This window comes from Streptomyces sp. NPDC031274 (genome assembly GCF_055570235.1).
Window position 1 is genome coordinate 123959 of sequence record NZ_JBVIHP010000007.1, and the last position, 112056, is coordinate 236014.

The 112056-nt window shown below is 69.9% G+C and carries 101 protein-coding genes and 1 pseudogene (1 of these 102 running past the window's edge); 56 read left to right on the forward strand and 46 right to left on the reverse strand.

Going from position 1 to position 112056, the window contains the following annotated elements:
- The first annotated feature begins 161 nt into the window (after positions 1-161).
- From ACZ5CR_RS14055 to ACZ5CR_RS14065, 3 genes are all read left to right on the forward strand, one after another.
- Positions 162-1679 (forward strand): ABC transporter permease, encoded by a 1518-nt coding sequence (locus ACZ5CR_RS14055; protein ID WP_468857196.1) that lies wholly within the window; start codon positions 162-164, stop codon positions 1677-1679.
- A gap of 91 nt (positions 1680-1770) precedes the next feature.
- Positions 1771-2460: an ABC transporter ATP-binding protein gene (locus ACZ5CR_RS14060; RefSeq protein WP_468857198.1), complete on the forward strand. Its 690-nt coding sequence runs from the start codon at positions 1771-1773 to the stop codon at positions 2458-2460.
- Between the two features lie 189 nt (positions 2461-2649).
- Positions 2650-5994: a S8 family peptidase gene (locus ACZ5CR_RS14065; RefSeq protein WP_468857199.1), complete on the forward strand. Its 3345-nt coding sequence runs from the start codon at positions 2650-2652 to the stop codon at positions 5992-5994.
- An 18-nt stretch (positions 5995-6012) separates the two neighbouring features.
- Here ACZ5CR_RS14065 and ACZ5CR_RS14070 read toward each other — a convergent pair.
- Positions 6013-6105: pseudogene (locus ACZ5CR_RS14070) on the reverse strand (DUF4440 domain-containing protein); the annotation flags it as partial.
- Positions 6106-6140: 35 nt separating this feature from the next.
- Positions 6141-7085 (reverse strand): helix-turn-helix transcriptional regulator, encoded by a 945-nt coding sequence (locus ACZ5CR_RS14075; RefSeq protein ID WP_468857200.1) that lies wholly within the window; start codon positions 7083-7085, stop codon positions 6141-6143.
- A gap of 118 nt (positions 7086-7203) precedes the next feature.
- Between ACZ5CR_RS14075 and ACZ5CR_RS14080 the strand changes: the two genes are divergently transcribed.
- Positions 7204-8262: an NAD(P)-dependent alcohol dehydrogenase gene (locus tag ACZ5CR_RS14080; RefSeq protein WP_468857202.1), complete on the forward strand. Its 1059-nt coding sequence runs from the start codon at positions 7204-7206 to the stop codon at positions 8260-8262.
- Between the two features lie 327 nt (positions 8263-8589).
- Complete coding sequence (locus ACZ5CR_RS14085) at positions 8590-8976, forward strand: VOC family protein (RefSeq protein ID WP_468857204.1); 387 nt, start codon at positions 8590-8592, stop codon at positions 8974-8976.
- Here the strand turns inward: ACZ5CR_RS14085 and ACZ5CR_RS14090 are convergent.
- The gene (locus ACZ5CR_RS14090) at positions 8973-9827 is read right to left on the reverse strand and encodes an alpha/beta fold hydrolase (protein ID WP_468857205.1); all 855 of its coding nucleotides are present in this window, start codon (positions 9825-9827) and stop codon (positions 8973-8975) included. The genes ACZ5CR_RS14085 and ACZ5CR_RS14090 overlap by 4 nt on opposite strands.
- A 43-nt stretch (positions 9828-9870) precedes the next feature.
- Between ACZ5CR_RS14090 and ACZ5CR_RS14095 the strand changes: the two genes are divergently transcribed.
- Together ACZ5CR_RS14095 and ACZ5CR_RS14100 are read left to right on the forward strand one after the other, a co-directional pair.
- Positions 9871-10773 carry an aminoglycoside phosphotransferase family protein gene (locus ACZ5CR_RS14095; protein ID WP_468857206.1) on the forward strand — a complete coding sequence of 301 codons (903 nt, stop codon included), beginning with the start codon at positions 9871-9873 and terminating at the stop codon, positions 10771-10773.
- A gap of 85 nt (positions 10774-10858) precedes the next feature.
- Positions 10859-11299: a helix-turn-helix domain-containing protein gene (locus ACZ5CR_RS14100; RefSeq protein WP_468857208.1), complete on the forward strand. Its 441-nt coding sequence runs from the start codon at positions 10859-10861 to the stop codon at positions 11297-11299.
- 4 nt (positions 11300-11303) lie between these two features.
- On the opposite strand, the gene ACZ5CR_RS14105 is transcribed toward ACZ5CR_RS14100, so the two are convergent.
- The 3 genes from ACZ5CR_RS14105 to ACZ5CR_RS14115 all read right to left on the reverse strand — a co-directional run bounded on the left by ACZ5CR_RS14105 (position 11304) and on the right by ACZ5CR_RS14115 (position 13309).
- Positions 11304-11915: a ClpP family protease gene (locus ACZ5CR_RS14105; protein ID WP_468857209.1), complete on the reverse strand. Its 612-nt coding sequence runs from the start codon at positions 11913-11915 to the stop codon at positions 11304-11306.
- A gap of 1 nt (position 11916) precedes the next feature.
- Positions 11917-12585, reverse strand: coding sequence for an ATP-dependent Clp protease proteolytic subunit (locus tag ACZ5CR_RS14110; RefSeq protein ID WP_468857210.1), 669 nt, complete (start codon positions 12583-12585; stop codon positions 11917-11919).
- Between the two features lie 136 nt (positions 12586-12721).
- Positions 12722-13309: a DUF3885 domain-containing protein gene (locus tag ACZ5CR_RS14115; protein WP_468857212.1), complete on the reverse strand. Its 588-nt coding sequence runs from the start codon at positions 13307-13309 to the stop codon at positions 12722-12724.
- Positions 13310-13442: 133 nt separating this feature from the next.
- Between ACZ5CR_RS14115 and ACZ5CR_RS14120 the strand changes: the two genes are divergently transcribed.
- Complete coding sequence (locus ACZ5CR_RS14120; RefSeq protein ID WP_468857213.1) at positions 13443-13988, forward strand: DUF4760 domain-containing protein; 546 nt, start codon at positions 13443-13445, stop codon at positions 13986-13988.
- A 71-nt stretch (positions 13989-14059) separates the two neighbouring features.
- Here the strand turns inward: ACZ5CR_RS14120 and ACZ5CR_RS14125 are convergent, their stop codons facing one another.
- From ACZ5CR_RS14125 to ACZ5CR_RS14135, 3 genes are read right to left on the reverse strand one after another with little or no spacing between them, the layout of a single operon-like run.
- Positions 14060-14326, reverse strand: coding sequence for a DUF7848 domain-containing protein (locus tag ACZ5CR_RS14125; protein WP_468857214.1), 267 nt, complete (start codon positions 14324-14326; stop codon positions 14060-14062).
- Positions 14319-14663: a hypothetical protein gene (locus ACZ5CR_RS14130; RefSeq protein WP_468857216.1), complete on the reverse strand. Its 345-nt coding sequence runs from the start codon at positions 14661-14663 to the stop codon at positions 14319-14321. Before ACZ5CR_RS14130 ends, ACZ5CR_RS14125 begins: the two co-directional genes overlap by 8 nt.
- Positions 14660-14989: a hypothetical protein gene (locus ACZ5CR_RS14135; protein WP_468857217.1), complete on the reverse strand. Its 330-nt coding sequence runs from the start codon at positions 14987-14989 to the stop codon at positions 14660-14662. The genes ACZ5CR_RS14130 and ACZ5CR_RS14135 overlap by 4 nt, the downstream gene beginning before the upstream one ends.
- A 126-nt stretch (positions 14990-15115) precedes the next feature.
- On the opposite strand from ACZ5CR_RS14135, the gene ACZ5CR_RS14140 reads away from it, so the two are divergent.
- A complete protein-coding gene (locus ACZ5CR_RS14140) occupies positions 15116-16240 on the forward strand; it encodes a helix-turn-helix domain-containing protein (protein WP_468857219.1) in 1125 nt (374 codons plus the stop codon).
- A gap of 59 nt (positions 16241-16299) precedes the next feature.
- Here the strand turns inward: ACZ5CR_RS14140 and msrA are convergent, their stop codons facing one another.
- On the reverse strand, positions 16300-17007 hold the full coding sequence (gene msrA, locus ACZ5CR_RS14145) for a peptide-methionine (S)-S-oxide reductase MsrA (protein ID WP_468857221.1): 708 nt from the start codon (positions 17005-17007) through the stop codon (positions 16300-16302).
- 111 nt (positions 17008-17118) lie between these two features.
- Positions 17119-18237, reverse strand: a complete 1119-nt coding sequence (locus tag ACZ5CR_RS14150; RefSeq protein WP_468857222.1) for a hypothetical protein — start codon at positions 18235-18237, stop codon at positions 17119-17121.
- 90 nt (positions 18238-18327) lie between these two features.
- Here ACZ5CR_RS14150 and ACZ5CR_RS14155 point away from each other — a divergent pair, with 90 nt between their 5' ends.
- Positions 18328-19482, forward strand: coding sequence for a cystathionine gamma-synthase (locus ACZ5CR_RS14155; RefSeq protein ID WP_468857224.1), 1155 nt, complete (start codon positions 18328-18330; stop codon positions 19480-19482).
- 32 nt (positions 19483-19514) lie between these two features.
- Here ACZ5CR_RS14155 and ACZ5CR_RS14160 read toward each other — a convergent pair whose 3' ends face one another.
- The 3 genes from ACZ5CR_RS14160 to ACZ5CR_RS14170 form a co-directional block, all read right to left on the reverse strand.
- Positions 19515-19769: a hypothetical protein gene (locus tag ACZ5CR_RS14160; RefSeq protein WP_468857226.1), complete on the reverse strand. Its 255-nt coding sequence runs from the start codon at positions 19767-19769 to the stop codon at positions 19515-19517.
- Positions 19766-20248 carry a sigma factor-like helix-turn-helix DNA-binding protein gene (locus ACZ5CR_RS14165; protein ID WP_468857228.1) on the reverse strand — a complete coding sequence of 161 codons (483 nt, stop codon included), beginning with the start codon at positions 20246-20248 and terminating at the stop codon, positions 19766-19768. The genes ACZ5CR_RS14160 and ACZ5CR_RS14165 overlap by 4 nt, the downstream gene beginning before the upstream one ends.
- Before the next feature lie 109 nt (positions 20249-20357).
- Positions 20358-20861, reverse strand: coding sequence for a MarR family winged helix-turn-helix transcriptional regulator (locus tag ACZ5CR_RS14170; protein ID WP_453542407.1), 504 nt, complete (start codon positions 20859-20861; stop codon positions 20358-20360).
- Positions 20862-21006: 145 nt separating this feature from the next.
- Here ACZ5CR_RS14170 and ilvA point away from each other — a divergent pair, with 145 nt between their 5' ends.
- The 3 genes from ilvA to ACZ5CR_RS14185 all read left to right on the forward strand — a co-directional run bounded on the left by ilvA (position 21007) and on the right by ACZ5CR_RS14185 (position 24442).
- Entirely contained in the window at positions 21007-22236 is a 1230-nt protein-coding gene (gene ilvA / locus ACZ5CR_RS14175) for a threonine ammonia-lyase (RefSeq protein ID WP_468857229.1), read from the forward strand.
- Between the two features lie 314 nt (positions 22237-22550).
- Positions 22551-23570, forward strand: a complete 1020-nt coding sequence (locus ACZ5CR_RS14180; RefSeq protein WP_468857231.1) for an ATP-binding cassette domain-containing protein — start codon at positions 22551-22553, stop codon at positions 23568-23570.
- A complete protein-coding gene (locus ACZ5CR_RS14185) occupies positions 23567-24442 on the forward strand; it encodes an ABC transporter permease (protein WP_468857232.1) in 876 nt (291 codons plus the stop codon). Before ACZ5CR_RS14180 ends, ACZ5CR_RS14185 begins: the two co-directional genes overlap by 4 nt.
- A gap of 102 nt (positions 24443-24544) precedes the next feature.
- Here ACZ5CR_RS14185 and greA read toward each other — a convergent pair whose 3' ends face one another.
- Together greA and ACZ5CR_RS14195 are read right to left on the reverse strand one after the other, a co-directional pair.
- Entirely contained in the window at positions 24545-25042 is a 498-nt protein-coding gene (gene greA / locus ACZ5CR_RS14190) for a transcription elongation factor GreA (RefSeq protein ID WP_468857234.1), read from the reverse strand.
- A gap of 220 nt (positions 25043-25262) precedes the next feature.
- Positions 25263-25682: a DUF4307 domain-containing protein gene (locus ACZ5CR_RS14195; protein WP_468857235.1), complete on the reverse strand. Its 420-nt coding sequence runs from the start codon at positions 25680-25682 to the stop codon at positions 25263-25265.
- Positions 25683-25851: 169 nt separating this feature from the next.
- On the opposite strand from ACZ5CR_RS14195, the gene mca reads away from it, so the two are divergent.
- Both mca and ACZ5CR_RS14205 read left to right on the forward strand, forming a co-directional pair.
- Positions 25852-26733, forward strand: coding sequence for a mycothiol conjugate amidase Mca (mca, locus tag ACZ5CR_RS14200; RefSeq protein ID WP_468857237.1), 882 nt, complete (start codon positions 25852-25854; stop codon positions 26731-26733).
- A complete protein-coding gene (locus ACZ5CR_RS14205; RefSeq protein ID WP_468857238.1) occupies positions 26726-26965 on the forward strand; it encodes a hypothetical protein in 240 nt (79 codons plus the stop codon). The genes mca and ACZ5CR_RS14205 overlap by 8 nt, the downstream gene beginning before the upstream one ends.
- Here the strand turns inward: ACZ5CR_RS14205 and ACZ5CR_RS14210 are convergent.
- Positions 26962-30156: a tetratricopeptide repeat protein gene (locus ACZ5CR_RS14210; RefSeq protein WP_468857240.1), complete on the reverse strand. Its 3195-nt coding sequence runs from the start codon at positions 30154-30156 to the stop codon at positions 26962-26964. The genes ACZ5CR_RS14205 and ACZ5CR_RS14210 overlap by 4 nt on opposite strands.
- Positions 30157-30290: 134 nt before the next feature.
- On the opposite strand from ACZ5CR_RS14210, the gene ACZ5CR_RS14215 reads away from it, so the two are divergent.
- Positions 30291-32303: a thioredoxin domain-containing protein gene (locus ACZ5CR_RS14215; protein ID WP_468857242.1), complete on the forward strand. Its 2013-nt coding sequence runs from the start codon at positions 30291-30293 to the stop codon at positions 32301-32303.
- A gap of 103 nt (positions 32304-32406) precedes the next feature.
- On the opposite strand, the gene ACZ5CR_RS14220 is transcribed toward ACZ5CR_RS14215, so the two are convergent.
- Positions 32407-33072 carry a TetR/AcrR family transcriptional regulator gene (locus ACZ5CR_RS14220; protein WP_468857243.1) on the reverse strand — a complete coding sequence of 222 codons (666 nt, stop codon included), beginning with the start codon at positions 33070-33072 and terminating at the stop codon, positions 32407-32409.
- Between the two features lie 311 nt (positions 33073-33383).
- Positions 33384-34121, reverse strand: coding sequence for a PAQR family membrane homeostasis protein TrhA (gene trhA / locus ACZ5CR_RS14225; RefSeq protein WP_468857245.1), 738 nt, complete (start codon positions 34119-34121; stop codon positions 33384-33386).
- 318 nt (positions 34122-34439) lie between these two features.
- Between trhA and ACZ5CR_RS14230 the strand changes: the two genes are divergently transcribed.
- Complete coding sequence (locus tag ACZ5CR_RS14230; protein ID WP_468857247.1) at positions 34440-36284, forward strand: phosphoenolpyruvate carboxykinase (GTP); 1845 nt, start codon at positions 34440-34442, stop codon at positions 36282-36284.
- A 217-nt stretch (positions 36285-36501) separates the two neighbouring features.
- Complete coding sequence (locus ACZ5CR_RS14235) at positions 36502-38202, forward strand: Ig-like domain repeat protein (RefSeq protein WP_468857249.1); 1701 nt, start codon at positions 36502-36504, stop codon at positions 38200-38202.
- A 75-nt stretch (positions 38203-38277) separates the two neighbouring features.
- Here ACZ5CR_RS14235 and ACZ5CR_RS14240 read toward each other — a convergent pair whose 3' ends face one another.
- Both ACZ5CR_RS14240 and ACZ5CR_RS14245 read right to left on the reverse strand, forming a co-directional pair.
- Complete coding sequence (locus ACZ5CR_RS14240; protein ID WP_468857250.1) at positions 38278-38688, reverse strand: SCO4983 family protein; 411 nt, start codon at positions 38686-38688, stop codon at positions 38278-38280.
- A gap of 91 nt (positions 38689-38779) precedes the next feature.
- Positions 38780-39991: a pyridoxal phosphate-dependent aminotransferase gene (locus ACZ5CR_RS14245; protein WP_468857252.1), complete on the reverse strand. Its 1212-nt coding sequence runs from the start codon at positions 39989-39991 to the stop codon at positions 38780-38782.
- A gap of 258 nt (positions 39992-40249) precedes the next feature.
- Here ACZ5CR_RS14245 and ACZ5CR_RS14250 point away from each other — a divergent pair, with 258 nt between their 5' ends.
- Complete coding sequence (locus ACZ5CR_RS14250) at positions 40250-41146, forward strand: S1 family peptidase (protein WP_468857254.1); 897 nt, start codon at positions 40250-40252, stop codon at positions 41144-41146.
- Between the two features lie 318 nt (positions 41147-41464).
- On the forward strand, positions 41465-42334 hold the full coding sequence (locus ACZ5CR_RS14255; RefSeq protein WP_468857256.1) for a trypsin-like serine peptidase: 870 nt from the start codon (positions 41465-41467) through the stop codon (positions 42332-42334).
- 34 nt (positions 42335-42368) lie between these two features.
- Here the strand turns inward: ACZ5CR_RS14255 and ACZ5CR_RS14260 are convergent, their stop codons facing one another.
- Positions 42369-43982, reverse strand: coding sequence for an N-acyl-D-amino-acid deacylase family protein (locus ACZ5CR_RS14260; protein ID WP_468857257.1), 1614 nt, complete (start codon positions 43980-43982; stop codon positions 42369-42371).
- A gap of 383 nt (positions 43983-44365) precedes the next feature.
- Complete coding sequence (locus tag ACZ5CR_RS14265) at positions 44366-45673, reverse strand: amino acid deaminase (protein WP_468857259.1); 1308 nt, start codon at positions 45671-45673, stop codon at positions 44366-44368.
- A gap of 217 nt (positions 45674-45890) precedes the next feature.
- Between ACZ5CR_RS14265 and ACZ5CR_RS14270 the strand changes: the two genes are divergently transcribed.
- The 8 genes from ACZ5CR_RS14270 to ACZ5CR_RS14305 all read left to right on the forward strand — a co-directional run bounded on the left by ACZ5CR_RS14270 (position 45891) and on the right by ACZ5CR_RS14305 (position 56713).
- Positions 45891-47024, forward strand: a complete 1134-nt coding sequence (locus ACZ5CR_RS14270) for a sugar kinase (protein WP_468857471.1) — start codon at positions 45891-45893, stop codon at positions 47022-47024.
- A complete protein-coding gene (locus ACZ5CR_RS14275) occupies positions 47021-47779 on the forward strand; it encodes an IclR family transcriptional regulator (RefSeq protein ID WP_389903841.1) in 759 nt (252 codons plus the stop codon). The genes ACZ5CR_RS14270 and ACZ5CR_RS14275 overlap by 4 nt, the downstream gene beginning before the upstream one ends.
- A 7-nt stretch (positions 47780-47786) precedes the next feature.
- Positions 47787-48200: a RidA family protein gene (locus ACZ5CR_RS14280; protein WP_468857260.1), complete on the forward strand. Its 414-nt coding sequence runs from the start codon at positions 47787-47789 to the stop codon at positions 48198-48200.
- A 123-nt stretch (positions 48201-48323) separates the two neighbouring features.
- The gene (locus ACZ5CR_RS14285) at positions 48324-49814 is read left to right on the forward strand and encodes a GntP family permease (protein ID WP_468857262.1); all 1491 of its coding nucleotides are present in this window, start codon (positions 48324-48326) and stop codon (positions 49812-49814) included.
- A 222-nt stretch (positions 49815-50036) separates the two neighbouring features.
- Positions 50037-51176, forward strand: a complete 1140-nt coding sequence (locus tag ACZ5CR_RS14290; protein WP_468857264.1) for a macro domain-containing protein — start codon at positions 50037-50039, stop codon at positions 51174-51176.
- Positions 51173-51847 (forward strand): hypothetical protein, encoded by a 675-nt coding sequence (locus ACZ5CR_RS14295; RefSeq protein ID WP_468857266.1) that lies wholly within the window; start codon positions 51173-51175, stop codon positions 51845-51847. The genes ACZ5CR_RS14290 and ACZ5CR_RS14295 overlap by 4 nt, the downstream gene beginning before the upstream one ends.
- 2 nt (positions 51848-51849) lie before the next feature.
- Positions 51850-52503 carry an RES family NAD+ phosphorylase gene (locus ACZ5CR_RS14300; RefSeq protein WP_468857267.1) on the forward strand — a complete coding sequence of 218 codons (654 nt, stop codon included), beginning with the start codon at positions 51850-51852 and terminating at the stop codon, positions 52501-52503.
- Positions 52504-52531: 28 nt separating this feature from the next.
- Positions 52532-56713 (forward strand): CHAT domain-containing protein, encoded by a 4182-nt coding sequence (locus ACZ5CR_RS14305; RefSeq protein ID WP_468857269.1) that lies wholly within the window; start codon positions 52532-52534, stop codon positions 56711-56713.
- 48 nt (positions 56714-56761) lie between these two features.
- On the opposite strand, the gene ACZ5CR_RS14310 is transcribed toward ACZ5CR_RS14305, so the two are convergent.
- A complete protein-coding gene (locus ACZ5CR_RS14310) occupies positions 56762-58741 on the reverse strand; it encodes a caspase family protein (protein ID WP_468857270.1) in 1980 nt (659 codons plus the stop codon).
- Positions 58742-58986: 245 nt separating this feature from the next.
- Between ACZ5CR_RS14310 and ACZ5CR_RS14315 the strand changes: the two genes are divergently transcribed.
- The 5 genes from ACZ5CR_RS14315 (at position 58987) to ACZ5CR_RS14335 (ending at position 63714) form a co-directional block, all read left to right on the forward strand.
- Entirely contained in the window at positions 58987-59427 is a 441-nt protein-coding gene (locus ACZ5CR_RS14315) for a hypothetical protein (protein WP_468857271.1), read from the forward strand.
- Between the two features lie 98 nt (positions 59428-59525).
- Entirely contained in the window at positions 59526-61295 is a 1770-nt protein-coding gene (locus tag ACZ5CR_RS14320) for a hypothetical protein (protein ID WP_468857273.1), read from the forward strand.
- Complete coding sequence (locus ACZ5CR_RS14325; protein WP_468857275.1) at positions 61292-61498, forward strand: hypothetical protein; 207 nt, start codon at positions 61292-61294, stop codon at positions 61496-61498. The genes ACZ5CR_RS14320 and ACZ5CR_RS14325 overlap by 4 nt, the downstream gene beginning before the upstream one ends.
- A complete protein-coding gene (locus tag ACZ5CR_RS14330) occupies positions 61495-62067 on the forward strand; it encodes a hypothetical protein (RefSeq protein WP_468857276.1) in 573 nt (190 codons plus the stop codon). Before ACZ5CR_RS14325 ends, ACZ5CR_RS14330 begins: the two co-directional genes overlap by 4 nt.
- 81 nt (positions 62068-62148) lie before the next feature.
- On the forward strand, positions 62149-63714 hold the full coding sequence (locus tag ACZ5CR_RS14335) for an AAA family ATPase (protein WP_468857278.1): 1566 nt from the start codon (positions 62149-62151) through the stop codon (positions 63712-63714).
- 48 nt (positions 63715-63762) lie between these two features.
- Here the strand turns inward: ACZ5CR_RS14335 and ACZ5CR_RS14340 are convergent, their stop codons facing one another.
- Entirely contained in the window at positions 63763-65133 is a 1371-nt protein-coding gene (locus ACZ5CR_RS14340; protein WP_468857279.1) for a M14 family metallopeptidase, read from the reverse strand.
- A gap of 240 nt (positions 65134-65373) precedes the next feature.
- Here ACZ5CR_RS14340 and ACZ5CR_RS14345 point away from each other — a divergent pair, with 240 nt between their 5' ends.
- Complete coding sequence (locus ACZ5CR_RS14345) at positions 65374-66738, forward strand: Nramp family divalent metal transporter (RefSeq protein WP_468857281.1); 1365 nt, start codon at positions 65374-65376, stop codon at positions 66736-66738.
- Between the two features lie 91 nt (positions 66739-66829).
- Here the strand turns inward: ACZ5CR_RS14345 and ACZ5CR_RS14350 are convergent, their stop codons facing one another.
- Positions 66830-67873 (reverse strand): chitinase, encoded by a 1044-nt coding sequence (locus tag ACZ5CR_RS14350; RefSeq protein ID WP_468857283.1) that lies wholly within the window; start codon positions 67871-67873, stop codon positions 66830-66832.
- A 217-nt stretch (positions 67874-68090) separates the two neighbouring features.
- On the opposite strand from ACZ5CR_RS14350, the gene ACZ5CR_RS14355 reads away from it, so the two are divergent.
- From ACZ5CR_RS14355 to ACZ5CR_RS14410, 12 genes are all read left to right on the forward strand, one after another.
- Positions 68091-69014 carry a hypothetical protein gene (locus ACZ5CR_RS14355; protein WP_468857285.1) on the forward strand — a complete coding sequence of 308 codons (924 nt, stop codon included), beginning with the start codon at positions 68091-68093 and terminating at the stop codon, positions 69012-69014.
- A gap of 119 nt (positions 69015-69133) precedes the next feature.
- Entirely contained in the window at positions 69134-69847 is a 714-nt protein-coding gene (gene cpaB / locus ACZ5CR_RS14360) for a Flp pilus assembly protein CpaB (RefSeq protein ID WP_468857287.1), read from the forward strand.
- Positions 69848-70120: 273 nt separating this feature from the next.
- Positions 70121-71737 carry an AAA family ATPase gene (locus ACZ5CR_RS14365; RefSeq protein WP_468857289.1) on the forward strand — a complete coding sequence of 539 codons (1617 nt, stop codon included), beginning with the start codon at positions 70121-70123 and terminating at the stop codon, positions 71735-71737.
- 380 nt (positions 71738-72117) lie between these two features.
- Complete coding sequence (locus tag ACZ5CR_RS14370; RefSeq protein WP_468857291.1) at positions 72118-72447, forward strand: TadE/TadG family type IV pilus assembly protein; 330 nt, start codon at positions 72118-72120, stop codon at positions 72445-72447.
- Between the two features lie 10 nt (positions 72448-72457).
- Positions 72458-73816: a CpaF family protein gene (locus tag ACZ5CR_RS14375; protein ID WP_468857292.1), complete on the forward strand. Its 1359-nt coding sequence runs from the start codon at positions 72458-72460 to the stop codon at positions 73814-73816.
- 124 nt (positions 73817-73940) lie between these two features.
- Positions 73941-74885 carry a type II secretion system F family protein gene (locus tag ACZ5CR_RS14380; RefSeq protein ID WP_468857294.1) on the forward strand — a complete coding sequence of 315 codons (945 nt, stop codon included), beginning with the start codon at positions 73941-73943 and terminating at the stop codon, positions 74883-74885.
- Between the two features lie 74 nt (positions 74886-74959).
- Complete coding sequence (locus ACZ5CR_RS14385) at positions 74960-75850, forward strand: DUF5936 domain-containing protein (RefSeq protein WP_468857295.1); 891 nt, start codon at positions 74960-74962, stop codon at positions 75848-75850.
- Between the two features lie 470 nt (positions 75851-76320).
- A complete protein-coding gene (locus ACZ5CR_RS14390) occupies positions 76321-76539 on the forward strand; it encodes a hypothetical protein (RefSeq protein WP_266873100.1) in 219 nt (72 codons plus the stop codon).
- Complete coding sequence (locus ACZ5CR_RS14395) at positions 76536-77144, forward strand: pilus assembly protein TadG-related protein (protein ID WP_468857473.1); 609 nt, start codon at positions 76536-76538, stop codon at positions 77142-77144. Before ACZ5CR_RS14390 ends, ACZ5CR_RS14395 begins: the two co-directional genes overlap by 4 nt.
- Before the next feature lie 32 nt (positions 77145-77176).
- Positions 77177-77785: a hypothetical protein gene (locus ACZ5CR_RS14400; RefSeq protein WP_468857297.1), complete on the forward strand. Its 609-nt coding sequence runs from the start codon at positions 77177-77179 to the stop codon at positions 77783-77785.
- 3 nt (positions 77786-77788) lie between these two features.
- A complete protein-coding gene (locus tag ACZ5CR_RS14405) occupies positions 77789-78460 on the forward strand; it encodes an OmpA family protein (protein ID WP_468857298.1) in 672 nt (223 codons plus the stop codon).
- 1329 nt (positions 78461-79789) lie between these two features.
- Positions 79790-79969 carry a hypothetical protein gene (locus tag ACZ5CR_RS14410; RefSeq protein ID WP_468857300.1) on the forward strand — a complete coding sequence of 60 codons (180 nt, stop codon included), beginning with the start codon at positions 79790-79792 and terminating at the stop codon, positions 79967-79969.
- Positions 79970-80546: 577 nt separating this feature from the next.
- On the opposite strand, the gene ACZ5CR_RS14415 is transcribed toward ACZ5CR_RS14410, so the two are convergent.
- Together ACZ5CR_RS14415 and ACZ5CR_RS14420 are read right to left on the reverse strand one after the other, a co-directional pair.
- Entirely contained in the window at positions 80547-80738 is a 192-nt protein-coding gene (locus ACZ5CR_RS14415; RefSeq protein WP_468857301.1) for a hypothetical protein, read from the reverse strand.
- Between the two features lie 10 nt (positions 80739-80748).
- Positions 80749-81600, reverse strand: coding sequence for a helix-turn-helix domain-containing protein (locus tag ACZ5CR_RS14420; protein WP_468857303.1), 852 nt, complete (start codon positions 81598-81600; stop codon positions 80749-80751).
- Between the two features lie 333 nt (positions 81601-81933).
- Here ACZ5CR_RS14420 and ACZ5CR_RS14425 point away from each other — a divergent pair, with 333 nt between their 5' ends.
- On the forward strand, positions 81934-82443 hold the full coding sequence (locus ACZ5CR_RS14425) for an ATP-binding protein (RefSeq protein ID WP_468857304.1): 510 nt from the start codon (positions 81934-81936) through the stop codon (positions 82441-82443).
- A 66-nt stretch (positions 82444-82509) separates the two neighbouring features.
- On the opposite strand, the gene ACZ5CR_RS14430 is transcribed toward ACZ5CR_RS14425, so the two are convergent.
- The 5 genes from ACZ5CR_RS14430 to ACZ5CR_RS14450 form a co-directional block, all read right to left on the reverse strand.
- On the reverse strand, positions 82510-83217 hold the full coding sequence (locus tag ACZ5CR_RS14430; protein ID WP_468857306.1) for a response regulator transcription factor: 708 nt from the start codon (positions 83215-83217) through the stop codon (positions 82510-82512).
- Positions 83214-84338, reverse strand: a complete 1125-nt coding sequence (locus ACZ5CR_RS14435) for a sensor histidine kinase (RefSeq protein ID WP_468857474.1) — start codon at positions 84336-84338, stop codon at positions 83214-83216. The genes ACZ5CR_RS14430 and ACZ5CR_RS14435 overlap by 4 nt, the downstream gene beginning before the upstream one ends.
- Positions 84339-84424: 86 nt before the next feature.
- Positions 84425-84982: a hypothetical protein gene (locus tag ACZ5CR_RS14440; protein ID WP_468857308.1), complete on the reverse strand. Its 558-nt coding sequence runs from the start codon at positions 84980-84982 to the stop codon at positions 84425-84427.
- Positions 84983-85311: 329 nt separating this feature from the next.
- Positions 85312-85869 carry a GNAT family N-acetyltransferase gene (locus ACZ5CR_RS14445; protein WP_468857310.1) on the reverse strand — a complete coding sequence of 186 codons (558 nt, stop codon included), beginning with the start codon at positions 85867-85869 and terminating at the stop codon, positions 85312-85314.
- Between the two features lie 42 nt (positions 85870-85911).
- Positions 85912-86286: a nuclear transport factor 2 family protein gene (locus tag ACZ5CR_RS14450; protein WP_468857311.1), complete on the reverse strand. Its 375-nt coding sequence runs from the start codon at positions 86284-86286 to the stop codon at positions 85912-85914.
- A 53-nt stretch (positions 86287-86339) separates the two neighbouring features.
- On the opposite strand from ACZ5CR_RS14450, the gene ACZ5CR_RS14455 reads away from it, so the two are divergent.
- On the forward strand, positions 86340-87095 hold the full coding sequence (locus tag ACZ5CR_RS14455; protein ID WP_468857313.1) for a class I SAM-dependent methyltransferase: 756 nt from the start codon (positions 86340-86342) through the stop codon (positions 87093-87095).
- A gap of 57 nt (positions 87096-87152) precedes the next feature.
- On the opposite strand, the gene ACZ5CR_RS14460 is transcribed toward ACZ5CR_RS14455, so the two are convergent.
- Complete coding sequence (locus tag ACZ5CR_RS14460) at positions 87153-88328, reverse strand: winged helix DNA-binding domain-containing protein (protein WP_468857314.1); 1176 nt, start codon at positions 88326-88328, stop codon at positions 87153-87155.
- A 146-nt stretch (positions 88329-88474) separates the two neighbouring features.
- Between ACZ5CR_RS14460 and ACZ5CR_RS14465 the strand changes: the two genes are divergently transcribed.
- A complete protein-coding gene (locus ACZ5CR_RS14465; RefSeq protein WP_468857475.1) occupies positions 88475-88846 on the forward strand; it encodes a winged helix-turn-helix transcriptional regulator in 372 nt (123 codons plus the stop codon).
- Positions 88847-89121: 275 nt separating this feature from the next.
- On the opposite strand, the gene ACZ5CR_RS14470 is transcribed toward ACZ5CR_RS14465, so the two are convergent.
- Positions 89122-89499 (reverse strand): DUF192 domain-containing protein, encoded by a 378-nt coding sequence (locus ACZ5CR_RS14470; protein WP_468857315.1) that lies wholly within the window; start codon positions 89497-89499, stop codon positions 89122-89124.
- Between the two features lie 344 nt (positions 89500-89843).
- Between ACZ5CR_RS14470 and ACZ5CR_RS14475 the strand changes: the two genes are divergently transcribed.
- Complete coding sequence (locus tag ACZ5CR_RS14475) at positions 89844-90386, forward strand: DUF3824 domain-containing protein (protein WP_468857317.1); 543 nt, start codon at positions 89844-89846, stop codon at positions 90384-90386.
- Positions 90387-90474: 88 nt separating this feature from the next.
- Here the strand turns inward: ACZ5CR_RS14475 and mgrA are convergent, their stop codons facing one another.
- Positions 90475-91512, reverse strand: coding sequence for an L-glyceraldehyde 3-phosphate reductase (gene mgrA, locus ACZ5CR_RS14480; protein ID WP_468857319.1), 1038 nt, complete (start codon positions 91510-91512; stop codon positions 90475-90477).
- Positions 91513-91731: 219 nt separating this feature from the next.
- Here mgrA and ACZ5CR_RS14485 point away from each other — a divergent pair, with 219 nt between their 5' ends.
- From ACZ5CR_RS14485 to ACZ5CR_RS14500, 4 genes are all read left to right on the forward strand, one after another.
- Positions 91732-92493 (forward strand): isoprenyl transferase, encoded by a 762-nt coding sequence (locus tag ACZ5CR_RS14485; protein ID WP_468857476.1) that lies wholly within the window; start codon positions 91732-91734, stop codon positions 92491-92493.
- A 330-nt stretch (positions 92494-92823) separates the two neighbouring features.
- Positions 92824-94146, forward strand: a complete 1323-nt coding sequence (locus ACZ5CR_RS14490) for a PhoH family protein (protein WP_468857320.1) — start codon at positions 92824-92826, stop codon at positions 94144-94146.
- A 410-nt stretch (positions 94147-94556) separates the two neighbouring features.
- A complete protein-coding gene (locus ACZ5CR_RS14495) occupies positions 94557-95288 on the forward strand; it encodes an aggregation-promoting factor C-terminal-like domain-containing protein (RefSeq protein WP_468857322.1) in 732 nt (243 codons plus the stop codon).
- 125 nt (positions 95289-95413) lie between these two features.
- Entirely contained in the window at positions 95414-96787 is a 1374-nt protein-coding gene (locus tag ACZ5CR_RS14500) for an AI-2E family transporter (protein WP_468857324.1), read from the forward strand.
- A gap of 134 nt (positions 96788-96921) precedes the next feature.
- Here ACZ5CR_RS14500 and ACZ5CR_RS14505 read toward each other — a convergent pair whose 3' ends face one another.
- Both ACZ5CR_RS14505 and ACZ5CR_RS14510 read right to left on the reverse strand, forming a co-directional pair.
- Positions 96922-97452 (reverse strand): alkyl hydroperoxide reductase, encoded by a 531-nt coding sequence (locus tag ACZ5CR_RS14505; protein WP_468857326.1) that lies wholly within the window; start codon positions 97450-97452, stop codon positions 96922-96924.
- A 15-nt stretch (positions 97453-97467) separates the two neighbouring features.
- Positions 97468-98022: a peroxiredoxin gene (locus ACZ5CR_RS14510; RefSeq protein WP_361181899.1), complete on the reverse strand. Its 555-nt coding sequence runs from the start codon at positions 98020-98022 to the stop codon at positions 97468-97470.
- A gap of 173 nt (positions 98023-98195) precedes the next feature.
- On the opposite strand from ACZ5CR_RS14510, the gene ACZ5CR_RS14515 reads away from it, so the two are divergent.
- Positions 98196-99152: a LysR substrate-binding domain-containing protein gene (locus tag ACZ5CR_RS14515; protein ID WP_468857328.1), complete on the forward strand. Its 957-nt coding sequence runs from the start codon at positions 98196-98198 to the stop codon at positions 99150-99152.
- A 37-nt stretch (positions 99153-99189) separates the two neighbouring features.
- Here ACZ5CR_RS14515 and ACZ5CR_RS14520 read toward each other — a convergent pair whose 3' ends face one another.
- Genes ACZ5CR_RS14520 through ACZ5CR_RS14530 form a run of 3 tightly spaced genes read right to left on the reverse strand, consistent with a single transcriptional unit; the run spans position 99190 to position 102814 of the window.
- Entirely contained in the window at positions 99190-101607 is a 2418-nt protein-coding gene (locus tag ACZ5CR_RS14520) for an FtsX-like permease family protein (protein WP_468857330.1), read from the reverse strand.
- Entirely contained in the window at positions 101604-102290 is a 687-nt protein-coding gene (locus tag ACZ5CR_RS14525) for an ABC transporter ATP-binding protein (RefSeq protein ID WP_468857332.1), read from the reverse strand. Before ACZ5CR_RS14525 ends, ACZ5CR_RS14520 begins: the two co-directional genes overlap by 4 nt.
- A complete protein-coding gene (locus tag ACZ5CR_RS14530; RefSeq protein WP_389903767.1) occupies positions 102287-102814 on the reverse strand; it encodes a PadR family transcriptional regulator in 528 nt (175 codons plus the stop codon). Before ACZ5CR_RS14530 ends, ACZ5CR_RS14525 begins: the two co-directional genes overlap by 4 nt.
- Positions 102815-103131: 317 nt before the next feature.
- On the opposite strand from ACZ5CR_RS14530, the gene ACZ5CR_RS14535 reads away from it, so the two are divergent.
- On the forward strand, positions 103132-105408 hold the full coding sequence (locus tag ACZ5CR_RS14535) for a transglycosylase domain-containing protein (RefSeq protein ID WP_468857334.1): 2277 nt from the start codon (positions 103132-103134) through the stop codon (positions 105406-105408).
- Positions 105409-105520: 112 nt separating this feature from the next.
- Here the strand turns inward: ACZ5CR_RS14535 and ACZ5CR_RS14540 are convergent, their stop codons facing one another.
- The 5 genes from ACZ5CR_RS14540 to ACZ5CR_RS14560 form a co-directional block, all read right to left on the reverse strand.
- The gene (locus ACZ5CR_RS14540; RefSeq protein WP_468857335.1) at positions 105521-107641 is read right to left on the reverse strand and encodes a SpoIIE family protein phosphatase; all 2121 of its coding nucleotides are present in this window, start codon (positions 107639-107641) and stop codon (positions 105521-105523) included.
- A gap of 55 nt (positions 107642-107696) precedes the next feature.
- On the reverse strand, positions 107697-108413 hold the full coding sequence (locus ACZ5CR_RS14545) for a class I SAM-dependent methyltransferase (protein ID WP_468857336.1): 717 nt from the start codon (positions 108411-108413) through the stop codon (positions 107697-107699).
- A gap of 104 nt (positions 108414-108517) precedes the next feature.
- Entirely contained in the window at positions 108518-109204 is a 687-nt protein-coding gene (gene fomD, locus ACZ5CR_RS14550) for a cytidylyl-2-hydroxypropylphosphonate hydrolase (RefSeq protein WP_468857337.1), read from the reverse strand.
- A gap of 93 nt (positions 109205-109297) precedes the next feature.
- Positions 109298-110719, reverse strand: coding sequence for a class II fumarate hydratase (locus tag ACZ5CR_RS14555; protein ID WP_468857338.1), 1422 nt, complete (start codon positions 110717-110719; stop codon positions 109298-109300).
- 141 nt (positions 110720-110860) lie between these two features.
- On the reverse strand, positions 110861-112056 hold the 3' portion of the coding sequence (locus ACZ5CR_RS14560; RefSeq protein WP_468857340.1) for a fumarate hydratase. The gene runs 481 nt beyond the window's last position; only the last 1196 of its 1677 coding nucleotides appear in the window; its start codon lies off the right edge, out of view; it ends in the stop codon at positions 110861-110863.

The window sequence follows — 112056 nt, forward strand, 5'->3', positions numbered from 1 at the left end:
TTTGTCTCTCCCCCCCCCCCCCCCCCCCCCCCCCCCCCCCCCCCCCCTACCCCCCCCCCCCCCCCCCCCCCCCCCCCCCCCCCCCCCGCCGTTGGTGCTTCTCATCCTTCTCTTATGCCGCCCTTATCCGTTCATCACGGTGCGTACTTAGCTTCACGCACATGTTCTTCACCTACCTGAGGCGCGAGCTGCGCCGCCGCAGAAAAGCGGCCCTCGTCGTGGCCTCCGGGCTCGCGCTCGGTATCGCGCTTGTCATCGTCGTCAACTCCGTGTCGTCCGGCATGGAGCAGGCGCAGGGCAAGGTCCTCCAGTCGCTCTACGGGCTCGGCACGGACATGACCGTCACCAAGGCGGCCACCCCGGCCAAGGACGGCAGCGGCCCGACCGGGGGACGTCCGCGGTTCAAGTTCGACGCGACGGACGGCGAAGACACGGACGGCGAGGACGGCAAGGAGCAGAGCAGCGACCGCGTCATGGTGCAGGGCTTTCAGACGCTGTCCTCGACCACCGTCGCGAAGGTGGACGGCCAGAACGGTGTCGCCGACGCCGTCGGCGGGCTGAGCCTGCAGGTCATGAAGGTCAACGGGCAGTTCGAGCGCGGGCAGTTCGAGCAGACGCCGGGCTCCGCCGGCAAGGGCGAGGGGCAGGCGCCCGGCGGTGGCGGCGATCAGCAGGAAGGGCGGGTGCGCGGCGGCGGCGCCGACTTCGACGTCGACTCCTACAGCGTCTACGGGACCGATGTCAGCAAGCTCGACCTGGGCCCGCTGACCTCCTCCAGGATCAGCAAGGGGCGTACGTTCACGGGGAAGGAGTCCGACGCCAAGGTGGCCGTCGCCGACGCCTCGTACGCCAAGGAGAAGAAGCTCTCCGTGGGCGACACCGTCACGATCTCCGGCACCAAGATCAAGGTCGTAGGCATCGCGACGCCCGACAGCGGGGACGCGGCGGCCGATCTCTACCTCCCGCTGAAGCGCGCGCAGACCCTCGCCGACTCGAAGAACAAGATCACGACGGTGTACGTCAAGGCCGCGGACTCGCAGCGGATCGACGCCGTCAAGAGCGCCATCCAGAAGAACGTCTCCGGTACGACCGTGACCACGTCGGCCGACCTCGCCGACACCGTCTCCGGTTCGCTCTCCACCGCGTCCGACCTCGCCTCCAGCGTCGGCAAGTGGCTCTCCACAGCCGTGCTCGTCGCGGCCTTCCTGGTCGCGGGCCTGCTCACGTCGTCGGCGGTCAGCCGTCGCGTACGGGAGTTCGGCACCCTCAAGGCGCTCGGCTGGAAGAGCGGCCGTGTGACCCGGCAGGTCATCGGCGAGGCAGTCGTCAACGGTCTGGTGGGCGGCGTGCTCGGCATCGCGGTCGGCCTCGGCGGCGCGTACGTGGTGACGGCGATCAGCCCCACCCTGACGGCGGAACTCGGCTCGGCCGGCGGGCAGTCGGGCGGCGGCATGGGTGGCGGCGGCATGGGCGGCGGACCCGGCGGTGGCGGCCCCGGCGGCGCCCTGCGCGAGTCCGCGTCGAAGGCCCTCGACATCTCGCTGACCGCGCCGGTCAGCGCCACGACCATCGTGCTCGCCGTCGGCCTCGCCGTGGCCGGTGGCCTCATCGCGGGCGCCTTCGGCGGCTGGCGCGCCTCGCGGCTGCGGCCCGCGGACGCCCTGCGCCGCGTCGAGTAGGCGGCTTCAGCGACCGCCGCGCGTCGAGCGGGCGGCCACAGCGCCCGCCGCTCACGCCGCCAACCCCCTTACGTATCGCAGGAGTCCCACCATGTATCAGCTCAAAGGCGTCACGAAGCAGTACCGCAGGGGCAAGGAGACCGTCGACGCGCTCGCCGGAGTCGATCTGGCCATCGGCGACGGCGACCGCCTCGTCATCCAGGGTCCGACGGGCGGCGGCAAGTCCACGCTCCTTCAGATGCTCGGCGGGCTCGACCGGCCGACGTCCGGCAGCGTCGAACTCGACGGCGTCGACCTGGCCGCGCTGCCCGAGGCACGGCTCACCAAGGTCCGCGCCGAGTCGATCGGCTTCGTCTTCCAGTCCTTCAACCTCATCCCCACGCTCAGCGCCCAGGAGAACGTCGAGACGGCGCTCGTACCGCTGGGCCTGCGCGCGGCCGACCGCCGCGAACGCGCTGCCGACGCCCTCGCGTCCGTGGGCCTCGGCGAACGCCTCAGCCATCTGCCCGCCGAGCTCTCCGGCGGCCAGCAGCAGCGCGTCGCCATCGCCCGCGCCCTGGTCAAGCGGCCCAAGGTGCTGCTCGCCGACGAGCCGACCGGCAACCTCGACGAGTCGATGCGCGACGAGATCATGGAGCTGCTCGAAGGGCTCTGGAAGGAGCACGGCCTGACCTTCGTGATGGTCACGCACGACAGCGCGATCGCCCGGAAGGCCCCGCGCCTCGCGACGATCAGGCGCGGGCAGATCAAGGTCACGGAGCAGGCCGCTCAAGGTCATTGAGCGGGGCCGCTCTAGGCCACGGAGCGGGCCGCCCAATGGCCGGATAGCCGGATAGGCGGATAACTAAAACCAAATAACCAACTCGTCACTTCTGACGCACTATTGAGCAGATGTTCGACCCTGGGCAATACTTCCCCGTCCAGGGGCGAGAGCCCCTTGAAACCTCCAGGGGGAGACTTGCGCAGAAAAGTGAAGAGAGCCTACGGGGCCACGATCGCCACAGCGGCGGCCGTGGCCCTCGCAGCGGGCATGACCAGCCCGGCGTCGGCGGCGAAGCAGTCGCCCGACGCCACTGCGGCAGCCGCACAGGCGGCGGGCCTCAAGAGCGCCGAACAGAGCACGCACCGCATCACCCTCATCACCGGCGACCGTGTCACCGCCGACTCCAAGGGCCGCGTCACCGCCTTCGAGCGGGCCAAGGGGCGGGAGCGGATACCCGTACTGACGAAGCGCGTCGGCGGTCACACACTCGTGATCCCGGCCGACGCGCAGCGCCTGATAGCCACCGGCAAGCTCGATCAGCGCCTGTTCGACATCACCGAGTTGAGCAAGAAGGACAACCGCAAGGCCCAGAAGAAGGGCCTCAAGCTCATCGTCGGTTACAAGGGAGCAGCGGCCGCCGGGGCCAGGTCCGATGTGCGCGCCGCGGGTGACACCACGGTCCGCAGGTCCCTGAAGTCCCTGAACGCCGACGCCATCACCACCCCGAAGCAGGACGCCACCGACCTGTGGTCGGCGCTCGTCGCCGAGAAGGGCGGCGCCACCGCGTCCGGCGTCAGCCGCGTCTGGCTGGACGGCGTCCGCAAGGCGAGCCTCGACAAGAGCGTCCGGCAGATCGGCGCCGACAAGGCGTGGGCGGCCGGGTTCGACGGCAAGGGCGTCAAGGTCGCCGTCCTGGACACCGGCGTCGACGCCACGCACGCCGACCTCAAGGACCAGGTCGTCGGCGCGAAGAACTTCACGCCGGCGGCGGACGCCACGGACCACTACGGTCACGGCACGCACGTCGCCTCCATCACGGCGGGCACCGGCGCGAAGTCGGGCGGCAAGTTCAAGGGCGTGGCGCCCGGCGCCAAGCTCCTGAACGGCAAGGTCCTCGACGACACCGGCTCCGGTGAGGACTCCGGGATCATCGCGGGCATGGAGTGGGCGGCCGACCAGGGCGCCGACATCGTGAACCTGAGCCTCGGCGGCGGCGACACCCCCGGCATCGACCCGCTCGAAGCCGAGGTCAACAAGCTCTCCGCGGACAAGGGCATCCTCTTCGCGATCGCGGCGGGCAACGACGGAGCCCCCGGTTCCGTCGGCTCCCCGGGCAGCGCGGACGCGGCCCTGACCGTCGGCGCGGTCGACGACAACGACAAGCTCGCCGAGTTCTCCAGCCAGGGCCCGCGCGTCGGCGACGGCGCCATCAAGCCCGACGTCACCGCACCCGGCGTGGACATCACCGCCGCCGCGGCCCCCGGCAGCGTCATCGACCAGGAGGTCGGCCAGAACCCCGAGGGCTATCTGACGATCTCCGGTACGTCCATGGCGACGCCGCACGTGGCGGGCGCCGCGGCGCTGCTCAAGCAGCAGCACCCGGACTGGAAGTACGCCGAGCTCAAGGGCGCGCTGACCGCGTCCACCAAGGGCGGCAAGTACACGCCGTTCGAGCAGGGTTCGGGCCGTATCGCCGTCGACAAGGCCATCAAGCAGTCGGTCGTCGCCGAGCCGGTGTCCGTCGGCTTCGAGAGCCAGCAGTGGCCGCACACCGACGACAAGCCGGTCACGAAGAAGGTGACGTACAAGAACCTCGGCAAGGAGGACGTCACCCTCGACCTGTCGGTCACGGGCACCAACCCCAAGGGCGCCGCGGCTCCCGCGGGCTTCTTCAAGCTCGGTGCGAAGACGGTGCAGGTCCCCGCGGGCGGCAAGGCCTCGGTCGACCTGACCACCGACACCAAGCTCGGCGGAACCGTCGACGGCGCGTACTCCGCGTACGTCGTGGCGAGCGGCGGCGGGCAGTCCGTGCGCACGGCGGCCGTGGTCGAGCGCGAGGTCGAGTCGTACGAGCTGACGCTGAAGCACATCGGGCGCGACGGACAGGCCCCGAAGTACTACGACAGCGACCTGGAAGGTCTCTCCGGGCTCGCCGCGCAGAAGTCCTTCAACCCGTACGACGCCTCGGGCACGGTCAAGATCCGTGTGCCCAAGGGCGGTTACTTGCTCAACACCAGCATGTACAAGGACCCGAGCGACTTCACCAAGGGCGCCGACTGGCTCGCCCAGCCGAAGCTGAGCATCACCAAGGACACGACGGTGACGCTGGACGCCCGTAAGACGAAGCCGGTCGACATCACGGTCCCGTCGGCGGACGCCAAGCCGTTCTTCGCCTCACCCGACTACACGGTCGAGACGGACTACGGCAGCTACGGATTCGGCTGGTGGCTGGACGCGTACACCGACTTCCGGACCGCGCACCTGGGCCCGCAGGTCACCGACGGCTCACTGCACCAGCAGTGGGACGGTCACTGGGTCAAGGGTGACGACGCCGAGTACAACACCGTGGCCGGAGGCAAGGTCAAGCAGGTCGCGACCGGCTACACCAAGCACTACAAGGCATCCGACCTCGCCACGGTGAAGGCGAACCTGGGCGCGGCGGCCAAGGACAAGAAGGGCACGATCGGCGCCCTGGGCTACCTCCCCGGCAGTTCGGGCGGCTCCTCGATCAACATCCCCCAGGCGCTGCCCGGCACCCGGACGATGTACCTGTCCACGGCCGACAACGTGAAGTGGGGCCTGGACTTCGAGCAGCAGGCCGGGGTCGACCCGGACGGCTGGCCGATCGTCGACGCGGCCTACACGCTGGGCGCCGCGCAGAAGTTCACGGGCGGCAAGAGCTACGAGAAGACGTTCAACACCGCCGTCTTCGGCCCCCGCGTCGGTGGCGAGTACGGCGTCACCCGGCAGGGCAACGAGATCGGCGGCTATCTGCCGCTGTTCGCCGACGGCAAGACGCACGCGGGCTCCTCGCTCTTCTCGTCGGTGAAGACGACCCTCTACAAGGGCGCCACCAAGATCGGCGAGAACGACGACCCGCTGCTCGGCGGGGCCACGTTCAAGGTCCCGGCGGCCGACGCCGAGTACAAGCTGTCGACGTCCGTGAAGCGCAGCGTCAAGGTGGCGGCCGCCTCCACCCGCATCGACGCGAGCTGGACGTTCCGCTCCAAGAAGGCCGACAACGCGAAGCTGCCGGTCTCCACGGCGCGGTTCGCCGCGGCGGTCGACCTGGGCAGCAAGGCCAAGGCCGGTGCGACCCAGTCCGTGCCGGTGACCGTGCAGGGCGCGGCCGCGGGCGCGAACCTCAAGTCCCTTGCCACGTACGTCTCGTACGACTACGGCCAGACCTGGAAGAAGGTCACCGTCAGCGGCGGCAAGATCAAGGTCAAGAACCCGGCCGCGGGCAAGGCGATCTCCTTCCACGCCAAGATCACGGACAAGAAGGGGAACAAGTCGACGCTGTCGATCTACAACGCGTACTACGGCAAGTAGACCGCTACGGCGGATGAGCTAGCCGTTGACTCCGGGCGCGGCGCCGAAAGGGCTGTCGATCACGTATCGCCAGTGTCCGTCGGCGCCGCGCCTCGCCATGTCCGTGGCGGTGGACCTGCCGTATCCGCCGTATCCGCCGTGACGCCTCAGCGAGGCGTCGCTCCGGCGCGCGTCGCGTCCGCGCCCCAGCTGGCGAGCAGCCGCAGTGCCTCGGCCGACGACGAATCCGGCTCCGCGTGGTACGTCACCAGTGACTGATCGTGATCCTCGGGCAGGTGCAGCGTCTCGAACGACAGGGTGAGATCGCCCACCAGGGAGTGGTGGAGACGCTTGACGCCGTGACCCTTCTCCCGCACGTCATGCGTCGCCCACAGGGTCCGGAACTCCTCGCTCTTCACGGAGAGCTCACCCACGAGCGCGGAGAGCAGCGGATCGTTCGGGAAGCAGCCCGCGTCCATCCGCAGGAAGCTCACGATGTCCGACGCCTTCTGCTCCCAGTCCCGGAACAGGACGCGGGACTCGGGGTGCAGGAAACAGATCCGCGCCCAGTTCCGCTCCTCGGGCGGCAGCGCGCCCCAGTCACCGAAGAGGGCGGCGGCCATGCGGTTCCAGCCGAGGATGTCCGAGCGACGGCCGACCGCGTAGGCGGGGACGCCGTCCATCGCGTCCATGAGCTGGCGCAGCGCGGGGCGCAGGTGCTGCGGGCGGGCCGCGCGCTTCTTCTTGTGCTGCTTGGGCTTGGCCAGATGCGTCAGATGCGCGTGCTCGGCGTCCGTCAGGCGCAGGGCGCGGGCGATCGCGTCAAGGACCTCGCCCGATACGTTGCGGCCGTTGCCCTGCTCAAGACGGGTGTAGTACGCGACGGACACCCCGGCGAGCTGCGCGAGCTCCTCGCGCCGCAGCCCCGGCACGCGCCGATGCCGACCGAAGTTCGGCAGCCCGACGTCCTCCGGCTGCAGCCGGGCCCTGCGGGTGCGCAGGAACTCGCTGAGCTCGGCGCGGCTGTCGAGGGCGGGCTCGGGGGTGGGTTCGGGAGCGGGCTTCGTGGTGGGCTCCGTGGTGGGGGAGTGCGGGGGCGGCTCGGCATCCATACATTCCAGTATCCGGGGTCGTACGCATATGAGCCTGTCCCCACCAGTAGTAGGACCACTGGACGTAGGCAGAGCTGTGACCTGGGTAGATGTCCGCGAGCCTGGCACGGTGGAGTACATGACCGCACAGACCAGCACCACCACCGTTACCGCCTTCGCCGTACCCTCCGCCAAGGCCCCCCTGGAGCGGACCACCATCCCGCGCCGCCCGGTGGGCGAGACCGACGTACTGATCGACATCAAGTACGCCGGTATCTGTCACTCGGACATCCACCAGGCCCGCGACGGCTGGGGTGAGGGCATCTTCCCGATGGTCCCGGGCCACGAGATCGCCGGTGTCGTCACCGAGGTCGGCTCCGCCGTCACCAAGTTCTCCGTCGGCGACCGCGTCGGCGTCGGCTGCATGGTCGACTCCTGCCGCGAGTGCGAGAACTGCAAGGCAGGCCTTGAGCAGTACTGCGCGAAGGGCAACATCCAGACGTACAACGCCCTCGACAAGAACGGCGAGCCCACCTACGGCGGCTACTCCACGCACGTCGTCGTGGACGAGGCGTTCACCGTCCGCATCCCCGACGCCCTCTCCCTGGACGTCGCCGCGCCGCTCCTGTGCGCGGGCATCACCACGTACTCCCCGCTCCACCGCTGGCAGGCGGGCCCCGGCAAGAAGGTCGCCGTCGTCGGCCTCGGCGGGCTCGGCCACATGGGCGTCAAGATCGCCCACGCCATGGGCGCCGAGGTCACCGTGCTCTCGCAGTCCCTGCGCAAGAAGGACGACGGTCTGCGCCTCGGCGCCGACCACTACTACGCGACCAGCGACGAGGCCACCTTCGAGCAGCTCGCGGGCTCCTTCGACCTGATCCTCTCGACCGTCTCCGCGCCGCTGCCCCTGGACAAGTACCTGGGCCTGCTGCGTCCGGAAGGCGCCTTCGTGAACGTCGGCGCCCCCGAGGAGCCCGTCTCCCTCAACCTCTTCTCCGTGATCGGCGGCGGCAAGACCCTCGCGGGATCCATGATCGGCGGCATCAAGGAGACCCAGGAGATGCTGGACTTCTGCGCCGAGCACGGCCTGGGCTCGGAGATCGAGCTGATCGACGCCGACCAGATCAACGAGGCGTACGAGCGCGTCCTCGCCAGCGACGTGCGCTACCGCTTCGTGATCGACACGGCCACGATCTGATTCACCCCGCCACGACCTGATCGGCACCGCCCCCACCAGGGCGTGTGGACCAGGACGTGACCGCCGTCGCTGCCGTCGCCCCGCTGCCCCGAAAGGGACAGCGGGGCGACGGCGTTTGCGCGCTCTGGTCCGGGTGGCCGGAAATCGTCTCGGCCCGCGGTCCTAGTCCGCATTGCGCACCAGGTGGGGGGCCGTGTGACCGATGTCGGACGCGCGGCCCCTGCCTAGTGTGGTGGACGTCAGCACGGGGGCACTTCAGATGCAGGAACCGACGCAGGAACCGACGCAGAAATCGACGCAGGAACCGACGCAGGAAGAGGTCGCACGATGTCCATCGCGCTCAACCACACCATCGTCACCGCCAAGGACAAGAAGGCGTCGGCTCAGTTCCTCGCCGACATCCTCGGCCTCGAAGTGAGCCCTCCGTTCGGCCCGTTCATCCCCGTCGTGATCCCCAACGGCGTCACGCTGGACTACGCCGACAGCGACGGCGGGGCGATCACCTCTCAGCACTACGCCTTCCTGGTGTCCGAGGACGAGTTCGACGGCATCTTCGGCCGCATCAAGGACGCGGGCCTCACCCACTGGGCCGACCCGCACCACAAGACCGTCAACGAGATCAACACCAACGACGGCGGCCGGGGCACGTACTTCGAGGACCCGAACGGCCACAACCTGGAGATCTTCACCAAGCCGTACGGCAGCGGAAGCTAGCCCGCGTCCTCTGTTCTCCCGGCTCTCCCCGATCCCGCCGCCTCCGCCGCCTCCGCCTTCTCCGTCAGGAAGTCGAGCACGAGCGGCGTCGCGACCTGTGCGAACTCCTCGAAGTACGCATGCCGCGCACCGGGGATGAGCCGCATCCGCGCCCCGGGGATACGTTCCGTGAGCAGGGGCGCGTTGGCGGTCGGGTTGAACGCGTCGTCGGTTCCGTGCACGACGAGTGTCGGCGCCGTGATCCGCGGCAGCGCGTCCCAGGAGTCGTGCCGGGCGCTGGCGCGCAGATGGCGCCGGCGTGCGTGCGGGGGCATGGACGGATCGCCGAGGGTGTGGAACACGGGCTTCTCGGAAGCACGCTCCCGCTCGGCGATCCAGTCCGGGGTGTACATCAACTCCAGCAGGGCGCGGCGCGCGGCCGCCGCGTCGGGCTGACCGAGGGCGCCGCGCACCTCGGGCCCGCGCTCGATGCCGTGCGGCGCCCCCGGGGACGTACAACCGAGTACGAGCCGGTCGACCCGCTCCGGATGGTCGGCGGCGACCCACTGGGCGACACGGCCGCCCATCGACGTGCCGTACACATGGGCGCGCTCGATCCCCGCGTGATCGAGGACGGCGACGACGTCGCGGGCGAAGCCGGGCGTGCTGTAGCTGTCGGTGTCGGGGCATCCGCTCTCGCCGGTGCCGCGCCAGTCGAGTACGACGGTCCGGTACGCGGCGGAGAAGTCGTCCCGCACCGGATCCCACCAGCGGCGGCTGTTGGACTGCCCGCTGAGCAGGACGAGGGGGCGGCCGGAGCCGTGGACTTCGTAGTGCAGGGCGGTGCCGTCGGCGGCTTCAGCGAGGGGCATGGGGTGAACGGTAGCCACCTGACCTCCTCGCTAGGGTGCCGGGATGATCGTGACACCCGAGGACTTCGCCGCCAGCACCGTCCAGCGGGAGGGCGAGCGCGGCCGGTCGTGGCTGGCGTCCCTGCCGGAACTGGCCGAGGAACTGCTCGACCGCTGGGGCTGCGTGCCGTCGGCGCCGGTCACGCACGGGCAGGTCGGCATCGTCATTCCGGTCCTGCGTCGGCACGACGGGCTGCCCGCCGTCCTGAAGATCTCTTTCCCGCACCCCGGCAACGTCCACGAGCCGGACGCCTTCACCGTGTGGGAGGGGCGGGGCGCGGTCCGCCTGCACGAGCGGGACGACCCACGGTTCGCGATGCTCCTCGAGCAGGCGGGTCCTGGCTCGCTCGCCGACGAGCCGGACGCCGAGAAGGCGTTGACGGCCGCGGGCCGACTCGCCAGGCGCCTTGCCGTACCGGCGCCCGCCGAACTGCCCAGGGTGAGCGCGCTGTGCGGCGAGTGGGAACGTGAACTACGGGACGGTGCAGCGCAGTTGGGATCGCCGTTGGCCTCGCGCCTGATCGAGGCCGCGATCGGCACGCTGCGGGAACTGGGACCCGACCAGCCGGACACCCTCATCCACGGCGACCTGCACGTCGGCAACGTCCTGCGGGGGGAACGCGAACCCTGGCTCGCCATCGACCCCAAGGGGTACGCGGGCGACCCGGCATACGACTCGATCACGCTGCTCCACCACCGCTTCGAGGAGCTGCTCGCCGCCAACGACGCGAAGGCCGCCGTCCTGCGCCGCCTCGCCGTCTTCGCGGACGCCGCCGAGGTCGACCGGGAGCGGGCCCGGCGGTGGACTCAGGCCCGGGCGGTGACCATGGCGCACTGGGGCCGGCTGCACGGTGACCCGCAGTGGCGGATCCTGGCGGCGGACGGCTTGGCGGAGGCGCTCGCGTAAGGAAGTCATGGTGTGGGCCCTGATTTTCGCCGGGGGCGGAACGCTGATCCCTTCCGGTGGGCCGGGCGGCTCATACCCTGAGAGGGTGAGCAGCCAAGAGCAGAACCCTGAGGGAAGTCCCGAGACCGCGCGGGCAGTCGAGCGGGGGGCTCGCGTCATCCCCCTGCGCCCGCGCTCGCTCCAGGCGCATGCGGCCCCGGTGCGCACAACTCCCGTGCCCCCGGCCTCCCCAGCGGCGAAAGAACCGCTGTGGCGGGACATCGTCGGTGACGTGCTGCGCCGCGAGCGCCTCGCCCAGGAACGTACGCTCAAGGACGTGGCGGAGGCCGCCCGCATCTCGATGCCGTACCTCTCCGAGGTGGAGCGCGGCCGCAAGGAGGCCTCGTCCGAGGTCCTCGCGGCCGGCGCCCGTGCTCTCGGCCTCAGCCTGGCGGACCTTCTCTCCCTGGCGCAGGGCGAGTTGATCCGCCAGGCGCAGCCGACGCGACCGCGACCGCGTCAGGGAGACATCCGCCTCGCCGCTTGAGGGTTCAGGCCGCCGCCGCGAGCATCCGCCGGCTGAGCACCTCGTCGGCGAGCCCGTACGCCACCGCGTCCTGCGCGGTGAACACCTTGTCGCGGTCCATGTCCGCGCGCAGGGTGGCGATGTCGTGCCCCGAGTGCCGGGAAAGGACCTCCTCCACCTGTGAGCGGATCCGCACCATCTCCTTGGCCTGGAGGGTGAGGTCGGAGACCGTCCCCTGCTGCCCGCCGCTTGCGGGCTGCCCGAGCAGGACGCGCGAGTGTTCGAGCACGAACCGCCGCCCCGGATCGCCACCGGCGAGCAGCACGGCGGCGGTGGAAGCGGCCTGGCCCACGCAGAACGTGGAGATCGGGGCGCTGATGAAGCTCATGGTGTCGTAGATGGCCATGAGCGAAGTGAAGGAGCCGCCGGGGGAGTTGATGTAGACGGCGACTTCGCGCTCGGGGTTGGACGACTCCAGGTGGAGCAACTGGGCGATGACGACATTGGCGACCCCGTCGTCGATCTCGGTCCCGAGGAAGATGATCCGCTCCGAGAGCAGCCTGCTGTAGACGTCGTAGGCGCGCTCGCCGCCCTGCGGGGTGCGCTCGATGACGGTCGGAATCGTGTACTGGCTCATGTCAGACCCCCAGTCCCATCCGCGGCTTGGCCGAGGCGGGCCGCACATCGGTCAGCGAATCGAGCACCCGGTCGACCATCCCGTACTCCTTGGCCTGCTCGGCGGTGAACCACCGGTCGCGGTCACCGTCCCGCGAGATGACGTCCTCGGTCTGTCCGGTGTGCTCCGCGGTGATCCGCTCGACGGCCTTCTTCGTGAACTCCAGGTTCTCGGCCTGGATCGCGATGTCGGCGGTGGACCCGCCGATACCGGCGGAGGGCTGGTGCATCATGATCCGGGCGTTGGGCAGGGCGTACCGCTTCCCCGCGGTCCCGACGGTCAGCAGGAACTGCCCCATGCTCGCGGCGAACCCCATGGCAAGGGTCGACACGTCGTTCGGGATCAGCCGCATGGTGTCGTAGATGGCGAGTCCCGCGGTGACGGACCCGCCGGGGCTGTTGATGTAGAGACTGATGTCGGTCCGCGGGTCCTCGGCGGAGAGAAGCAGCATCTGCGCGCAGACACGGTTCGCGGAGACCTCGTCGACCTGGGTGCCGAGGAAGACGATCCGCTGGGTCAGCAACTGCGCGGCCAGATGATCGTCGAACCGCGACGAGGGCGTCTCGCCCTCGGAGGCCCGCGGTCCCCGCGCGGCGAAGGCGGGCTCCAAGCCGTTGGCGATGGATGGCATCGGTCGTCCTCCTGACGGTGGGAGCGGCGCACCTGCGCGCCGCTGTCCTGTCCCACCACCTTCGGGCCGCCACGCTCACCGGGTAAGGGTTCTTTGCCTGCGGCAGATTCGCTGACGGCAGAGGGGCCCTACGGGGTCAGAGACCGCCTGGATACCCGGAGAGCCAGTCGGCATGCAGGCCACGGAGCCGGTCCCGCTCCTCGGACGTCGTCAGGATGACGTCCGCGCCACCGTCGTAGGGATGGTGGATGCGCGAAAGCTCCGTGTCGGTGACGAAGACCCCCGCCAGCACCTCGTCCGCGACGGCTCGCAGCAGCGTGTCGACGCAACCGCGCTCCCAGGAGCGTCGGTCGGCGTACAGGTGCGTCTCTGTGTGGAACTCGGGATCGGGGTCGTCATGGTCCTGCCGAGTCCACCAGCCGACGCTGCCGGGGTGGAGCAACTCGCGCTCGGCCGGGACGCACGGCTCGCCCGGTGCCGACCAGTCCATGGTCACCACGAACACGACCGCGCCCGCGAAGAGTTCGTCGAGGACGGTGTTGTACCGCTCCAGCGCGGTCGCGTACTCGGCCTCGGACTCCGGATAGCGCTTGGACCCGGGAAGGCTGTGAAACCGCACCCACCGGTCGGCATACGCGCCGCGAAAGGTGTGAGCGACGGGAGGACACGAGGCCCGCCGTTCCCGCCACAGCAGCGACAGCAGAGAGGCGAATTCGGGGCTCATTGCTCGGGAGCATATGCGGTTCTCTCACATCTTGCTCAGGAGATCTACCGGCGGCCCGTTCCCACCCGGGCCCGGCTACTGGTGACGTCGGCCGTTCCTCGCGGTAGGCCGGTACCAGCGGATGCGGTACCGCGTGCGTGAGGGACTGGAGACCATCTTCAGCAGGGAGGGCGCGATGGGCGTCACAGGAGTGGTAAGCGTGGCTAGCGCGTTGGCGGCTGTTGTTGCGGTGGTGCTGTCCATTCGGCAGATGCGGCTGGTGTCACGCCAGAGTCTGCTTCCCGTGGTCCTGGAAGCATTCCGGGAGGCCCGTAGCCCCGAGTGGTTCGAAGCGCGTGACTTCATCTACGAGCGGCTGGTCGTTGAATTCCCGCCCGACCTGGGTGTGTCACAGCAACCGCCACAAGCCCGCGCAGCCCTACGAAAGGTCGGGTTCCTCTTCGACAACTTCGGCCTGCTCATCGCCCACGGGGCGGTGCCGGAAGAACTCGTCGTTGGCTTCTTCGGCTCTCTCGATGAGTTCTGGAACATCATGGAGCCCTACATCCGCAAAGAGGCTGAGCTCAGAGGTATGGGATACATGGTCTTCTTCGAGGATCTGGTCGTTCGATCCCGGTCTCGCAGGGCTGATGACATCCGAGAGTCCCTCGGCCTCCACACGATCAACACCGGCTACTGATCTCCCCTCCGGCAGAGAGGCGCCCATCGGGCGGGGCCGGCGAAGTGAGGCCTCGCCAGCCCCGCCCTGGTCTACGTCGGCGGGCCCGCCTCACCCACCGCAGGATCAGTGATCGTGGCACTGAAGAACTGAAACGCCGACAGCTCGAAACCGGTATGGCGCGTCATGCCCGCGTGCCTGAGGCACCACAACTGAGCTTCATCCGGATCGGCCCTGTCCACCGAGTGCTCACTACAGACGAGGCACTTGCCTACATGGCTCACAGCCGCCGAGGGCATGGCCGCCAGAGTCCATTCGAGAGGCAAGTAGCGGCCCCGTGGCAAGCCGCCCTCACTCATCCGAACATCCCGCCGGAGACTGCGTTCCCTCGTCGTCGCCGTCGTCCACCTCGGGGTGAGCGAATGAGGACAAGCGATCTCCTCGGCTCTCTGCGATCCGGTGAACCTCCCGGAGCGACTCAGTCAACCGGGCAGCCATGAAGCGGAGTTCCTCAGGCGTCGCCTTGAAGTCAGCGAGTGTGTCTGCCACGTGCCCGAGAAGATCACCCGCCATGCCCAGTTGCACGCTCTCGATGTTGTCGGCCATCCGCGACATGAAGCCCGTGCCGGTGCCCACGAGAATGCAGGGCTTGCCTTCCGGCGTCGACCACGGCAGCAACCGAGTCTGATTCGTCATGTCGTCACCTCCATCCCATGGATCAAGCGTGGGTCGATGTCCACGCCGTGCAGAGCCAGCCACAGCTCACGCCGCCGTACCTTCTGTCGACGCTCTTCCTGCCGCCGCTCGAAGGTGCCGAGGTACGGGCAAACCAGGCCGATGTCCTCACCACGCAGGACGGGCACGCGCGGCAGAGGCCGGTACGGCGTATAGATGGGCGGTCCGGGCGAGGCCGGTTCGGGGAGTCGGTGGCACCCCGCAGAGGGGAACAGGAGCCATGACAACGGCTCGAAAATTCGGGCGATACAGTCCGGCATGTCGGCGCTCCAATCAGCGTTGGCCATGCCCCGGGGCCGGTCGCGCGGTCGCCGGGGTCTGTCGCGCCATCCTTGTCGCGTGACGTGCACTGCCGGGAGTTGACAGCCGTTGACAGCTACTCTGGAGAGCACGGTCAACACCAGGGGAAGCACATGAGCGCCGAATTCGGCCCACAGCTTCGCGCACTCCTCACGGAGAGAGGCATGACCTTGAGGGGCACTGCCCGAGCCCTCAACTACAACGTGGCCTATATCTCCCGTGTCGCCAACGGCCGCCAACGCCCATCAGTGCAACTTGCCGAAGCCCTGGACGAACTCCTTCAGGCTGATGGGGAGTTGGTGCGACTTTCCGCACCAGTTACGCCACTTAAGCCGCCGGATGAGCCGACTGGCCCAGTTTCCGACATCGCGCATATGAAAGCCTGTGCCGAACACATCCTTAAGCACGCCGACCGCTATGGCGGAGATGCTGTAGCGCCCATAGCAGTTCAGGTTTGGCAGTCCGCTCAGCGCAAACTTGATGCTGGAGAAATCCCGGAGTCGGCCCAGCGGGGCTATGTGGCCGCCGTGGCAGAAGCCGCTGAAGTCGCTGGATGGCTGCTCTTTGATTCCGGTGATCGCGTAGCGGCCCGCAACGCGTTCCTCGAATCACACATGCTGGCCCGGCATGCTGGAGAACGGGCCATGGAGTGGTTCGCCCTGGACATGCTTGCCATGCTCGACACTGAATGTGGTCGTCCCGGAGGAGTACGACGCGTCGCCGATGAGCTGTTGTCGCAGTCCCGGATTCCTCCGCGTGTAGCACTTCTGGCGCGTGTAAGGCGGGGCCGGGCGCTCGCTCAGATAGGAGATCGCCAGCGTGCCTTGGCCGACTTGGACGCAGCCCGAGGAGGCGTGGAAGAGTCCCTGAGTTCACGTGATCCCGAGTGGGCATGGTGGGTGAACCAGCAGGAAATCAGAGGGCACTCAGGGCATGCTCTCTTGAGCCTCGCGGACTTGAACGCGGCGATCCTGAAGTTCCAAAGCGCACTCGAACATGCGACACCACGGGGCGCCATGCTGTACCGCATTGAGCTCTTGCACAGCTACGCAAGAGCCAAAGCGTGGAGGGAAGCGGAAGAGGAGATCCACGAGATCTCACCTCTCCTCAGCACCATCACCTCGGGGAGGAACCGACTGCTCTTGCGAGACGCGTTGCAGGTCGTCGAACGAACCTCGGGGGTGCCGGTAGGCCTCTTGGCTCTTGTCAGCGACACGGCGGCAATGATCACTGCGTGAGGAGGGCTGGATCTGGCCGGCTCTCCCCACGACTGACAGTTGAGGCCCCCGCGCTGCCGCTACTCCGCAGGCTCGGGCGCCGGAGCGATCCCCGTCGGGCAGGCCCGTCCCCAGTTCGTCTCCGACGGGCTTTCCAGCGTGGCGCCCGTGCCGCCGATTCCGCAGTAGCCGTCCGGGTTCTTGTCCAGGTACTGCTGGTGGTATCCCTCGGCAGGCCAGAACGGGCGGGAGGCCGCCGGGAGGATCGTTGTGGTGATTTCTCCGTGGCGTGCGGAGGTCAGGACCTGCTGGAACGCGTCCCGCGATGCCACCGCGCCCGCCTCCTGCTCGGGGGAGTGGGTGTAGATCGCCGAGCGGTACTGGGTGCCCACGTCGTTGCCCTGGCGGAAGCCCTGGGTGGGGTTGTGGGACTCCCAGAAGAGCTTCAGGAGAGCGGCGTACGAGACGCGGGTGGGGTCGAAGACCACGCGGACCACCTCCGCGTGGCCGGTCAGGCCCGAGCAGACTTCCTCGTAGGAGGGGTTCTCCGTGTAACCGCCCTGGTAGCCGACGTACGTCGTCCAGACGCCCTCCGTCTGCCAGAACTTGCGCTCCGCGCCCCAGAAGCAGCCGAGCCCGAAGTCCGCGATCTCCAGGCCGTCGGGGTACGGGCCCAGGAGCGGGTTGCCGAGGACCGTGTGGCGGGAGGGGACCTCGAATTCGGGGGTCGCGCGGCCCTTCAGGGCCTGCTCGGGGGTGGGGAGCTCGGGCGTGCGGCCGAAGAGCATGGGGCTGTCCTCCTGGGACGCTTTGGGGTGGGCGCGGCTTACGGCTTCTTTGTCAACGTGTGCGGGGTGAGCCGCATTCCTCGGGGTCCTCGGGCGGGTGCGCGGGCCGCCTCAGTGCGACAGCGTGGCCGGGCTGCCGCCGTTCGCCTCGTACCCGGCGACGGCGAGCGCGCGGTACACCGCGTAGTCCGCGGCCGGGTCGGAGGAGACCGTCCAGGGCAGTGCGCCCACGTGGCCGTCCACGTGGAGCAGCTGCTTCATGGCCTCCGCCCAGCGCTCACAGCGGACCAGGAAGAAGATCAGGAGGTGCCTGACGTGCGCCAGCATCGGGTCGTCCGGGCGGGCCGAGTGCACGGCGTAGAGCGCGCCCTCGACGGCCTTGGTGACGACCTCGCTCTCGTAGAAACCGCGGACCAGATTGACCTCGGGCAGGTGCTCGTACACCGCGAAGAGCGGGAGCGCGGAGAGGAGCGAGCCCTTGGGGGCACGGGCCGCGGCCGCCTCCGCGAAGTTGTTCGCCAGGTCGCGTGAGCCGTGCCACTTCTCGCACCAGTAGTGCAGGGCCGCCAGGTGCGCCCCCATGTGCGCGGGCGCGCGGTCAAGGATCTTCAGCCACAGCTGCTCGAAGTCCTCGCGCGAGTACGCGAGGCCGCGCGCGATGGAGAGCTCGATGATGTACGGGACGGGGTCGCCGGGGGAGAGGAGCGCCGCCTGCCCGCAGGCCTCCTTCGCCTCCTCCAGGATGATCCGGAACTCGTCGGTCCCGGACGTCGACGACCGCCAGGCCTGCTGGACCAGGAACTCCGCGTGCACCGCCGCACCGCCCGCGTCCTTCGGGGCCTCGGCCCGCCACACCCGCAGCCACTGCCCGCCGGGCTGGTCGCTGACCCCGCCGGGCCGCTGCTGCAGCTCCAGGGACGCCGCGCCCGCGAACGCCTGCACGCGCTGCCAGCGCACCTCGCCGTGCACCTCCGTGCCCGAGAGCAGCTGCGACGCCGCCTTCCAGCTCTGCGACTGCTGGACCACGTCGAGGACGTCCAGGAGGTCGCGGTCCGGTCCCGGCATGCGGATGTCCAGCTCTTCCTGACGCGCGAAGCCGTACTCGGCGGGGTCCGCGGCGTCCGGTGAACCGGGGGCGACCTGGCGGATTCCGCCCCGCCTGCGCAGCAGAACCGGACCGAGGACCGCCCCGATCATGATCGCCGCCATCAGCACCCAGAGAATCTCCATGAGTACAAGCGAACCAGACTGCTCTGACACTTGGCGAACCAGTCTCGAACTTGTCGGCCCCGTGCCCGTCCCGGACTAGGCTCTGGCCGCATGAGTGACACGTTCAGCAGCCAGAGTTTCGAGACCGCCGCGATCCACGCGGGCAACACCGCCGACCCGCTCACCGGCGCGGTCGTCCCGCCGATCTACCAGGTGTCGACGTACAAGCAGGACGGCGTCGGCGGGCTGCGCGGCGGCTATGAGTACAGCCGCAGCGCCAACCCCACCCGCACCGCCCTGGAAGAGAACCTGGCCGCCCTTGAGGGCGGCAGCCGCGGGCTCGCCTTCGCGTCGGGCCTCGCCGCCGAGGACTGCCTGCTGCGTACGCTGCTCAGTCCCGGCGACCACGTGGTCATCCCCAATGACGCGTACGGCGGCACGTTCCGGCTCTTCGCCAAGGTCGTGTCGCGGTGGGGCGTCGAGTGGTCGGTCGCCGACACCTCCGACCCGGCGGCGGTACGGGCCGCGGTGACCGACCGTACGAAGGCGATCTGGGTGGAGACCCCCTCCAACCCGCTGCTCGGCATCACCGACATCGCCGCCGTCTCCCAGGTCGCCAAGGAGACGGGGGCCCGCCTCGTCGTCGACAACACCTTCGCGAGCCCCTACCTCCAGCAGCCCCTCGCGCTCGGCGCGGACGTCGTCGTGCACTCCCTGACGAAGTACATGGGCGGGCACTCGGACGTCGTGGGCGGCGCGCTCGTCGTCAACGACGCCGCCCTCGGCGAGGAGCTTGCGTACCACCAGAACGCGATGGGCGCGGTGGCCGGGCCCTTCGACGCGTGGCTGGTCCTTCGCGGCATCAAGACGCTGGCCGTGCGCATGGACCGGCACAGCGAGAACGCGACGAAGGTCGCCGACATGCTGACGCGGCACGCGCGCGTGACGCGTGTTCTCTACCCCGGGCTTCCGGAGCACCCCGGTCACGAGACCGCCGCCAAGCAGATGAAGGCGTTCGGCGGGATGGTGTCCTTCCAGGTCGCCGGGGGCGAGGAGGCCGCGGTCGCAGTCTGCGACCGGGCGAAGCTGTTCACCCTGGGCGAGTCGCTCGGCGGCGTGGAGTCCCTGATCGAGCACCCGGGGCGGATGACGCACGCCTCCGTGGTGGGCTCGGCGCTTGAGGTCCCGGCGGACCTGGTGCGGCTCTCGGTGGGCATCGAGGCCGCCGATGACCTGCTCGCCGATCTGCAGCAGGCACTGGGCTAGGACGGCGCCGGGCCGGGAGGGACCGCGCCCGGTCACCAGCTCGTCAGCGGTGGAGTCGTCTCCGACGGATGCTCCACCCAGGGCTGGGCGATCGACGCCCAGATCACGAAGGTGACCGCCGCGGCGAGCAGCAGGAGCCACAGCAGCCGGCGCAGTGCCCTGCCGCGGCGCAGCTTGCGGCCGCCGCGGCGGACCGCTTCTTCGTAGAGCTCCGTCGGGACCGAGGGGGGCGTGCCGTCGTCCAGGAGATGGCGGACCGCGTTCTCCTTGCGGTCGAACTGGCTCATGACGGGGCCGCCTTCCCCAGGGGTCGTGTCGGAGCGGGGCCGCGCGGCGGGTGCAGGACCGTCTCCATCGCGCGGGAGCAGATCGCGCTGACCCGGTCGGCGGGCAGGCCGAGGAGCGCCGCTGTCTGCTCCTCGGCGACCCCCTCGTACAGCCGCAGGACGAGAATCAGCCGCTCCTGGGGCGTGAGCCGGGCCAGCACGCCGCCGTGGCCGCGACGGCGCCGCCAGGCCCCGCGGGCGAAGCGGATGGCCAGCTCCTTGCGGGTGCGGTCGTACGGGTCCTCCCCGCGCATCCGGTCCCAGCCCGCGTACGCGTGTGCGAGGGACGCGGTCAGCAAGGCACGCGCGCGTGGGTTGGCGTCCGGCGGCTCGGTGGTGAGCAGCGTCGCGGCATGCAGCAGCCGCCCTGCCGCGCCCGCGACGAACGCTTCGAACTCCCGGGCGCGGCGGGCGTTCAAGAACGCCCGCCGTCCGCGCACCGCGCCTCCCGCCTGGAGGGGACGGGCCCCCGGTCTCATATGAGGCCAGGCACACGGCCGGGGTCAAGAGGCAGGAACCCCCGGAGCCGCCGGGCACAGGGCCCAGGGGTCAGGAAGCGGGTGTCTCCGGGGGCGCCTGCGATGTCTGGCGGGCGGAGAGCGCGGAATTGAAGCGCGTGAGGAGCGTGCAGAAGCTTTCGCGCTCCTGCGGAGACCAGTCATCGGTCAATTCGGCCATGAGGTCGCGCCGCGAGGACCGCACCTCATTGAGGCGTGCCTCGCCGCGCGGCGACAGCTGGAGCACCACGGCGCGGCCGTCCTCGGGGTGCGATGTGCGCTTGACGAGCCCGGTGTCGACCAGGGGGGCGACCTGCCGGGTGACCGTGGACGAGTCGATGCCCATGCTCGCCGCGAGCGCCTTCACGCCCATGGGCCCCTCTTTGTCGAGGCGGTTGAGCAGCAGGTATGCGGCGCGGTCCATGGAGTTGCGGACCTGTCCGACGCCGCCGAGGCGTGTCTGCTCCGCACGGCGGGCGAACACGGCCACCTGGTGCTGCAGCGTGTCGAGGAGGCCGGGATCGCTGGCGGTCGTCATGTCCGGAGTTGTGGGCATGGCCGGGGGCTCACTTCATGCGAGGGCGATGGGTTGGGGGACAGGGTACGCGGCCGGGACGCGGGGCGTACCGGCGCTGCGCAAACCAGTCTCGGCACGTGGTCACCGCAGGAGGACCCCGGTGTGAACTGGGAGACTGGCCGTCATGAGCTACCGCACGCGTCACTCCTTGCCGACGGTCACCCTCGACGACGTGCGCGGCGCCCAGAAGATGCTCTCGGGCGTGTCCAGGGTGACGCCGATGGAAGGCAGCAGGCACCTTTCGCACCTGGTCGGTTCGCCGGTCCACTTCAAGTGCGAGAACCTCCAGCGGACGGGTTCGTTCAAGCTGCGCGGCGCGTACGTGCGGATCGCGGGCCTGTATCCGGAGGAGCGCGCGGCCGGTGTGGTCGCCGCGAGCGCGGGCAATCACGCGCAGGGCGTGGCCCTCGCGTCCTCGCTGCTCGGCGTGCGGTCCACGGTCTTCATGCCGGTGGGTGCGCCGCTGCCCAAGGTCGCAGCGACCCGTGAGTACGGCGCCGAGGTGCGGATGCACGGCCAGGTGGTCGACGAGACGCTGGCCGCGGCGCAGGAGTACGCGGACGAGACGGGCGCCGTCTTCATCCACCCCTTTGACCACCCCGACATCATCGCGGGGCAGGGCACGGTGGGCCTTGAGATCCTGGAGCAGTGCCCTGAGCTGCGCACTCTGGTCCTCGGCATCGGTGGCGGCGGGCTCGCCGCGGGCATCGCGGTGGCCGTCAAGACGCTGCGTCCTGACGTCAAGGTGATCGGCGTGCAGGCCGCGGGCGCCGCGGCGTACCCGCCCTCGCTGGCCGCCGGGCACCCGGTGTCCGTCGAGAACCCGGCGACGATGGCCGACGGCATCAAGGTCGGGCGCCCCGGCGACGTGCCGTTCCGGATCATCGACGAGCTGCTCGACGACGTGGTCACCGTGTCCGAGGACGCCCTGTCCAGCGCGCTGCTGCTCTGCCTGGAGCGGGCCAAGATGGTCGTCGAGCCCGCGGGCGCGAGCCCCGTCGCGGCGCTTCTGAGCAGGCCGCGGGAGTTCGAGGGCCCGGTGGTGGCGCTCCTGTCGGGCGGCAATGTGGATCCGCTCCTGATGCAGCGGATCCTGCGCCACGGCATGGCCGCGGCGGGCCGCTATCTGTCGCTGCGCCTGCGCCTCACGGACCGGCCCGGGGCCCTCGCCACGCTGCTCGGGGTGCTTTCGGTGGTCGACGCCAATGTCCTCGACGTGAGCCATGTGCGGACCGATCCGCGTCTGGGCCTGACGGAGGCGGAGGTCGAGTTGCAGCTGGAGACCAAGGGCCCGTCGCACTGCACCGAGGTCGGCGCGGCGCTGCGCGAGGCGGGCTACACCGTCATCGGCTGACGGTCGGCGCGCCCGCCTGATGCTCACCCGCGCCCGCCTGATGGTCGGCGCGCCCGCCTGACGGTCGGCGTGTCCACCTGACGGCCACCTGACGGCCACCCGACGGTCCGCGTCGCGGGTGACTCCGGCGAAAACCCCGCGCGTCCAAGGGCGTTGCCCGCTATTTTGCGTTGTCCACAGCTTCGTCAATCCCGTTGCGAAGACGCGATGTATCGCGTTATGGTGTGTCTCACGTCACTGGTCGCCGGGCGCGTGTCAACCGGCAAATCTAATCTTTTCAGTAGGAAGTCACCCAAACCACGGGGAGAACCCACATGCCAGGCGCCATCTACGCCGAAGGTCTCGTCAAGACCTTCGGCGACGTAAGGGCTCTGGACGGCGTTGATCTGGATGTCCCGGAAGGCACCGTGCTCGGCCTCCTCGGGCCGAACGGCGCGGGCAAGACCACGGCGGTGCGCTGCCTGACGACGCTTCTGACGCCGGACCGCGGCCGGGCGGTCGTCGCGGGCATCGACGTACTGAAACATCCGAACGAAGTACGGCGCTCGATCGGCCTCTCCGGCCAGTTCGCCGCCGTCGACGAGTACCTGACGGGCCGCGAGAACCTCCAAATGGTCGGCCAGCTCTACCAGATGAAGGCCAAGGAGGCGAAGGTCAGGGCGGGCGAGCTGCTCGACCGGTTCCATCTCGCCGACGCCGCGGACCGCCCCTCCAAGACATATTCGGGAGGCATGCGCCGCCGCCTCGACCTCGCGGCCGCCCTCGTCGTGTCGCCCCCGGTGATGTTCATGGACGAGCCGACGACGGGCCTCGACCCGCGCAACCGGCAGCAGCTCTGGGAGGTCATCCAGGAGCTGGTGTCGGGCGGCACGACCCTCCTCCTCACCACCCAGTACCTCGAAGAGGCCGACCACCTCGCGCACGACATCTGCGTCGTCGACCACGGCCGGGTCATCGCACGCGGCACCTCCGACCAGCTCAAGGCACAGACCGGCGGCGAGCGCGTCGAGGTCGTGGTGCACGAGCGCGAGCACATCACCCCGGCCGTGGAGGTCCTGCGAGGCCTCGGCAAGGGCGAGGTCGCCGTCGAGAACCACACCCGCAAGCTCACCGTCCCGGTCTCCGGCGGCGCCAAGCTGCTCGCCGAGGTCATCCGCGAGCTGGACAACCGCGGGATCGAGATAGACGACATCGGGTTGCGCCGCCCGACCCTGGACGACGTGTTCATCTCGCTGACCGGCCACGTGGCCGAGGTGAAGGACGAGAAGAGCGGCGAGAAGAACGGCGAGGCGAAGGACGCACAGGGCGAGCCCGAGAAGGAGGCCGACAAGTGAGTACCTCCACCGGCATCGTGACCAAGCGCACGGCGAGTCCCAGGCCCGCGGGCGGCATCGGCCAGTCCGTCAGGGACTCCCTGGTCGTGGCCCGCAGGAATCTCATTCGCATGACCAGGATTCCCGAGATGATCCTGTTCGGGATCATCCAACCGGTGATGTTCGTGGTCCTTTTCACGTACGTCTTCGGCGGTTCCATCAACATTCCGGGTGCGCCCGCCGGCAGCGCGAGCGCCTACAAGGAATTCCTGATGGCGGGCATCTTCGCGCAGACCGTCACGTTCGCCACGGCGGGCGCCGGAGCGGGCATCGCCGACGACATGCACAAGGGCCTGATCGACCGCTTCAGGTCGCTGCCGATGGCGCGAGGCGCCGTCCTGACCGGCCGCACCCTCGCGGACCTGGTGCAGACGGCCGTGACCCTGGCCGTCCTCGCGGTGGTGGCCCTGCTCGTCGGCTGGCGCACGCACGAGAACCTCGGCAAGGTCCTCGCGGGCTTCGGCCTGCTCCTGCTGCTCGGGTACGCGTTCACCTGGATCGGCGCACTGATCGGCCTGTCCGTGCGGACCCCCGAGGCGGCGACCTCGGGAGGGCTGATCTGGCTGTTTCCGCTGACGTTCATCTCGAACGCCTTCGTGCCGGTCAACGGAATGCCGAAGTTCCTTCAGTACGTCGCCGAGTGGAACCCGTTCAGTGCCACGGTGGCGGCGGCCCGAGAGCTGTTCGGCAACACGATCGAGGGCGTTCCGAAGTCGGTCACCGGAGCCTGGCCGATGGAGCACCCCGTCTGGGCCTCGCTGATCTGGTCGGTGCTCATCATCGTGGCGTTCCGCACGCTCGCGGTCCGCAAGTACCGCTCGGCGACGGCCTGAGCCTGAGCCCGAGCCTGAGCCCGAGCCCGAGCGGGAGCGGGACACGCGAAAGGCCCCCCACACGTTCGGTGCGGGGGGCCTTTCGCGTCGCCGATGCGGGCCTCAGCCCTGGTAGGGCTTGGCTTCGAGGATCTTCACGGAGGCGAGCTTGCCGTTCGGCAGTTCGTACTGCGCGTTCTCGCCGATCTTCTTGCCGTTCACGCCGCTGCCCAGCGGGGACTGCGGCGAGTACGTCTCGATTTCGGTGCTCGCGTACTCGCGCGAGGCGAGCAGGAACTTCAGGGTGTCGTCCTCGTCGCCGTCAAAGGCGATCGTGACGACCATGCCGGGCGCGACCACGCCGTCCGCGGCCGGCGCCTCGCCGACCTTCGCGTTCTCCAGGAGCTGGGTCAGCTGGCGGACGCGGAGCTCCTGCTTGCCCTGCTCCTCCTTGGCCGCGTGGTACCCGCCGTTCTCGCGCAGGTCGCCCTCCTCGCGTGCGGCCGCGATCTTCGTGGAGATCTCGGTGCGCGCGGGACCAGACAGGTACTCCAGCTCGGCCTTGAGCTGGCTGTACGCCTCCTGGGTCAGCCAGGTGACGTTCTCGCTGGTCTGGGTCACAGGTGCTCCTCGTAGGTACTGGGAATACAAAGCATCGCCCTACCCAGAAGGATGTTCCCTCTCGGGTGGGCGAAACCACGAGCCTAACAATTCAGGCGCGTGAGGGGGAGGACATAAGCCGTCAGAAATACGTCAACGCAGGTGAGGGCCGGTACACCGGGGACGTCGCACGTCCGGCGTGACACAAGGGGCGCGGCGGGCGCGGCCGGGCGGGGCGGAATCAGTCCGAGTGGCAGCCGAGCAGCTCGGCGCTCGTACCGCGCGCCTTCGTGCGCAGCGTCACGACCTTGTCGATCCGGCCCGTGTCCTGGTCGAAGCGGAAGTCCGCGCGGCCGACCTCTTCGCCGTCCTCGGCCTGTGAGCGCAGGGTGCAGTAGCCGTGCGCGTCCGCGTCCTTGCGCACCTCCAGGTGCACCTTGACCGCGCTGTCCGATGCGACCTCGAACTTGATCACTTCGCCGCTGACCTTGGTGCCGGAGACGTAGTCGTATCCGAACCAGCCGATCATCAGGAGGAAGAGCACACCGAGGACACTGCCGATGATCTTCAGCTTGCGGTCCGCCTGCTCGTCGGCCGTGCGCGCGTGGCCGTACCGGCTCTCGGGAGGGCCCGCGGGAGCCTTCTCGTTCACGGCCGCCATGATCGTCCTCCATGAAAAGGGGATGCCGGAATTTTCCGCCCCCCGGTTCCGTCACTATAGAAGCCTCCCACCCGCCACCCGACCGCCGCCCCGCATCGACGTCCCTGCGGGACGACACCTATTTACCGCGCCGAAATGACCAGGGCGCCAGATCACTGAGGATCGAGTCTTGACTGAGCAGCTGCGACTGATGGCCGTTCACGCCCACCCCGACGACGAGTCGTCGAAGGGCGCGGCCACCATGGCCAAGTACGTGTCCGAGGGGGTGGACGTGCACGTCGTGACCTGCACGGGCGGGGAGCGCGGCGACATCCTCAACCCCAAGCTCCAGGGTGACAAGTACATCGAGGAGAACATCCACGAGGTGCGCAGGAAGGAGATGGCCGAGGCGCGCGAGATCCTCGGCGTCAAGCAGGACTGGCTCGGCTTCGTCGACTCGGGTCTGCCCGAGGGCGACCCGCTGCCGCCGCTGCCCGACGGCTGCTTCGCCCTTGAGGACGTCGACAAGGCCGCCGGTGAGCTGGTCCGGCAGATCCGCTCCTTCCGTCCGCAGGTCATCACGACGTACGACGAGAACGGCGGCTATCCGCACCCCGACCACATCATGACCCACAAGATCTCGATGGTCGCCTTCGAAGGCGCCGCGGACGCCGAGAAGTACCCGGAGAGCGAGTATGGGCCGATCTACCAGCCGCAGAAGCTCTACTACAACCAGGGCTTCAACCGGCCGCGCACCGAGGCGCTGCACCAGGCGATGCTCGACAAGGGCCTGGAGTCGCCCTACGGGGACTGGCTGAAGCGCTGGGACGAGTTCGAGCGGGTCGAGCGCACGCTGACCACCCACGTTCCCTGCGCCGACTTCTACGAGGTCCGGGACCGGGCGCTGATCGCGCACGCCACGCAGATCGACCCCGAGGGCGGCTGGTTCCGGGTGCCGATGGAGCTCCAGAAGGCGGTCTGGCCCACGGAGGAGTACGAGCTCGCGAAGTCGCTCGTCGATACATCCCTCCCCGAGGACGACCTCTTTGCGGGCATCCGCGACAATGCCTGATGTGAACGCACATCTGGCAATGACGCATCTCGTCCCTCTCGCCAAAGAGGTCGACGATGACAAGGTGACCCCGGGTGTTCTCGGCTTCATCGTCTTCGCGGTGATGGCACTCGCCGTCTGGGGTCTGATGAAGTCGATGAGCAAGCACATGCGGAAGGTCGACTTCAAGGAACCCGCGGAGGCCTCCACCGGCGACGGGAAGACCTCCGAGGCCGAACCCCGCAAGGGCTAGCCCGCCGACTCCACCGTCACTCCCATCACCTCGCGGGAGTGACGGTTGGGCACCATGCCCAGACGCCAGGCCTGCCAGCCGGACTCCAGGTCGGCGCCCCGCTCCAGGAGGAGGCCGTACGCCTCCATGTAGTCGGTCAGCTTGCCGTCACGCGTCGGGTGACCGGCGCGGGCCAGCTGGCTGAGCTCCTCCTGGGCGACGGCGGTGCCGATCTCCCAGCCGCCGGGCGACGCGTACGGCAGCAAAGTGCAACGCAGGAAGCGGGCCCAGTCCTCGCCGCGCCGGTCGCCGTACGAGGCGAACAGCTCGGCCGCCTCGTCGCACAGGGCGAGCGCCTGCTGGGCACGTGTGTTCCCCGCGTCGACGACCGCGAGCTCCAGGCACGTCCACGCCTCGCCGTGCGCGACGCCGATGCGCTGGAAGTCGGCGCGGGCGTCCACCAGGAGCTGGCGGGCGAAACCGGAGTTGCGCAGCGAGCCCGTCTGGGCGGCGCGCTGGTCGCGGGTCACCCGCGCCGAGTGGTGCCGCGCGCAGGCAAGGCCGTACACGTCCCGCATCCGGGAGAACATCGTCCGCGAGCGCTCCAGCTCGCGCACCGCCTGGTCGAGGCCGCCCGCCTCCTCCAGGGCCTGGCCCAGGTAGTAGGCGCTCCACGCCTCGCCGCGCGCGTCCTCGTTCTCGCGGTGCCGTGACACCGCCTGCCGAAGACCGTCGACCGCGGCCGACGGCTCCCCGTCCACCAGGCGGGCCCGCGCCAGCTGCGTCAGGGCCCAGGCCTCGCCACGGCCGTCACGTGTGCGCCCGTACAGCTCCAGGGCGCTACGCAGCTGCTCCTCCGCGCGCGGTACGTCGCCCATGCGCAGGAAGAGCTGACCGAGCTGGAAGTGCGCCCACGCCTCGCCGTGCAGGGAGTCGTTCTCGCGGTGCAGGGTGAGGGAGGCCTCCAGGAGCCCGAGCGCCTGGTTGAGGTTGGAGCGGTCCCGCTCCACCGCCGCGAGTGCGTGCATCGTCCAGGCGCGGTCACCGGCCAGCTCGTCGGAGGCCTGCAGTTCGAGGGCCTCGTGCAGGCGCGCCGACGCCTCCGTCAGATTGCCCTGGTGGTGCAGGGTGATCCCGAGCGAGCACAGGGCGAGGGCGGCGCCCGCGTCCTGCTGGGCCTCCATGTACAGGTCCACGACCGACGTCAGGGTCGTCCGCGCCTGGTCGAGCTCGCCGAGCTGACGGGACGCGATACCCGTACGCCACTGCACGCTCCGTACGAGAAGCCCCTGGTCGACGGCTTGCGTGAGCTCGCTGATCTCGCCGAGGCGGTAGAGGTCGCCGCGCAGCAGGCAGTAGTCGCACAGCGCGCCCAGGAGGTTGAGCACCGCCTCCTGGTCCACGCCCTCCGCGTGCCGCAGCGTCGCCGTGATGAAGCTCGACTCGTCGTCGAGCCAGCGCAGGGCCGCGTCGAGCGAGGAGAAACCGTGCCGGTCGAACTGGCCGGCCCGCGTCGACATCTTGCCGTCGACCAGGCGGATCACCGAGCCCGCGAGCTCGCTGTAGCTGGCGATCAACCGTTCCTGCGCGGCCGTACGCTCCGCGGGCTCCTCCTCGTCGCGGAGGCGGGCAAGGGCGAAGGCACGTACGAGATCGTGCAGGCGGTAGCGGCTGCGCCGCACGTGGTCGACGAGGCCCGCGCGGGAGAGCGCGGTCAGCTGGCGGGCCGCTTCCTGCTCGTCGGCGCCGAGCAGGGCGGCCGCCGCGGCAGCCCCCAGGGAGGCGCGCCCGGCGAGCGCCAGCCTGCGCAGGAGGCGCCGCGCGGGCTCGGACTGGTCCGTGTAGCGCAGCCACAGGACGCGCTCGACGGGCTCCACAGGGCCGTACGCGGCGAGGTCGGAGGCGAGTTGGCGCGTCGTGCGCGCGCCGATCGAGGAACCGGCGATACGCAGGGCGAGCGGCAGCCCGCCGCACAACTCCCGCACCGCGTCGGACGATTCGGCGTCGTAGGGCCCGGAGGAATCCTCCGCGACCTCCTTGATCAGCTCCTCCGCGCCCGCCGCGTCCAACGGCTCCACCGGCAGCTGGTGCACCCAGGCGGGCAGGTCGGCCGGGAGTTCGAGGGGCTTGCGGGCGGTGACGATCACGAGGCTGTCGGAGCGCTCGGGCACGAGCGTGCGCACCTGCGCCGGGTCGCTGGCGTCATCCAGTACGACGGTCACCGCGAGCCCCGTCAGATACTGGTGATACAGCTCGCTGAGCCGCTTGACCTGCTGCTCCGGCGAGGAACGCTCCCGGAACAGCAGCTGCTCGCGCGGGGCGCCCAACCGATTCAGCAGATGCAGGAGCGCGTCCCGCGTGGACAGCGGCTGGGAGCTCTCACCCCGCAGATCCACGACGCAGGCGCCCCGGAACTGGTCCCGCAGATCGTGCGCGGCACGGACGGCGAGCGAGGAGCGCCCGGAGCCGGGCGCGCCGTGCAGCACGACCACGGTGGGCCTGGTCTCGGTGCTGGCCCGCGCGGCGTGCACCCACTGGGCGACTCGGGCGAGCTCGGCGCGGCGCCCGGCGAACGGGCCTTCCAGCTCCGGCAGTTGGGTGAAGGACTGGTCCAGTACGGTGCGCCTGCGCGCCGCCGCGCTCTTGTCCGTGCCCCGCAGCTGGGGCGCGGACTTCTTCGTGCCGGAGGACGCCTGGAGCACCCGCTGCTGGTCGATGAAGGGCCGGATGCCCCGCACCTCAAGGGCCGTCAGCCACTGGAGCCGCAGCTGCTCGGGTCCGCCGGGCTGGTTGAGCGCACCGGCGCGGCGGCTGGCGTCGGGCACGTGGGACGCGGTGACCTTGAGAACCGTGGTGGCCGCGCCGACGACGCCGACCGCGGCCCCCACGCCCAGAGCGGTCGAGGTGTCGGTCCCGAGCACGAGGTCGGCGATACACGCCGCAACGGCCGCAACGGCGGCCACGAGCAGCGGAGTTCCCGCCCCCTCCTTGGCATACCGCTGCCCGAAGGAGAGCTGCCCGGCCTCCGATTCGTCCAGGGCCCGCGTATAGGCCGCGTACTCCTCGCCGGCGGTCTGCCCCATGGCGTCGAGGGCGGCTTTGGCCCGCGAGAGCAGCACACCCCCGTCGGTCCGTCCGCCGGAGCGCCGCGACTCTTCTTCCACCGCCCGCACCAACAGCCGCTCGGCCTCAGCCCGATGGCTGTCCCGCATATGGGTCCCCCTCCGAGAGCAATAGTCACCTGTGGCATCAAGTGTCCTGCGTACGGCGCTCCGGCGCGAGGGAGTCCGCGGATCACGTGGGGCAGTCCCCGGATCGAAGGGCCCCGTGCGCGAGGATGGGGGGCATGCCGAACCGACTGGCCCATGAGACATCCCCCTACCTTCTTCAGCACGCCGACAACCCCGTCGACTGGTGGCCCTGGTCGGCGGAGGCTTTCGCGCAGGCGCGGGAGCGAGGCGTCCCTGTGCTGCTCAGCGTGGGTTACAGCAGTTGCCACTGGTGTCACGTCATGGCGCACGAGTCCTTCGAGGACGCCGACACGGCGGCCTTCCTGAACGAGCACTTCGTCAACGTCAAGGTCGACCGCGAGGAGCGGCCCGACATCGACGCCGTCTACATGGAGGCCGTGCAGGCCGCGACGGGCCAGGGCGGCTGGCCCATGACGGTCTTCCTCACCCCCGACGCCGAGCCCTTCTACTTCGGCACGTACTTCCCGCCCGAGCCGCGGCACGGCCTGCCCTCCTTCCGGCAGGTGGCCGACGGGGTCCGGCGCGCCTGGACGGACCGGCGTGACGAGGTCGACGAGGTCGCCGGGAAGATCGTCCGCGACCTCGCCGAACGCGAGCTTGCCTTCGGCGACGACGGGCTGCCCGGCGAGGACGAGCTCGCGCAGGCGCTGCTCGGCCTGACGCGCGACTACGACGCCTCGCGGGGCGGTTTCGGGGGCGCGCCCAAGTTCCCGCCGTCCATGGTCATCGAGTTCCTGCTGCGGCACTACGCCCGCACCGGCTCGGAGGGCGCCCTCCAGATGGCGGCCGACACCTGCGAGCGGATGGCGCGCGGCGGGATCTACGACCAGCTGGGCGGTGGGTTCGCGCGGTACTCCGTGGACCGGGAGTGGGTCGTCCCCCACTTCGAGAAGATGCTGTACGACAACGCGCTGCTCTGCCGGGTCTACGCCCACCTGTGGCGGGCCACGGGATCGGACCTCGCGCGGCGTGTCGCCCTGGAGACCGCCGACTTCATGGTGCGTGAACTGCGGACGAACGAGGGCGGGTTCGCCTCGGCGCTCGACGCGGACAGCGAGGACGCCGCGACCGGCAAGCACGTCGAGGGCGCGTACTACGCATGGACGCCGGAGCAGTTGCGCGAGGTGCTCGGCGACGCGGACGCCGAGCTCGCCGCCGCGTACTTCGGGGTGACGGAGGAAGGGACCTTCGAAGAGGGCGCTTCGGTGCTTCAGCTTCCGGAGGGGCAGGGCGTGGTGGCGGATGCCGCCCGGCTCACCTCGATCCGGGAGCGGCTGCTCGCGGCGCGCTCGCAGCGGCCCGCTCCTGGACGGGACGACAAGGTCGTCGCCGCCTGGAACGGTCTCGCCGTCGCCGCGCTCGCCGAGGTGGGGGCGTACTTCGACCGGCCGGATCTGGTGGCCGCCGCGGTGGGCGCCGGTGACCTGCTCGTGCGGCTGCACATGGACGACAGGGCGAGGCTGTCCCGTACGTCCAAGGACGGCCAAGTGGGCGCCAACGCCGGCGTGTTGGAGGACTACGCGGATGTCGCCGAGGGATTCCTCGCGCTGGCCTCCGTGACGGGGGAGGGCGTGTGGCTGGAGTTCGCCGGGTTCCTGCTCGACCATGTGCTCGGTCAGTTCGTGGACGCGGAATCGGGGTCGTTGTACGACACTGCCGCGGACGCGGAGCAGCTGATCAGGCGGCCACAGGACCCCACGGACAACGCGGTGCCCTCCGGGTGGACGGCGGCTGCGGGGGCGCTGCTCTCGTACGCGGCGCAGACCGGCGACGAGCCGCATCGCCTCGCGGCGGAGAGGGCGTTGGGGGTCGTGAAGGGGCTCGCGCCTCGGGCGCCCCGGTTCATCGGGCATGGGCTGGCGGTGGCTGAGGCGGCGTTGGACGGGCCGCGTGAGGTCGCCGTCATCGGCGAGGCCGGGGGCGCGTTGCACCGCACGGCGCTGTTGGGGACGGCGCCCGGGGCCGTGGTGGCTGTCGGCCCCGCGGGCGGCGGCGAGTTTCCGCTGCTCGCGGGGAGGGAGCTGCCCGCGGCCTACGTGTGCCGACGGTTCGTGTGCGACGCGCCCACCACTGACGTGGAGGAGCTGGCGGCGAAGCTGTCGGGCTGAGGGCCGGGTGTACTGACCCGCGAGGTCGGGGAAGGGCCGGGGCTTTCCCGGCCCCGCCCCGGACCCCGCCCCAGCCCCCCAGCACCGGACAGGGCTGAGAGATTCAGCCCTGTGCGGAGGCGAAGCCCGTGGTCAGCGTGGTCAGGGTGCGGTCCACCAGATCGCCCAGGTCGTCATTGTGACCGTGCTCCGCCCAGTACGCCGACGTCTCCGTCAGCGCGCCGATCAGCCCCATCGAGAACACCCGGACCTCAAGGTCCGCCGCGTCGCGGCCGGTGCGTTCCGCGATGACGCGGCACAGCATCCGGCCGGTGGCCGACATGCTCTCCAGCATCCGGGAGCGTACGGCAGGGACCTCGACCATCAGGCGCGTACGCAGGCGCGAGACCTCCGGCTCCTCGGTGAACCCGACGACCACCGCCCTGCGCAGCACGTGCCGCAAGGACTCCACGATCGGCTCGTCCGCGGGGCGCGCCCGCAACTCGTCCTCCAGGAACGGGTCGTACTCGTCGGTGAGGACGATGTCCTCCTTGGTCGGGAAGTACCGGAAGACGGTCGACGCCGACACCTCCGCGGCCTCGGCGATCTGCTCGACCGTCGCCGCGTCGTACCCCTGCTCCTCGATCAGCCGGTATGTGGCCTCACGGATCGCGATGCGCGTCTTGAGCTTCTTGCGCTCGCGGAGTCCGAGCTCTGCCATGTGCCCCGGCTGTCCCGTCTGCCCCGGCTGGGGGGTGTGTGCGGAAGGAGTGGTTCGTGCGGCCGTCATGGCGCTCATTGTCGGGCATGCTCCGTCCGTCGGGCGCGAGCATGCCCGCGACCCCCGCGACCAGGGCGCCGAGCGACCGCCGGCGGCGGGGGTCCTGCCGGTGCGCGGCAGGGCGAACGTATGACAGCAGCCCTGAAATGCACGTAACTGTCAAAAGGTAGCGACCGTCACCTGTTCGGCCATTCGCGTGTCTCCGCGCACGCGAATGGCCGCGGCTCGAAAGCCGCGGCCATAAAGAGGGGAGGGGTGTGGTGACCACTCATGGGCGACCACCCGTGGGTTTCTGCCCGTGGGTGACCACCTGTGGGTGACTACCCGTGCTGGTACGCCACCAGCGAGATGCCCACGTAGTGCACCGCGAACGCGGCCAGTGTCAGGGAGTGGAAGACCTCGTGGAAGCCGAAGAAGCGCGGGGAGGGGTTGGGGCGCTTGATGCCGTAGATCACGCCGCCCGCGCTGTAGAGCAGTCCGCCCACGATCACGAGGACCAGGACGGCGATGCCGCCCGTGCGCAGGAAGTCCGGCAGGTAGAAGACCGCCGCCCAGCCCATCGCGATGTAGCACGGGGTGTAGAGCCAGCGCGGCGCGCCGACCCAGAAGACCCGGAAGAGGATGCCGGCCACCGCCGCGCCCCACACGCCCCAGAGCAGCCACCGCCCCTGGGAGTCGGGCAGGAGCAGCATCGTCAGCGGGGTGTACGTGCCCGCGATGATCAGGAAGATGTTGGCGTGGTCGAGTCTGCGCAGCACGCCGTCCGCGCGTGGACTCCAGGTGCCCCGGTGGTAGATCGCGCTGACTCCGAAGAGCAGGCAGGCCGTCAGGACGTAGATCCCGCAGGCGATGCGCCCGCGGGTGGAGTCCGTGAGCGCCGTGAGCACGATGCCGGAGACGAGCACCGCGGGGAACATGCCCGCGTGCAGCCAGCCGCGCATCTTCGGCTTCACTTCCGCGAGATCCGGGATCTCTGGTAGCGACAGGGCGTCGAGCGGGGACGAATCGTGGCTCTTGGCCGGGGAGTTCGTGTCCGCGTCGGGGACGGGAGCGGTCATATCGGCATCGTACCTACGCAACCGTAAGTTAGGCATCAGGCGAGTGGGAACTGAGGCGCACAAGTGGCGATGCTCACGGTGATACCCGAGCGTACAACTGACGGATTCGCGGGTTGATGCGCGGGTGGGGGCCGTCCTGGCGAGTGGCGATGCTCACGCCGCTCAGGTGTGAGGCCCTCTGGACATATGCGCGGAAGCATCGGATGATCAAATGAGTGCGGTCGGCACCGGATGAGCGCCAGAGGGTCGATAAGTGAAGCATCCGGGTCGCAGCCCCCACGGGGCAAACAAACCAAAACCCCTCATATAGGAGCAATCGTGGCGCGCGACATCGCGGCTCCCCTTCTCTCAGCTTCCCTGGGCACCATCCCCACCAACCACCGGGAGCTCGTCTCCTGGGTGAACGAGATCGCCGAACTGACCGAGCCGGACAGCGTGGTCTGGTGCGACGGATCCGAGGCCGAGTACGAGCGCCTGTGCGGGGAGCTCGTGGCCAGAGGCACGTTCAAGAAGCTCGACCCCGTCAAGCGCCCGAACTCGTACTACGCGGCCTCCGACCCGACCGACGTCGCCCGCGTCGAGGACCGCACCTTCATCTGCTCCGAGAAGGAAGAGGACGCGGGCCCGACCAACCACTGGAAGGCCCCCGCCGAGATGCGGGAGATCTTCGCGGGGGAGAAGGGCGTCTTCCGCGGCTCGATGCGCGGTCGCACGATGTACGTCGTGCCCTTCTGCATGGGCCCGGTCGGCTCCCCGCTCTCCGCGATCGGCGTCGAGATCACCGACTCCGCGTACGTCGCTGTCTCCATGCGCACCATGACCCGCATGGGCCAGGCTGTCCTGGACGAGCTCGGCGACGACGGCTTCTTCGTGAAGGCCGTGCACACGCTGGGCGCGCCGCTCGAAGCGGGCGAGGCCGACGTGCCGTGGCCCTGCAACTCCACGAAGTACATCTCGCACTTCCCCGAGGACCGCGAGATCTGGTCGTACGGATCCGGGTACGGCGGCAACGCCCTGCTCGGCAAGAAGTGCTACGCCCTGCGCATCGCCTCCGTCATGGCGCGCGACGAGGGCTGGCTGGCCGAGCACATGCTGATCCTCAAGCTCACGCCCCCGCAGGGCGAGAGCAAGTACGTGGCGGCCGCCTTCCCCTCCGCCTGCGGCAAGACCAACCTCGCCATGCTGGAGCCGACGACCCGCGGCTGGACGGTCGAGACCATCGGTGACGACATCGCCTGGATGCGCTTCGGTGAGGACGGACGGCTCTACGCGATCAACCCCGAGGCCGGTTTCTTCGGCGTCGCGCCCGGCACCGGCGAGCACACCAACGCCAACGCCATGAAGACCCTGTGGGGCAACTCGGTCTTCACGAACGTCGCGCTCACCGACGACAACGACGTCTGGTGGGAGGGCATGACGGAGGAGACTCCCGCCCACCTCACGGACTGGAAGGGCAACGACTGGACCCCGGAGTCGGGCGTCCCCGCGGCCCACCCGAACGCCCGCTTCACCACGCCCGCCTCGCAGTGCCCGATCATCGCGCCCGAGTGGGAGGACCCCAAGGGCGTGCCGATCTCGGCGATCCTCTTCGGTGGCCGTCGCGCCAGCGCGGTGCCGCTCGTGACGGAGTCCTTCAACTGGCAGCACGGCGTCTTCCTCGGCGCCAACGTGGCCTCCGAGAAGACCGCCGCCGCCGAGGGCAAGGTCGGCGAGCTGCGCCGCGACCCGTTCGCGATGCTGCCCTTCTGCGGCTACAACATGGGCGACTACATGGCCCACTGGATCAAGGTCGGCGCGGACAAGCCGGACCAGTCCAAGCTCCCGAAGATCTACTACGTGAACTGGTTCCGGAAGAACGCCGAGGGCAAGTTCGTGTGGCCCGGCTTCGGTGAGAACTCCCGCGTCCTGAAGTGGATCGTCGACCGGCTCGACGGCAAGGCCGAGGGCGTCGAGACCCCCATCGGCATCCTGCCGACGGTCGACTCCCTGGACACCGAGGGGCTCGACCTGCCCGCCGCCGACCTGGAGTTCCTGCTCACGGTCGACAAGGAGGTCTGGCGCGACGAGGCCTCGCTGGTCCCCGAGCACCTGAACACCTTCGGCGACCACACGCCCAAGGAACTGTGGGACGAGTACCGCGCCCTGGTGCAGCGTCTCGGCTGACACCCCCGCGTACTCAGCGCATTCCGGAAGGGCCCCGCACAACGGCGTGCGGGGCCCTTCCGCATGTGTACGCATCTCGCACACCCTCCCTTCACGTCACCCTCACATGTTTCAATGACCCCACACGGGGGGCCGCTGATCGCGACGCGCGCCGCCAAAAAGCCTGTGGGGGGCCAAGTTGAAGAAGTCTCAGCGGTTAAGACGGGGGACGGGCGCCGTGCTCGCGGTGGTACTCGGCTCGGCAGGGCTGGTCGCCGTCGGGACGCCCGCCGCGTACGCCGCCACTCCCTCGGACGAGGTGGCCAAGCTGCCGATCTCCTCGTTCGGGGCGATGGTGGTGGACGACGCGCACGAGCGGGTCTACGTCACCGACGCGCGCAGGAGCAGCGGCACGAGCCAGGTCTGGGTCTACGACTTCCAGGGCCGACGGGTGGGTTCGCTCGCCACCGACCAGCCGGCCTCCGGCATGGCGCTCAGCGCGGACGGCGCGACGCTGAACGTGTCGGTGTCCGGCCGCATCATGGCGTTCGACACGGCGACGCAGGCCAAGGGCGGCGCGTCCGTCACGCCCTACAGCGTCGAGTGCGGCCGGGACGTCGCCGTGGCGGGAGGCAAGACGTGGTTCACGGAGACGCCGTACACCGGCTCGTACTGCGACCGGCCCGACAACGCCGCGTATCTGTACGGCGTCAAGGACGCCTCGTACGCCTACACCGGCTGGAACAGCGAGGGGCGGCTGAAGCTGGAGTCGGGGCCCGAGGCGCCCGACCGGCTCGTGATGGGGCAGGCGGGCGCGGGTAGCGCGGCCAACCCCTTCCTCACCACGTTCGACGCGAGCGGCGAGACCCTGGTGCGCGGCCCTCAGCGGCGCTTCGCGGAAGCCGACGGCAAGGGCGCGCTCGACCTGAAGGACATCGCCCAGAGCGCCGACGGCAAGCGGATCGCCGTCGCCGACGCGGCATACGGCACCCGGTTGCTCGACGCCTCCGACCTGGCGGACGCGCCGACCGGCTACCAGCCGCTGCCGGAGGGTGTGAAGGCCTCGGCGGTGGCATTCAGCGGTGACGGGAAGTACGTGGCCCGCGGTGCGGGCGCCACGGGCAGCACGCCCGACCTGCTGATCCAGCCCGCCGACCCGGCGGACGGCACCACGCCGATCGAGTTCGCCTTCGAGGGGGAGCTCGACGGCTCGCGGGTCGTGCCGCAAGGGCTCGACTGGACCAAGGACGGCTCACGGCTCTTCGCGGTGACCTCGGACGGCGGCAGCGGCCACTGGCTGCACGTCATCAAGCCCCCGGCCGCCCAGTACGACGCGCGCTTCACGGGCACGCTCGGCACCACGCCATCGAAGCCCGTCGTCGGTGAACCGCTCGGCATCCGGGGCGCGTTGGAGCTTGACGGGCCCGCTCCCGCGGAGCCGGTGAAGGTCGCCGCGGTCCGCGAGGACGCGGACGGCACGCAGGAGGTGGCCGCGGCCAAGGTCGCGGCCGACGGCAGCTTCACCGTCCTCGACGTACCGGACAGGCTCGGCGAGGCGACGTACACGCTGCGGTTCCTCGGCGATGTCACGCACCGGCCCGCCGAGGACGTCACGGTCACCGTCGACGTGGCGAAGGCGGCGACGGCGATCGAGCTGACGGCGCCCGCGGAGGCGACCCGCGCGGGCGGTGTCGAGATCGCCGGGAAGCTGACGGGGCAGGGGCGTGCGCTGCCGTCCGGGATCGCGCTGAAGGTGACGCGGACCGACAGGCTCGGCACGACGGGTGAGCTGACATCGGCGTCGGTGGCGGCGGACGGCACGTTCCGGATCAGGGACCTGCCGAGCAAGAAGGGCAAGACGGTCTACGCGGTGAGTTACGAGGGCGATGCCCTGCACGGCGGATCGTCGACCCAGGCCACTGTGAAGATCACCGGTTAGACGGCGGGTACCCCCAGCTGTCGTCTCCGGTGGTGGCGCCCGGTCCGCGGCCTTCCCGGCCGCGGACCGGGGCCGTCAGTGGGCGCCGACGAGGTGGGCGGCGCCGGCGTGCGCGTCCATGCGACGGGCGGCGAGGATCGCCGCCGCGGTGTCGGCACGGGACGCGGCCACCACCAGGGCGCGGCCCGCGAGGGCGTGGGCGCGCTGGTGCAGGGCGGTGAGGTGCGGTTCGTGGATCGCGGTCACCACGGCCGAGCGGACGGGCGGGAGTCCGCCGCGCAACCGGGCCACCTCGGACGACAGCTGCTCGGCGGCGTCGTCCAGGTCGGTGGCGGGCGCGAGGGCGCGCAGCTCGTCCGTGACGGCGAGGAGCGCCGCCAGATGCGCGGCGAGCTGGATGTCCAGCTCCTCCTCGCGGGAGCGGTGCGGGAAGTCGCCCGGTTCGGCCATGGCATGGACCGACTTGGTGCGGATCGGCTCGTACATGGCATGGCCTCCTGGCGGGTAGCTTGAAAGCCATCCTACATTAGATTCAGTCTAAAGTTGAGCGCGGTCATGCCCTGCGTGAGCGAGAGACCTAGGGCTGGGTGTAGCCGTCCAGGAAGTTGCCGATCCGGGTGACGGCCTCGGTCAGATCCGTCGTCGTGGGCAGCGTGACGACCCGGAAGTGATCCGGTTCCGGCCAGTTGAAGCCGGTGCCGTGGACGACCATGATCTTCTCGGCGCGGAGCAGGTCGAGGACCATCTGGCGGTCGTCCTTGATCTTGAAGACCTTCGGGTCGAGCCGCGGGAAGAGGTAGAGCGACCCCTTGGGCTTCACACAGCTCACGCCGGGGATCTGGGTGAGCAGGTCGTACGCGGTGTCGCGCTGCTCCACGAGTCGGCCGCCCGGAAGCACGAGGTCGTTGATGGTCTGCCGCCCGCTCAGCGCGGCGACCACACCGTGCTGACCCGGCATGTTCGCGCACAGGCGCATGTTGGCGAGGATCGTCAGGCCCTCGATGTACGAGGACGCGTGCGCCTTCGGCCCCGAGATGGCCACCCAGCCGACGCGGTAACCGGCCACCCGGTACGCCTTCGACATGCCGTTGAAGGTGAGGGTGAGGAGGTCGGGGGCGACGGCGGCGGTGGGGGTGTGGACCGCGTCGTCGTAGAGGATCTTGTCGTAGATCTCGTCCGAGCAGATCAGGAGGTTGTGGCGCCGCGCGATGTCGGTCAGGCCGCGCAGCATCTCCTCGCTGTATACGGCGCCCGTCGGGTTGTTCGGGTTGATGATCACGAGCGCCTTGGTGCGGTCGGACACCTTGCGCTCGATGTCGGCGAGGTCCGGCATCCAGTCCGCCTGCTCGTCGCAGCGGTAGTGCACGGCGGTGCCGCCGGAGAGCGAGACCGCGGCCGTCCACAGCGGATAGTCCGGCGCCGGTACGAGGACCTCGTCGCCGTCGTCGAGCAGTCCCTGCATGGCCATGACGATGAGCTCGGAGACGCCGTTGCCGATGAAGACGTGCTCGACGTCCGTCTCGATGCCCAGGGTCTGGTTGTGCATGACCACCGCGCGGCGGGCGGCGAGCAGCCCCTTCGCGTCTCCGTAGCCGTGCGCGTCGCCGACGTTGCGGAGGACGTCCTCAAGGATCTCGGGCGGGCACTCGAACCCGAAGGCCGCGGGGTTGCCGGTGTTGAGCTTCAGGATGCGGTGGCCCGCCGCTTCCAGCCGCATCGCCTCCTCGAGCACCGGGCCCCGGATCTCGTAACAGACGTTGGCGAGCTTCGTCGACTGGATGACCTGCATGTCCGCGAGCTTACGGCCGCGTAACGAGACCCGCCTCGTGTTTTCCGCCACGTCGGGGACGGGGCGGTGCCGTACGTGGCATTCGGGTGCGTCCGAGCGCGTCCGCGTGCCTCCGAGTGCGTTCGGACCCGTCGGGGTGTCCTGTCAGCGGTCAGTTGTGTCCGTATGCGGTCTTGTCCTCGCGCCCGGCAGCCCCAACAATGCGCATGACAAAACCGAATCACCTTCGGTCACATAGTCAACGGAGGGGACCCCCACATGAAGAAGCCTCTCGTCGGCGCGATCTTCGCCGTGGCGCTCATCGGCGCGACGGCGGCACCCGCGACGGCTGTCAGCGACGGCGCGCAGACGCCCGCCAAGCAGACGCAGCAGACCAAGCAGAAGCCTGTGAAGGCGAAGGCCAAGGCGAAGGTCAAGGCCAAGGCGGTCAACTTCGCGGGCACGGTGGCGCTGAGCAACTGTTCCGGCTCCGTCGTCCGCGTACCGAACTCGCAGCCCGGCGACCCAGCACTCGTGATGTCCAACGGCCACTGCCTGGAGAGCGGCTTCCCGGGCCCCGGTGAGGTCGTCGTCGACAAGCCGTCGTCGCGCAGCTTCACGCTCCTCAACTCCAGTGGCGGCAACGCCGGAACGGTCAAGGCGAGCAAGATCGCCTACGGGACGATGACGGACACGGACGTCTCGCTCTACCAGCTCACCAGCACATACAGCCAGATCGAGAGCAAGTTCGGCATCAAGGCCCTTGAGCTGAACGCGGCGCACCCGGAGAAGGGGAAGGCGATCACCGTCGTCTCCGGCTACTGGAAGAAGATGTACAAGTGCAGCGTCGACGGCTTCGCGTACCGCCTCAAGGAGGGGAACTGGACCTGGAAGGACTCGGTCCGCTACACCTCCGCCTGCCAGACGATCGGCGGCACCTCGGGCTCTCCGGTGGTCGATGACGCGACCGGCAAGGTCGTCGCCGTCAACAACACCGGCAACGAGAGCGGCGAGCGGTGCACGGACAACAACCCGTGCGAGGTCGACGAGAACGGCAAGGTGACGGTCCGCGAGGGCATCAACTACGCCCAGCAGACGTACGGCATCGTGCCGTGCGTGGCGGCAGGCAACAAGATCGACCTGAGCCGCGCGGGCTGCGCGCTGCCCAAGCCGTAAGGGACTAAGGGACGTAAGGGCCGTAAGGGCTCTGAGCGCTGCCACCCTCCGGCGCGGCAAACCCCAAACCCCCCCACCCCCGGCAAGCCAACCTGGTCCGAACCCGCCACCCCCGGATAGCGATTGGCGCATTGCAGGAAAGTCCCACTTGGGGTGTGCGGTGACCTGGGCGATTGCCGGGAGGGGGTGGGACTTTCCTGCAATGAGGTGGGGATGGGCGGGGGAATGGAGGGGGCCCGGCTCTTGTCCGGGGGCGTGGGGGGCCGAAGAATGCCCGTGACAATCACATAGGGCACAGCTGCAAGGGGGGCTCCACACATGAAGAAGGCTCTCGCGGGCGGATTACTCGCCCTCACCCTCGTAGGGTTCGGCTCCGCGCCGTCGGTCGCGTCTCCGGACGGCGCAGGGTCGGCGCAAGCGGCAGGGGAGGCCGCGACGAAGGGCGTCGACTTCGCAGGGACCGTCGCGCTCAGCAACTGCTCGGGCTCCGTCGTCCGCATGCCCCAGTCGAAGGCGGACGATCCCGCGCTCGTCCTCTCCAACGGGCACTGTCTGGAGAGCGGGTTCCCGACGGCGGGCGAGGTGATCGTCGACCGGCCGTCCACCCGCACCTTCAAGCTGCTCGACGCCAAGGGCGCGGAGAAGGCGACGCTCACGGCGAGCAAGGTCTCGTACGCGACGATGACCGACACGGACATCTCCCTCTACCAACTCACCACCAGCTACGGCGACATCAAGAAGAAGTACGGCATCAAGGCGCTGGAGATCGACGCCGCCCATCCGGTCAAGGGGCGGGACATCACGGTCGTCTCCGGGTATTGGAAGAAGACGTACACCTGCAAGATCGACGGGTTCGTGTACCGGCTCAAGGAGGGGGAGTGGACCTGGAAGGATTCGGTCCGCTACACCCCCGCGTGCCAGACCATCGGTGGTACGTCGGGGTCACCGGTGATCGACCACAAGACCGGCAAGGTCACCGCCGTCAACAACACGGGCAACGAGGCGGGCGAGCGCTGCACCCTCGACAACCCCTGTGAGGTCGACCGGCACGGCAACGTGACGGTCCGCAAGGGCATCAACTACGCGCAGGAGACGTACGGGATCGTGCCGTGCGTCGGGCACGACAGCAAGATCGACCTCGGCCGGAAGGGCTGCAAGCTGCCGCGACCGGCCAAGGCCCAGCGGTAACGCGCTGGCTTCCGCGCTGGCTTCCGCGCTGGCTTCAGGGAGTACGGCGCACGGAGCGTCCCGCGAGGACGTCCGTGCGCCGCCCGTCCTCCATCACGAACCTGCCGTCGATCAGGACGTGCGGGATGCCGGTCGGGAGGGTGCGGGGAGCGTCGAAGGTGGAGCCCGCGGCGACCGTCTCCGGGTCGAAGAGGACCAGGTCGGCGCGGTAGCCCTCGCGGACGATGCCCCGGTCGGCGAGGCGCAGGCGGGCGGCGGGGCGTGCGGTGAGGTGGGCGACGCACTCTTCGAGGGTGAGGACGCCGAGTTCGCGTACGTAGCGGCCGAGGTACTGCGGGAACGTGCCGTACGCGCGCGGGTGCGGCTTGAAGCCCTGAAGGATGCCGTCGCTGCCGCCGGTGTGCACGGGGTGCTGCATGATCGCCTGGACGTTGTCCTCGTGGCCGACGTGCTGGAGGATCGTCGAGCCGAGTTTGTCGTCGATGAGGAGTCGGCGGGCGGTGACCCAGGGCTCCTCGCCGCGCAGCTCGGCGGAGTCGGCGACGGTCTTGCCCACGAAGGAGTCGAGACCCGGTTCGGAGACGCCGGAGATCTCGATCCTGTCCCACTCGATCGGTACGCCGTGACAGCCGTCGGCGCCGATGACCTCCATGTGGTGGCGGATCTTCTCGGCGGTCGCGTCGTCCTGGAGCCGCGCGAGGATCGCGTCGGGCCCGCCTTCGCTCGCCCAGCTCGGCAGCATGGCGACGAGGGTCGTGCAGCCGGGGGTGTAGGGGTATGTGTCGAGGGTGATGTCCGCGCCGTTCGCGAGCGCGGAGTCGAGGAGGGCGAGCAGGTCGGGCGCCTTGCCCTTGTTCACGCCGAAGTTCATGGTGGCGTGGGCGAGGTGGAGGGGGCAGTTCGCGGTGCGCGTGAGGTTGACCATCTCCTCGTACGCCTGGAGGGCGCCGGCGCCGTAACTGCGGTGGTGGGGGCAGTAGTAGCCGTTGAACTGGGCCACCACCTTGCAGAGCTCGGTGAGTTCGGAGTCGTCGGCGTACATGCCGGGGGTGTAGGTGAGGCCCGAGGACATGCCGACGGCGCCCTGCTCCATTCCCTCCGCGACGAGCTGCTTCATGCGGTCGACCTCGGCGGGGGTCGCCGGGCGGTCGTCCCAGCCGACCGCGTACATGCGGACGGTGCCCTGGGGGATGAGGTAGGCCGCGTTGACGGCGATGCCGTGGCCGCCGTGGGAGCGGTCGAGGCGGTCCAGGTACTCGCCGACCGTGCGCCAGTCGAAGTCGATGTCGCTGCCGTCGCCGTTCCAGCCGGTGATGGCCTGGCGGACCTGGGCGAGGGTGCGGTCGTCCACGGGGGCGTAGCTGAGACCGTCCTGGCCGATGACCTCCAGGGTGACGCCCTGGGCCGCTTTCGCGCTGTGGTCCGGGTCGCGGAGGAGGGCGAGGTCGCTGTGGGCGTGCATGTCGATGAAGCCGGGGGAGAGGGCCAGGCCGTGGGCCTCGATTGTGCGGGTCCCGGTCGGGCGGGGGCCCGTGTCCCCCTCCCGGCGGATGGTGCTGATCCTGCCCTCGTGTACGCCGACGTCGGCTCGGTACGAGGCACCTCCGGTGCCGTCTATGACGCGTGCGTCCCGGATCACCAGGTCCATGGAGGTGCCTCTCTGTGTCTGTTGCTGTCTGTCGCTGTCTGTGGCTCGGCTGCGCGCTGAGTTGTGGTGCACCCGGCCTCCGGCCGGATTGTCGCTCCCACCCGCACCACCCGTGCGGCTCTCGTCGCCGGGTGCGGGTGGCCCTGGCGGGGGCGGGACGCCGTCGGCGACTGTCCCGTGCGGGGCGCTCGGTCGCCCGCGCTGTGATGCGGGGTAATCGGGCGGGTGGGCGGGAGATACCCGCCGCGAAGCGGCGGTCTTTGGTCTGTGTCGTCCACCCTGTATCGCGGGGTGCTCGGGCGGGCGGGTGGGAGACACCCGTCGCGAAGCGGCGGTTCAGGAAACCGCCCCCGCCCCCCGGCCCCCGGACCCCCGACCGAAGGTCAGAAATAAGTCCGCACGTAATCCACGACCGTCCCGTCGCCCTCGACCAGGGGAATCAGCTGCCACTTGTCGAAGGACGTGCAGGGATGCGAAAGCCCAAGACCCACCCAATCGCCCACGGCGAGATCCGCCTCCGGGCTCGTCCGGACCCACCCGTGCTGGTCGGAGAGGCCCGTCACCGTGACCCCCGTCGCGGGCCGGTCGACCCCGTCCCGGTGGACGACCTGCGCCTCGGGCAGGTCGATGTCATAAGCGGCGTCCCGCTTGCCCGCGTTCGTGAACGCCTGCTCCGACGTCGGCCGGGACACCACCTGCGTCCAGAGCCGGAAGGCGGGGTGCAGCGCGCCCTCGTCCGGGACGCGGTTGAACGGCGTCAGGTGACGGTAGTGACCGTCGTCGTGCGAGACGTACGCCCCGGAGCGGAGCAACTTCAGTACGGGAACGGAGAGTTCGGGAATCTCGGCGAAGACATTGGCCACCGCGTCGAACCACGCGCTGCCGCCCGCGCTGACGACGACCTCGTCCAGATCAGCGAACCGGTTCGCCTTGTCGAACTCCACAAGCAGGGAGGTCAGCCGCCGCAGCCACGCCTCGACCCGCTCGGACGTCGCGTCCGGCACCTCGCCCTCGTACCCGGCGAGGCCCACGAGACGCAGCGTGTCCGCGGCCGCGACCGCGTTGGCGATCTCGACGCACTCGTCCTCGGTACGCACGCCGGTGCGCGCCCCGTCGCCCGCGCCGAGCTCCACCACGACGTCGACGGGACGCGTCGCGCCCGCCGCGCGCAGAGCGGCGTCCATCAGGGCGACACCGGGTACGGAGTCGACGTAGCAGATGAAGCGGAACGCGGGATCCGCGTCCAGCTCGCCCGCGATCCAGCGCAGCGCCGCCGCGTCCACCAGCTCATTGGCGAGGAAGATCCGCTCCACCCCGAAGGCCCGCGCGACCCGCACCTGGTGCGGCACGGCGAGGGTGATGCCCCACGCGCCGCGCTCCAGCTGACGCGCGAAGAGCTGCGGCGCCATGGAGGTCTTGCCGTGCGGGGCGAAGGCGAGCCCGTGCCGTTCGGAGTACGTCTCCATCAGCGCGAGGTTGTGTTCGAGGCGCTCGGCGGAGAGGGCGAGGACGGGGGTGGTGAAGCCGTCCGTGAAGAGGTTCCGGCGCTGGGCCGCGAGCTCGCCGACCGTCAGCCCCTCCGCGTCCGGCGGGAGACCCTTGAAGCGGTGGTCGACCCGCTCTCGTGTGAGCCGGTCGAGCTCCTGGGCCAGACGTCCGTCGGTGCGGTCGGCTGCGCTGTCGGCGGCCATGGCGCCTCCTCGAAAAGGTGCGTTGCATAATACGCAACGGTCATTGCGTATGTCGCTTACTGCTGTCTAACATCCGAGCCAACGCCGGGTCAACGGATCCGGACGGTCGGCCAGGACGGTCGGCCAGGACGGCAACGGGACAGCAACAGGACAGCAAGGGGTTGGAGCGGACGTGTCGAAGGTGACCGCAGGTGGAGTGTCGGGCGGCGTGGACGTCATGGACGTCGTGGCGCTCGGCGAGTCCATGGTCACGTTCCTGCCCACCCGCGCGGGCCGCCTCGCCGACGTACCCTCCTTCGACCGCGGAATCGGCGGCGCCGAGTCGAACGTCGCCTGCGCGCTCGCCGCGGCGGGGCACCGCACCCGCTGGGTCAGCCGCGTCGGCGCCGACGGCTTCGGTGACCACCTCGTCGAGGCGATCGCCCGCTACGGAGTGGACACCAGCGCCGTGCGCCGCGACCCGCACCGCCCCACCGGCATCTACTTCCGCACCGCCGACGACCGCGACACCGACGCCCACGAGGTCCTCTACTACCGCGCGGGATCCGCCGCCTCCGCGATGTCCCCCGACCCGGACAGCGTCGACCACGAGGCGCTCGCCGCCGCCCGCATCCTGCACCTCTCCGGCATCACGGCCGCCCTCTCCGCCGACTGCCTGGCGCTCCTGCGCGAGCTGACCGCACGCCGTCCCGGCCGCCCCCTGGTGTCGTTCGACGTGAACTACCGCCCGGGCCTGTGGAGCGGTGGAGCGAGCGACGCACCCCGCGTCCTCCTCGACATCGCCCGCGGCGCCGACCTCGTCTTCGTCGGCGAGGACGAGGCCGCCGACGCGTGGGGCATCACCGGCGGCCCCGACGCCATCCGCGCCGCACTCCCCGAGCCCGCGACCCTGGTCGTCAAGCAGGGCAGCCACGGCGCCACCGTCTTCACGGGAGCCCCCGTCGAAGCCCCGGTCGAAGCCCCTGCCGGAGCCCCTGTCGAAGCCTCCCGTGAAGACGGAGCCTCCGACGAAGGTGCGCCCGCCGTCTTCCAAGCGGCGCTCAAGGTCGACGTCGTCGCCCCCGTCGGCGCCGGTGACGCCTTCGCCGCCGGGTTCCTCTCCGCCACCCTGCGCGGACTGCCCGCCGACCAGCGCCTGCGCCACGGCCACCTCATGGCCGCCGCCGCGCTCACCGTCCCCGGCGACCTCGCCACGCCCCCCGCGCGGCAGGACGCCGACCGTCTCGCCGCCCTGGACGCCGACGCCTGGGGCACACTTCGTCTCGGCCCGGGCTGGACGGACGGCGCCCCCGTCAAGCCCGTGACCGACGTCCCCGTGAACACTGAGGCCAAGGAGGAGGCACGTACATGAGTCAGACCGTAGACCGCGCCCTGTCCATCCTGCCGCTGCTCGCCGAGGGCCCCGCCGACCTCGGCCAGGTCGCCGAGCGCCTCGAAGTGCACAAGTCCACCGCCCTGCGGCTGCTGCGCACACTCCACGAACACGGCCTGGTCTACCGCCAGTCCGACCAGCGCTACCGCCTCGGCGCCCGCCTCTTCGCGCTCGCCCAGGAGGCCGTCGAGAACCTCGACGTACGCGAGATCGCGCATCCCCACCTGCTCGCCCTCAACGAGAAGTGCGGCCACACGGTCCACCTCGCGGTCTACGAGGAGCAGGAAGTCCTCTACATCGACAAGGTCGAGAGCCGCTACCCGGTGCGGATGTACTCGCGCATCGGGAAGCCGGTGGCGATCACCGTCGCCGCGGTCGCCAAGCTGCTGATCTCCGACTTTCCCGAGGCCGAGCGCCGCGCCGTCGCGGAGAAGCTCGACTACCCCACGTACACGTCCCGTTCGACGCCCAACGCCGCCGCGTTCCTCAAGGAGCTCAGCGCCGTACGCGAACAGGGATGGGCCACCGACCTCGGTGGTCACGAGGAGTCCATCAACTGCATCGGGGCCCCCATCCGCGGTGCGGACGGCCGGGTCGTCGCCGCCATGTCGGTCTCCGCGCCGAATGTCGTCGTCACCGCCGACGAACTCCTCACGCTGCTCCCGCTGGTGCGCCGTACGGCGGACGCCATCAGCCGGGAGTACTCCGGCAAGTCACCCCTCAAGGAAGCCTGAGCACGTCATGAGCACCGAGAAGACCGGCCTCACCCCGGCCACCCACACCACCCCGCCCGCGAAGTTCTCCCACGGCGTCAAGAAGGGCAACATCCTTCAGGTCGCCGGTCAGGTCGGCTTCCTCCCGGCAGAGGAGGGCAAGGCCCCCACCCCCGCGGGCCCCACCCTGCGCGAGCAGACCCTCCAGACGTTCGCCAACGTCAAGGCCATCCTCGAAGAGGGCGGCGCGACCTGGGACGACGTGATGATGATGCGCGTCTACCTCACGGACGTGGACCACTTCGCCGAGATGAACAAGATCTACAACGAGTACTTCGAGGAGCAGGGCCTCAAGGCCCCCGCCTCCGCCCGCACCACGGTCTACGTCGGCCTCCCGGCGGGCCTGCTCATCGAGATCGACGCGCTCGCCGTCCTGGGCTGATCCGCCCGACGTTCTGAGCACCCCGCAAGCCGTACGTCTTCACGGCGCGGCGCCAACTCCCCCCGAGGCGCCGCGCCGTGATCCCCCCTGCCCCGAAAGCTCCATGCACTTACGAGGTCAACGATGTCCCCGTCCCCCTTCGCCGCGCTCGCGGCCGCCGCCCCCGCCGAGACACCACCCCACACCGGTGGCATCCTCACCCTGATCGACGGCACGGCAGGCCTCCTGACCGTCGCCGCGCTCGGCATCCTGCTTCTGCTCTTCCTGATCATCAAGGTCAGGCTCCAGCCCTTCGTGGCGCTGCTCGCGGTCTCCATAGTCGTCGGCCTCTCGGCCGGTCTCTCCGTCACCGAACTCTTCGGCACGGTCCAGAAGTCCGACGCGGTCTCCGTCATCGAGTCCGGCATGGGCGGCATCCTCGGCCATGTGGCGATCATCATCGGCCTCGGCACGATGCTCGGTGCGATCCTTGAGGTGTCGGGCGGTGCGGAAGTCCTCGCCTCACGTCTCCTGGGCCTCTTCGGTGAGAAGCGGGCGCCCCTCGCGATGGGCCTGACGGGCCTGATCTTCGGTATCCCGGTCTTCTTCGACGTCGGCATCTTCGTCCTCGCGCCGATCGTGTACGCCGCCGCCAAGCGCAGCGGCAAGTCGATCCTGATCTACTGCCTGCCCCTGCTCGCGGGTCTGTCGATGACCCACGCGTTCCTGCCCCCGCACCCCGGCCCGGTGGCCGCGGCCGGTCTGCTCCACGTGGACCTCGGCTGGGTCATCCTGATGGGCATCGTCTGCGGCATCCCGGCCGTCCTCGCCGCGTGGGTCTACTCCGCCTGGGTCGGCAAGCGCATCTTCGTGCCCGTCCCGCAGGACATGGTCGAGGCCGCCGACGAGGCCAAGGCCGCGGTCGTCGCCGAGCAGCGCGAGGCGGGCGTGCAGCCGAGCGAGAAGCCGGTGCCGCTCGGCATCGTGTTCGCGATCATCGGAACGCCGCTGTTCCTGATCCTCCTCGCGACCTTCTCCTCCATCGCCTTCGACCCCTCGACCCTGCGCAGCGTCATCGAGTTCTTCGGCAGCCCCTTCGTCGCCCTGACGATCGCCCTGCTGATGGCGTACTACCTGCTGGGCATCCGGCGCGGCTGGTCGCGCAAGTCCCTGGAGACGGTCTCGACCTCGTCCCTGAAGCCGGTCGGCAACATCCTGCTCGTGGTCGGCGCGGGCGGCATCTTCGGCGCGGTCCTCAAGGCGAGCGGCGTGGCCGGGGCCCTCTCGGACACCTTCCAGGACGTGGGCCTGCCCATCATCGTCCTCGCCTACCTGCTCTCCCTGGTGCTCCGTGTCGCCCAGGGCTCGGCGACGGTCGCGATCGTGACGACGGCGGGCATCGTGGCCCCGCTCCTCTCCGAGGGCGACCACTCGCAGGCCTTCGTGGCCCTGGTCATCATGGCGATCTCGGCGGGCTCGATCTTCGCCTCGCACGTGAATGACGGCGGCTTCTGGATGGTGTCGAAGTACTTCGGCATCTCGGAGCGGGACACGCTCAAGACGTGGACCGTCCTTGAGTCGGTGCTCTCCCTCGCCGGGTTCGCGGTGGCGGCTGTGGTGAGTCTGTTCGTCTAGCGCGACTCGTCGTCCAGCGCGACTCGTCCAGCGCGAGATCTCCTGTTCGTACTTCTTCGAGGGCGCCCCCGGCCGCAACGGCCGGGGGCGCCTTTCGTCCCCCCGACCCGTTTCCGCCCCGCGCGCGCCCGGAGTCCGACCGGCGGCTGCTGTGCAATGGAAGACGAGGGGAGAACGGAACGGGCTTGTGAGGGGTGTGACGCCGGTGCGATCCTTGCCGCCATGTCACCGCCTCCTCACATACCCGATCACGGATTGGTACTCGAGGAGGTGAGGAAGGTGCGGCGGGCAGGCGTCGTCAGACTGCGCGAGACGGACACGCCTGAGCTGATCCGTATCGCCGGTGAACTACCAGCGTCCGACGGCGAGTTGTCCTTCGGAGCCGTCGAGCGACTACTCCGGGCCGCCGTCGCCGGAATCGGCGGAGGCAGTCTCCAGACCGCCGCCGAGTACACCCTCGGCCTCGCCCAGGGCACCCGCGACTGGCCGCCCGCGGACCGGCGCCGAAGGGCCGCCCAGGTGTACGGGGTCAGCGTCGAACGGTTCCGCAAGCACCACGAGTTGATGGTGCTCGGGCAGATAGCCGAGCAGGTCGTCGGCATCGCGGTCCGGGTGCCGGGGGAGAGCGGTGAGCCGACGGGCGGACTGCCCGCGGCCCACCGCGAGCTCCGCCTGACTCTGCACGGGCGCGCCGTGACCGTCACCGTGCACGTCCACTCGGTGGACCTGCTGCGGGACGTGGACGTCATCGTCTCGCCGTCGAACACGTACTTCGCGCTGCCCGCCGCCTACAAGTCGTCGGTATCGGCGACCCTGCGGAGGGCCGGAGCGCGCAAAGACCCCACGGGGGGACTCGTCGAGGACCATGTCCACGATGAGTTACGGGGATGGGCCGCCCGGCACGGAGTACCGGGCCGGGCGGCCCTGCCGGGAACAGTCGTCGCCACCTCGTCCGGCGCCCTCGCGGACCAGGGCGTCCGGCGGATCTACCACGTGGCGGTGGCCGTGCCCCGGCCCGAGACCAATGACTACGACGTGCAGCCCGCCGACGTGACCCGGGGTGTGGCCCGCGCCTTCGCGCTGCTCACCGAGGAGTCCCGGGCGGGCGATCCGCCCCTCACCTCCATCTGCCTGCCGCTGCTCGGCGCGGGCCGCGGCGGCCTCTCGCCGCTGGAGAGCTTCGGCGCGCTGTGGGCGGCCGTGGAGGCGGAACTCGCCCGCGGCGCGGCCTTGGACGTCCACTTCGTCGTCCGGCGCCATGCGCGCGCCGACCTCATCGAGCGGCTGCTCGCCGGCTCGACCGGCCGGGGGACGGGTGCGGAACGGGGCATCCGCGAAGGTCACGTCAGGGGGAAACCGTGAATCCGTACGCCGTCCTCGCGGCCGCCGCCGCGCTCTGGGACCGCATCGCCGACCACCTCGACCAGCCGCTCCGCGACCGGCTCGCGGTGCTCCTCGACGTCGTACGCGCCCGGGACGCCGACGAGCCGACCCGCAGGGACGCGGCCGACCGGGCGGCGGAGCTGTTGCGCGAGCGGCTGCCGGAGGAGTTCGGTGCCGGGGGCGAGGCGCGGCTCACCATGGACGCCGACCTCGAAGGGGCGGCGGCCGGTGCGGACCTCGACTACCAGGGCTTTCGCGTCGAGGATCTGGCCGTGCTCCTGATCGACGGCCACCGCATGGTCGGGCCCGTGCTGGGCCCGGTCCGCGAACGGCTGCTCGCCGCGCCCGCCCTCGACGCCGACACGGTGCTGCGGCACGGCGGCAACCCGTTCGCGCCCGAGCTGATCAGGCTGCCCGGCGCGGGCGGTCTGCCCCGCCTGCCGCGCTTCCAGTTCTCCGAGGGCACGATGCCCTGGCTCGTCGTCCTCGAAGTCAACGCCATCCTGGCCGCCGACCGCGACCCCTGGGGCGCCGCCGACTGGTGGCTTTCCGCCAACGCCTGGCTCGGCACATCTCCCGCGCTGCTCCTGGGCTGCGGACGCGACCGCCAACTCGCGGACACCGCACGCTTCTTGATGGAGGGTGAGTAGCCGTGCCCAACTACCGCCCGCCCGACACCATGACCGGCACCCCCGCCAAGGTCACCCTGGAACGCGGCACGGTCCTGCACCGCGTGCACTCATCGCGGCGCGACCCCGCCGGATTCAACCCGCGCCCCTCGCACTGCCTCTACGGGGGCGGCCGCTTCGACGGAACGGCCTGCGATCCCTACGGCTACCTCTACGTGGGCCTCAGCCCGGCGGCCGCGGTCTGCGAGACCCTGCTGCGCTCCCTGCCGTTCGACCCGGCGGGCGGCCCCCGCCTCGTCCCGCGCGTGAGCGTCGAGGGGCGGCGCCTGTCCACGCTCCGGCTCACCGCCGACGTCACCGTGGTGTCGCTGATGAGCGCGCAGGAACTGGCCGCCGTCCACCAGGACAGCTGGCTCGTCCAGACCGAGGCGATCGACTACGCGTACACGCGCGACTGGGCGCACTGGATCCGCGGCCACACCGACCCCTGGGCGCAGGGCTTCGTCTGGTCGTCGAAGCGCGAGCCGGGCGACCGTACGGTGCTGCTCTTCGGCGACCGGTGCCCGCAGGGAGCAGCCGAGGCCGTCGAGGGGAACGCGGTGGACTTCGGCACGACGGACGGCGAACGATGGCTCAACTCCGTTCTCCAGCCGTACCATGCGCGCCTCGCCCCCTGAGGGCCCTCTCCCCACGTAAAGGGTCACTGTGCTCGACGAGAACAGACAGCCGCGACTCGCGGACGAGCGCGACGAGGTCCTCGACCGCATCGCGCGACTGCCGTCCGACGCGCAGGAGGCGCCGGCGCTGTGCGCGTACGCGGGCGAACTGAGCTACCGCATCCACCTGTTGGCCGAGAGCGAGCCGGACGGCGCGGACCTGGACCTCGCGGCGGAAGCCTTCGCCCTGGCCTTCGCGGCGCCGGGCACGGACGACGACTGGCACGCGTGGCGGATCGTGTACGCGCACGTGCGGGCCCTTCAGTACGACATCGACCCCTCACCGCAACTCCTCTTTGCATGCTGGGAGTTGCTGCTCACCGGGACCGATTCGCTGTCCGCCGACGACCCCGCGTACGACGCCCCACGCGCACTGGGCCGCCATCTGCTCGCCCTCTGCGCGAAGGAGCGGTACACGCAGGCCCCGTCGGACGCGCCGCACGAGGAGCGTGCCGCCCTGCTCGACGAGGCCGTGCGCCGCTCCGCCGACGCCGAGGGGGTCCTGGAGGCGGGCAGCCAGGAGGCCGTCGACCTGTGGGAGGCGCAAGGGTTCCTGCGGCTCGAACGCTGCATGCTGGGCGGCGGCGTCGAGGACGCGGCAGCCGCCGTCGCGCACTACAAGGCGGTGCTCGAAGCCGCGCTGCCCGGCACCGACCTGCCGCTCGTCCGGCACAGCTTGGGCATCACGCTGCTCGTGCACGGAAGGGCGACCGCCGACCGGGATGAACTTGAGGAGGCGCGAGAGGCGTTCGGTACGGCGGTCCGCGACGCACGGCGGCGTACCGGCGAGGAGCCGTGGTGGGCCGGGGAGGCGGAGAGCCGGGCCCTCTTCGTCCGCGTCATGATCTGGTCCACCTGGAAGGACCAGGCGCACGCGGCGGCGGGCGAGGTCGAGCTGGCCGCGCTCCTCGCACGGCCCGGTGCCGAGGAAGAGTTGCTGCCGCAGTTCCTCGACGGGTTCGGGCGGCTGCTCTACGAGCGGGCGAACATCCGCGGTGACGCGGCGGGCTGCGACCGGGGCATCGCCCTGATGCGGCGCGCGGTCACCGAGTGGCGGCCCGAACGGGACGGCAAGGTCACGGCGACAGCGATGTTCCTCGGCTACTGCCAGCAGTCCCGCCACGCCGCCGACCCGGATCCGAGCCGTATCGCCGACGTCGCCGAGGCGGCCGGACTCGCCCTCGCCGACGAGGAGGCGCACGCCGACGTACGGAAGGGGGCGCGGATCCTCGCCGCCTGGGCCCGGTTCTACGGCGGTGAGCGGGAGGACGGCACGACGTCACCGCTGGGCGACGACATCACCGCTGTGTACAGCGATCTGCTCGACGACATCGACGAAGGCCGTACCTTCCTCGACTTCGGCGGGGCCGACGAGGACTTCCCCGGGCTCTTCGCGGGCTTCAGCCCCGAACGCCAGGCGGCCGTGTTCGACGAGATGTACGCCGGGTGGCGCGCGGAGAAACCGGGCCAGGGCCGCGCGAAGGCCGCCGCCATGCTGCTCTCGCACGTACGGATCCTGGATCCGCACGGCAATCACGTCAGCGCCGCGCAGAAGGACGAGTTGGTGGCGGCCGTGCTCGAACACGCCAAGGACGACCCGGCGTGGCAGCGCACCGCGCACCTGGCGGTCGGCGCGGCCCGGATGACGGACGAGATGGCGGGCGCCGGGAGCGGCATGGACACGGTCCTCGACCACTTCGCGCAGGCGCAGGCCGCGGGCGCCCGGGCGGGCGGCGGAACCGAAGGGCACGGGCTCGACTTCGCCAGGATCATGGCCACCAGCCACCGGGGGCAGACGGGCGGCGGCGCGGACGACGTCGAGGCGGCCCGCGCCCAGTGGCGTGAGCTGCGCGACCGTCCCGGCCTCTCCCCGCACAAGCGCCGGGCCATGGACGCGCAGCAGGCGTCCTTCGACGCCCAGGCCGCGATCCGGCGCGGTGACCTCGCCGCCGCCGACCGGCACATCGCCGTCGTCATCGACGTGCACGCCGGGCTCGACCCCGAAGACCCCACCCGCGCCGAACTGTGGACGCTCATCGAACTCGACCGGATGGTCCGTGACGACTACGCCGAGGGGATCGGCGAGCCGCCGGCCCCGCCCCTGGTCGGCAGGCCCACCGCCGCGAAGCTGCGCAGGGAAGCGGCCAGGCTGCCGCGCGACCACCGGGCCTGGGTGCTCGGCGACAGCGGCATCGCCCGCTTCGTGCGGGCGGGGAAGACCCAGGACCCCGCCGACCTGGCCGAGGCGATGGAGCTGGTCCAGGAGGCCCACGACCTGGTCGACGACGGCAGCGACAGCAAGCTGCGGTACGCCAGTTGCCTCGGCGGCGGCCACTGCGCGCTCGCCGCGATCCAGCGGGACCCCCGCGCCCGCGACCGCCATCTCGCCCGGGGCATCGAGATGCTGGAGTACGCCTACGGAGTGGTCGGCGGCCCCGAGCACCGCCTCTACGCCTCCACCGGGCTCGGACTCGCGCGCGCCTACCGCACCCGTGGCTCGCTGCGCGCCGACGACCGCGCGCGGGCACGCCGCATCGGACTCGACGCCCTGCGCGGCCACGCCTGGGCCGCACTGCTCCAGTCCGGCACCGAGCACGCGACGCAGGCCGCGGAGAAGGCCACAGGCGCGGCGCTCGAAGTCGCCGCGTGGTGCCTGCGCGACAACGCCCCCGAGGAGGCGGTACGGGCGCTCGATGCCTGCCGGGGCCTTGTCCTGCACGCGGCGACCACGTCGAGCACCGTGCCGGAGCGGCTCGTCGCGGTCGGCCGTGAGGATCTGGCGACCGAGTGGCGCGGGGCGGGTGCCGCGACCGATCAGGCCGCGGACCCGCTCTCCGCCACGCAGGCATCCCTGTCCGTCCCCAGCGCCCTGCGCCGCCGCGTGCTCGCCGCGCTCACCGGCGAGGAGGCGCCCCCCGGCGAAGGCACCCCGCAGGACCGGCTCCTTGACCCACCCACACCGGCCGAGATCGCCACCGCCCTTCGCAGCCTGGGCAAGGACGCGCTGATCTACCTCGTACCCGCGTCCGACGACGGGGGCGGCGCGGCGGTCGTCGTCACCAACGGCGGCGACGTGCACTCCCTGCCGCTGCCCAAACTGAGGGAGGACGCGGGACCACTGGCCACGTACGTGCCCGCGGGCGAGGGCGCGCGCGACATGGGCCCGGTGCCGGGCTACGCCACCGCATCCCCGCCCGTCGCCCTGACACCTCACCGCGACCGGCTCGACCGGCTCTGCGGATGGGCCTGGTACGCGGCGATGCGCCCGCTGTTCGACGCGTTCGCCGCGCCCCGAAAGCCCGGCAGGGTGCCGCGCCTCGTGCTCGTCCCGATGGGCGCGCTCGGCCTGGTCCCCTGGCACGCGGCGTGGGTCCGGGCGGACGACGGGGGCCGCCGGTACGCGGTGCAGGAGGCGGAGATCTCGTACGCGGCCTCCGCACGGCTGCTGTGCGACGTGGCCGCCAGGACGGCGGTGCCGCACACCGGGCGCGCGCTGGTCGTCGGCAACCCCACGGGGGACCTGCGGTACGCGGGCGAGGAGGCCGATGCCGTGCAGCGGGTCTTCTACCCGTCGGGGCAGTACCTCGGGGGCCGCTCGGGCGGGCGTTCGGGCGGGCGTTCGGACGGGGCGGGCACTCCGGCGGAGGTGGTGTCCTGGCTGCGCGCGGGCGACGAGGACAGCGGCGGGGTACTGCACCTGGCCTGCCACGCGGCGGTCACGGGGCGGGCGGCGGCGCGCGGCAGCGCCCATCTCTCGCTGCACGGGGGCGAGTTGTCGGCGGAGGAGCTGACGGAGGCGCTGAGCGGCGGAGGCCGTGGCCGCCTCGGCCTGGTGCTGCTCGCCGCCTGCCGGAGCCATGTCTCCGGACGCGGCCACAACGAGGCCTACACCCTCTCGACGGCGTTCCTCGTGGCGGGCGCGCGGTCGGTGATCGGCTCGCTGTGGCCGGTGCCGGACGACGCGACGTCGGTACTGATGTTCCTCACGCACCACTTTCTGCGGGAGGAGGGGGAGAGCCCGGCGAGGGCCCTGCGGCGGGCTCAGCTGTGGATCCTGGACCCGGAACGTGAACTCCCGCCGGGGCTGCCGCCGTTGCTGGCGGAGCGGGCGCGGGGCGTGGACGCCGACGACTTGAGCGGGTGGGCGGGGTTCACGCACCTGGGGCAGTAGCGGGCCGGGGCCCAGGGTGCCGTCATCACCGGCTCCGCGAGTTCGTCCTCACACGCCGGACGGGCTGGAGATCTCCGGCACCACAGCCCGCAACGGAATGGTCCGCGTGGCCCAAAGCCCCGGCGCCGCGCCCCCGACCCGCCCCAAGTCCCGGCTCAACAGCGGCTCTTGAGGCCCCGAGAGCCGCAGAACACCGTCACCGGAAACGAGCCCGCCGGACCGCGAAGACGCCCCGCCCGCCTCCCACGCGGGCAGATGGAACGGCACGGTATTCAGCTCCCCCTCCGCCACGACCAGCTTCAACCAGTCCCGCGCACTCGCCCCACCCACAGCGGCCCGCCCCACCGGCAGCGAAAGCCGCACAGGCTGATCATCGAGCGCGTACCCCGTGTGCCCCGGAGCGATGAAGTGCCCCGGATAGAGCTCGGCGTCACTCCGGTAGCCGTCCGTGAGATCAAGGAGCATGCACCACAGCGGCCGATCGGGGGAGCGGTTGTGCAGCCGGATGGAGACCCACGGGCTCTCCGGCCCACAGGCCCCCCGTACATAGGGGCAGACGATCTCCCCGCCCCCGTCGGGCAGCAGCTCCGTACCCGGCTCGTTCCGCGCGTCCCACGGCTTGATCTCCACCCGCACGAGCCCGTCGAGGAGCGAGGGCCGCGAGGTGAGATCCCGGAGCTGATGCCAGCGCGTGAGGTGGACGAGGCAGTCCGCGACGCGCCCCGCGTCCACCAGCGGCAGCGGCTCCACGAACGGAGACCCGTCTCTCCTCAGGACATGGACCGACGCACCCCGCACCTCGACGCGGAAGTGCAGATCCCCGGCCTCCAGAGGCGAATCGACGGCCCGGAGCAGCGGCGAAGCGCCCAACGTCACCCGCAACGCCCGCAAGGCATCGCGCTGTTCGGCCCCGTCGCTGTCACTGTCACTGTCTCCGGCGCCGACTACGGCGACCGTCGCAGGCGCAAGGGCAAGCGCCGAGAGCGCCACCGGATAGACCCGCGGGGCGACCGGCGCCCAGTCCACGGGATCGACGAGCGTGCGGTGACCGTGCACGGCCCGCGCCCGTACGACCCCGCCGTCGCCGGCACTGGGCAGCACCGTGAACTCCGTGCCCGAAGCCGCCGCCTCAGCGCCCTCCCGCAGCCCGTGCCCGCTTCCGCAGTCCACCTCCCAGCCCTCGGCCCCGTACCGCAGCAGGTAGGGGCTCGGCGCGCGCGAGACCGAGCCGCCAAGGAAGGGCAGGTCCGCGACGCCGCCGGGCTCGGCCGGATACAGGACCGGCTGCTGGCCGCCCCCGGAACGCTGGAGGCGCGCGTCGGCGGCGGCGAGCAGCTCGCGGTACGTCGCGTCCCGGCCCGCATCGCGTACGGCGCCGAGCAGCGCGTGGGTGAAGGCGCCCTGTCTGCGCCCGCCGAAGTAGCCCTCGTAGGAACGCTGGCTGAGCCTGCTCGCGGCGAGCAGCACATGACGCGCGCCCTCGTCAGGGACCACGGCGTCCCGCGCCCCCGCGCCCGCCGTCCCCGCGAAGTCCCCGTCCTGGTCCCACCCCACCTCCGGCGGCGGCGCATAGCGCGCCGTCAGCTCCGAGTCCCGCGTGGCGCCTCCGGCGTAGCAGCAGTCGAGGACCGCCGCGGTGTGCGCGCCCCGTGCGGCGACCGCGTCGAGCAGGGCGCCCAGGCGCTTGTCGGGCAGCGGGCCGTCCGCGCAGACGAGGGCCTGGTTGCGGCCCGTCGCCTCGATCAGGAGGTCCGCGCCCGTCGCCCGCGACTGCGTGCCGTGCCCGGAGAACCAGAACAGCGCCGTGTCCCCGGGCCCCGCCGCCCCCAGGTGCCGCTCGATCGCCTCGGTGACGGCGGCCGTCGTGGCATCGGCGTCCAGCAGGACCCGCACGTCCGCGCTCCCGCCCGCGCGGTCCGCGAGGAGCCGCCCGGCCTCTCTCGTGTCGTTGACGCATCCGGTGAGCGGTGTCGCCAACTGTTGCGGATAGTCGTTGATGCCCACCAAGAGCGCATAGATCGTCCCCATGGCGGAGAGTCTGACAGTGCCCGTGGCCCACCACAGTGCCCGCACTGGTCGTGAACGGGTCGTCTTCTGGGTGCTGTTGGGGCGAGCGCGTGCCAATGTGCATGTCAGGTCGCACTATTGACGTGACGTCACTATTCTTCATGCACCAATCTATTCCTCGCGCACCACTCCGCCGGCCACGCGTCGGCTCACCACCCATGACTCTCGGGGGACACATGGGGCACATCGAGCGACCTCGTCGGATCGTGCAGACCGGTCAACAGCTCACGCCCGGCCAGGGCAAGGATCAGAGCACCACGCGGGCTCCCGGCATCGCGGGCCCGCACCGCGAGCTGTACAGGGCGCGGGCGCGGCCCCTCCTGGACGCCGTGACCCGGCTCGACGCGGGGATCGACGAGGGGGCACGCCGACAGCTCGCGGAGTGGATCGGCGACGAGTACCGGACGGCGTACGGAGACGTGCCGGTCGGGCTCGTCGCCCGCTGCCACCTCGGCCCGCCCTACATCGACCACGTGCTCAACCTCTTCCAGGTCATCCTGCGGCACTTCGCCCCGGCCGAACCGATGCCGGAGCCGTTCGCGCAGGCCAGGATGCTGGCCAGGTCCGACGGATACGCGTACATCGAGGTCTACGACGGCGGCCTGATCCTCCCCGTGCTCGCGGACGGAACCGTCGTACGTCCCTGAGCGCGACCTCTCCACAGCCCCACTCCCCTCCCCGCTCTCACCCCCACCCTCACTCTCAGCCCCAACCACAGATCAGATCAGTGTGATCGGAGACCCGTATGTCCGAGGTGGACTACACGCTGCGTCGGCAGGTGCAGGAAGTCAGCAACCTCGTGGTCAGGCTCGGCGAGCAGGTGAGCTCGGTGTCCGGCCAGGTGGCGACCGTCGACCACAATCAGCAGCAGACCCGTGGCGAACTCCAGCAACTGCGCGACGAGTTCCTCGCGTTCGTCAAGCAGGCCGAGTCCACCGCCAACGTGCAGCGCGCCGAGACCCGGATCGGCGTCATCCAGGACCAGGTGGACCACGAGTTCGGTCACCACAAGACGGTGCGGCGCACCGCGGTCGGCATGCTCCAGGCCTTCGACGTGGGCCTGGTGTCCGAGGACAACGTCCGTATGGTCAGCGACCAGCTGATGATCCAGACGCCCCGCTACTGGCTGGCGCCCGCCCTGGTCGCGCTCGCCTCCTGGTCGGCCGACGACCGGCTGCTGTGCGAGCGCGGCGTGGAGGAGGCCTTCCGGCGCTCCCCGGACCGCACCGCTCTCTTCTTCGCGCTCGTGCTGCGCCGCCAGGGCCGCAAGGAGTCCGCCGTGCGCTGGCTGCGGCACTACCTCCTCGCGCAGGACCCCGCTGCGCTCGGCCGGGAGTTCGCGGTCATCCTTGAGTCGATCGCGCAGGGCGCCTTCGGCCTCGTAGGACGTGAGCTGCTCACCGACACCCTTGCGGGCTGGCGCGAGCACCTGGCCGACGACGCGCAGTCGCAGACGCGGCAGGTCGCGCGGTGGCGCGAGGAGATCGACTCGCTGCGCCAGGCGTCCGCCAAGGCCGAGTTCCCGCGCTTGGCGGCCGTCTCCCCGCAGTGGCCCTACCTCGACTCGGCCTACAGCTCCGCGCGGGCGCAGGAGGCCGTGCTCGACAAGTACCGGGCCATCATGCGGCGGGAGTTCGAGCCGTCGGACCGTCTTGAGGACGCCGTGGACGACATCCTCGACCGGCTCGTCTCCGAGTACGACGACGAAGAGCTGCCCCTGCGCCGCGACCTCGCCTTCTACCAGGCGGTCGTCGGCCACGACGGCGACGTACTCGCCGCCCGCCAGGCATCCGACGCGGACTCCGCCTCGTACGAGGAGACGCTCGACTATCTGACCGTGCAGACCACGGCGGCGCTCAACCCGGCCGCGATCGGCACATCGGCCGCCACCCAGCGCCTTGCCGTCGCCGCCTGCAACGAGTGGTTCTTCCAGGCGCACACGGGCTTCACGCGCGACTACCGGGCATCGGTCCCGCAGGACGTGACGGCGCAGTTCGGCACGGCGCACACGGTCGGTGCGCAGACCTTCCATCTGCCGCCGTGGTCCGGCTCGTTCACGCAGCCGCTCGCCGCGCTGGAGGGGTCCCTCGCCGCTCACTGGTACCAGCACATGGCCCCGTTCATCGCCTCGCTCGCCTACCCGACGGGCCGCAAGGTGGCGCCGCTGATCGCCGTGGTCGCGGGGATCCTGCTCCTCATCGGGGCGATCCACATCGGCTTCGCGCTCGTCGCCGCCGCGATCACCGGCGGCGTATGGGGGCTGTTCCTCTACAACGGCGCGCAGGCGGCCAAGCGCAACCAGGACAACGCGCGTCAGCTCCTGGAGCGGGCCAAGACCGACTCGCTCCACCAACTGCGCGGCGCGTCAGCGGAGTTGACCGACTGGCACGAGAAGTACCGGGCCGCCGACCTGATGGAGTCGGAGTGCCGTGAGCTGATCACGTCTCTTGCCACCGCGACCCAGGGCGGCTCGCCCTTCGAGGGCCGCACCGTCGTCAAGGAGAAGCAGCGATGAGCGTTCCCCCGCAGCCCTGGCAGTCCCGGGAGGACCGGAGCCAGAACCAGGGCCAGAAGCCCCCGTCCCCATGGGCCGCCACCGGTCGGTCCCAGGGCGAGCGCGTCACCAACCGCCTCCGTCGGATCGCCGAAGAGCTGCCCGACTGGGAGCCGCTGCCACCCGGCGAGACCTTCGTACGGCGCCCCGGCAGCTCCGCGTGAGCGGACTGTGGGGTGACGGCGGCGCCTACCAGGCCTGGGTCGAGTTCCTGCGCCGCTGGGCGGAGTTCGAGGACGTCGACCCGGCCGTGCTGCCCGCGATCACCGAGGAGCAGTACGACGGGGCGACGGTCGAGCGGCTCACGGTCCACCTCGGGGGCGCGCTCGACCGGCGGCTCAAGTCCTGGGCCGGGAAGCTGACCCTCGCGATGGGGGCGGCGCACGACGAGTTCTCCTTCGGCCGGGAGCTGGCGCAGGCGAGGGCCGGACTCCAGAGCGTCCGTGCCGTGGCGGGGCACCCCGGGCTCCCGGAGAAGCTGCGCACGGCCATGACGGAGTTGGTCGACCGGCAGATCCCACAGCTCCAGGACCAGCTGGAACGGTTCATCGACGACGCGGTGCGGCAGGGCGGGGACGCGCGCGGCCTCGAAGAACGCCGCCGCACCCTGCGCGACAACGCCCTCACCGGCGTCCTCGCCCAAGGCCCACCGCCGCCCGCCACGCGCACAGCCCCGGACCCCTGGGCGTACGACCCTGCTGCCGCGCCACGGCGCCGAGTGATCCCTGACTGACGAGCGCGCCCCGAAGGAGCGACGAACGCTCCAAACAGTTCCCGGCCCACCCCGCCCACTCCCGCGAAGGCCAAAATCCGTATGTCGAACTACGCCGAGAGCCTGCACCACCTCGACAGCTACATCTCCGCGCGCGTGCCGGTGATCGGCATGCGCACCATCGAGCAGCAGCGCGCCCTGCGCCTGCTGCGTGAGTCAGCCACCCAGTCGCGCCGCAGCAGCATGCCGTTCTGGATCTACACCAGGGCCACGGGCCTGCGCGATCTACGGACCAACTCGCCGGTGATGGACGACCGTTCGCTCACCGGTGCCATGGAGTTCGCCGCCACCCAGTTCACCAGCAGGGCCAACGCCACGGTGGTGTTCGTCGACCCCGACGGCCTGGAGGCGGACACCCCGGTCACCCGGCACGTGGCCGAGCTGGCCAGGCTCGCCGACAGCAACATGGGCAGCATCGTCCTCATCACGGACACCCCCATCTGGAGCGGTCTCCAGCGCCTCGGCATGAGCCTGCACCTCGACCTGCCGGACGCCGACGAGATGTACGGCATCCTCAGCAGCTTCCTCGGCGACCACAGGGGCCACATCCCCATCGAGTGGAGCGAGGAGGACGCGCGGCGTGCCGCCGAGTTCCTGCGCGGTGTCACCGAGGCCGAGTGCGTCAACCTGATGGCGACCATCGCGGCCAAGGGCTCCATCAGGGAGGCGGACGTCCTCGGGCTCGCCCAGGCCAAGGACCGGATCTTCAGCGATCTCACCGGCCTGGAGCGGGTCGCGCTGCGGGAGAGCGACTACGCGATCGGCGGCCTCGGCAGCCTGCGCGGATGGCTGCGCCGCAAGCACGAGCTGATGCACGCCGACCTGCGCGGCACCGAGCTGCGGCCGCCGCGCGGGGTACTCCTCGTCGGGGTGCCCGGCTGCGGCAAGTCGCTCTCCGCGAAGGCCATCGCCCACGAGTGGAAGCTGCCGCTCTACCGCCTCGACATGGGCAGCATCCACGGCAAGTACCTGGGCGAGTCGGAGGGCCGTTTCCGGGAGGCCCTCGCGATGGCCGACCGGGTGGCGCCCTGCATCCTGTGGATCGACGAGATCGAGAAGGGCCTGGCGGGGCGCGACGACGGCACGGGCGTGCCGCAGCGCATCATCGGCCAGTTCCTCTTCTGGCTCCAGGAGTCCCAGTCGCGCGCCTTCGTCGTCGCCACCGCCAACGACGTACGCAGCCTGCCGCCCGAACTCCTGCGCAAGGGCCGCTTCGACGAGCTGTTCTTCGTGGACCTGCCCGACGCCGATGAGCGCAGGGAGATCATCTCCCTCTACCACCAGCGCTATCTGAAGACCGCTCCCGAGAGCGAACAGGTGGACCGGCTCGTCGACCTCTCCGAGGGCTTCGCGGGCTCCGACATCGAGTCGGCCCTGCACGACGTGGGCGCGGAGGCACTCCTGAACGGCGGCCCCGACAATCTGAAGCCCTCGCTGCTCCTGGACACCTTCGCCAACACCGTGCCGATGAGCAGGGTCAACCCGGAGCAGATAGAGGAGATCAGGGCCTGGGGCCGGGAACGCGCCGTCCCCGCGGGGCGCTCGTCGGCCAGCACGGCTCCGGGCGTCGCCAAGCCGGCGCGGCGGATCGTGTTCATGGACGACTGACGGCCGGATCTCAGGGGCCGCCGTCCGACGGCCCCTGAACCGACCTGCTCAACCGGTGCAGTACTGCTGCTCCTTGCCGATGGAGCGGTACATGCAGTCCGCGTTCTCCAGGAGTTGCAGGACCGCGTCCCTGTTGCGGTTCGTCTCCCGCTCGATCACCTCGTCGGGCGGGTAGAAGCCGCCGCCGCCCGCGGACGACGGGTACATCTCGAAGGTGTAGCTGAAGATCTTCTGGTTGCCCCAGAGCCAGTCGTCGATGGTGCCGTCGGTGATGTAGAGGTCGCTCGACTGCTCGGGCGTGTAGCCGTTGCTCGCGGCCATCTTGGTGCCGACGGCGGCGTGGGCGTCGCGGTCGTCCTTGGTCAGGCCGGGGCCCGTGTCGTTGTACGTGTAGCCGTAGGGCCACAGGACCAGTTCGCTGTACGTGTGGAAGTCGATGCCGGCCTTGATCTGCTGCTTGCCTCCGACGACGCGGCTGCGCACGAAGTCGGCGACCACCTTCACCTCGGGGGCGGACTCGCCTGCCTTGCCCCGGTAGGTCTCCGAACCGGTGGAGCTCGATGAGCCGCCGCAGCAGCCCCACTTGTAGTTCCAGTTGCGGTTCAGGTCGGTGCCGACGTTCGACGAACCGCTGTTGGGCTGGCGGTTCTTGCGCCAGCTGCGGTAGGAGCCGGTCGCGATGTCGTACTCGCCGCCGTCCGGGTTCATGTCCGGCACGATCCAGATCTCGCGCTCGTCGACCATCTTCTTGACGCGCGCGTCCGTGCCGTAGTCGTCGCCGAGTTCGCGCATCAGGTACAGCGCCATCTCGACGGTCAGGTGCTCGCGGGCGTGCTGGTGGTGGGTGAAGAGGACCTCGGGCTCGGCCTCGTCGGTCGAGACGTTGTCGCTGATCTTGATGGCGATGATGTCCCGGCCCGAGTAGGACTTGCCGATGACCTTCTTGCTCATCAGGGTCGGATGGGCCGCGATGCGCTGGTCGATCTCCGCGTTCATCTCGGCGTAGTTGTGGTACTTCGCGTCGGCGGGCGGGAAGTCCTTGGCCTCGACCGGCAGGCCGTTCGTACGCTTCGGGGGTCCGGCCAGGGCCTTGAGCTCGTAGCCCGCGTCCCGTAGCCGGGCCGCCTCGCCGCCGTCGGCGGAGACGACCACCGCGCGGGCGTCGACCTCGTCGATGGTGACGCCGGTGCGGGCGAGCGCGGTGCGTGCTGCTCTGTCGTCGGCCTTGTCGGCCTTGTCGTCGCCGAGGGGGATCTCGTACTGGCGCGTTTCGTCGTCGGTCGCCGCCGACGCCGTGTCGCGTGCGGCGGTCCGGTCGGTGGAGTCGGGTGACGCGTTGGCGGTGATGGGCGCCGCCACGGCGAGAGCCAAGAGGACTGCGAGGGCGGCGGGTCTTCTGCCGCGTATACGAAGCCGCATGAAGTCTCCTGAGGGGTGGGGGGTGGTTCAGTGCGACGCGGGTGGTGCGGGGTGCGCGGTGCGGGTTGTGCAGGGTGCGCGGTGCGGGCTGTGCGGGCTGTGCGGGGTGCGCGGTGCCGGGTGTGCAGGGTGTGCGGTGCGGGTCGCGCGGCCCTATCGTGGAGGCATGGCATGCTCCGGTCAACGCTGTCTTCGGCCAACCCCTTGTGTCACACGCCGCCATGCGGTTTCTTGATCGGCATGGCTGAAACGACAGGCAGTGACGCTGCCACGGGAGATGCGGCGCCCCGGCTCCGCAAGCCGAGCTGGAAGTACATCGGCCCAGGCATCGTCGTCGCCGCGACCGGCGTCGGTGCGGGTGACCTCGTCGCGACGCTGATCGCGGGCAGCAAATTCGGCTACACGCTCATGTGGGCCGCGATCATCGGCTGTCTGGTGAAGATCTCGCTCGCCGAGGCGACGGGCCGCTGGCACCTGGCCACCGGGCGCACCCTCTTCGAGGGCTGGCGCAGCCTCGGGCAGTGGACCACCTGGTACTTCGCGATCTACGTCGTCATCTGGGGCTTCGTCTACGGCGCCACGGCGATGTCGTCGAGCGCTCTGCCGCTCGTCGCGCTCTTCCCGGACGGGCCGAGCCTGAAGGTCTGGGCGATCCTCTGCGGCGTGCTCGGGCTCGCCTTCGTCTGGTTCAACCGGTATGCCGTCTTCGAGAAGGCGATGACGATCGTCATCGGCATGAAGTTCCTGATCGTCGTGTACGTCGCCATCCGCGTCGCCCCCGACCTCGGCAACGCCTTCGCGGGCCTGGTGCCCGCCCTGCCGGACGGTTCGCTGCTCTACACGCTCGGCCTGGTCGGCGGCGTCGGCGGCACCATCACCATGGCCGCGTACGGGTACTGGGTGAACTCCAAGGGCTGGACCGACATCAGCTGGCTGCGGGTCATGCGGCTCGACAACCGCGTCGCGTACATCACGACCGGCGTCTTCGTCGTCGCGATGATGATCATCGGCGCCGAGCTCCTGCACTCCACGAACATCGCGCTCACCTCCGGCGACCGGGGCCTCATCGACCTCGGCAACGTCCTGGAGGACAAGTTCGGCGCGGTCACCGCGAACCTCTTCCTGATCGGCTTCTTCGCCACCTCCTTCGGGGCCCTGATGGGCGTGTGGCACGGCGTGAGCCTGATGTTCGCGGACTTCGTGGAGCGGTTGAAGCGCGAGCGGGACGCGTCGGCCACCGAGAAGGCCGCCGAGCATGCCGCTGAGAAGGCTGTCGAGGGCATCCAGGGCGCTGACGAGATGGTCAAGGAGGTGGCGGCGGGCAAGCGGGAGAAGTCGGTCCCCTTCCGGGCGTACCTGCTCTGGCTCACCTTCCCGCCGATGGGCCTGCTCTTCCTCGACCAGCCGTTCGGCCTGGTCGTCGCCTACGGCGTGCTCGGCGCGTTCTTCATGCCGTTCCTCGCGCTCACGCTGCTCTGGCTGCTCAACTCCTCCCGTACGCCCAAGGAATGGCGCAACGGCCTGCTGAGCAACGTGATGCTCGCGGCGGCCGGTCTTCTCTTCCTCGTCCTGTGCGTGCAGCAGGTGCGCGACCTGCCCTGGTAGCGGGCGAGTCGGGCCGATGGAACAGCAGCGCCGCCGGGGGAGCGGCGGCGCTGCGGTTGTGGCGGGGCGAAGGCCCGTTTACGACAGACCGTTACGACAGGCCGTGGACGTGGGGGCCCACCGCCTTGGACCAGGAACTGCCGTCGGCCGCGTCCCAGTTCGTCGACCAGGTCATCGCGCCCCGGATGTCGGGGTACGTCTTGGACGGCTTGAAAGAGCCGCAGCTGGTGCCCTTCGCCAGGCAGTCCAGGGCCTGGTTCACGACGGACGGCGAGACATAGCCGCCGCCCGCCGCCTTCGAGGAGGCCGGGACGCCTATGCCGACCTGCGACGGGGAGAGGCCGCCCTCAAGCTGGATACAGGCGAGCGCGGTGAGGAAGTCGACCGAGCCCTGGCTGTAGACCTTGCCGTCACAGCCGATCATCGAACCGCTGTTGTAGTACTGCATGTTGACGACCGTGAGGATGTCCTTCACGGCGAGCGCCGTCTTGAAGTACTCGTTGGACGTCGACTGCATGTCGATCGTCTGCGGCGCCATGGTCAGGACGAACCCGGAACCGGCCTTTGAGGCAAGGGACTTCAGGGCCTGCGACATGTAATCCGAGTGGAGCCCGTTCTCCAGGTCGATGTCGACGCCGTCGAAGCCGTACTCCTGCATGAGTTTGTACGCCGAGTCGGCGAAGGCGGTCGCGGACGCCGAGTCGCTGACCGACACCGCGCCCTTCTCGCCGCCCACCGAGAGGATCACGGACTTCCCGGCCGACTTCTTGGCCTTGATGTCGGCCTTGAACTGCTCGACCGTGTATCCGCCGAGCCCGGCCGAGTCGAGATGGAAGGCAAGTTCGCCGGGCGTGCTCGTCGCGTCCGCGAACGAGACCGCGATGATGTCGTATTCGTCCTGTACGTCGCTCAGCTTCTGCACCGTGGCGCCGTTGTCGAAGTTCTGCCAGTAGCCGGTCACCGCGTGCTTGGGCACTGCGCGGTTCGCGGCGTCGGCGTTGTCGGCGCCGCCGGTCAGCAGGCCGGTGAGCGCCAGGGCGAGTGCCGTTGCCAGACCGATGACAGACCCTGCCTTCCTGCGTGTACTGCCGCGTGCGTGATCCACTTCTGCCTCCGGTGGGGGGAGTTGGGGCATTCGGAGAGCTCTCGCTTGCTCGTACAACCTCGTACGACCTGGTCCAGTGGTCGTACAAGCTGGTCCAGACCAATTGAGTTGTCAAGACCTCTGGCACCACCAGGACCCCAGGAGTCCGGCCAACCTCAATGTGAACAGTGGGAAGTTGGGTGTTGAGGTGGCACTGACCTGGATATGGTGCTGAGGCAGAAGTGCACGAAGCCAGGGGGGTGTACGCATGCCGACCGCCATAGCCGTCACAGGCCCGGACCTGGTGCTGCCCTCGCCCGACCGGCACACCCCGTCCGCGGCCGTCCTCCAGAGCGCCGTCCAGTCGTCACGGACGTACTCCCTGGACCAGGCGCTGACCGAGATGCACACGCTCATCGAGCACCACGGCTATGTGATCGTTCTCTGCCCCGCGTCGGCGCCGCCCGCCGTCGTGCAGCGCATGCACGCGATCCGCTCCGTCCTGGAGAGCGACCGCATCGCGATCCTCCGCCCCGACCTGCCGCCGCTCGGCCTGGCGGTCCTCGCGCTCCAGCTCCGCCAGCTGTCGATCTGCGACTTCAGCCCCGGCGTGCTCGCGTCGGCGTCCCGGCTCCTCTCCCACTACATCTACGCGGGCGCCCTGCTCGGCTCGGTGGCGAAGCTGGACCGGGTCCCCGTCACTCTCCAGTCGCACGCCAAGTCGTGGGTGCCTGGAGCCCAGTTCGCCGTCCTCGCGACCCCGCGCCCGCAGCTGATCAAGGTGACGGGTGACGCGACGCTCCCCGGCCCCGGCTTCGGCACGAAGATGCTGTACGCGACCGGGCAACTGGCGTCGGACTGGGTCACCGGGACGCTCGCCCCGGCGTGGCGGACGCAGGGGGTGACGGAGGCGCGGCTTCCGGGTGAGTCCGCGCGCTGGTGGGCGACGGGCAAGCTCGTCGAGTTCGCCGCGGCGATCCCCGACATCTCCGTGCTCTACCAACTGGTGTCGTCCGTGCGCCGGGACGACTGCCACTGGTGCGGCCTCGAACTCATCGGCGACCGCTGCGGCTTCTGCGCCGCGCCACTGCCGCCGCCTCCTGAACGGGCGGCACCTGCTTCGGCAGCGGCCTCTTCCTCTGCCGCTGCCTCCGCCTCTGCCGTACGTGCACTGCCGCGAGGCGGGACGTAGGGCCCGGCCCAGCAGCGGGGACGTAAGGCCCGGCCCAGTTGGGTACGAACCCGAACTGAACACGCACCACACCGATCACCGTCCGTAGCCTTCCGCACCCGATCGAGGTAGTCCGGTTCATGAACTCACGCCAGCGCCGCGGCGTCATCCTGCTGGTCCTGTCGGTCCTGGCCGCGTTCGGCGCGTTCGCGGGCGTCCTTTCGGTGATCCGGGACGTGAACTCGAAGGTGGGGCCCGAGGTGGCCGCGTACAAGCTCAAGGGGGACATCGCCCCCTACAAGGAGCTGAGCGCGGACCAGTTCGAGAAGGTCGAGATGCCGGAGCGCTGGCTCTCGGACAACGCGGTCACCGATCTCCGCCAGGTCCGCGGCAAGATCGCGGTGACGGAGCTGCGGAAGGGTTCGCTGCTTCAGACGGACATGATCGTCAACCGTCCCGAACTCGACCCGGGGCAGCAGGAGATCGCCATCATGATCGACGCGGCGACCGGCGTCGCGGGCAAGATCACGCCGGGCGCGACGGTGAACATCTACGCCACCTTCAAGGGCGAGACCGACAACGCCAAGGACCAGTCGAAGGTCATAGTCGAGTCCGCGAAGGTGATCGACGTGGGCAAGCTGACGGCGCTCGACCCGGACCAGGACGACCGCAGCAGCCGGCGTACGGCGACGGAGGCCGTGCCGATCACGTTCGCCCTGGACACGGCGGACGCGCAGCGCGTCGCCTACGCGGAGTCGTTCGCCACGCACGTGCGGCTCGCCCTCGTCGGGCAGGGCGAGGAGAGTGCCATCCCGCGGGGTGACCGGACTTACACACTCGACGAGGACAAGTGACGAGGACAAGTAGGGGGCCCCGCGGATGAGGCGACGCACGTCTGTACCGCCGCAGCGCGGCGGATCACTCCCGCCCGCCCACCCGAGCGCTCCGCGCCGCCGGGTGTTCGGTCGGGCGGGCGGGGAGAGCCTGTTCGCCCGGGAAGTGATCATGCGGGGTGCTCGGGTGCGTGGGCGGGAAAGGCCTGTTCGTCAGTACCTACTGCAGCACCTGCTGCCGAGCGGGCATGAACGGGGCACCCACTCCGGTGCCGATGATCCCGGGAGCGTCGTATGACAACCCGCATCCTCCCCGCGGTAGGGGACATGGACGCAGCCCGAGCACTCTCGACGCTGATCGGGCAACTGCCGGAGGCCGAGCCCGCCCTCCCCGTAGCGGATTCGACCGCTCTCCTCGACACCCTGGCGAGGCTCGCCGCGGAGTCCCTGGACGAGCTCCCCGAAGTAGTCCTCATCCATGAGCGCATCGGCCCCGTCCCGGCCCTGGACCTGATTCGCGACCTGGTCCTGCGCTTCCCGGCGGTCGGCGTCGTCCTGATCACCGCCGACACGAGCCCGGGCCTGCTGACCGCCGCGATGGACTCCGGCGCACGCGGCATCGTCGGCTTCCCGCTCGCCTACGACCCGCTCGCCGAGCGGGTGCACGCGGCGGCGGCCTGGTCGGCGGGCATGCGCAGGCACCTCGGCGGCGCGGGCATGGAGCTCTACGCCGGGCAGGGGGAGCCCCCGGGTGGCGGGCACGTCGTCGCGGTGAGCGGGGCCAAGGGAGGCGTGGGGACGACCCTCGCCACCGTGCAGCTCGCCCTCGCGGCCCGCGCCTCCGGCCGCAGCGTCGCCCTCCTCGACCTGGACCTGCAGTCCGGGGACGTCTCCTCCTACCTGGACGTACAGTTCCGCCGCTCCATCGCCGACCTCGCCACGATCACCGACATCACACCCCGCGTCCTCCAGGACGCCGTCTACACCCACGAGACCGGCATCGGCCTCCTCCTCGCCCCCGGTGAGGGCGAGCGGGGCGAGGAGATCACCGACCGGGTGGCCCGCCAGACGCTCAGCGCCCTGCGCAGCCGCTACGACGTCGTACTCGTCGACTGCGGTGCGTATGTCACCGGCGCGAGCGCGGCCGCCATCGAACTAGCCGACCAGGCGATCCTCCTCGTCACCCCGGACGTCGTCTCCGTACGCGCCGCCAAGCGCATGGTGCGCCTGTGGGACCGCCTCCAGATCCGTAAGGCGGAGGAGACACTCACGGTCGTCAACCGCCACGGCAAGGCCGCGGACATCCAGCCCTCCCTGGTGGAACGGGTGACGGGCACGAAGGTGGCCCGTACAACCGTCCCCGCGAACTTCAAGGAACTGCAGGGCGCGGTCGACGCGGGCCGCATGCAGGACCTCGACAGCAAGTCCTCGGTGAAACAGGCGCTGTGGGCGCTGGCGGGCGAGCTGGGTCTGGTGGACCCGGAGAAGTCCGGCGGGAGCAAGCGGGGCGGCGCACTGGCGCTCCGGAAGCGGGCTGCCGGGGGCGACAGGGGCGCCGTGACTCTGGAGTTCGCAGGAATGTTCCCCCTGCTGCTCGTCGTGATGGGCCTCCTGTGGCAGTGCGCGCTGTACGGCTACACGTTCTCCCTCGCGGGCAACGCCGCGGACGAGGCGGCGCGCGCGGCGACAGCGGCGTACGCGGTGGGCGAGGGGGGAGCGGCTGCGTGCACGGCCGCCGCGAAGGAGCATCTGCCGTCGGCGTGGCAGGGCGCGACGGTGGCCTGCACGGACGACGGCGCGGTGTGGAAGGCCCACGTGGACGCGGATGTGCCGCTGTTCTTCCCCGGGATCGACACGGGCTGGTCGGTGAGCGGGGAGGCGGGCGCGGCGAAGGAGGGGGAGGACGGGTGAGGGGCTGCCGCCGACTCGCGCGCACCGCCGAGCACCGGGTCCGCCGGTTCTGCCGGTTCTGCCGGTTCTGCCGGTTCTGCCGGTTCCGCCGGTTCCGCCGAGTTCGTCCTCGAACGCCGGACGGGATGGGTGGTCTGCGGGGGGTGAGTCCTCGGGGGCGGGGTTCCTGGGGGGCGAGACCTTGGGGGCAGGGTTCCTGGGGGGCGAGTCCTCGGGGGCAGGGTTCCCGTGGGCCGAGCCCCCGAGGGCAGAGTCTCTATGGGCCGAGCCCCCGAGGGCGGGGTTCCCGTGGGCCGAGTCCTCGTGGGCTCTGTCCCCGAGGGCCGAGTCCCCGTGGGCCGAGAAGGAGCCGCCGCCCCTGGAACGACCAGGGCGTATCGATGCTCGAATTCGCCGGTTTCCTGCCCATCCTGCTCCTCATAGGCCTGGCCACCATCCAGCTCGGCCTGGTCGGCTACGCCGTCAACCAGGCAGGCTCCGGCGCCCGCGCGGCAGCGCGCGTCGCCTCGCAGGGCGAGGGCGGCGAAGCCGCGGGCCTGGCGGCGATGGACGGCAGCCTCGACGCTCAGGTCGCCCTCAGCGGGGGCGGCACCACGACAACGGCGGAGGTCACCGTCCAAGTCCCCACCCTCCTGCCCTTCGTGGACGCCGGCTGGTCCGTCTCGAAGTCGGCCACCATGCCCAACGACGACGCCGAAGACGGGAGCTGAGAGAGAAGAAATGAGCCTCCGCGACCGCGTAGCGACCCCGAACGAACACGGCAAGGACGGCGGCCCCAGCCGCGACGACGGCCTCGTGGCCGTCTACCGCTCCAAGCTCCTCGAAGAGATCGACCTCGCCGAGATGTCGTCCCTCACCGCGGCGGACCGCCGAGTCCGCCTGGAACGCGTCATGGGCCACATCATCAGCCGAGAAGGCCCGGTCCTCTCCACCTCGGAGCGCTCCCAGCTCATCCGCCGCGTCGTGGACGAGGCCCTGGGACTCGGCGTACTCGAACCACTCCTCGCCGACGCCTCCATCACGGAGATCATGGTCAACGGCCCGGACTCGATCTTCGTCGAGCGCGCCGGACGCATCGAACAGCTCCCCCTCCGCTTCGCGTCGAACGACCAGCTCATGCAGACCATCGAACGCATCGTCTCCACGGTCAACCGCCGCGTGGACGAGTCGAACCCGATGGTCGACGCCCGCCTCCCCACCGGCGAGCGAGTGAACGTGGTCATCCCTCCGCTCGCCCTCACCGGCGCGACGCTCACCATCCGCCGCTTCCCCCGCGCGTACACGCTGCACGAGCTCATCGGCCTCGGCTCGCTCGACGAGCACATGCTGCTCCTGCTCTCCGCGTTGGTCCGCGCCCGCTTCAACATCATTGTCAGCGGCGGCACGGGCTCCGGAAAGACGACGCTCCTCAACGCGCTCTCCGGCCTCCTCCCGGCCCACGAACGCATCATCACCATCGAGGACTCGGCCGAACTGCAACTCCAGCAGGACCACGTGATCCGCCTCGAATCCCGCCCCCCGAACGTGGAGGGCAAGGGCCAGATCACCATCCGCGACCTGGTCCGCAACAGCCTCCGTATGCGCCCCGACCGCATCATCGTCGGTGAGGTCCGAGGCGGCGAGACGCTCGACATGCTCCAGGCGATGTCGACGGGCCACGACGGCTCCCTCGCCACGGTCCACGCCAATACGGCGGAGGACGCGCTGATGCGCCTCCAGACCCTCGGTTCGATGTCGGAGGTCCAGATCCCCTTCGAGGCGCTGAAGGACCAGATCAACTCGGCGGTGGACGTGGTCGTCCAGCTGGCCAGGCACGCGGACGGCTCTCGCAAGATCGCCGAGATCGTCCTCCTCGTCTCGCACGGCCGCGAACAGTTCCGCATCGCCCCGGTGACCCGCTTCGTGCCGAACCAGCCGGGCGGCGGGGGACTGGACCGCCGCGTGCACGGCTACTTCGAGCACCTGCCACTGCCACGCTCCGTCGCGGAGCGCCTCTACGTGGCGGGCGAGCCGGTGCCGCCCGGCTTCGGCGTGACGCAGGCCATCGACGTACTGAACACACGAGAGGCGATCGGATGAGTAGGAGGGCGCGTACGCGGATGAAGATGAGTTCGAGGGCGCGTACGCGGATGAGGACGGGCACGAGGGCGCGTACGTGGATGAGGACGGGCACGAGGGCGCGTACGAGAGAGGCCACCGTCTGATGGCGAACCAAGCCGCCCTCCTGGCTCTCGGCGCCACGATCCTGACCGGCACACTCGCCGTCGCGGGAATCCACGCGTACGCGTCGGGGCGGGCCCAGCGCCAGGCACTGGTCGACCGCCTGTCGATCGGCCCCGGCAAGGGTGACGCCGTCGGCCGGGGCCGCCGCTTCGCGGCCGTGGACCGCCGCCTGCGCCGCACGCGCCTGGGCCGCACCATTCACCTGCGCCTCTCGGCGACGGGACTGGACCTGACGGCGGGCGAGTTCTTCGTCTACGTCGTGGCGGTGGTCGCCGCGCTGTGGCTGATGGCGGCGGCGGCCCTGGCCCCGTTCTTCGGCCCGATCGCGGGAATCGTGGCGATATGGAGCGCGGTGGTCTTCCTCAACTGGCAACGCCAGAAACGGATCGAAGCGTTCATCAACCAACTCCCGGACGTAGCACGCATCCTGGCGAACGCGACAGCGGCGGGCCTGGCGCTACGTACGTCGCTGGCGATGGCGGCGGAGGAACTGGAGGCCCCCGCGGGCGAGGAACTCTCCATGGTGGCGGACCAGTTGACGTTGGGCCGCTCGATCGACGACACCCTGGGAGAACTGGCGGAACGCCTCCCGTCCCGCGAACTGATAGTCCTCGTGACAACCCTGGTGCTCTCCAACAAGGCGGGCGGCTCGGTGGTGAACTCCCTGAGGAACCTCACCCAGACTCTTGAGGACCGGAAGGAGACCCGCAGGGAGGTCCGCACGATGCTCTCGGAGGTCCACGCGACGGCGTTCACGGTCCCGCTCCTGGGCCTCGGCTCGCTGCTCCTGATCAATTCCTCCAATGAGGGCGCACTGGCGAGGGTGACGGGATCGCCGGTGGGCCAGATGCTGATCCTGATCTCACTGGGCCTGTACGCGGTGGGCTTTTTCGTGATCAGACGCCTGGGCAAGATCGAAGTCTAGAAGCAGAGAGACGAGACAAGAGACAGACGAGGCAAGAGACAGACGAGGCAAGAGAGAGGGGAGGGGGATTTACGTTGCTGGCACTGGCTCTGGCAGTGGTGATGGGACTCGCGGTGGCGGGCGTCTGCCAAGGCGTACGCATGTACCGCGCGGAGGCGAAGCTCCCCTCGGACCTGGCGATAGCTCTGGAGATCGGCGCCACGCGCGTCTCGACGGCGGGCTCGGCGGTGGACCGCCTGGGTATGCGCTTCGCGCCGCTCGTCCTGCGCCTGATGGGCCCGAAACGGGTGGACGCCAAGCGCCGCAGGATCGACATGGCGGGCAACCCGGGAGGCCTGACGATCGACCGCTACGCGGCACGCCGGGCGGTGTACGGCCTCTTCGGCGTAGTGATGGGCCTGGTCTTCCTCTCGAACGGCTCCCCGCTCTTCGGCCTCCTCACTCTCGCCTTCGGAGTGACGGCGGCAGACGCGCTGATCTGGCAGGCGATACGGGATCGCCGCGAGGTCATCGACCGTACGCTTCCGGACTTCCTGGACGTACTCGCGGTGGTGGTATCGGCGGGCCTCGGCTTCCGCCAGGCGCTCGACCGGGTGGCGGAGCGCTACGAGGGGCCCTGGGCGGACGAGTTGAGGATCACGTTGCGCCAGATGGACATGGGGGTCAGCCGCCGCCAGGCGTTCGACGAACTGCGCCGCAGGAACGCGTCGGAGCAGGTGTCGCAGTTCGTCTCGGCGCTCCAACAGGGCGAAGAACTGGGCTCGCCCATCGCGGACACACTGATCCAACTGGCGACGGACATGCGCCGCACGGACGCCCAGAACTCACGACGCAGGGCGGCCAAGACGATCCCCAAGGCAACGATGGTGACGCTGGTCTTCATGCTTCCGGCCACGATGATCCTGATCGCGGCGGGCATGTTCCTCGGCTCGGGGTCGGACTTCGGCTCGATTCTGGGGAAGTGAGGGGTGCTGTGATCGATGCGATGGGCGGTACTGGGAGCCGTACGGTGCACCTCGCGGCGGGAGCAGGTATCAAGCCACTCGGCGAAACCTCTTCGCGGCTGCAACCCAATGTGGGACAGTCACTCGGAGGGCGGCATGGGTGCTTTAACCCGGGGGGTGGCCCCAACCGGGTCCTGTTCGCCCAACGGACCTTTGCAAAAGGCGAGTTCACGGTATTCACGGGAGGGGAAGTCGTGGAACGCATCGAGTCACCGACCGCCCGGTCACGGATCTCTGCCGCATGCCTCCGGGGTGCGTGATGACCTCGCCACCGGGGAAGGAAACTCGCCAACTTCCGCGTCTCAAAAGGCATTGGTTGCGGAGAGTGGCTGATGGGTCACGTGATCTCGCGTACGTTGCCTATGACGACAGGGGCGTCGGAATTGATTGCGTCGGCGGTTCGTGTACCGGGTGGGAGAGAAGGGGCCATCATGCTGAAAGATCGCGTACTCAGAGTCTGGGTCGACTGGACCGTAACCGTGGCTTCCCGGGTTCGGGGGAGGGAGCGGGATGCGGGGGCTGGGTTTGTGGAGTATGCGGGGTTGATGATTTTGATCGCGGGGATCTTCGTGCTCATCGACGGCTTGGGGCTCGACGGTCAGATCTCCGGTGCGATTCAGGACGCAGTGTCGGACGTGATCGGCGGCTGAGGCGGAGTCACCTCCTCAATGACACAGGGCAGACTCTCCCGATCTACATTTGGATGACGGGGATTCTGCTCTTTGTTGCGTTCGCGTTCTTTGCCTTCGCCCAAGCCGCATCCGCCCGGAACGGCGCCCAGTCCGCTGCTGATGCTGCGGCTCTGGCGGCTGCACAGGACGCCAGGGGCGAACTCGTCGATGGGCTAGGGGCATCCATCGGTGAGGGAGACGACTGGCTCGACTGGCTGGGGGGCGACAAGTTCACCGGTGATGGCGCCGAAGGCTCGGCGCAGGCGCTGGCAGCGGACAACGACTCCTCCGTCACCAGTTTTGGACCGGCCGAAGTGAACGGCTATCCGGGTTTCCGGGCGAAGATCGAGACTAACTACACGGTGGGTGACTCGATCATTCCGGGCACGGAGTCCCAGCACGCCCAGGCCGAAGCCACGGCGATCATCAAGCCGCGCTGCGATGTTGCTCCTTCGGCCGACCCAGAGAAGGCCGTGGAATTCGACTGCGACGGCGGCGACTCTTTCGAGCTCGACCCGGATGAATTCGAGCTGGATGATCTACCGGACGCATCCGTTCTCTTCTCCGTTCACTTGGCCGACTGATGAGCGTTCGACGAAAGAAGGAAGCTGTACCGATGAACATTCGGCGCACCATAAAGACCCGCAGGGCAATGACCGCTGTGGCGATCACTACTGGGCTGGTCCTCACGGTCGCCGGCTGCGGTGGTGGGAGTGACGACGGCGACGGCAAGTCAGAGAAGGGAGCTTCGTCACCCGCGAAGACCAAGAGCGGTGAGGATGGCGAGGACAAGGAGGCGGCGCCCCAAGATCCCGCGTCAGACAAGGTATTGGCAGAGGTGAAGGGGGAGGAGAACATCACGCTGACGGTTACGTCCGCCGTGCGTGATGAGGGCGGCTTCGTTACGGTCTCGGGCAAGGTGACGAACAGCGGGGGCAAGTTCTGGGCTGCTGCCAACTGGCGTGGTGAGGAACGTGAACTGAATAAGAACGGTTCATCGGTAGCGGGCGCCAACTTGATCGACAACGCGGGGAAGAAGAAGTACCTCGTACTCCGCGACACCGGGGGGCGTTGCTTGTGCACCAAGTTCACGGGCGGCGTGAAGCCCGGCCAAACGGCTGACTGGTACGCCCAGTTCCCGGCACCGCCGGAAGGCACCGCCAAGGTCGACTTCCAGGTAGGCGCCATGCCCCCCGCCCCCATAGAGATTTCAGAGGGCGAGTGACTCATGGGACACCCACGACCACGCACCCGCAGCCGCACCCTCGCCACAGCTACGGCCACCGTCACAGCCCTGGTCCTCCTGACAGGCACCCCCGCCTTCGGGGACGACGACGACCCCAGTGCGCCCCCCGGCAGTACAACCACCACGAAACCCCAGGACGTCGACTCCAACAGCCCAGGGCTGAAGCTGGCCGACGGAGCGACGCTGGCCCCGGCGAAGGTGCTTGACATCAAGTCCGTGGTCGAAGCCCTCGGCGGCGAGGAGCGCCGCGAGGACACCAACACGGACGTGAAGTTCGCGCTGCAGGCGGAGGTGCTGTTCGCCAAGGACAGTCCCAAGCTGAACCCGGAGGCGAACGCGCGGATCAAGGCGATCGCTGAAGAGGCGAAGGCCCAAAAGGCGACGAACGTCCGGGTGTTCGGCTTCACGGACGATCTCGGCTCCTACAGCCACGGCAAGAAGCTGTCGCGCGAACGCGCGGAGACCGTGCACGACAAGATGGCCAGCTTCTTGGGCCCTGAGGTCACGTACTCCGTACGCGGCTACAGCGAGGACTATCCGATCGCGGACAACGGCTCAGAGGAGGGCCGCAAGAAGAACCGCCGCGTCGAGGTGTCCTTCCCGAGGGGCTCCAGCGCGGACACGGGAACGGCCCCCTCTGGGAGCCAGGACTGACAGTCCCGGTCGCCCCCCCCAAGGGTTCTGGCTCCAGCGCTAGGCGCGTCGCCGGCGTCACAGCGGGCCGCCTTGAGGGTGAGGGCGTGACGAGGACCGCGCTCCGTTGGGGGGCGCCGTGACGGGAGTGCTGGTGGGCCGGTGTTGGTGGGGTTGCCGGGGCCGTCCGGTGGTCCCGAGTTTGGCGGTTACGGGCCGGGCGTCAAGGGCGCTCCTACGTCGCGTCGGCTACGCCGATTCCGCTTCGCTCCACCCTTGACCCCCGCCCCTCCACCGCGCGAGGGAAGACAACCGGACGGCCCAGGGGCGGGACTCTCGGGACGGCTGTCTGGGGTCGTCGGCTTGACTGCCGGGTGCGGGCTGGTTCGTTGGGGGCGGCGGGGAGTGGGCGAGGTGCGCGGTCGGTTCGGGGAGGGGTGCGGGTCTCGTCAAGCGTCCGGCGGCCGGATCGTTGGGGGTGGCCGTGGAGGGGTGGTGGAGGGCCATCGGGGGAGTGGATTGCAGGAAAGTCCCACGGGAAGCCCCCAGGAGCGGGGCTGGGGTGGGACTTTCTTGCAGTCCGCCCCTTTCAGGGGGCATCCCACTAGGTGGTGTGGAGATGCGGAGTTGGGGACTTTGCAGGTGATGGCCGTGGTGGGGCTGGAGTGTCGGCATAGACCGGCAGCGACCGTGGCGGGCAGCAGCGTTGAGGGTGGGGCCAGGTGCTCGCATTGATGGTCGCCGTGTACCGCATCGGGCCTAAGCAGTCCGGGTCTCTACACCACTCGCCGCCCCACGCCCCCGGGCCGTGGGGCGGCGTCCTGCGGGGCATCTACTTTGGCGAGGTGCCCCCACCGGAGCGAGCGACCAGGCGGCCGGTTCGTCGGGGTGGACGTGACGGGATGTGGGTGCGGCCCGGGCCGTAGACGCGAAAGTCATCGTCATCGGCATCGTCACGAATAGCGTGTCCCTGTGGAGCGGATGAGAACACTCGGCGTCTTGTTCAGCTTCGGCGCCATGGTGCTGATCACGGCATGTGGGAGCGGGGCCGCCGAGCCCTCCGCCGGCGAGTCCCGGGGGGAGGGAGGGATGCTGTGCGTCTGGGCGGGTACCGAGCGGCCGCCGCCGAGCGCGACGTCCAGCGGCTGCCCGCAACAGCCCGGCCCGCTGCCCACAGTGACCATGACCCCGGAGAAGGACGCGAAGTGGGGTTGGGCCAACCCTAGTTGCCGACCTAGCTTGCAGGGCAGGGCCGGTGCGACCCGCCACGGTACGCGAGTGAGGTGCGAGGAGGTTGGTGGCCGGTGGCGGTGGCAATGGCGTATCCCACCCCAGCCGAAGGAGCCCTGCGTGGACGAGGGGGAATGGGAACTCGGTGCCCGCACCCGTTCCTACGTGTGCCGAGACGGGAGCTGGCGCGAGGAGCGACGCGAGGACTGGCGTAGCCCGTCCCCGAGCAACTGGCCCAGCCAGGGCCCCGGCAAGATCCCGAACCCCCACGGGCTCACAGCCGACATCACCCCCAGCTGACGGGCCGACTGGCCACTCCCTCCAGCGAAGCCGCCCCCACGCCCCTGAAAGGGGGCGGACTGCAAGAAAGTCCCACCCCAGCCCCCTTCCTGGGCCGCTCCCGTGGGACTTTCCTGCAATCCACTCCTCGGATAGCCCTCCACCACCCCTCCACGGCCGCCTCCGACGATCCGGCCGCCGGACGCTTGACGAAACCCGCACCCCTCCCCGGACCGACCGCGCACCTCCCCCACTGACGGCCACCCCCAACGATCCGGCCGCCGGACGCTTGACGAGACCCGCACCCCTCCCCGAACCGACCGCGCACCTCGCCCACTCCCCGCCGCCCCCAACGAACCAGCCCGCACCCGGCAGTCAAGCCGACGACCCCAGACAGCCGTCCCGAGAGTCCCGCCCCTGGGCCGTCCGGTTGTCTTCCCTCGCGCGGTGGAGGGGCGGGGGTCAAGGGTGGAGCGAAGCGGAATCGGCGTAGCCGACGCGACGTAGGAGCGCCCTTGACGCCCGGCCCGTAACCGCCAAACTCGGGACCACCGGACGGCCCCGGCAACCCCACCAACACCGGGCCAGTACAGCCCCGTCAGAGCAGGTGGTCCGCCTTGCCCGCCTTGATTTCGTGGATCAGGGTGCGCAAGGCCTCCCCGGTGTCCGTGAGGTAGCGGTCCTCCTGTCCGGCGACCGCGATGTAGGCGTTGCCTTCGCCGTCGGTACCGAGGCGGAAGCAGTTGTTTCCCTCGCCGCAGTACGGGTCTTCCCAGTCGATGCTCGGCACGGTGTCTCCCCTAGTGTTCGCGTGCGACCTTGCGGATGAGCTCGCGTGATGCCGATACCGGCAGCGAGGCCTCCGCCATCCAGTCCAGATGGGCACGGTACTTCGTGAGCTGAGCCTCGGCATGGGTGAATTCAGGGCCGTGTGCCGAGTCCAGTTGCACGGTGTCGAGTTGGGGTACGGCTCCGTCCGCGTACAGGAGCGCGTGGCCCGCTCCGGGGAACCCACCCGCCGTGTTGGGAATGATGCGCACGTCGACGGACTCGTGCTCGGATCTGGCGGCCATGTGCAGCAGTTGCTGGCGCGTCACGTCCGAGCCGCCGAACGGCATGCGCAGGACGGCTTCATGCACGTACGCGATGTACGACAAGGGAGCCTGACGGTCGAAGACTTGCTGCCGGTCCATGCGGTTGGTGACACGCAGCTCGATCTCCAACCGGCTCAGGCGTGGCAGGACTGCGGCGAAGACCGCGCGTGCGTACTCCTCCGTCTGGAGCAGGCCGGGCACGTGCATGACCTGGGCGGTGCGTACGCGAGTGGCGTGCCACTCCAACTCGGCGATGTCCAGCAGGCCGGACGGCAGAGTGCCCCGGTGCTTCTCCCACCAGCCGCGTTCTCTGCTCTCGGCCATGACGACCAAGGCGTCCGTGTAGCGGGCGTCCGTGCACGTGTAGTTGCAGGACAACGTGCGGATGCGGTCAGGGGAGAAGGGGCGGATGCCCGACTCCATGTTGGACAGTCTGGTCCGGTCGATGCCGAGCAGTCCGGCTGCGTACTCCGTGGTGGTACCGGCCGCGAGGCGCATCTTGCGGAGCTCGGCCCCCAGCCGCTTCTGCCGCTCGGTAGGCGTGGTGCGAGTGGCCATGCCGCCCCCTCTAGTGCCGTGGTCGCCTCAGTTTGCCCGCCTTCGCTGACGACGGTCCACAGCGGTAGGGGTAATTATCCCCAAACGCATGGACACTGTGACTCGGGCATCCCTACAGTGAGTAACGCACCGATCACGCACGACGCGCAGTCGGAAGCGCATCGCGCGAGCCTGCCCGGAACCTCCTGCCCTGGGAGGGGCAGGCCGCGTCAGGGAGACAGGCCACCCACCAGTCGCACGGTCACACCAGTCGCACGGTCACACCGGTTGCACCAGCTGCACGGTCACACCAGCCGTGCCGTCACCAGCCCCCCCCACCCACGGGAGTCCGCCATGCCCGCAACAGTCTCAACCTGCCCCGACCACCTCGCCGTAGACGCCAGAACAGCGAACCCGGCGCCCTCGGCGGAAGAGTTGACCTACAGCCTCACGCTCCCCGCGAGCCTCGCGAGCGCTGCGGTGGCCAGGCGGGCCGCCAGGGTGATTCTTCAGGCCCACGGTATGCACGACGTGATGGACGCGGCCGTCCAGACGCTCGGTGAACTCGCCGCCTGTGCATGCCGGTTCACGCCCACCGCAGAGGTGTACGTCAGTCTGCGCTACCGCGACGACGCCCTGCGCGTGATCCTCTACGACGGGCACCCCCGTCACCTCAACCCCCGTCTCGCGGCGGCCTGCGAGGCCCGCCGTCGCGCGGCTCTGCGCGTACTGGCCTGCGTCGTGCGGGCCTGTGGTGGCGAGTGGGGTTTCGGGGACGCGAGGGAGCCGGGTGGCGGGACCCGGATGTGGGCGGTCCTGCCGAGGCAGGGGGCCCGGGCGTACGGGAGGCCTCGCGGTTCTTAGCGGGTGTCCGCTCTTAGCGGGTGTTCCGCGAGCTTTCGCGGTGACGCCCCGGGCACGGCGGTCGGGTCACGCCAGGCCGGCCGCGATGGCGCGACGGACGGCTTCGGCGCGGTCCTGGAAGCCGGCTTTGGCGAACAGGTTGTTGATGTGGGTCTTGACCGTGGCCTCGCTGATGAAGAGTTTCTCGGCGATGGCCCGGTTGGGCAGGCCCTGGCCTATGAGCGTGAGGACTTCGCGTTCGCGGCGGGTGAGGTCCTGGGGGAGTGGCTGAGTGCCGGTCGGCGGACGCGTGCGGACGGTGGCCAGGAGGCGGTTCTGGACCTCGCGGTCGAGCACGGACTGCCCCGCGGCGGCGGCCCGGATCGCGCGGACGATGTCCTGGCGCCCCGCGTTCTTCGTCAGATAGCCGCGGGCGCCGGCGCTCAGGGCGGCCAGGATCGAGTCGTCGTCGGCGAAGGTGGTCAGCACGACCACGGCCGTCCGTGGGTGCTCCTCGCTCAGCCGACGGGTGGCCTCGGTGCCGTCCATGACAGGCATGCGCAGGTCCATCAGTACGACGTCGACCGGTGCGGAGGCCACGGCGGCGAGCACCTCGGCGCCGTCTGCGGCGACCGCCACGACCTCGATGTCCGCTGTCATGTCGAGCACCGCGGCCAAGGGCTCGCGGACGGCGGCCTGGTCATCGGCGACGACCACCCTCAACGGCTGCGGGTTCTCTGCGTACTCTGCGTTCTCTGACTTCTGCGGGTCCTGGGGCGGTTCGTTCGTCGTCATCCTGGGATCACTGCCTCCACTTGCCAGCCGCCCCGGTCCGGTCCCTCGGTGAGCGGACCCGCGGCGGTGGTGCCGCCCAGCAGGGCGACACGTTCGCGCATTCCTATCAGTCCCATTCCGCTGCCCACACCGGCGGCCACCTCGCCGGTCGCGGGCCCGTTGCGGACGGTGAGTGTGGTCGAGGCGGCGTCGAAGGCCAACTCCACCCCGGCCTTGCCCCCAGGAGCGTGCCGGGCCGCGTTGGTCAGCGCCTCCTGTGCGATGCGCAGGAGATTCTGGGTGACCTGGGCCGGTAGCTCACGGACGTTTCCGGTGACGGTCAGGACGTCACGGTGACCGGACGATTCGACCATGGCGGTCAGGCTCTCCAGCAGCGGAAGGGAGTCCTCGCGCAGCGCGTGCACGGTCCACTGGGCCTGCTTCAAGCTCTCCTTGACCAGGCTGTGCGCCTTGTCGTGCGCCGCGCGGACCTTGTCGAGGTCGCCGGTGTCGATCAGGGCGTCCGCCAGTTCCAGATGCATGCTGATCCCGGCCAGTGAGTGCGCGAGGACATCGTGGACGTCCCGGGCGATGCGACCGCGTTCGGTGAGCACGGCCGTCTGTGCTTCGGCCTGTGCGGCCCGCTCGGCGGAGTCGACGGCCTCGACCATCGCTTCCACGGCCTGTTGTTTGCTGCGGCTCAGGATTCCGGCTACCACCGGGATACCGGTTCCGAGGCCGAAGGTCCAGGTCAGCACCTGGTGTTCGGGGCCGAGGTAGAAGTACAGGACGCCGCCGCACAGCAGGCTGGACAGGGCCGCGACCGCCAGGGCCGGTTTGAGGGCGAGACGGTAGCCGGCGTGGCCGGTGAGCAAGTAGGCGAAGAGGTAGCCGGAGCCGCTGGTGCTCACCTGCAGCAGGGCGGCAGCCGCCACGACACCGGCGGTCAGCCAGGCCAGACCGGCCCGGGGCGGGAAACTGGGCGGCAGATGCCTGGCCAGCAGGGCGACGGAGTTGACCACGAGCAGGGCGGCCACGGCCAGGCCACGGCCACTGATGCCCACCGGCCGGACCGTGGTGACCGCGATGGCGATGATCAGCAGGGTGATGACCCACTGGAGCGGGGCGTCGTGCCGGGGCATGGCCCGAGGGCCAGGCTTCCGTTCGGCGGTCTGGCCGGGGGTGGAGGAGTTGACGGAATCGAACACGGCGCGACGATAACCCGTCCTCAGAGTGCCTGGTCCGCGGTGACCACCGCGCTCCGCTCGCCCACGGCCGGCTGCTGTTGCTGCTGCTGCGCACGTGTGACCATGCGGCCGCGGATGAAGATCGTGGCAAGTCGCGTGACCACCTCGGTGAGCGCCATCAGCACGAACGCGGCCACCCAGGCGTCTCCCGTGGTGATCTGGTGGGTGGCGCTGAACCGGGCCAGGTTGTCGGCGCCGCCGTGGTCGACCCACAGCTGGAAGCCCATGCGTGCCCCCATGCCCAGCACCCACAGGATGGCGGAGACCGCGCCCGCCTTGATGAAGAGATGCGCACCGGCACTGCGGATACGGGTGTAGATGCCGCCCGCTATGCCGAGGGCCGCGCCGATGGCGACCAGCGTGCCGATCAGCACCAGGTCGTTGCCCGCGGTGGGCACGCTGCTCAGATAGGTCTGGGCCACGTAGGACACGATCCCCAGGGGGATGAGGTAGGACTTGGCGTCCAGTCGGCCTTCCCGCAACTGCCGGAAGACGATGAGGAGGAGGGCGATGTCGGTGATCCAGTCGGTCGTTGTCATGCATCCAGCCTGTCGCCACGGGCCGTTACGCGCCTGGGCCCATGGGTGGAGCCGCGGGTGGAGTTTCCCCGAGGGTCACCCACAGCTGCCGGTGGAGGCGGACCATTCAGATGCCGACGCGGCGCATCACAGCCTGTGAACGGAGGGTGGTGGCCGTTGTCATGGTGAGGAGCTCGGGCAGCTCAAGCGTCGAAGCCCGGGCCAGGGCGCGCGGGACTGCCTCGGTGACGTAGCCGTGGCCCCGGCAGAGGCGGCCACGACCACGAGCTGCTCGGGGTTGAAGCGGCGGCGTCGTCGTACAACTGCCGCCGTCGGTGGGGACGGGGGCGCTACTCCAGCCGCCCCACGCCGTCGTCCCGCCACCCCGCGTCGCCCCGCAGGACCGAGTACCGCACCCCGTCCCGCCACTGCCCGTCCCGGAACAACACGCTGCGGGAAACGCCCTCGTGGGTGAAGCCCGCCTTCTTCAGCGCTCGCTGCTCGGCGATGTTCTCGGCCTCGGTGTCCGCCTCGATGCGCGTCACGGGGGTGTGCGCGAAGAGGTAGCGCACCAGCAGCCGCTGGGCCTGGGTGCCGATGCCGCGTCCGCGGGCCTCCGGCAGCAACTGGATGCCGATGTTCCAGTAGTACGAGGTCCGGAAGACCACGACCTTCCGCCACGACACGAGGCCGAGGGTCTCGCCGCCGGAGACGACCATCAGCAGGCCTTTGTCGTCGCCGACCATGTCGCCCTCGTCCCAGCGCCGCCGAAAGGCGCGGGAGTCCCGCCACCCTTGCCACTGGAACTCCCCGCAGGCTTCCGGGTCGGTGAGGAACCGGCCGAGCAGGTCGAGATCATCCTCGCGAACGGGCCGCAGCCGCAACCGCACAAGATCGTTGTCGCTCATCGCAGCCACGGTAATCGTGAACTCGGCGGCCAAGCCCGCGATTTACCGGTCCTCAAAGGCTTGCGTCACCGCGAGGCTGTCCTCGTACACGTGATGGCGGGTGATGAGTCCGTCCTCCACCGTGAGGTGCATCGCGAATCGGGCCCGGTAGGGCTTTCCCGTCGGGCGGGCGGTCTGGCGGATCTCGCCCAGTACGACGGCGTGGGTCCCGTCCACGAGGACGTGCTCGACCTGGGTCGCGGCCTCCTCGGCCACGTGATGTTCGGCGAGCTCGCGGTAGTGGGCGGAGGCGTCGGCGCGGGTGGCGCGGTGGCGGATCCACGGGGTGGCGGCGCGGCCGTGCTCGGCCTCCGGCGGGTTCCCTCCTCGTGCGGGTGGTTGACCTTGATCCTTTCCGGCGGAGGTGGGGGCGGCCATCCCCCCCGAGTAATTGACGTGAATCGCGCCCCGTGCGGTGCGAAGATCGCTCCATGAGCAGTTTCGACGTACTTGTGGCGGAAGCGGAGTCGGCCCCGACCGACGGCTGGGACTTCTCCTGGTTCGAGGGGCGGGCCACGGAGCAGCGGCCCTGCTGGCGGTACGCCCACGCCATGGGGGAGCGCCTCGGGCAGGCCGCCGCGTCCCTCGACATCCAGACCGGCGGCGGCGAAGTCCTCGCCTCCGCGCCCGCGCTGCCGCCGCTCGCCGTCGCCACGGAGGGGTGGGCGCCGAACGTCGCCAAGGCCACCGGGCTGCTGCATCCACGGGGTGCGGTGGTCGTGGCCTCTCCGGAGGACGCGCCGTTGCCGTTCGCGGCGGAGGCGTTCGACCTGGTCACCAGCAGGCATCCGGTGAAGGCGAATTTCGACGAGATCGCGCGCGTGCTGCGTCCCGGGGGGACGTACTTCGCCCAGCACGTGGGTCCCGCCAGCGTCTTCGAGGTCGTCGAGTACTTCCTCGGGCCCCAGGCCGAGGAAGTCCGGAACGGACGCCACCCCGACGGGGAGCGGGCCGAGGCGGAGGCGGCGGGCCTGGAGATCGTCGACCTGCGGGCCGAGCGGCTGCGGATCGAGTTCTACGACATCGGCGCCGTCGTCCACTTCCTGCGGAAGGTCGTGTGGATGGTGCCGGACTTCTCGGTGGAGAAGTACGGGGCGCGGCTGCGGGAGCTGCACGAGCGGATCGAGACGGAGGGGCCCTTCGTCGCCCACAGCACACGGCACCTCTTCGACGCCCGGAAGCGCTAGGCCCGCTTCAATACCCCCACCCGCTTCAACACCCCCAAGCGCCAAAAAGCGTACGACCTACGCGTGGGCGCCCACAGTCACCTCTCCCACCACCAGCTCCGCCTGCCCCTCAAGAACTTCCCCCACCCGCTCCACCTGCCCCGCCAGCTCCCGCTCCCGCGCGGCGCTCAGCGAGCCCAGCGGCTCGACCGTGACCGTCAGTCGGCGCCCGGAGCGGCGCTGGTGCCAGACGCCCGTCACGACCCCGTCGATCAGCAGCACAGGGAAGTTGCCCGCCTGGCCCCCGGCCAGCGCCCGCTCGTAGGCCCGTCCGGGGAAGAGCCGTTCGCGCGGGTGCGAGGCGATGACGTACGCGTCGAAGTAGGGCAGCAGCCGCACGCCCCGCACCGGCTCCCCCGGGAACTCCGTGTCATCCGCGACCACCCACGCCGAAGACGAGCCGTCCATCTCCACCGCCTCGATCTCCCCGTCGGAGGCCAGCGACGCGAAGAGGTCGCGCGCCCAACCGCCCGGCGCAGCGGCCCACTTGGCGAACTCGCCCGGCGTCGCGGGCCCGTACGCGTAGAGGAAGCGCCACAGCAGACGCCGCGTGGCCACCTCGGCGGGGAGCGGCGGCTCTCCCGAGTCGTAGGAGGGACGGGTGTACGTCACCTTGCGGCCCCGGTTCGGCCCGAAGCACAGCACCCCGCGGTGGCCCGCCAGATGCATGACCGAGCGCCAGCGCGGCCACATCCCCTGGAAGGCGGGCAGAACCAGATCGCCCGCCCAGGGGCCCGTACGCGCCACCACCTCATCGCTGAGCTCGTCGATGGTCAGCCGGACCCCGTCCAACGCCTCGCCGATCGCGTTCACGATCTCCTCCGTCTGGGACGGAGTCATCCGATCGCTCGCCTTGAAAGGGCTCGGTCCGCCCGGGATCGCGGACAACGCACCGGTCCAGAGGGGGAGTTCGGTGGTCGGCAGGAAATGGATCGTGCCGCGCGGCCCGTACGTCTTGACCAGGCTCGGCTCCTCGCCCCACAGCGCGTCGCGTACGTCGTGCCGGGTCGCCCCGTCCATCCGCAGCCCCACCGACAGCTCGGCGGCGGACGACACCTGTGCCTGCGCGGCGAGCATCGCGTCGACGACCTCACCGGGCCCGGCCTCGCCCGGCTTGGCCGGTGTCCGCAGGAACTGCCGTGCCATACGACGGGCGTTGGCAGCACTCCACGTGACAGCGGACGGGGCGCTCATCGGAGGCCTCCTTCAGTACGGGGTCGATCGGTACGGTCGATCGGGTAAGTGGCTCTGCGGACACGAGGAGTGGACCATGCCGAAGCACGGCACGGAGGGCAATTCGGAGAGCGACAAGGGGGGAGGGCGGCAAGGAGGGCCAGGAGCTGTACGTCTGCGGGCTCGACGCCGCTGTTGACGTCGTCGGCGGCAAGTGGAAGCCGATGATCCTGTGGGCGCTCCACGCGGGCAGGACGCTCCGTTTCGGCGAGCTCCGGCGGCACATCGCCGGAATCAGCGAGAAGGTGCTCATCCAGCAGCTGCGCGAGCTGGATTCCGACGGCATCGTGCACCGCGAGGTGTACCGGGGGGTGCACCGCGAGGTGTACCGGGAGGTGCCGCCGAAGGTCGAGTACTCCCTGACCGCCCTCGGCCTGTCCCTGAACGAAGCGCTGATTCCGCTGGGTGTGTGGGGCGACGAGCACATGGAGCGGCTGGTGGCCGACCGCGAGTGCAAGAAGGAAGGCACGGCCGCCTGACGGTAGAGCGTGGACAACGCCTGACGGGAAAACCGGGCGAGTGGTTGCGTGGCTCGTCGATCGTTAGCCAAGTGATCCCTGAGGGTCCCAAGTGGTCCCCAAATGGGTTGCGTTGATTCCGCATCGTTATCGAGACCCGCTCGATCCGGGCGCGCACATCACGTAAGTTCAGACCAAGGCGAATTCGCGTGAGCAAATAAGGTCACGTGTGCGGGGGGGGGGGGGGGGGGGGGGGGGGGGGGGGGGGGTCCCCCCCCCCCCCCCCCCCCTCGCCCTCAGCCCCTCCCGCCGGAGCCGACGGGGGCACCGGGGTCATCAGAATCACCGGCCCGCGTCTCGACCCGCGCACCCCGGCGCACACCCCACCCGGCCATCGCCCCGGCCTCCGCCTCCAGGACGTACCGGGCCCGCAGCCGTGGCCGCCCGATCCGCCCTGGACACATCGTCCGCACGGACAGCACCCGCAGCTCCCGGTCCAGGTACGCCACGTCGATGGCGAACCGCATCCGCACCGTGTGCACGCTGTTCGCCGGGCTCAGGAGCAGCGCCCCGGCCACCCCGTCCCTGCCGAGCAGCCCGCGCCGCCGCGCACCGGCGGACCCCGCGATCTCCAGGGGGATCGTCCGGCCGGTCGGGAGCAGAAGCGTCGCCATGCGAGCCGAAGCTAGCGGCCCGCCCGCCCGCCGCGTCAAGCGGGCACCCGCACCCCGTCCCTCCTATGGGCTACAGCCCGTGTGGGCCGAAATTTGCCGCTGGGGCCGAAATCCGTTGGGGGAACAGGGCCCCGGAGTCGTCGGCCGGTTCCGGAGAGTAGTTGTCGAGCGCCAATGCGCGCAGCATCACTTACGAAGGGTTATGGTGGAAACCCCCCCTCGGGCCGGTCCATCTCCCCCCCATGGACCGGCCCGATTTTTTGTGCCCGGACGCCGGACCCCTCGCCGCCCGCGCCGCGAACCGGCCCATCACGGAGCTGAAGCGTCCGGATATGGTCAGGGACATGTCGAACCAGTTCCCCCCGCCACCCCATGACCCGCAGGCCAACCAGGCCAACCAGGCCAACCCGGCCAACCCGGCCAGTCACGCCAATCCGGCCAACCCCCCGTCGGGCCTCCCCGGTTACCCCGGCCCGGCGCAGGATCCCGGGTACGGATACGGGTACGGATACGGGCCCGTCGTCCCGCAGAGCATGCCCGGCGTCGTCCGCGCCGCACAGATAGTCGTCTGGGTCCTCAGCGGACTCGTCCTGCTCGGCACGATCGGGATCGCGGCCTCGGGCGACGCGCAGACGGCCGGAGCGGCCGCAGGCGTGAACCTGTGCCTCCTGGTGGCCGGCGGCTTTGCCTTCACGTTCAAGAACGCGGGTAACGGCGTCCGCGTGACCTGCATCGTCCTGATGAGCGTGCAGATCGCCTTCGGGCTCGGCGGCCTCGCCTCCGGAAACCCGGGCGGCCTCCTGGGTCTGCTCGGCTCGGCCGCCTCGGTCATCCTGCTCGCCCAGGGTGCCGCGGGCGCCTGGTTCAAGCGCCCGCGCACCCACTAGGCGCGCCCGCGCCCCCACGAGGCGCGTCCCGCATTCACGAGGCGCGTCCCCTATATAGGGGACGCGACCGTCTCCAGGGGAGTGACCGTCAGTTCCGCCCGGCCCAGATGTTGGTGCCGGGCGTGGAGACCGCGTACGTGTCGATCTCGGTGAGCTCCTCGTCCGTGAGCTTCGGACCGGCCAGCGCCGCCACGTTCTCCTCGAGCTGCTTCACGCTGGAGGCGCCGATGAGCGCGGAGGTCATCCGCTCGTCGCGCAGGACCCAGTTGAGCGCCAGTTGCGCGAGCGACTGATCGCGGCGGGCCGCGATGTCGTTCAGGCCGTTGAGCCGGCGCACGACCTCGTCGCTCAGGAGATCGGGGTCGAGGGACTTGCCCTGCGTGGCGCGCGAACCTTCCGGAATGCCCTTGAGGTACTTGTTCGTGAGCAGCCCCTGTGCCAGCGGCACGAACGAGATGCAGCCCATCCCCGCACCCTCAAGAGTGTCGAGCAGGCCGTCGTCCTCGGTCCAGCGGTTGATCATCGAGTACGAGGGCTGGTGGATGAGGGCGGGAACGCCCATCTCCCGCAGCAGCCGCGCCGCTTCGGCGGTCTGCTCGCTGTTGTACGAGGAGACGCCCACGTACAGCGCCTTGCCCTGCTGGACGGCGGACGCGAGCGCGCCCATCGTCTCCTCCAGCGGGGTGTTGGGGTCGAAGCGGTGCGAGTAGAAGATGTCGACGTAGTCGACGCCCATCCGCTTCAGCGAGGCGTCGAGCGACGAGAGCAGGTACTTGCGCGAACCCCATTCGCCGTACGGGCCGGGGTGCATGAGGTAGCCGGCCTTGGTCGAGAGGACCAGTTCATCGCGGTACGGGGCGAAGTCCTGCGCGAACAGCTTGCCGAAGTTGAGCTCGGCGGAACCGGCCGGCGGCCCGTAGTTGTTCGCCAGGTCGAAGTGCGTGACGCCCAGGTCGAAGGCGCGGCGCAGGATCGCGCGCTGGCTCGCCAGGGACTTGTCGTCACCGAAGTTGTGCCACAGGCCGAGGGAGACGGCGGGGAGCTTCAGGCCGCTGCGGCCCGTGCGCCGGTACTCCATGGCGTCGTAACGGTCCGCTGCCGCTTGGTACAGAGACGTGTCGTTCATGGGTACGAAGCTACTTCAGCTCCGGATCTTCCCATGTCCAGGCTCGGATCTTCCGAGGGTTGGCCCCTGATCTTCCGAGGGCCGGGCCCCGATCTTCCGAGGGCCGGTCCCGGATCATCGCGCGAGCGGATACCCGCTCACCCGAGAGCAGAGGCATGCCCTCACAGCGGTAGGCTTTCGCCTTCGGGGACTGCCATCTGCATGGAGGGGCTGACAGAAGTGAACCTGCGCGACCTGGTGTACGGACTTTACGCACGCCGGGTGGAAGGCCGCCTCGACCACGACCAGGTGCCCAAGCACATCGGGGTCATCCTCGACGGCAACAGGCGCTGGGCCAAGGCGTCCGGCGGGACCACCGAACAGGGACACCAGGCGGGTGCGTACAAGATCGAGGAGTTCCTCGGCTGGTGCGCCGAGACGGACGTCGAGGTCGTCACTCTCTGGATGCTCTCCACGGACAACCTCGACCGCCCCGAGCAGGAGTTGATCCCGCTCCTCGGCATCATCGAGGACACGGTCCGCGGCCTCGCGGCCGACGGCCGCTGGCGCGTGCACCACGTGGGCACGAAGGACCTGCTGCCCGACCGCACCCAGGCCGTCCTCAAGGAGGCCGAGCAGTCCACCCACGGCAACGCCGGGATACTGGTCAACGTGGCCGTCGGGTACGGCGGCCGACAGGAGATCGCCGACGCGGTCCGCTCGCTGATCCTCGACCACGCGGACAAGGGCACGAGCCTGGAGGACGTCGCCGAGGCCGTCGACGTCGATCTGATCTCCAAGCACCTCTACACGCGCGGCCAGCCGGACCCCGACCTTGTGATCCGAACGAGTGGTGAGCAGCGCCTGTCAGGCTTCATGCTCTGGCAGTCGGCCCACTCCGAGTACTACTTCTGTGAAGTTTTCTGGCCGGCCTTCCGCAAGGTCGACTTCCTGCGCGCGCTGCGTGATTACGCGGCCCGGCACCGGCGCTTCGGCGGCTGACACCCACGAGGTGTCCGTGCGGTACTCATGTCGGTGAGGCGTGAGTAACCCAGAGTTCACGGACGCGCCGTCATATGCCCTGGCATGGCTGCGCGTGTTCGAGGGAATAAGCCTTCCAGGTCGACATCCGATTCACGGATGTCGTATCTCAGCGGGCGGCATGGGGCCGTCCGCCCGGGAGGCCCTTTGCACCAGGACGACCGTGCGGTGAGTACGGGCGAAGTGGAGGGCCGGAGCTCGGCCCGCGCACTGCGGCACGAGACCGGTCCGGACTTCTCCCGGCATCCTTCCCGTCGCTCCCCGACCTCATCCGAGGGGGTACGTCCTTCCGTGGTGACCAGCACGAAGCGCCGCATGCCCGACAGGCGCACCTATGTTCTCGACACCAGCGTTCTGCTCGCTGACCCGAATGCCATGTACCGCTTCGACGAGCACGAAGTAGTGCTCCCCGTCGTCGTGGTCACGGAGCTCGAGGCGAAGCGGCACCATCCGGAGCTCGGCTACTTCGCCCGGCAGGCCCTGCGCCTGCTGGACGACTGCCGGGTCCGGCACGGTCGTCTGGACGCGCCGATCCCGATCGGCGATCTGGGCGGCACGCTGCGCGTCGAGCTCAACCACTCCGATCCCGGCGTGCTCCCGGCCGGCTACCGGTTGGGGGACAACGACTCACGGATTCTCGCCGTCGCGCGCAACCTCCAGGCAGAGGGATACGACGTCACTGTCGTGTCGAAGGACCTGCCTCTGAGGATCAAGGCGTCCTCGGTCGGCCTCCTCGCGGAGGAGTATCGCGCCGAGCTCGCCATCACGGACTCCGGCTGGACCGGAATGTCCGAACTGACCCTCTCCGGGGAGCAGGTGGACCTCCTCTTCGAGGAAGACACCCTGTATGTGCCGGAAGCGGCCGACCTGCCCGTCCACACGGGCCTCACCATCCAGTCCGAGAAGGGCAAGGCGCTCGGCCGTGTCACGGCCGAGGGCAACGTCCGTCTCGTACGCGGCGATCGCGAGGCCTTCGGCCTCAAGGGGAGGAGTGCGGAGCAGCGCATCGCGCTGGATCTGCTGCTCGATCCGGACATCGGCATCGTGTCGATGGGCGGCCGGGCGGGCACCGGCAAGTCGGCTCTCGCGCTCTGTGCAGGACTCGAAGCCGTCCTGGAGCGCCGACAGCACCAGAAGGTGATGGTCTTCAGGCCGCTGTACGCGGTGGGCGGGCAGGAGCTCGGCTATCTGCCCGGCACCGAGGCCGAGAAGATGGGTCCCTGGGCGCAGGCGGTCTTCGACACGCTCGGCTCGGTGGCGGGAAAGGCGGTCATCGAGGAGGTGACGGCGCGCGGCATGCTCGAAGTGCTCCCGCTCACCCACATCCGCGGGCGCTCGTTGCATGACGCGTTCGTGATCGTCGACGAGGCCCAATCCCTGGAGCGAAACGTTCTTCTGACCGTTCTGTCCAGGATCGGGGCGAACTCCCGAGTCGTCCTCACCCACGACGTCGCCCAGCGCGACAACCTTCGAGTGGGTCGGTACGACGGGGTAGTTGCCGTGGTCGAGAAGCTGAAGGGCCATCCGCTCTTCGCCCACGTCACGCTCACCCGCTCCGAGCGTTCGCAGATCGCGGCGCTCGTGACCGAAATGCTGGAGGACGGGCAGATCTGAACCAGTTCACCCTGTTTACGCGGTAGTTGGCGCCGCCCGGCGAAGCGAAGGAGCCTAGCCGGGCGGCGTCATGGCGTCCGCCCTTTTCCGAAAAACTCCTGGGGCAAACGAGGTGTGAGCTTTCACACGGCACGGAGAATTGCCTTGCGGCCTCCGGCTGGGGCAGAGTCTGGGTCCTGTCAGGCCCCGCATGCGACACACCTGTACCCCCAGCGGTACCGCAACCCGGAAACACCAGAACTTCATAGTGGCCGTCGCATGCCGCCCGAAGCACCACGCGGCACTCCCTTCACGGGAGTTGCCCACCGGGCCCGTGCCTCCCGTGACCGAGAACCAAGCGGAGGCCAGCGTCCAGGGGCACGATTGCGTCCGCGAGGTCACCTATGCGGGCGATGCTGGAAGGAAACCGTGTGAGCCGGATTTCGGTCCGGGGATTCGCCGTGGCATCCGCCACCGCGGTCACCACTGTCGGCGCTGTCGTTGGTGTCGCTTCGGGCAGCACCCCGGGCGCCTCGAACGACAACGACTTCGAGGCGACGGCGAGCGAAGCGACACTCCTCGCAGACATCCCCGCGGGTCAGCAGGCCCAGGTACAGACCGCGTCCCTGACGCAGCAGGCCGACGCACAGGCCATGGCTGCCGACACGGCTGCGAAGAAGTCGGCGGCTGAAGCGGCGCGTAAGCAGGCCGCGGAGTCGGCCATCGCGAAGCAGAAGGCCGCGGCGAAGGCGGAGAAGCAGGAGGCCGCCGACAAGGCGGCAGCCAAGAAGGAGCGCGAGGAGCAGGCCGAGACCAAGGCCAGCCGTTCCTCCACGCGCGACGCCGGCGACTTCGCCAAGCAGTCCTCGTACTCCGTCTCGCAGGTCCAGGCGATGGCACGGCAGATGGTCCCCGGTGACCAGTTCCAGTGCTTCAGCAACATCGTCAACCACGAGTCCACCTGGAACTACCAGGCCAGCAACGCCTCTTCGGGCGCCTACGGTCTCGTCCAGGCGCTGCCCGGCTCCAAGATGTCCTCGGCCGGAGCCGACTGGCAGACGAACCCCGCCACGCAGATCAAGTGGGGTCTGGGCTACATGAACGACCGCTACGGAAGCCCGTGCGGAGCCTGGGACTTCTGGCAGGCGAACAACTGGTACTGAGCCGCTGATCGCTCAACCTTCTCAGGCCCCTCACCGTCCTTCGGTGGGGGGTCTTTGCCGTGTACGGTCATTCCGACAACTTCCAGGAGGGAGTGGTGGGGAAAGACGGGGGAAGAGGACGGATCATGTCGCGAGTACCAGAGTGGATCGGCAGGCTCGGCGCCGGGCTGTCCCGGATGGGCGAGCGGATGGGGCAGCAGGACGAGCCCTATCCCGGTCCTGAGGACGGTCCCGGGACGTCGCGGCGGTCGGCCGTCGACGACGCTGCCGCCGCCGAGGGGGACGCGTCCACCGACGCGGAGCAGGAGGAGCAGGTCGTGCCCGCCCCGCCCGCGTACGCGCCGGCCGTATCGGCGCGGCCCGACCCCGTCTCGGCGGTGCCGTGGGGGATGCGGGTGGCCGCCGAGGCAGGCTGGCGTCTTCTCGTACTCGCGGGCACGCTCTGGGTGTTGATGAAGGTCATCACCGCCGTGCAGCTCGTCGTCTTCGCCTTCGTCGCCGCGCTGCTCATCACCGCGATGCTCCAGCCGACCGTGGTCAGGCTCAAGCGGCTCGGGCTGCCGCGGGGACTCGCGACGGCTGTCACGGCCGTATCGGGCTTCGTCATCATGGGGCTGGTCGGCTGGTTCGTCGTCTGGCAGGTCATGGAGAACGCGGACACGCTCTCCAGTCAGGTGCAGAACGGCATCGACGACCTGCGCAACTGGCTGCTCACCAGCCCGTTCCACGTGACCGAGGACCAGATCAACGACATCGCCAAGAGCCTGCGCGAGGCGGTCGGGGCGAACACGGAGGAGCTGACGTCGGCGGGGCTCGAAGGGGTCACCGTGATCGTGGAGGCCATGACCGGCATCCTGCTCGCGATGTTCTCGACGCTGTTCCTGCTGTACGACGGCAAGCGCATCTGGCAGTGGTTCCTGAAGCTGGTCCCGGCGCCCGCGCGGCCCGGTATCGCGGGGGCGGGTCCGCGTGCGTGGCGCACGCTGACGGCCTATGTGCGCGGCACGGTGATAGTGGCTCTGATCGACGCGATCTTCATCGGCCTCGGGATCTACTTCCTCGGGGTGCCGATGGCTGTTCCGCTGGCCGTCTTCATCTTCCTGTTCGCGTTCATCCCGCTGGTGGGTGCGGTGGTCTCGGGCGCGCTCGCCGTGGTGGTCGGCCTGGTGACCCAGGGCGTCTTCACCGGCGTGATGACCCTGGTCGTGGTCCTCGCGGTGCAGCAGATCGAGGGCCACATCCTCCAGCCCTTCATCCTCGGGCGTGCGGTACGGGTGCATCCCCTGGCCGTCGTGCTCTCCGTGGCCGCGGGTGGCCTTGTCGGCGGGATCGGCGGCGCGGTGGTGGCCGTACCGCTGGTGGCCGTGACGAACACGGTGGTGGGTTATCTGCGGGCGTACTCGCGGGAGGCGGCCCTGAAACAGGCGCCGCAGCCGCGCGGGGCGACGGCGGTGGATGTCGCCCCGGTGGATCCGGCTTCCCCGTCGTCGGGCTCGTAGGACGGCGGACCTCTTTCAGCCCGTCCGGCGTTTGAGGACGAACTCGGCGGAGCCGGTGACCGACGGCACGCAAGAGGAACGGCCCCTCCCGGCAACTGCTGGGAGGGGCCGTTCCGTTACCGCTCTGGGGACCGCTACGCGAGGGACTCCTCGGAGTCCAGCGTGACGCCGACCGCCTGGATGACCGCGGCGATCTTGAAGGCTTCCTGGATCGTCTCGCGATCCACGCCCGCCTTGCGGAGCACCTGCTCGTGGGAGTCGAGGCACTGGCCGCAGCCGTTGATCGCGGAGACCGCGAGCGACCACAGCTCGAAGTCGACCTTCTCCACGCCCGGGTTGCCGATGACGTTCATCCGGAGGCCGGCCCGCATCGTCCCGTACTCGGGGTCCGAGAGCAGGTGGCGCGTGCGGTAGAAGACGTTGTTCATCGCCATGACGGCCGCGGCCGACTTGGCGGCGGTGTACGCCTCGGGGGAGAGGTTCGCCTTCGCCTCGGGCTCCAGCTCGCGCAGCACCTTGGTGGAGCGGGAGGCGATCGCGCAGGCGAGCACCGTGCCCCAGAGCTGCTGCTTCGGCAGGTCCGAGTTGCCGATGACCGAGCCGAGGTTCAGCTTCAGGTCCTTGGCGTAGTCCGGTACGGCGGACTTCAGTTCGTCGAGTGCCATGTCAGTAGGCTCCGTTCACTCGCCCGAGAGCAGCGCGACCGGGTCCAGGGTCTCGTCGCCCTGGGTCCAGTTGCAGGGGCACAGCTCGTCCGTCTGGAGGGCGTCGAGGACCCGGAGGACCTCCTTGGGGTTACGGCCCACGGAACCGGCGGTCACCATCGTGAACTGGATCTCGTTGTTCTGGTCGACGATGAAGACGGCGCGCTGGGCGAAGCCGTCCTCGCCCTCGATGCCGAGGTCACGCATGAGCTCGTGCTTCGAGTCGGCCAGCATCGGGAAGGGCAGGTCCGTCAGGTCCGGGTGGTCCTTGCGCCAGGCGTGGTGCACGAACTCGGAGTCGCCGGAGAAGCCGAGGATCTGGGCGTCACGGTCAGCGAACTCTTCGTTCAGCTTGCCGAAGGCGGCGATCTCGGTCGGGCACACGAAGGTGAAGTCCTTGGGCCACGCGAAGACGATCTTCCACTTGCCCTCGTAGGTCTTGTGGTCGATCTGCTGGAACTCCGAGCCCTTCTCCAGCGAGACACAGGCAGTCAGATCGAACTGGGGGAACTTGTCACCGACAGTGAGCACGCGCTCTCCTTGCTGCAAAGAAAATCCCTTTTGGGGAGTTTCCTGGGGGGTTGGACTGGTGTTGATGGTGGCACAGGGTGCATTGATTATGGAAATAGCTAGAGTGGGTCGTGTTGATCGGACCTAGCTATCAGTCCCCGTAGTAAAGGGGACGAGCGAGAAGGAGGAGTGCCGTGGCCACCAGCGCCAAGCCCGCGGTCAAGCGCGGCGCCCGCCAGCCGAGCCTCGCCCAGCTGCGCGCCTTCGCCGCCGTCGCCGAGCACCTGCACTTCCGGGACGCCGCCGCCGCGATCGGCATGAGCCAGCCCGCGCTCTCCGGCGCCGTGTCCGCCCTGGAGGAGACGCTCGGGGTCACCCTGCTTGAGCGTACGACCCGCAAGGTGCTGCTCTCGTCGGCGGGCGAGCGCCTCGCGGTGCGGGCCAGGGCCGTCCTTGAGGAGGTCGGGGCGCTGATGGAGGAGGCCGACGCGGTGCGCGCCCCGTTCACCGGAGCGCTGCGGCTCGGCGTGATCCCGACCGTGGCGCCCTATCTGCTGCCCACGTTCATCGGGCTCGTCCACGAGAAGTACCCGGACCTCGATCTCCAGGTGCACGAGGAGCAGACCTCGTCGCTGATCGAGGGGCTCGGCGCGGGGCGGCTCGATCTGCTGCTGCTCGCCGTGCCGCTCGGCGTGCCGGGGGTCACCGAAATGCCGCTGTTCGACGAGGACTTCGTGCTCGTCACGCCCCTCGACCACTGGCTCGGCGGACGCGAGGGGATCCCGCGCGACGCCCTGCGCGAGCTGAACCTGCTGCTCCTCGACGAAGGGCACTGCCTGCGCGACCAGGCCCTGGACATCTGCCGGGAGGCCGGGCGCGCGGACGCCCCGGTGACCACGACCGCCGCCGGGCTCTCCACCCTCGTACAGCTGGTGGCCGGCGGGCTCGGCGTGACGCTGCTTCCGCGCACCGCGGTCCGCGTCGAGACCAGCCGCAGCAACCAGCTGCTCACCGGGTACTTCGCCGATCCGGCACCGACCCGGCGCATCGCCCTCGCGATGCGTACGGGGGCCGCGCGTGCGGCGGAGTACGAGACGCTCGCCGCCGCCCTGAGGGGGGCCGTGAAGCCGTTGCCGGTGCGGGTGTTGTGACCCCGCACCGGCAACGCCCCGCCCTCGCTTGAGGGAGTTACTCCGTCCGCAGGCCGTCCGGGCGCATCATGCGCCACAGCGGCGGCAGGCTGAGCAGCGTCACGACCGCGACGAGCACGGCCCCGGCGCCGGTCAGGGGCAGGAAGAGCCACCAGTCCTCGACCGATTTCTCGATCATGCGGACCATGACGAACCCGAGACCGAGGCCGCCCGCGACGGCGAGGCCGAGGCCGATCGCCACCGGGATCGCCGTCTGCCACAGGACCGACCACGCCATCGACGAGCGGCGCGTGCCGAACGCGGTGAGGGCGGCCAACAGGCGCTTCCGCTCGCGCAGTTGCTCCAGCATCGACACCAGCATGGACGCCGCGATGAGGACCATCGTCGCCATCGCGCCGATCTGCAGACCGGTCTGGATGGAGGCGTACTGCTTGTCCCGCTCGACCGCGCGCAGCGTCATCACGTCGAGGAACGGGTCGATGCGGGCCGCGGTGTTGCGGATGTACTCCTCGTTGTCCTGCACGTCCGGATCGACCTGGATCATGGCGTTCGTGGAGGCGTTGACCATCTTGGACGGGGAGACCGCGCCGGGGGTGGCGAAGATGCCGTTGTGCACGTCGCCGCCCGGGTCGGGGCGGGCCTTGACCGTGCGGGAATCGGCGGGCAGCGTCCACGGGACGTGCTTGAGGCCGGGTTCGTCCCAGCTGTCGGAGTTCAGCTCGATGGGCTTGCCGGGGCGGGCCGTCTCGTCGACCCACTTGTTCATATCGGCGTCCCCGGTGTGCACGACGAACGTGTCGCCGTCCTCGCACGAGTCGATCCGGGCCAGCTCGCGCAGGTTCGCGCACGTGCCGACCGTCAGTTCCGCGGTGGGCCTGATGTCGTCGGCGTTCTTCAGCTCGCCCGGCTTCACGACGTACGAGACGACCGTGCCGATGACGTTCTTGACGCCCTTGGTGGTACGGAACTTGTCGATCATCTGCTGGGCGAGGTCGCCGTTTCCGACGTCCGCGCGCACCTGGAGCTTGGCCCGGCCGGGGTCGTTGTCCGTCACCCGGTCGAAGTCGTTGTGCATGGAGCCGAACATCATCTGCAGGGCGATGGCGCCCGCCACCGCGACCGTGATGCCGCTGACCGCGCGGGCCGCCGTGCCGCTGCTCAACTGGAGCCTGCGGGTGGCCAGCTGCCAGGGCACGGGGCCGCCGCGCAGCCGGGCCACGGCCGCTTCGACGAGCCAGGGGAGCAGCGCGGCAAGGCCGATCAGGGTGAGCGTCGCGCCCAGGCCGATGGCGTAGACCGGCGGGGTCACGTCGCCCGCGAGGCGGCCCGAGGCCAGCAGGATGCCGATGCCGGCCACCGGCATCAGGACGCGCCACCAGATCCGGCGCTTACGGGGCTTCGCGCTGCGGAAGACGCCGAGGGGCTCGATGGAGACGGCACGCAGCGAGACCAGCGTGACCACGAAGGCGGTGAGCGGGACGGCCAGCAGGACGAGCACCGCGAGGCCGGGCACCGGCGTCACGTCGGTGGCGAAAGCGCTGACCTTCCACACGTCGAACACGCCGAGCAGCTCGCGCAGGCCCAGGAAGGCGACGCCGCCGAAGGCAAGGCCGAGCAGCGCGCCGCACAGGGCCTCGCCCGCCGCGATCCTGCGCACCGCATGTGCGTCCGCGCCGACAAGGCGCAGCGCGGCGAGCCGCTTGTCCCGCCGGTCGCCGCCGAAGCGGACCGCCGTGCCGATGAAGATGACCACGGGAGTCAGCAGCACCACGCAGCCCAGGACGACAAGGACGATGAGGATCGGATCCAGCGGCTTCGGGGGCTCCTTGTAGCCGAACTGCGCGACACGGTGGCCGCCCTTGGCCTGGGTGAGCGCGTCGGAACCGGCGTAGAAGTAGAGCTCCTGGGGGTGGACGAGGCCCGCGTCACCGATGGTGCCCGTGATGCGGTACCGGTCGAGGCGCTCCTTGAGGAGCTTGCCCTCGGAGCTGTTCAGGAGGTCGAGCAGGGCGGGCGAGACGACCATCTCGCCGTCCGCGGGCAGCTTCTTCAGGCCGGGCGGCAGGACGGGGTGCTCGCCCTCGGCGCGCACCGTACGGCCTGCCACCGTCGAGTCGCGGAAGTCGGTGTCGGCGGTGCGCGAGAGGACGCTGGAGTCGGAGCGCTCCTTCTTCTTGCCGTCGAACTGGCCCCAGTCCGAGCGGGCCACCGAGCGGTCCTCCCGGCTCTGGAGCAGATTCGGCACGGAGGCCGCGCCGAGCAGCAGCGCCACACCGAGGCCGACGCCGACCGCAGTCAGGATCGTGCGGGCCCAGCCCGCACGGCCGCCGCCGACGGCGAACCGTATGCCCATCACGAGATCGCGGACCCAGGCACGGACGCCCGTCGGCGCGGTGTGCTCGGGGAGCGGCGCCGGAGGCCCCGTACGGGCCTTGGCGTGGGTGTCGAGGCTCATACGGCCCGCTCCATGTCCCGCGACTTGCCGTCGCGCACGACGATCTCGCGGTCGGAGTAGGCGGCGACCCGCGTCTCGTGCGTGACCAGGACCACGGCCGCGTTCGTCGAGCGTGCGGCGTCGGTGAGCAGCTCCATCACGCGCTCGCCGTTGAGCGAGTCGAGCGCGCCGGTCGGCTCGTCGGCGAAGAGGACGCGCGGGCTTGTGGCGAGCGCGCGGGCCACGGCGACGCGCTGCCCCTGACCGCCGGAGACCTCGCCGGGCCGCTTGGCGGCGACGTCCTCGACCTCCAGGCGCTCCATCCAGGTACGGGCGGTCGCTTCGGCGTCCTTGCGCTTGGCGCCGTTGAGCCGCAGCGGAAGCGCGACGTTCTCCACGCACGTCAGCTCGGGGACCAGCTGCCCGAACTGGAAGACGAACCCGAACTCGCTGCGGCGCAGGGCGCTCAGCGCGGCGTCCGGCAGACCCGTGAGCTCGCGGCCGTTGTACGTGATGGAGCCCGAGTCGGGCTTGACGATCCCCGCGAGGCAGTGCAGGAGCGTTGACTTGCCGGAGCCGGACGGGCCCATGACGGCGACGACCTCTCCGGGATGGATGGAGAACCCGGCGTCGTCGAGCGCGGTCGTCGGACCGTACGTCTTGCGAAGGCCTGAGGCGGTGAGGAGGGAACCTGCGGGGGTCATGCGGAGCGCACCTCCAGGGCGAGCTTGCCGAGGCGTGCGGCGGCCAGCTCGAGCCAGCGCAGATCGGCTTCGAGGTGGAAGAGCGCGTGGTCGCAGATCAGCTGGTCGGCGAGGTCACCCTTGCGCTTGCGGTCGGTGAGGATGCGCATCAGGCGCAGGTGTTCGGCGCGCTGGGCGTCGAGCATCTCCGAGGCGTCGCGCTCGGTGAGCAGCGCGAGGACGACCTTCGTGTAGAGGGTCGACTGGAGGTAGGGCTCGGGCTTCTCCGGGGTGGCGAGCCACTGCTCGACATCGGTGATGCCGGCTTCGGTGATCGCGTACCGCTTGCGCTCGGGACCGCCCTCCGTCTCTACGCCGTCGACCTCGACGAGGCCGTTCTTCAGGAGGCGGGACATGGTCGAGTAGACCTGCCCGTAGTGCAGGGGTTTGTCGTGACCGAACTTCTCGTCGAAGGTGCGCTTGAGGTCGTAGCCGTGACGCGGGCCGGACTCAAGGAGGCCGAGGAGGGTGTGACCGATGGACATGCGGAGCACTCTACACGGTGTGTATACGTGCCATGTATACCCCCAGTGCAGAGCCAGCGGTTCGGGAAGGTGGGCAACCTTCTGGGCCCCAGGATCGTCGATCTACTGGGAGCAATCACCGGTTCCTGTGGGGCAGGTGCTGATTGTCACGTCCGGAAAAGGCCGGATCGACCGTCCTTTGTCCCCAGGTGCGGTGTTAGCTTCTTGAGCTGACTTGCCGGTCATATGGTCGGCCGACTGTCCGTTCCGTTGTACGGGCGACACCGCGCAACGGCATACGGACACGCGAACGAGACGGAAGCGGAGCACACACACTCATGGGCCGAGCGGAAGAGCGACAGGCGCGGCAGCGCGGTGCGCGCCGGGCAGCGCGCAAGCGCCCCGCCGGTGACGGCAAACCCAAGCGCAAGGGCATACGCCGCTTCTTCACGCTGAAGAAGATCCTGGGTACGTTCTTCGGGCTCTGCCTGCTCGGCATGCTCGGCTTCGTCGTCCTCTACATGATGGTCGAGGTGCCTGAGGGCAACGCCGCGGCCAAGCTCCAGAGCAACGTCTACAAGTACAAGGACGGCAAGGTCATCGCCAGGACCGGCGAGCTGAACCGCGAGGTCGTCGACCTGGACAAGGTCCCCAAGGACGTACAGCGGACCTTCGTGGCCGCCGAGAACAAGTCCTTCTACAAGGACAAGGGCGTCGACTTCAAGGGCACGGCCCGCGGCCTGCTCAACACGGTCACCGGCAAGGGCAAGCAGGGCGGCTCGACGATCACCCAGCAGTACGTCAAGAACTACTACTTGACGCAGGACCAGACGGTGACCCGAAAGTTCAGGGAACTGGTCATCTCGCTGAAGGTGGACCAGAACAAGAGCAAGGACGACATCCTCGCCGGGTACATCAACACCAGCTACTACGGCCGCGGCGCCTACGGTATCCAGGCCGCCGCCCAGGCGTACTACGGCGTGGACGCCGAGGAGCTTGACGTCACGCAGGGCGCCTATCTCGCCGCCCTCCTCCAGGCCCCCAGCCAGTACGACTGGACCTCCGCCACGGACGCCAGCAAGAAGCTGGTCGAGGCGCGCTGGAACTACGTGCTCGACAACATGGTCGAGGAGGGCTGGCTGCCCGCGAGCGAGCGCGAAGGCCTGAAGTTCGACAAGCCGCAGTCGCCCAAGGCCGCTCCGGGCCTTGAGGGCCAGACCGGCTACCTCGTGAAGGAGGCCAAGGCCGAGGTCATGAAGGCCGGTCACCTCAGCGAGGAGCAGTTCGACGCGGGTGGCTATTCGATCACGCTCAACATCGACGAGAAGAAGCAGAAGCAGCTCGAGAAGGCCGTCGACAAGAAGCTGAACGACAAGCTCGATCCCGACAAGAGCAAGGCCGACGCCCGGGTGCAGGCGGGCGCCGCGTCCGTCGACCCCAAGACCGGCAAGGTCCTTGCGATGTACGGCGGCAAGGACTACGTGAAGCACTTCACGAACAACGCCACCCGGCGCGACTACCAGCCCGCCTCCACCTTCAAGCCGCTGATCCTGGCCGCCGCCCTGGAGAAGAGCGCCACGAACCAGTCCGGCCAGCCGATCACGGCGAACACGATCTACGACGGCACCAGCAAGCGCCCCGTCAAGGGCAGCGACGTCGGCTTCGCCCCGCCGAACGAGGACGACAAGAGCTACGGCCCGGTCACCGTCCAGAAGGCGATGAACAAGTCCATCAACTCCGTCTTCGCGCAGATGGGCGTGGACGTCGGCATGGACGAGGTACTGGCGACCGCGGGCGACCTCGGCATGAACGTCGAGGATCTGCCCGCCGTGCCCGCCCAGACCCTGGGCACCATGGGCGCGAGCCCGCTGGAGATGGCGGGCGTCTACGCCACGCTCGACAACCACGGCAAGAAGGTCACCCCCGCTGTCGTCGCCTCCGTCGAGCACAAGGACCGCACGATCGACCTGCCCGACCCGATCGGCGAACAGGCCGTCAGTCGCGGCACCGCGGACTCGCTCACCTCGGTCCTGACCGGCGTGGTCGACGACGGTACGGGCAGCGCGGTGCGCAGCCCCGTTCAGGACGTGGCGGGCAAGACCGGTACGTCCGACGACAACAAGTCGGCCTGGTTCACCGGCTACACACCGAAGCTCGTCACCTCCGTCGGCCTCTTCGGCGAGGGCGCCGCGGGCACGGCCGAGGAGAGCAAGCAGGTCTCCATGAAGGGTGCGGGCGGTCTGCCGCGCGTCGACGGCGGCAGCTTCCCGGCGCAGATCTGGGCGGCGTACACCTTCAAGGCGATGGGCTCGCCCAGCGAGTTCGACCTGGACACGTCCATGGGCGCGGCCATCGCGCCGCCCCCGGACCCGACGACGAGCGCCCCGGACGAACCGACGGACGAGCCCTCGGACACGCAGGACCCGACGACGAAGCCGCCGTCCGACGACCCGACCACGGACAAGCCGACGGACAAGCCGACGACGGACGAGCCCACGGACGACCCGACGACGGACGACCCGACGGACCCGACGGACGAGCCGGACCCGAGCGACACCATCGAGATCCCGGAGAACCCGAACGGGAACGGGAACGGGCGGCCGGGCAGGGACTGACGGCCACAGCCGCACGGCACGGCGAAGGGGCCCACAAGCAGCAGTTGCTTGTGGGCCCCTTCGCCGTGCCGTGCTCCGGGCTCGGCGTGAACCGTCCGGGACCAGCTGTGGTTCAGCTGTGGTTCGAGCTGTGGTTCAGCTCGAACCAGACCACCTTGCCGGTGCTCAGGCGCGTCGCGCCCCACCGCCGGGCCAGCTTGTTCACCAGATAGAGCCCGCGTCCGCCCTCGTCCGTGGCCCGCGCCTGCCTCAGCCGCGGAAGCTGCGGCACCTCGTCCCCGACCTCGCAGCGCAGGACGTCCGTACGCAGCAGACGCAGGGTCACCGGACGGGACGCGTACCGTACGGCGTTCGTCACGACCTCGCTGACCAGGAGCTCCAGGGAGTCGGTCAGCTCCTGCAGGCCCCAGCGCTCCAGGGCGCTGCGGGCCAGGCGCCGGGCACGGGCGGGCGTGGCGTCCTCCGGCTCCAGGTACCAGTACGCGACGTCGCTCGGCGCGATCCCGTCGAAGCGGGCGGCGAGCAGCGCGATGTCGTCGTCCCGGTCGCCGGGGCCGAGCATGTCGAGCACGTCGTCGCAGAGGGCTTCCAGGGGCGGCGGATGGTCAGGGCCCGTCAACTGGGCGGTCGCCGCGAGCCGCTCGCGCAGCTGCTCTATGCCCGTCCACACGTCACGCAGCCGGGACTCGACCAGGCCGTCGGTGTAGAGCAGCAGGGTGGCACCCGCGGGCGCGTCCAGCTCCACGGCCTCGAAGTCGACGCCGCCCACGCCGATGGGGGCGCCCGGCGGCACCCGCAGGACCTCCGCACGGCCTCCCAGGTGCAGCAGGACGGGCGGCGGGTGGCCGGCGTTGGCGATGGTGATGCGGTGGGCGACCGGGTCGTAGACCGCGTAGAGGCAGGTGGCCATCCGGTCCGAGCCGAGCCGCTGGGCCTGCTCGTCCAGGTGGTGCAGGACCTCCTGGGGCGGCAGGTCGAGCCCGGCCAGGGTCTGGGCGGTCGTCCGCAGCTGGCCCATGATCGCGGCCGAGGTCATGGAGTGCCCCATGACGTCGCCCACGACGAGCGCGACGCGGCTGCCGGGCAGCGGGATCGCGTCGTACCAGTCGCCGCCGACGCGGGCGGTCTCGGCGGCCGGGAGGTAGCGGGACGCCAGGCGGACGCCGGTCGGGCGCGGCAGGGTCTCGGGGAGCATCGTGCGCTGGAGCTCGTCGGCGATGTACGCCTCGCGGCCGTAGAGCACGGCCTTGTCGATGCCGAGCGCGCTGTGCGTGGCCAGCTGGGCGGCGACCAGGAGGTCGTCGTTCTCGAACGCGGGCCGGTCGGGGCGGCGCAGGAACACCGCGGCGCCGATCACCCGGCGCCTGCCCCGCAGCGGGGCGAGGATCGTCCGCTGCCCGGCAGGCGCGCTGCGGCCGTCGCCGAGCAGTTCGGGGAGTGCGGCGCGGGCCGCGGGGCCGTCGGCGAAGACGGGGCGGACGCCGCGCAGGACCTCGGCGAGGGCGCCGCCGGGGTTCACCTCGCACAGCTCGGCGGTCGTCACGAGGTCGCTCTGCACCTGGAGGGCGGGCAGGGTGCCGCCGTCGGTGTCGGGCTCCTCGACGGCCCCTTCCTCGATCGAGCGCAGCCGGTCGGTACGGCGCAGACGCAGGACGAGGGTGCCGCTCGGCCGCTCCTCGCCGACCGGCAGCGGGTCGCGGAGGTAGACCAGTATCGCGTCGGAGAACGTCGGCACCGTGGCCCGGCACAGGCCCATCACGATCTCGTCCAGGTCGATGCCGCGTGCGATGCGCCGGGTCGCGGCACCCACGAAGCGCAGCCGGTCGCCGTCGCGTCGCATCGCCGCCGGTCCTGAGCCCGGCGGCCGTGGCTGTCCCGTACGCCGCTCCTCACCGCCCGGGGCGCCCGCGGGGGCGCCGTCAAGGATGTCCTGCCCTTCGCCCTGTCCGGCCGCCGGATCGTGGCCTGGGCGTGCGGGCACGCCTTCGGGGGCGGGGCGCGGCCGGTGCGGGTCGGGCTGCTGGCCCGATGGACCCGGCGACTGGGAGTGCTCGTCGCTGGGTCCTGCGGCCGGGTCGCCCGTCCGGGCCTGAGCCTGTGCGGGGAAAGCGGCCGTGCCCTGGGCGTCCCGCGCCTTTCGGGCGCGCGCAAGGGCCCCGCGGGGATCCGCGGGGGCTGCGGGCCGGGCAGCTCGGGGCTGTCGGCCCTCGTCGGGGATGGAATGCTCCGTCACGCGTTTCGAATCCGTCCGTCCGGGGCTGCGCCTTGGTGTCCGGTGGCTACTTTGGTCAGCCGCGTCGGCAGTGCAGGAAAAGCTGGTGCTCGGGTGGTACGCCGGTACTCGCCGGGGCGTAGGAGTACGTTTCCTCGTCGATGATGTCGAAGCCCGCGTCACGTACGACCTGCCGCAGTTCGTCCCGCAGGTAACCGGATACCCGGATTGTGTGACCCAGGAACGGAATTCTCGTGTCGTCCAGGTCGGCCTCGACCATGGACAGCGCGAGCAGGCCACCGGGGCGCAGCAGTCCGTGCAGCAGCCGCAGAGCGTACGGGATCTCGGCGCGCGGCAGCATCAAGAGCGCGAAGAAAGCCGTGATCCCGTCGAACCGGCCGACCCCGCCGGGCCCTTCGGCCCGCAGTTCCGCCACGTCGAGCATGCGGAACTCGGCGTTGTCAGCCGGAACGTTCTTCCTGGCGAGATCGAGCATGCCGGACGAGAGATCGACGCCAAGGACGAAGTGTCCGGCGTCCGTGAGCTGACGGGCGGTCGGAAGCCCGGTGCCGCATCCCACGTCGAGAACCCTCGCCCCGGGCGGCAGCGCGTCGGCGAGCCTGCGCCCGGCGGCCAGTTGGCCGTCCTTGTGCGGGAAGGCGTCGTCGTAGTGCTGTCCGATGGCGTCGAAGGCTTCGGCCTGCCCCTTCCGGTCGGGCAGTACGCCGGGTGGCCCGCCGTAACTGTCGACCTCGCTCGCCTCGCTCACGTTCTGCCGCCCCCTCGATGACATCCTGTCAGGCAACGCGCAAGCTCAGGGAGTTGCTGCTGAGTTGCTGCTGTGCGCCCTTGCGGAGGACGATCCTACGTTTGAACCATGGGGGCGCATCAAGGGTCTCATGACGTCACATGTGAAGGCGTGCGGTCCCAGTCGTCCGGAAGGAGTGGAATCGTCCAGTCCGGATCGGGGCGCCAGTGCTGCCAGTTGTCCGAAAAAGGCAGCCCCCAGGAACGGATCACCTCTATGGCCGCATGCCCGGCGGCCCGTACTTCACGCGCTTTTCCCGGTTCCATGAGGCCGGCACGCTGGGCCTGGACGAACTCGTCCTCGTCGTGCCACTGCCAGGTCCGGTCCGGCCTTACGGAGATGTCCAGAAAGTGATCCTCGGAATCGATGCCCCCGGCCCACCGGGTGCGCGGCTCCTCCAGATTCACGTACCAGTTCTTGAACTGCCATCCCGGGTCCCAGAACAGCCACACCGACCACGGCTCGGCGGGCCGGGCCAACTTCAGTACGCCGGTGCCGAACCAGTGGTCCCTGCGCAGGGCGCGGGGCCTGGTGTACCGGGTGGCGAGGGGCTCGTGGTGAACGGGAGTGCCGTCGGCGATAACGGGTTTCACGCACTCCGTCCCGGGGGCCATCCACGCGGCGAAGAGCTCTTCGGTGTCCTGCACGACCGTGACGGGACGGCAGATGTGAATTCCGTTCCCGGCGTTCTCCTTGTACCGCCACAGCACATGGGAGCCGGGGGCCCAGCGTGCTGCCTCGCTGCTCGTCGTTGGCGGCGTGGTGAGGTCTGTCATGCAGAGATATTAGTCGGCGTATGGGCAGGTTCCTCAGAACCTGCCCATACGTAAAGGAAATCGCCCTACGGCCGTGTTTGCCCCAAGGGCGCGTCACTTTCCTTCCGGACGCGTCATCCGCAGCACGTCCAACGCCTCGTCGAGCTGGGTCAGCGTGAGGTCGCCCCGCTCGACGTACCCGCCTTCGAGCACGACCTCCCGGATGGTCTTCCGGTCGGCCAGCGACTTCTTGGCGACCTTCGCCGCCTCCTCGTATCCGATGTACTTGTTCAGCGGAGTGACGACAGAGGGCGAGGACTCGGCGTACTCACGGGCCCGCTCGGCATTCGCGGTGACTCCGTCCACCGTCCTGTCGGCGAGGAGCCGCGAGACATTGGCGAGGAGCCGCACGGACTCCAGGACGTTCTTGGCGATGACCGGCAGCATCACGTTCAGCTCGAAGTTCCCCGCGGCGCCCGCGGCGGCCACCGTCGCGTCATTGCCGGTGACTTGCGCGGCGACCATCAGCACCGCCTCCGGAATGACCGGGTTCACCTTTCCCGGCATGATCGAGGAACCGGGCTGCAGATCGGGCAGGTTGATCTCGGCGAGCCCGGTCCGCGGCCCCGAGGCCATCCAGCGCAGATCGTTGGCGATCTTCGTGAGGCCGACGCCGATCGTCCGCAGCTGCCCGCTGGTCTCGACGATGCCGTCCCGCGCGCCCTGGGCCTCGAAGTGGTCGCGTGCCTCGGTCAGCGCCAGTCCCGTGGCCCGCGCCACCTCGTCGATCACGGCCGCCGAGAACCCGGGCGGAGTGTTGATCCCGGTGCCCACCGCCGTACCGCCGAGCGGCAGTTCGGCGAGGCGCGGCAGCGAGGACCGCAGCCGCTCCACGCCGTAGCGCACCTGCGCCGCGTATCCGCCGAACTCCTGGCCGAGCGTGACGGGCGTCGCGTCCATCAGATGCGTACGGCCGGACTTCACGACGTCGGCGAACTCCTCCGCCTTGCGCTCCAGTGCGGTCGCCAGATGTTCGAGCGCGGGGATCAGGTCCTGTGTCACGGCGCCCGTGGCCGCGATGTGGATCGAGGAGGGGAAGACGTCGTTCGACGACTGGGAGGCGTTCACGTGGTCGTTCGGGTGGACGTCGCGGCCAAGACGCTCCGTGGCCAGCGTCGCGAGCACTTCGTTCGTGTTCATGTTGGACGACGTGCCGGAGCCCGTCTGGAAGACGTCCACGGGGAAGTGCTCGTCCCAGCGTCCTTCGACGACCTCGCCCGCCGCGTCGGCGATCGCGTCCGCCACGTCCTTGTCGAGCACCCCGAGATCCGCGTTGACCTTCGCGGCCGCCGCCTTGATCCGGGCGAGCGCGGCGATGTGCGCGCGCTCGATGCGCTGCCCGGAGACGGGGAAGTTCTCCACCGCCCGCTGCGTCTGAGCCCGCCATTTCGCGTGGGCGGGGACCCGTACCTCGCCCATGGAGTCGTGCTCGATCCGGTACTCACCGCTTGTGCTTGCGCTGGCGTCGCTGGTCATGCCTCGAACCTACTCCAGGGTTCGCCCGACGACACGGAGGAGCCCTCTGCGCGCAGGGGGCTCCTCCGTTGTGTGTGGGCAGGGGGCTCCTCCGTGGTGCACAGAGGGCTTCCGCTGTGCACAGAGGGGCTGCTGTGCCCGCTACGCCAGGCCGGGTCCGCGGACCGGGATGTGCGTGAACGTCGGCTCCGGAGCCGGGTCCTGGAAGAAGTCGTTGCCCTTGTCGTCGACCACGATGAAGGCCGGGAAGTCCTCGACCTCGATCTTCCACACGGCTTCCATGCCGAGCTCCTCGTACTCGACGACCTCGACCTTCTTGATGCAGTCCTGGGCGAGGCGGGCGGCAGGGCCGCCGATCGAGCCCAGGTAGAAGCCGCCGTGCGCGTCGCAGGCGTCGGTGACCTGTTTGGAGCGGTTGCCCTTGGCGAGCATGACCTTCGAGCCGCCCGCCGCCTGGAACTGCTCCACGTAGGAGTCCATCCGGCCCGCCGTCGTCGGGCCGAAGGAGCCGGATGCGTAGCCCTCGGGGGTCTTGGCGGGGCCCGCGTAGTAGACCGGGTGGTCCTTCAGGTACTGCGGCATCTCCTCGCCCGCGTCGAGCCGCTCCTTGATCTTGGCGTGCGCGATGTCGCGGGCCACGACAAGCGGGCCGTTGAGCGAGAGGCGGGTCTTCACCGGGTGCTTGGTGAGCTCGGCGAGGATCGCGTCCATGGGCTGGTTGAGGTCGATCTTGACGACGTCGGAGGCCGCGGCGTCCTCGTTGAGGGTCTCGTCCGTCGTGTCCGGCAGGAAGCGCGCAGGGTCCCTCTCCAGCTGCTCCAGGAAGACGCCCTCGGCGGTGATCTTCGCGGTGGCCTGGCGGTCGGCCGAGCAGGAGACGGCGATCGCGACGGGCAGCGAGGCGCCGTGGCGCGGCAGGCGCACCACGCGCACGTCGTGGCAGAAGTACTTGCCGCCGAACTGCGCGCCGATGCCGATCTTCTGCGTCAGCTCGAAGACCTTCTCCTCGAGAGCCTGGTCGCGGAAGCCGTGCCCGGTCGGGGAGCCTGAAGCGGGCAGCTCGTCCAGGTAGTGCGCCGAGGCGTACTTCGCGGTCTTCAGGGCGAACTCGGCGCTGGTGCCGCCGACGACGATCGCCAGGTGGTACGGCGGGCAGGCGGACGTGCCCAGGGAGCGGATCTTCTCCTCCAGGAACTTCATCATGGAGGCCTCGTTCAGGACGGCCTTCGTCTCCTGGTAGAGGAACGACTTGTTGGCGGAGCCGCCGCCCTTGGCCATGAAGAGGAACTTGTAGGCGCCGCCGTCGGTCGCGTACAGCTCGACCTGGGCCGGGAGGT

Coding starts and splice junctions, on each gene's coding strand:
- ACZ5CR_RS14055 (WP_468857196.1), top strand. CDS start 162: ATGTTCTTCACCTACCTGAGGCGCGAGCTGCGCCGCCGCAGAAAAGCG.
- ACZ5CR_RS14060 (WP_468857198.1), top strand. CDS start 1,771: ATGTATCAGCTCAAAGGCGTCACGAAGCAGTACCGCAGGGGCAAGGAG.
- ACZ5CR_RS14075 (WP_468857200.1), bottom strand. CDS start 7,085: ATGGATGCCGAGCCGCCCCCGCACTCCCCCACCACGGAGCCCACCACG.
- ACZ5CR_RS14080 (WP_468857202.1), top strand. CDS start 7,204: ATGACCGCACAGACCAGCACCACCACCGTTACCGCCTTCGCCGTACCC.
- ACZ5CR_RS14085 (WP_468857204.1), top strand. CDS start 8,590: ATGTCCATCGCGCTCAACCACACCATCGTCACCGCCAAGGACAAGAAG.
- ACZ5CR_RS14090 (WP_468857205.1), bottom strand. CDS start 9,827: ATGCCCCTCGCTGAAGCCGCCGACGGCACCGCCCTGCACTACGAAGTC.
- ACZ5CR_RS14095 (WP_468857206.1), top strand. CDS start 9,871: ATGATCGTGACACCCGAGGACTTCGCCGCCAGCACCGTCCAGCGGGAG.
- ACZ5CR_RS14105 (WP_468857209.1), bottom strand. CDS start 11,915: ATGAGCCAGTACACGATTCCGACCGTCATCGAGCGCACCCCGCAGGGC.
- ACZ5CR_RS14110 (WP_468857210.1), bottom strand. CDS start 12,585: ATGCCATCCATCGCCAACGGCTTGGAGCCCGCCTTCGCCGCGCGGGGA.
- ACZ5CR_RS14115 (WP_468857212.1), bottom strand. CDS start 13,309: ATGAGCCCCGAATTCGCCTCTCTGCTGTCGCTGCTGTGGCGGGAACGG.
- ACZ5CR_RS14125 (WP_468857214.1), bottom strand. CDS start 14,326: ATGAGTGAGGGCGGCTTGCCACGGGGCCGCTACTTGCCTCTCGAATGG.
- ACZ5CR_RS14130 (WP_468857216.1), bottom strand. CDS start 14,663: ATGACGAATCAGACTCGGTTGCTGCCGTGGTCGACGCCGGAAGGCAAG.
- ACZ5CR_RS14135 (WP_468857217.1), bottom strand. CDS start 14,989: ATGGCCAACGCTGATTGGAGCGCCGACATGCCGGACTGTATCGCCCGA.
- ACZ5CR_RS14140 (WP_468857219.1), top strand. CDS start 15,116: ATGAGCGCCGAATTCGGCCCACAGCTTCGCGCACTCCTCACGGAGAGA.
- msrA (WP_468857221.1), bottom strand. CDS start 17,007: ATGCTCTTCGGCCGCACGCCCGAGCTCCCCACCCCCGAGCAGGCCCTG.
- ACZ5CR_RS14150 (WP_468857222.1), bottom strand. CDS start 18,237: ATGGAGATTCTCTGGGTGCTGATGGCGGCGATCATGATCGGGGCGGTC.
- ACZ5CR_RS14155 (WP_468857224.1), top strand. CDS start 18,328: ATGAGTGACACGTTCAGCAGCCAGAGTTTCGAGACCGCCGCGATCCAC.
- ACZ5CR_RS14160 (WP_468857226.1), bottom strand. CDS start 19,769: ATGAGCCAGTTCGACCGCAAGGAGAACGCGGTCCGCCATCTCCTGGAC.
- ACZ5CR_RS14170 (WP_453542407.1), bottom strand. CDS start 20,861: ATGCCCACAACTCCGGACATGACGACCGCCAGCGATCCCGGCCTCCTC.
- ilvA (WP_468857229.1), top strand. CDS start 21,007: ATGAGCTACCGCACGCGTCACTCCTTGCCGACGGTCACCCTCGACGAC.
- ACZ5CR_RS14180 (WP_468857231.1), top strand. CDS start 22,551: ATGCCAGGCGCCATCTACGCCGAAGGTCTCGTCAAGACCTTCGGCGAC.
- ACZ5CR_RS14195 (WP_468857235.1), bottom strand. CDS start 25,682: ATGGCGGCCGTGAACGAGAAGGCTCCCGCGGGCCCTCCCGAGAGCCGG.
- ACZ5CR_RS14205 (WP_468857238.1), top strand. CDS start 26,726: ATGCCTGATGTGAACGCACATCTGGCAATGACGCATCTCGTCCCTCTC.
- ACZ5CR_RS14210 (WP_468857240.1), bottom strand. CDS start 30,156: ATGCGGGACAGCCATCGGGCTGAGGCCGAGCGGCTGTTGGTGCGGGCG.
- ACZ5CR_RS14215 (WP_468857242.1), top strand. CDS start 30,291: ATGCCGAACCGACTGGCCCATGAGACATCCCCCTACCTTCTTCAGCAC.
- ACZ5CR_RS14220 (WP_468857243.1), bottom strand. CDS start 33,072: ATGACGGCCGCACGAACCACTCCTTCCGCACACACCCCCCAGCCGGGG.
- trhA (WP_468857245.1), bottom strand. CDS start 34,121: ATGACCGCTCCCGTCCCCGACGCGGACACGAACTCCCCGGCCAAGAGC.
- ACZ5CR_RS14240 (WP_468857250.1), bottom strand. CDS start 38,688: ATGTACGAGCCGATCCGCACCAAGTCGGTCCATGCCATGGCCGAACCG.
- ACZ5CR_RS14245 (WP_468857252.1), bottom strand. CDS start 39,991: ATGCAGGTCATCCAGTCGACGAAGCTCGCCAACGTCTGTTACGAGATC.
- ACZ5CR_RS14250 (WP_468857254.1), top strand. CDS start 40,250: ATGAAGAAGCCTCTCGTCGGCGCGATCTTCGCCGTGGCGCTCATCGGC.
- ACZ5CR_RS14255 (WP_468857256.1), top strand. CDS start 41,465: ATGAAGAAGGCTCTCGCGGGCGGATTACTCGCCCTCACCCTCGTAGGG.
- ACZ5CR_RS14260 (WP_468857257.1), bottom strand. CDS start 43,982: ATGGACCTGGTGATCCGGGACGCACGCGTCATAGACGGCACCGGAGGT.
- ACZ5CR_RS14265 (WP_468857259.1), bottom strand. CDS start 45,673: ATGGCCGCCGACAGCGCAGCCGACCGCACCGACGGACGTCTGGCCCAG.
- ACZ5CR_RS14270 (WP_468857471.1), top strand. CDS start 45,891: ATGGACGTCGTGGCGCTCGGCGAGTCCATGGTCACGTTCCTGCCCACC.
- ACZ5CR_RS14275 (WP_389903841.1), top strand. CDS start 47,021: ATGAGTCAGACCGTAGACCGCGCCCTGTCCATCCTGCCGCTGCTCGCC.
- ACZ5CR_RS14280 (WP_468857260.1), top strand. CDS start 47,787: ATGAGCACCGAGAAGACCGGCCTCACCCCGGCCACCCACACCACCCCG.
- ACZ5CR_RS14285 (WP_468857262.1), top strand. CDS start 48,324: ATGTCCCCGTCCCCCTTCGCCGCGCTCGCGGCCGCCGCCCCCGCCGAG.
- ACZ5CR_RS14290 (WP_468857264.1), top strand. CDS start 50,037: ATGTCACCGCCTCCTCACATACCCGATCACGGATTGGTACTCGAGGAG.
- ACZ5CR_RS14310 (WP_468857270.1), bottom strand. CDS start 58,741: ATGGGGACGATCTATGCGCTCTTGGTGGGCATCAACGACTATCCGCAA.
- ACZ5CR_RS14320 (WP_468857273.1), top strand. CDS start 59,526: ATGTCCGAGGTGGACTACACGCTGCGTCGGCAGGTGCAGGAAGTCAGC.
- ACZ5CR_RS14325 (WP_468857275.1), top strand. CDS start 61,292: ATGAGCGTTCCCCCGCAGCCCTGGCAGTCCCGGGAGGACCGGAGCCAG.
- ACZ5CR_RS14335 (WP_468857278.1), top strand. CDS start 62,149: ATGTCGAACTACGCCGAGAGCCTGCACCACCTCGACAGCTACATCTCC.
- ACZ5CR_RS14340 (WP_468857279.1), bottom strand. CDS start 65,133: ATGCGGCTTCGTATACGCGGCAGAAGACCCGCCGCCCTCGCAGTCCTC.
- ACZ5CR_RS14345 (WP_468857281.1), top strand. CDS start 65,374: ATGGCTGAAACGACAGGCAGTGACGCTGCCACGGGAGATGCGGCGCCC.
- ACZ5CR_RS14350 (WP_468857283.1), bottom strand. CDS start 67,873: ATGCCCCAACTCCCCCCACCGGAGGCAGAAGTGGATCACGCACGCGGC.
- ACZ5CR_RS14355 (WP_468857285.1), top strand. CDS start 68,091: ATGCCGACCGCCATAGCCGTCACAGGCCCGGACCTGGTGCTGCCCTCG.
- cpaB (WP_468857287.1), top strand. CDS start 69,134: ATGAACTCACGCCAGCGCCGCGGCGTCATCCTGCTGGTCCTGTCGGTC.
- ACZ5CR_RS14365 (WP_468857289.1), top strand. CDS start 70,121: ATGACAACCCGCATCCTCCCCGCGGTAGGGGACATGGACGCAGCCCGA.
- ACZ5CR_RS14370 (WP_468857291.1), top strand. CDS start 72,118: ATGCTCGAATTCGCCGGTTTCCTGCCCATCCTGCTCCTCATAGGCCTG.
- ACZ5CR_RS14375 (WP_468857292.1), top strand. CDS start 72,458: ATGAGCCTCCGCGACCGCGTAGCGACCCCGAACGAACACGGCAAGGAC.
- ACZ5CR_RS14380 (WP_468857294.1), top strand. CDS start 73,941: ATGGCGAACCAAGCCGCCCTCCTGGCTCTCGGCGCCACGATCCTGACC.
- ACZ5CR_RS14390 (WP_266873100.1), top strand. CDS start 76,321: ATGCTGAAAGATCGCGTACTCAGAGTCTGGGTCGACTGGACCGTAACC.
- ACZ5CR_RS14400 (WP_468857297.1), top strand. CDS start 77,177: ATGAACATTCGGCGCACCATAAAGACCCGCAGGGCAATGACCGCTGTG.
- ACZ5CR_RS14405 (WP_468857298.1), top strand. CDS start 77,789: ATGGGACACCCACGACCACGCACCCGCAGCCGCACCCTCGCCACAGCT.
- ACZ5CR_RS14420 (WP_468857303.1), bottom strand. CDS start 81,600: ATGGCCACTCGCACCACGCCTACCGAGCGGCAGAAGCGGCTGGGGGCC.
- ACZ5CR_RS14425 (WP_468857304.1), top strand. CDS start 81,934: ATGCCCGCAACAGTCTCAACCTGCCCCGACCACCTCGCCGTAGACGCC.
- ACZ5CR_RS14430 (WP_468857306.1), bottom strand. CDS start 83,217: ATGACGACGAACGAACCGCCCCAGGACCCGCAGAAGTCAGAGAACGCA.
- ACZ5CR_RS14435 (WP_468857474.1), bottom strand. CDS start 84,338: ATGCCCCGGCACGACGCCCCGCTCCAGTGGGTCATCACCCTGCTGATC.
- ACZ5CR_RS14440 (WP_468857308.1), bottom strand. CDS start 84,982: ATGACAACGACCGACTGGATCACCGACATCGCCCTCCTCCTCATCGTC.
- ACZ5CR_RS14445 (WP_468857310.1), bottom strand. CDS start 85,869: ATGAGCGACAACGATCTTGTGCGGTTGCGGCTGCGGCCCGTTCGCGAG.
- ACZ5CR_RS14450 (WP_468857311.1), bottom strand. CDS start 86,286: ATGGCCGCCCCCACCTCCGCCGGAAAGGATCAAGGTCAACCACCCGCA.
- ACZ5CR_RS14455 (WP_468857313.1), top strand. CDS start 86,340: ATGAGCAGTTTCGACGTACTTGTGGCGGAAGCGGAGTCGGCCCCGACC.
- ACZ5CR_RS14460 (WP_468857314.1), bottom strand. CDS start 88,328: ATGAGCGCCCCGTCCGCTGTCACGTGGAGTGCTGCCAACGCCCGTCGT.
- ACZ5CR_RS14470 (WP_468857315.1), bottom strand. CDS start 89,499: ATGGCGACGCTTCTGCTCCCGACCGGCCGGACGATCCCCCTGGAGATC.
- ACZ5CR_RS14475 (WP_468857317.1), top strand. CDS start 89,844: ATGTCGAACCAGTTCCCCCCGCCACCCCATGACCCGCAGGCCAACCAG.
- mgrA (WP_468857319.1), bottom strand. CDS start 91,512: ATGAACGACACGTCTCTGTACCAAGCGGCAGCGGACCGTTACGACGCC.
- ACZ5CR_RS14500 (WP_468857324.1), top strand. CDS start 95,414: ATGTCGCGAGTACCAGAGTGGATCGGCAGGCTCGGCGCCGGGCTGTCC.
- ACZ5CR_RS14505 (WP_468857326.1), bottom strand. CDS start 97,452: ATGGCACTCGACGAACTGAAGTCCGCCGTACCGGACTACGCCAAGGAC.
- ACZ5CR_RS14520 (WP_468857330.1), bottom strand. CDS start 101,607: ATGAGCCTCGACACCCACGCCAAGGCCCGTACGGGGCCTCCGGCGCCG.
- ACZ5CR_RS14525 (WP_468857332.1), bottom strand. CDS start 102,290: ATGACCCCCGCAGGTTCCCTCCTCACCGCCTCAGGCCTTCGCAAGACG.
- ACZ5CR_RS14530 (WP_389903767.1), bottom strand. CDS start 102,814: ATGTCCATCGGTCACACCCTCCTCGGCCTCCTTGAGTCCGGCCCGCGT.
- ACZ5CR_RS14535 (WP_468857334.1), top strand. CDS start 103,132: ATGGGCCGAGCGGAAGAGCGACAGGCGCGGCAGCGCGGTGCGCGCCGG.
- ACZ5CR_RS14545 (WP_468857336.1), bottom strand. CDS start 108,413: ATGTCATCGAGGGGGCGGCAGAACGTGAGCGAGGCGAGCGAGGTCGAC.
- fomD (WP_468857337.1), bottom strand. CDS start 109,204: ATGACAGACCTCACCACGCCGCCAACGACGAGCAGCGAGGCAGCACGC.
- ACZ5CR_RS14555 (WP_468857338.1), bottom strand. CDS start 110,719: ATGACCAGCGACGCCAGCGCAAGCACAAGCGGTGAGTACCGGATCGAG.